General features: G+C 60.7%; 89 protein-coding genes, 2 tRNA genes, 1 pseudogene and 1 riboswitch. Of the genes and pseudogenes, 55 read left to right on the top strand and 37 right to left on the bottom strand.

Annotated elements, in window-relative coordinates; all coding sequences use genetic code 11:
• The first annotated feature begins 2 nt into the window (after positions 1-2).
• Positions 3-365: an IS110 family transposase gene (locus tag CFE428DRAFT_RS27680; RefSeq protein WP_237705574.1), complete on the top strand. Its 363-nt coding sequence runs from the start codon at positions 3-5 to the stop codon at positions 363-365.
• 214 nt (positions 366-579) lie between these two features.
• On the opposite strand, the gene CFE428DRAFT_RS27675 is transcribed toward CFE428DRAFT_RS27680, so the two are convergent.
• Positions 580-1,752 carry a ribonucleotide-diphosphate reductase subunit beta gene (locus tag CFE428DRAFT_RS27675; RefSeq protein WP_006983008.1) on the bottom strand — a complete coding sequence of 391 codons (1,173 nt, stop codon included), beginning with the start codon at positions 1,750-1,752 and terminating at the stop codon, positions 580-582.
• 230 nt (positions 1,753-1,982) lie between these two features.
• A riboswitch (cobalamin riboswitch) is annotated at positions 1,983-2,178 on the bottom strand.
• 475 nt (positions 2,179-2,653) lie between these two features.
• Here CFE428DRAFT_RS27675 and CFE428DRAFT_RS27670 point away from each other — a divergent pair.
• Complete coding sequence (locus CFE428DRAFT_RS27670; protein ID WP_006983007.1) at positions 2,654-3,121, top strand: hypothetical protein; 468 nt, start codon at positions 2,654-2,656, stop codon at positions 3,119-3,121.
• Between the two features lie 113 nt (positions 3,122-3,234).
• On the opposite strand, the gene truA is transcribed toward CFE428DRAFT_RS27670, so the two are convergent.
• The 5 genes from truA to CFE428DRAFT_RS27645 all read right to left on the bottom strand — a co-directional run bounded on the left by truA (position 3,235) and on the right by CFE428DRAFT_RS27645 (position 7,625).
• Complete coding sequence (gene truA, locus CFE428DRAFT_RS27665) at positions 3,235-3,990, bottom strand: tRNA pseudouridine(38-40) synthase TruA (RefSeq protein ID WP_006983006.1); 756 nt, start codon at positions 3,988-3,990, stop codon at positions 3,235-3,237.
• 136 nt (positions 3,991-4,126) lie between these two features.
• On the bottom strand, positions 4,127-4,732 hold the full coding sequence (locus CFE428DRAFT_RS27660; protein ID WP_006983005.1) for a TetR family transcriptional regulator: 606 nt from the start codon (positions 4,730-4,732) through the stop codon (positions 4,127-4,129).
• 12 nt (positions 4,733-4,744) lie between these two features.
• Positions 4,745-5,665: an aldo/keto reductase family oxidoreductase gene (locus CFE428DRAFT_RS27655; RefSeq protein WP_006983004.1), complete on the bottom strand. Its 921-nt coding sequence runs from the start codon at positions 5,663-5,665 to the stop codon at positions 4,745-4,747.
• Positions 5,666-5,996: 331 nt separating this feature from the next.
• Positions 5,997-6,419 carry a Holliday junction resolvase RuvX gene (gene ruvX, locus CFE428DRAFT_RS27650; protein WP_006983003.1) on the bottom strand — a complete coding sequence of 141 codons (423 nt, stop codon included), beginning with the start codon at positions 6,417-6,419 and terminating at the stop codon, positions 5,997-5,999.
• Between the two features lie 132 nt (positions 6,420-6,551).
• Positions 6,552-7,625 carry a mannose-1-phosphate guanylyltransferase gene (locus tag CFE428DRAFT_RS27645; protein WP_006983002.1) on the bottom strand — a complete coding sequence of 358 codons (1,074 nt, stop codon included), beginning with the start codon at positions 7,623-7,625 and terminating at the stop codon, positions 6,552-6,554.
• Positions 7,626-7,679: 54 nt separating this feature from the next.
• Here CFE428DRAFT_RS27645 and CFE428DRAFT_RS27640 point away from each other — a divergent pair, with 54 nt between their 5' ends.
• Both CFE428DRAFT_RS27640 and CFE428DRAFT_RS40650 read left to right on the top strand, forming a co-directional pair.
• Entirely contained in the window at positions 7,680-7,961 is a 282-nt protein-coding gene (locus CFE428DRAFT_RS27640) for a hypothetical protein (RefSeq protein WP_006983001.1), read from the top strand.
• Positions 7,962-8,125: 164 nt separating this feature from the next.
• Positions 8,126-8,248 carry a hypothetical protein gene (locus CFE428DRAFT_RS40650; RefSeq protein WP_006983000.1) on the top strand — a complete coding sequence of 41 codons (123 nt, stop codon included), beginning with the start codon at positions 8,126-8,128 and terminating at the stop codon, positions 8,246-8,248.
• A gap of 79 nt (positions 8,249-8,327) precedes the next feature.
• On the opposite strand, the gene CFE428DRAFT_RS27635 is transcribed toward CFE428DRAFT_RS40650, so the two are convergent.
• Genes CFE428DRAFT_RS27635 through CFE428DRAFT_RS27625 form a run of 3 tightly spaced genes read right to left on the bottom strand, consistent with a single transcriptional unit; the run spans position 8,328 to position 11,277 of the window.
• Positions 8,328-9,119 carry an ABC transporter ATP-binding protein gene (locus CFE428DRAFT_RS27635; RefSeq protein ID WP_006982999.1) on the bottom strand — a complete coding sequence of 264 codons (792 nt, stop codon included), beginning with the start codon at positions 9,117-9,119 and terminating at the stop codon, positions 8,328-8,330.
• Complete coding sequence (locus CFE428DRAFT_RS27630; RefSeq protein ID WP_006982998.1) at positions 9,116-10,156, bottom strand: ABC transporter permease; 1,041 nt, start codon at positions 10,154-10,156, stop codon at positions 9,116-9,118. Before CFE428DRAFT_RS27630 ends, CFE428DRAFT_RS27635 begins: the two co-directional genes overlap by 4 nt.
• The gene (locus CFE428DRAFT_RS27625) at positions 10,153-11,277 is read right to left on the bottom strand and encodes an ABC transporter substrate-binding protein (RefSeq protein ID WP_006982997.1); all 1,125 of its coding nucleotides are present in this window, start codon (positions 11,275-11,277) and stop codon (positions 10,153-10,155) included. The genes CFE428DRAFT_RS27630 and CFE428DRAFT_RS27625 overlap by 4 nt, the downstream gene beginning before the upstream one ends.
• Positions 11,278-11,385: 108 nt before the next feature.
• Here CFE428DRAFT_RS27625 and CFE428DRAFT_RS27620 point away from each other — a divergent pair, with 108 nt between their 5' ends.
• From CFE428DRAFT_RS27620 to CFE428DRAFT_RS27610, 3 genes are all read left to right on the top strand, one after another.
• Positions 11,386-12,309, top strand: coding sequence for a LysR family transcriptional regulator (locus CFE428DRAFT_RS27620; RefSeq protein WP_006982996.1), 924 nt, complete (start codon positions 11,386-11,388; stop codon positions 12,307-12,309).
• Positions 12,310-12,476: 167 nt separating this feature from the next.
• Entirely contained in the window at positions 12,477-13,124 is a 648-nt protein-coding gene (locus CFE428DRAFT_RS27615; RefSeq protein WP_006982995.1) for a DedA family protein, read from the top strand.
• Between the two features lie 56 nt (positions 13,125-13,180).
• Entirely contained in the window at positions 13,181-14,065 is an 885-nt protein-coding gene (locus CFE428DRAFT_RS27610; RefSeq protein WP_006982994.1) for a menaquinone biosynthesis family protein, read from the top strand.
• A 145-nt stretch (positions 14,066-14,210) separates the two neighbouring features.
• Here CFE428DRAFT_RS27610 and CFE428DRAFT_RS27605 read toward each other — a convergent pair whose 3' ends face one another.
• The 7 genes from CFE428DRAFT_RS27605 to CFE428DRAFT_RS27580 form a co-directional block, all read right to left on the bottom strand.
• Positions 14,211-14,723, bottom strand: a complete 513-nt coding sequence (locus tag CFE428DRAFT_RS27605; protein WP_006982992.1) for an ankyrin repeat domain-containing protein — start codon at positions 14,721-14,723, stop codon at positions 14,211-14,213.
• Positions 14,724-14,864: 141 nt separating this feature from the next.
• Positions 14,865-16,547: a gamma-glutamyltransferase gene (gene ggt / locus CFE428DRAFT_RS27600; protein ID WP_006982991.1), complete on the bottom strand. Its 1,683-nt coding sequence runs from the start codon at positions 16,545-16,547 to the stop codon at positions 14,865-14,867.
• On the bottom strand, positions 16,544-17,308 hold the full coding sequence (locus CFE428DRAFT_RS27595) for a BPL-N domain-containing protein (RefSeq protein ID WP_006982990.1): 765 nt from the start codon (positions 17,306-17,308) through the stop codon (positions 16,544-16,546). Before CFE428DRAFT_RS27595 ends, ggt begins: the two co-directional genes overlap by 4 nt.
• 579 nt (positions 17,309-17,887) lie before the next feature.
• On the bottom strand, positions 17,888-19,594 hold the full coding sequence (locus CFE428DRAFT_RS27590) for a tetratricopeptide repeat protein (protein ID WP_162145319.1): 1,707 nt from the start codon (positions 19,592-19,594) through the stop codon (positions 17,888-17,890).
• Between the two features lie 179 nt (positions 19,595-19,773).
• On the bottom strand, positions 19,774-19,878 hold the full coding sequence (locus tag CFE428DRAFT_RS41410; protein WP_006982988.1) for a hypothetical protein: 105 nt from the start codon (positions 19,876-19,878) through the stop codon (positions 19,774-19,776).
• A 239-nt stretch (positions 19,879-20,117) separates the two neighbouring features.
• Positions 20,118-21,002 carry an ATP phosphoribosyltransferase gene (gene hisG / locus CFE428DRAFT_RS27585; protein ID WP_006982987.1) on the bottom strand — a complete coding sequence of 295 codons (885 nt, stop codon included), beginning with the start codon at positions 21,000-21,002 and terminating at the stop codon, positions 20,118-20,120.
• 136 nt (positions 21,003-21,138) lie between these two features.
• The gene (locus CFE428DRAFT_RS27580; protein ID WP_006982986.1) at positions 21,139-21,369 is read right to left on the bottom strand and encodes a hypothetical protein; all 231 of its coding nucleotides are present in this window, start codon (positions 21,367-21,369) and stop codon (positions 21,139-21,141) included.
• 221 nt (positions 21,370-21,590) lie between these two features.
• On the opposite strand from CFE428DRAFT_RS27580, the gene CFE428DRAFT_RS27575 reads away from it, so the two are divergent.
• Positions 21,591-23,642, top strand: a complete 2,052-nt coding sequence (locus CFE428DRAFT_RS27575; RefSeq protein ID WP_006982985.1) for an ATP-binding protein — start codon at positions 21,591-21,593, stop codon at positions 23,640-23,642.
• Positions 23,643-23,660: 18 nt separating this feature from the next.
• Here CFE428DRAFT_RS27575 and CFE428DRAFT_RS27570 read toward each other — a convergent pair whose 3' ends face one another.
• A complete protein-coding gene (locus tag CFE428DRAFT_RS27570; protein WP_006982984.1) occupies positions 23,661-24,518 on the bottom strand; it encodes a hypothetical protein in 858 nt (285 codons plus the stop codon).
• Positions 24,519-24,532: 14 nt separating this feature from the next.
• Positions 24,533-27,127: a DNA mismatch repair protein MutS gene (gene mutS / locus CFE428DRAFT_RS27565; protein WP_006982983.1), complete on the bottom strand. Its 2,595-nt coding sequence runs from the start codon at positions 27,125-27,127 to the stop codon at positions 24,533-24,535.
• 153 nt (positions 27,128-27,280) lie between these two features.
• Here mutS and CFE428DRAFT_RS27560 point away from each other — a divergent pair, with 153 nt between their 5' ends.
• Together CFE428DRAFT_RS27560 and CFE428DRAFT_RS27555 are read left to right on the top strand one after the other, a co-directional pair.
• Positions 27,281-27,466 carry a hypothetical protein gene (locus CFE428DRAFT_RS27560; RefSeq protein WP_006982982.1) on the top strand — a complete coding sequence of 62 codons (186 nt, stop codon included), beginning with the start codon at positions 27,281-27,283 and terminating at the stop codon, positions 27,464-27,466.
• On the top strand, positions 27,451-27,756 hold the full coding sequence (locus tag CFE428DRAFT_RS27555) for a type II toxin-antitoxin system RelE/ParE family toxin (RefSeq protein WP_042725934.1): 306 nt from the start codon (positions 27,451-27,453) through the stop codon (positions 27,754-27,756). Before CFE428DRAFT_RS27560 ends, CFE428DRAFT_RS27555 begins: the two co-directional genes overlap by 16 nt.
• A gap of 73 nt (positions 27,757-27,829) precedes the next feature.
• On the opposite strand, the gene CFE428DRAFT_RS27550 is transcribed toward CFE428DRAFT_RS27555, so the two are convergent.
• A complete protein-coding gene (locus CFE428DRAFT_RS27550; protein WP_042725941.1) occupies positions 27,830-29,134 on the bottom strand; it encodes a spinster family MFS transporter in 1,305 nt (434 codons plus the stop codon).
• Positions 29,135-29,379: 245 nt separating this feature from the next.
• Between CFE428DRAFT_RS27550 and CFE428DRAFT_RS27545 the strand changes: the two genes are divergently transcribed.
• From CFE428DRAFT_RS27545 to CFE428DRAFT_RS27525, 4 genes are all read left to right on the top strand, one after another.
• Complete coding sequence (locus CFE428DRAFT_RS27545) at positions 29,380-29,613, top strand: addiction module protein (protein WP_157447656.1); 234 nt, start codon at positions 29,380-29,382, stop codon at positions 29,611-29,613.
• Positions 29,614-30,058: 445 nt separating this feature from the next.
• A complete protein-coding gene (locus CFE428DRAFT_RS27535; protein WP_006982977.1) occupies positions 30,059-32,269 on the top strand; it encodes an AMP-binding protein in 2,211 nt (736 codons plus the stop codon).
• An 8-nt stretch (positions 32,270-32,277) separates the two neighbouring features.
• Entirely contained in the window at positions 32,278-32,814 is a 537-nt protein-coding gene (locus tag CFE428DRAFT_RS27530; RefSeq protein ID WP_006982976.1) for a hypothetical protein, read from the top strand.
• Between the two features lie 27 nt (positions 32,815-32,841).
• A complete protein-coding gene (locus CFE428DRAFT_RS27525) occupies positions 32,842-33,060 on the top strand; it encodes a hypothetical protein (RefSeq protein ID WP_131989276.1) in 219 nt (72 codons plus the stop codon).
• Positions 33,061-33,157: 97 nt separating this feature from the next.
• Here CFE428DRAFT_RS27525 and CFE428DRAFT_RS27520 read toward each other — a convergent pair whose 3' ends face one another.
• Positions 33,158-33,406 (bottom strand): hypothetical protein, encoded by a 249-nt coding sequence (locus tag CFE428DRAFT_RS27520; protein ID WP_006982974.1) that lies wholly within the window; start codon positions 33,404-33,406, stop codon positions 33,158-33,160.
• Between the two features lie 161 nt (positions 33,407-33,567).
• Here CFE428DRAFT_RS27520 and CFE428DRAFT_RS27515 point away from each other — a divergent pair, with 161 nt between their 5' ends.
• Complete coding sequence (locus CFE428DRAFT_RS27515; protein WP_006982973.1) at positions 33,568-34,281, top strand: hypothetical protein; 714 nt, start codon at positions 33,568-33,570, stop codon at positions 34,279-34,281.
• A 3-nt stretch (positions 34,282-34,284) separates the two neighbouring features.
• Here the strand turns inward: CFE428DRAFT_RS27515 and CFE428DRAFT_RS27510 are convergent, their stop codons facing one another.
• Positions 34,285-34,905 carry a hypothetical protein gene (locus tag CFE428DRAFT_RS27510; protein ID WP_006982972.1) on the bottom strand — a complete coding sequence of 207 codons (621 nt, stop codon included), beginning with the start codon at positions 34,903-34,905 and terminating at the stop codon, positions 34,285-34,287.
• Between the two features lie 336 nt (positions 34,906-35,241).
• The gene (locus CFE428DRAFT_RS37870; protein WP_042725932.1) at positions 35,242-35,727 is read right to left on the bottom strand and encodes a hypothetical protein; all 486 of its coding nucleotides are present in this window, start codon (positions 35,725-35,727) and stop codon (positions 35,242-35,244) included.
• On the opposite strand from CFE428DRAFT_RS37870, the gene CFE428DRAFT_RS37865 reads away from it, so the two are divergent.
• The 4 genes from CFE428DRAFT_RS37865 (at position 35,726) to CFE428DRAFT_RS27485 (ending at position 38,989) form a co-directional block, all read left to right on the top strand.
• Positions 35,726-36,190: an RNA pyrophosphohydrolase gene (locus CFE428DRAFT_RS37865; protein WP_006982970.1), complete on the top strand. Its 465-nt coding sequence runs from the start codon at positions 35,726-35,728 to the stop codon at positions 36,188-36,190. The two genes, CFE428DRAFT_RS37870 and CFE428DRAFT_RS37865, sit on opposite strands and share 2 nt — an antisense overlap.
• Before the next feature lie 170 nt (positions 36,191-36,360).
• Positions 36,361-37,080, top strand: coding sequence for a response regulator (locus CFE428DRAFT_RS34590; RefSeq protein WP_006982969.1), 720 nt, complete (start codon positions 36,361-36,363; stop codon positions 37,078-37,080).
• 393 nt (positions 37,081-37,473) lie between these two features.
• Positions 37,474-38,166, top strand: a complete 693-nt coding sequence (locus CFE428DRAFT_RS27490) for a TIGR00266 family protein (protein ID WP_006982967.1) — start codon at positions 37,474-37,476, stop codon at positions 38,164-38,166.
• Between the two features lie 184 nt (positions 38,167-38,350).
• Positions 38,351-38,989: a peroxiredoxin gene (locus CFE428DRAFT_RS27485; RefSeq protein ID WP_006982966.1), complete on the top strand. Its 639-nt coding sequence runs from the start codon at positions 38,351-38,353 to the stop codon at positions 38,987-38,989.
• Between the two features lie 102 nt (positions 38,990-39,091).
• Here the strand turns inward: CFE428DRAFT_RS27485 and CFE428DRAFT_RS27480 are convergent, their stop codons facing one another.
• Entirely contained in the window at positions 39,092-41,350 is a 2,259-nt protein-coding gene (locus CFE428DRAFT_RS27480; RefSeq protein ID WP_006982965.1) for a tetratricopeptide repeat protein, read from the bottom strand.
• Between the two features lie 132 nt (positions 41,351-41,482).
• Here CFE428DRAFT_RS27480 and CFE428DRAFT_RS27475 point away from each other — a divergent pair, with 132 nt between their 5' ends.
• The 15 genes and pseudogenes from CFE428DRAFT_RS27475 to rplK all read left to right on the top strand — a co-directional run bounded on the left by CFE428DRAFT_RS27475 (position 41,483) and on the right by rplK (position 55,232).
• The gene (locus CFE428DRAFT_RS27475; RefSeq protein ID WP_006982964.1) at positions 41,483-43,918 is read left to right on the top strand and encodes a bifunctional YncE family protein/alkaline phosphatase family protein; all 2,436 of its coding nucleotides are present in this window, start codon (positions 41,483-41,485) and stop codon (positions 43,916-43,918) included.
• Positions 43,919-44,000: 82 nt separating this feature from the next.
• Positions 44,001-45,407, top strand: a complete 1,407-nt coding sequence (locus CFE428DRAFT_RS27470; RefSeq protein ID WP_042725939.1) for a DUF1501 domain-containing protein — start codon at positions 44,001-44,003, stop codon at positions 45,405-45,407.
• A 269-nt stretch (positions 45,408-45,676) separates the two neighbouring features.
• Positions 45,677-46,756 (top strand): type IV pilus twitching motility protein PilT, encoded by a 1,080-nt coding sequence (locus CFE428DRAFT_RS27465; protein WP_006982962.1) that lies wholly within the window; start codon positions 45,677-45,679, stop codon positions 46,754-46,756.
• Positions 46,757-46,773: 17 nt separating this feature from the next.
• Positions 46,774-47,973: a type IV pilus twitching motility protein PilT gene (locus tag CFE428DRAFT_RS27460; RefSeq protein WP_006982961.1), complete on the top strand. Its 1,200-nt coding sequence runs from the start codon at positions 46,774-46,776 to the stop codon at positions 47,971-47,973.
• Complete coding sequence (locus tag CFE428DRAFT_RS27455; RefSeq protein ID WP_042725931.1) at positions 47,970-48,464, top strand: hypothetical protein; 495 nt, start codon at positions 47,970-47,972, stop codon at positions 48,462-48,464. The genes CFE428DRAFT_RS27460 and CFE428DRAFT_RS27455 overlap by 4 nt, the downstream gene beginning before the upstream one ends.
• 306 nt (positions 48,465-48,770) lie before the next feature.
• A complete protein-coding gene (locus CFE428DRAFT_RS27450; RefSeq protein WP_006982958.1) occupies positions 48,771-49,295 on the top strand; it encodes a GNAT family N-acetyltransferase in 525 nt (174 codons plus the stop codon).
• A gap of 20 nt (positions 49,296-49,315) precedes the next feature.
• Entirely contained in the window at positions 49,316-50,767 is a 1,452-nt protein-coding gene (locus tag CFE428DRAFT_RS27445) for a circularly permuted type 2 ATP-grasp protein (RefSeq protein ID WP_006982957.1), read from the top strand.
• Positions 50,768-50,990: 223 nt separating this feature from the next.
• Complete coding sequence (locus CFE428DRAFT_RS27440; RefSeq protein WP_042725930.1) at positions 50,991-51,983, top strand: alpha-E domain-containing protein; 993 nt, start codon at positions 50,991-50,993, stop codon at positions 51,981-51,983.
• A 327-nt stretch (positions 51,984-52,310) separates the two neighbouring features.
• Positions 52,311-52,384: transfer RNA gene (locus CFE428DRAFT_RS27435), tRNA-OTHER, on the top strand.
• Between the two features lie 55 nt (positions 52,385-52,439).
• A pseudogene (locus tag CFE428DRAFT_RS41405) lies at positions 52,440-52,544 on the top strand (GTP-binding protein); the annotation flags it as partial.
• Positions 52,545-52,575: 31 nt separating this feature from the next.
• Positions 52,576-53,643: an elongation factor Tu gene (tuf, locus tag CFE428DRAFT_RS27430; protein ID WP_272941145.1), complete on the top strand. Its 1,068-nt coding sequence runs from the start codon at positions 52,576-52,578 to the stop codon at positions 53,641-53,643.
• A gap of 66 nt (positions 53,644-53,709) precedes the next feature.
• Positions 53,710-53,782, top strand: a tRNA-Trp gene (locus CFE428DRAFT_RS27425).
• Between the two features lie 121 nt (positions 53,783-53,903).
• Positions 53,904-54,125 carry a preprotein translocase subunit SecE gene (locus CFE428DRAFT_RS27420; RefSeq protein ID WP_006982954.1) on the top strand — a complete coding sequence of 74 codons (222 nt, stop codon included), beginning with the start codon at positions 53,904-53,906 and terminating at the stop codon, positions 54,123-54,125.
• A gap of 4 nt (positions 54,126-54,129) precedes the next feature.
• The gene (nusG, locus tag CFE428DRAFT_RS27415) at positions 54,130-54,696 is read left to right on the top strand and encodes a transcription termination/antitermination protein NusG (RefSeq protein ID WP_006982953.1); all 567 of its coding nucleotides are present in this window, start codon (positions 54,130-54,132) and stop codon (positions 54,694-54,696) included.
• Positions 54,697-54,803: 107 nt separating this feature from the next.
• Entirely contained in the window at positions 54,804-55,232 is a 429-nt protein-coding gene (gene rplK, locus CFE428DRAFT_RS27410; protein WP_006982952.1) for a 50S ribosomal protein L11, read from the top strand.
• Between the two features lie 296 nt (positions 55,233-55,528).
• Here the strand turns inward: rplK and CFE428DRAFT_RS37860 are convergent, their stop codons facing one another.
• The 3 genes from CFE428DRAFT_RS37860 to CFE428DRAFT_RS27395 all read right to left on the bottom strand — a co-directional run bounded on the left by CFE428DRAFT_RS37860 (position 55,529) and on the right by CFE428DRAFT_RS27395 (position 57,272).
• The gene (locus tag CFE428DRAFT_RS37860) at positions 55,529-55,699 is read right to left on the bottom strand and encodes a hypothetical protein (protein ID WP_157447655.1); all 171 of its coding nucleotides are present in this window, start codon (positions 55,697-55,699) and stop codon (positions 55,529-55,531) included.
• Positions 55,700-56,380: 681 nt separating this feature from the next.
• Positions 56,381-56,923 carry a hypothetical protein gene (locus tag CFE428DRAFT_RS27400; protein ID WP_006982950.1) on the bottom strand — a complete coding sequence of 181 codons (543 nt, stop codon included), beginning with the start codon at positions 56,921-56,923 and terminating at the stop codon, positions 56,381-56,383.
• On the bottom strand, positions 56,907-57,272 hold the full coding sequence (locus tag CFE428DRAFT_RS27395) for a hypothetical protein (RefSeq protein ID WP_006982949.1): 366 nt from the start codon (positions 57,270-57,272) through the stop codon (positions 56,907-56,909). The genes CFE428DRAFT_RS27400 and CFE428DRAFT_RS27395 overlap by 17 nt, the downstream gene beginning before the upstream one ends.
• 91 nt (positions 57,273-57,363) lie before the next feature.
• Here CFE428DRAFT_RS27395 and CFE428DRAFT_RS27390 point away from each other — a divergent pair, with 91 nt between their 5' ends.
• The 5 genes from CFE428DRAFT_RS27390 (at position 57,364) to CFE428DRAFT_RS27370 (ending at position 59,993) form a co-directional block, all read left to right on the top strand.
• Positions 57,364-57,567: a type II toxin-antitoxin system HicB family antitoxin gene (locus CFE428DRAFT_RS27390; RefSeq protein WP_006982948.1), complete on the top strand. Its 204-nt coding sequence runs from the start codon at positions 57,364-57,366 to the stop codon at positions 57,565-57,567.
• Positions 57,564-57,770 (top strand): type II toxin-antitoxin system HicA family toxin, encoded by a 207-nt coding sequence (locus tag CFE428DRAFT_RS27385; RefSeq protein ID WP_042725929.1) that lies wholly within the window; start codon positions 57,564-57,566, stop codon positions 57,768-57,770. Before CFE428DRAFT_RS27390 ends, CFE428DRAFT_RS27385 begins: the two co-directional genes overlap by 4 nt.
• A 25-nt stretch (positions 57,771-57,795) precedes the next feature.
• The gene (locus tag CFE428DRAFT_RS27380) at positions 57,796-59,043 is read left to right on the top strand and encodes an RNA polymerase sigma factor (protein ID WP_006982945.1); all 1,248 of its coding nucleotides are present in this window, start codon (positions 57,796-57,798) and stop codon (positions 59,041-59,043) included.
• A gap of 110 nt (positions 59,044-59,153) precedes the next feature.
• Positions 59,154-59,558: a YciI family protein gene (locus CFE428DRAFT_RS27375; RefSeq protein WP_006982944.1), complete on the top strand. Its 405-nt coding sequence runs from the start codon at positions 59,154-59,156 to the stop codon at positions 59,556-59,558.
• A 39-nt stretch (positions 59,559-59,597) separates the two neighbouring features.
• Entirely contained in the window at positions 59,598-59,993 is a 396-nt protein-coding gene (locus CFE428DRAFT_RS27370; RefSeq protein ID WP_006982943.1) for a YciI family protein, read from the top strand.
• Positions 59,994-60,102: 109 nt separating this feature from the next.
• On the opposite strand, the gene CFE428DRAFT_RS27365 is transcribed toward CFE428DRAFT_RS27370, so the two are convergent.
• A complete protein-coding gene (locus CFE428DRAFT_RS27365) occupies positions 60,103-60,579 on the bottom strand; it encodes a hypothetical protein (RefSeq protein WP_006982941.1) in 477 nt (158 codons plus the stop codon).
• 38 nt (positions 60,580-60,617) lie between these two features.
• Positions 60,618-60,983 carry a CbrC family protein gene (locus CFE428DRAFT_RS27360; protein ID WP_006982940.1) on the bottom strand — a complete coding sequence of 122 codons (366 nt, stop codon included), beginning with the start codon at positions 60,981-60,983 and terminating at the stop codon, positions 60,618-60,620.
• A gap of 140 nt (positions 60,984-61,123) precedes the next feature.
• On the opposite strand from CFE428DRAFT_RS27360, the gene CFE428DRAFT_RS27355 reads away from it, so the two are divergent.
• Positions 61,124-61,495 carry a hypothetical protein gene (locus CFE428DRAFT_RS27355; RefSeq protein WP_006982939.1) on the top strand — a complete coding sequence of 124 codons (372 nt, stop codon included), beginning with the start codon at positions 61,124-61,126 and terminating at the stop codon, positions 61,493-61,495.
• 238 nt (positions 61,496-61,733) lie between these two features.
• On the opposite strand, the gene CFE428DRAFT_RS27350 is transcribed toward CFE428DRAFT_RS27355, so the two are convergent.
• Positions 61,734-62,477, bottom strand: coding sequence for a 3-oxoacyl-ACP reductase family protein (locus tag CFE428DRAFT_RS27350; protein WP_042725937.1), 744 nt, complete (start codon positions 62,475-62,477; stop codon positions 61,734-61,736).
• Positions 62,478-62,582: 105 nt separating this feature from the next.
• Between CFE428DRAFT_RS27350 and CFE428DRAFT_RS27345 the strand changes: the two genes are divergently transcribed.
• Together CFE428DRAFT_RS27345 and CFE428DRAFT_RS27340 are read left to right on the top strand one after the other, a co-directional pair.
• Positions 62,583-63,992 carry a hypothetical protein gene (locus CFE428DRAFT_RS27345; protein ID WP_006982937.1) on the top strand — a complete coding sequence of 470 codons (1,410 nt, stop codon included), beginning with the start codon at positions 62,583-62,585 and terminating at the stop codon, positions 63,990-63,992.
• An 85-nt stretch (positions 63,993-64,077) separates the two neighbouring features.
• Positions 64,078-65,100 (top strand): alpha/beta hydrolase, encoded by a 1,023-nt coding sequence (locus CFE428DRAFT_RS27340; RefSeq protein WP_006982936.1) that lies wholly within the window; start codon positions 64,078-64,080, stop codon positions 65,098-65,100.
• A 277-nt stretch (positions 65,101-65,377) separates the two neighbouring features.
• Here CFE428DRAFT_RS27340 and CFE428DRAFT_RS27335 read toward each other — a convergent pair whose 3' ends face one another.
• The 3 genes from CFE428DRAFT_RS27335 to CFE428DRAFT_RS27325 all read right to left on the bottom strand — a co-directional run bounded on the left by CFE428DRAFT_RS27335 (position 65,378) and on the right by CFE428DRAFT_RS27325 (position 67,352).
• A complete protein-coding gene (locus CFE428DRAFT_RS27335) occupies positions 65,378-65,740 on the bottom strand; it encodes a nucleotide pyrophosphohydrolase (RefSeq protein WP_006982935.1) in 363 nt (120 codons plus the stop codon).
• Between the two features lie 97 nt (positions 65,741-65,837).
• The gene (locus CFE428DRAFT_RS27330) at positions 65,838-66,389 is read right to left on the bottom strand and encodes a hypothetical protein (protein ID WP_006982934.1); all 552 of its coding nucleotides are present in this window, start codon (positions 66,387-66,389) and stop codon (positions 65,838-65,840) included.
• 42 nt (positions 66,390-66,431) lie between these two features.
• Positions 66,432-67,352: a LysR family transcriptional regulator gene (locus CFE428DRAFT_RS27325; protein ID WP_006982933.1), complete on the bottom strand. Its 921-nt coding sequence runs from the start codon at positions 67,350-67,352 to the stop codon at positions 66,432-66,434.
• Positions 67,353-67,468: 116 nt separating this feature from the next.
• Between CFE428DRAFT_RS27325 and CFE428DRAFT_RS27320 the strand changes: the two genes are divergently transcribed.
• From CFE428DRAFT_RS27320 to CFE428DRAFT_RS27310, 3 genes are all read left to right on the top strand, one after another.
• Complete coding sequence (locus tag CFE428DRAFT_RS27320) at positions 67,469-68,215, top strand: SDR family oxidoreductase (RefSeq protein WP_042725928.1); 747 nt, start codon at positions 67,469-67,471, stop codon at positions 68,213-68,215.
• Between the two features lie 131 nt (positions 68,216-68,346).
• Entirely contained in the window at positions 68,347-68,886 is a 540-nt protein-coding gene (locus CFE428DRAFT_RS27315; RefSeq protein WP_006982931.1) for a hypothetical protein, read from the top strand.
• A gap of 81 nt (positions 68,887-68,967) precedes the next feature.
• The gene (locus tag CFE428DRAFT_RS27310; RefSeq protein WP_006982930.1) at positions 68,968-69,330 is read left to right on the top strand and encodes a hypothetical protein; all 363 of its coding nucleotides are present in this window, start codon (positions 68,968-68,970) and stop codon (positions 69,328-69,330) included.
• Positions 69,331-69,486: 156 nt separating this feature from the next.
• Here the strand turns inward: CFE428DRAFT_RS27310 and CFE428DRAFT_RS27305 are convergent, their stop codons facing one another.
• From CFE428DRAFT_RS27305 to CFE428DRAFT_RS37855, 3 genes are all read right to left on the bottom strand, one after another.
• Positions 69,487-69,663 (bottom strand): hypothetical protein, encoded by a 177-nt coding sequence (locus CFE428DRAFT_RS27305; RefSeq protein WP_006982929.1) that lies wholly within the window; start codon positions 69,661-69,663, stop codon positions 69,487-69,489.
• Positions 69,664-69,814: 151 nt separating this feature from the next.
• The gene (locus CFE428DRAFT_RS39250; protein WP_006982928.1) at positions 69,815-70,120 is read right to left on the bottom strand and encodes a DNA-directed RNA polymerase subunit omega; all 306 of its coding nucleotides are present in this window, start codon (positions 70,118-70,120) and stop codon (positions 69,815-69,817) included.
• Between the two features lie 390 nt (positions 70,121-70,510).
• Complete coding sequence (locus tag CFE428DRAFT_RS37855) at positions 70,511-71,122, bottom strand: hypothetical protein (RefSeq protein ID WP_131989280.1); 612 nt, start codon at positions 71,120-71,122, stop codon at positions 70,511-70,513.
• 50 nt (positions 71,123-71,172) lie between these two features.
• On the opposite strand from CFE428DRAFT_RS37855, the gene rplA reads away from it, so the two are divergent.
• From rplA to CFE428DRAFT_RS27265, 6 genes are all read left to right on the top strand, one after another.
• Positions 71,173-71,874, top strand: coding sequence for a 50S ribosomal protein L1 (gene rplA / locus CFE428DRAFT_RS27290; RefSeq protein ID WP_006982926.1), 702 nt, complete (start codon positions 71,173-71,175; stop codon positions 71,872-71,874).
• Between the two features lie 15 nt (positions 71,875-71,889).
• Positions 71,890-72,414 (top strand): 50S ribosomal protein L10, encoded by a 525-nt coding sequence (rplJ, locus tag CFE428DRAFT_RS27285; RefSeq protein ID WP_006982925.1) that lies wholly within the window; start codon positions 71,890-71,892, stop codon positions 72,412-72,414.
• 260 nt (positions 72,415-72,674) lie between these two features.
• Positions 72,675-73,061, top strand: coding sequence for a 50S ribosomal protein L7/L12 (rplL, locus tag CFE428DRAFT_RS27280; protein WP_006982924.1), 387 nt, complete (start codon positions 72,675-72,677; stop codon positions 73,059-73,061).
• A gap of 519 nt (positions 73,062-73,580) precedes the next feature.
• A complete protein-coding gene (locus CFE428DRAFT_RS27275; protein ID WP_006982923.1) occupies positions 73,581-74,381 on the top strand; it encodes a hypothetical protein in 801 nt (266 codons plus the stop codon).
• Between the two features lie 3 nt (positions 74,382-74,384).
• Complete coding sequence (locus CFE428DRAFT_RS27270; protein ID WP_131989281.1) at positions 74,385-75,203, top strand: hypothetical protein; 819 nt, start codon at positions 74,385-74,387, stop codon at positions 75,201-75,203.
• Positions 75,204-75,394: 191 nt separating this feature from the next.
• The gene (locus CFE428DRAFT_RS27265; RefSeq protein ID WP_006982921.1) at positions 75,395-75,754 is read left to right on the top strand and encodes a hypothetical protein; all 360 of its coding nucleotides are present in this window, start codon (positions 75,395-75,397) and stop codon (positions 75,752-75,754) included.
• A 13-nt stretch (positions 75,755-75,767) separates the two neighbouring features.
• Here CFE428DRAFT_RS27265 and CFE428DRAFT_RS27260 read toward each other — a convergent pair whose 3' ends face one another.
• The gene (locus CFE428DRAFT_RS27260) at positions 75,768-76,217 is read right to left on the bottom strand and encodes a TA system VapC family ribonuclease toxin (RefSeq protein WP_006982920.1); all 450 of its coding nucleotides are present in this window, start codon (positions 76,215-76,217) and stop codon (positions 75,768-75,770) included.
• A 310-nt stretch (positions 76,218-76,527) separates the two neighbouring features.
• Positions 76,528-76,662, bottom strand: a complete 135-nt coding sequence (locus CFE428DRAFT_RS40645; protein WP_272941144.1) for a hypothetical protein — start codon at positions 76,660-76,662, stop codon at positions 76,528-76,530.
• A gap of 80 nt (positions 76,663-76,742) precedes the next feature.
• On the opposite strand from CFE428DRAFT_RS40645, the gene CFE428DRAFT_RS27250 reads away from it, so the two are divergent.
• From CFE428DRAFT_RS27250 to rpoC, 4 genes are all read left to right on the top strand, one after another.
• Positions 76,743-76,940, top strand: coding sequence for a hypothetical protein (locus tag CFE428DRAFT_RS27250; RefSeq protein ID WP_042725922.1), 198 nt, complete (start codon positions 76,743-76,745; stop codon positions 76,938-76,940).
• A gap of 261 nt (positions 76,941-77,201) precedes the next feature.
• Complete coding sequence (locus tag CFE428DRAFT_RS27245; RefSeq protein ID WP_006982918.1) at positions 77,202-77,588, top strand: hypothetical protein; 387 nt, start codon at positions 77,202-77,204, stop codon at positions 77,586-77,588.
• Positions 77,589-78,103: 515 nt separating this feature from the next.
• Positions 78,104-81,910 carry a DNA-directed RNA polymerase subunit beta gene (rpoB, locus tag CFE428DRAFT_RS27240; RefSeq protein ID WP_006982917.1) on the top strand — a complete coding sequence of 1,269 codons (3,807 nt, stop codon included), beginning with the start codon at positions 78,104-78,106 and terminating at the stop codon, positions 81,908-81,910.
• Positions 81,911-81,957: 47 nt separating this feature from the next.
• Positions 81,958-86,082: a DNA-directed RNA polymerase subunit beta' gene (gene rpoC, locus CFE428DRAFT_RS27235; RefSeq protein ID WP_042725921.1), complete on the top strand. Its 4,125-nt coding sequence runs from the start codon at positions 81,958-81,960 to the stop codon at positions 86,080-86,082.
• Positions 86,083-86,403 lie beyond the last annotated feature (321 nt).

Genomic DNA, 86,403 nt, shown 5'->3' with positions numbered 1-86,403 from the left:
AGCTGGGGGTGGGCCGGCGAGGGCGCGGCGATCTGCGCCACCTGCTCATCCAAGGAGCGCAGGCGGTGCTGCGCGCCGGAGCTCAGACCACGCTGGGCCAATGGGGCTGGAAGCTCTTTGCCCGCAAAGGACATCGCCACATTGCCGTGGCCGCGGTGGCTCGCAAGCTGTTGGTTCAGGTCTGGCACGTCCTCTCGGACCATCCACCGCAAGCTCTGGAAACGAGCAAAAGCGTGACCCTTAAGCTGCACAAACTGGCCGTCACTCTGGGCAAGAGCCTGCGCGTGCAACTCGGACTGCCAGCCCAATTGAAGCCCTGCTTACTCGAACTGCAAAAGCGCTTCCTGCAACCCTCCGCCACTTAGCGCGCCCGGGCTGATGGGGGCTGCGCGCCCCCAAACCCCGCGCCGCTCGCCGCGGCGGCGTTTGGGGGGAACTTCCAGGCGTCGCCTTCGGCGACAGAAAGGAGAAACGAAAAACTTCCCAACAAAAAACTTGAATGACTACATGCCCGCAATCCGTGGTCCTTCCTCCGCTCACATTGAATTTCGGTACACCCTCTAAGGACGCCGCCCCGACTTAAATCAGGTCGTCTTCGGCGGTGTTTTTGAGGCTGCCGCTCGTCTGGTATTCGGTGACGCGGGTTTCGAAGAAGTTCTTCTCCTTGCGCAGGAAGATGACTTCATCGAGCCAGGCGAAGGGGTTCGTTTTCACGCCCGAGAGGGCGGGTAGATCGAGGCCGGCCAGGCGGCGGTCGGCGTTGTATTCCACGTAGGTGAGGAAGTCGGCCTGCGTCATGCCCACGCCGTCTTCCGGCAGGCAGTCGCGGACGAATTCCTTCTCCAGCTCCACGCCTTCGCGCATGAATTCGACGAGCTCCGCGCGGAATTCCGGCGTCCAGATGTCGGGATTTTCGGCGATGAGCTGGGTGAGAATGTAGCGGCCGAGCTCGATGTGATTCGACTCGTCGCGCAGGGTGTATTGGAACATCTGGCCGATGCCCGTCATCTTGTTCTGCCGATGCAGCGAGAGGATCATGGCGAAGAGCGCATAGAACTGCGTGCCTTCCATGACCTGCGTGATGCCGAAGATGGCCTTGGCGAATTTCTGTTTGTTCGCCGTCTGCGTGAGATCGATGCCCATTTTCAACTCGGGCATGTGACGCGTGATGAAGGCGTTCTTCCGCTGCACGCTCGGGATGTCGCTGAACTTCGCGGTGACCTCATCGAGATCGATATTCAGCGAGCCGATGATGTGCAGGAGCGAATCCATGTGGATCGATTCCTCGGCGATGTGGCGCAGCGAGGCGTGCTTCAGCTCGGCGGCGGTGAGATTGTCTTCGATGACGTGGAGCACGGAATCGCCGACGATGCCTTCGGCCGCGGAGAAATAGCCCACGCCCATTTCGATGATCCAGCGTTCCTTCGGCGAGAGCGCGCCGGTGTTCCACTGCTGCGAATCGCGCGTCATGTCGATGACGTCGGGTTCCCAGTGGTTGGCCTTCATCTGTTTGTAGATGCGATAGGCCTCGTGGTACTTGAGCGGGAGCACGTTGAGCTCGGCGCTGCGCAGGCCGTTGATCACGCGCTTGCCAGCGAGGCGCGCGCGCGCCTTCGCCTTGTCGAGGCGGAAGGATTTCGCACCCATTTGGTAGACGACGAAATCGCCTTCCTCCCGCGCGGCGACATTTTCGGCGGTGAAAGAAAGGGAGTCGGCGGAAGTCGGCGGTGAATCGGAAAAAGTGCTGCTCATGGGAAAAGTGTTTCGAAGGTGGACGGACTCATGCGCGCCAAGGCGCGAGGATGTCTGGGAAAGGGGAAATTTGGAGGCAAAAAAAAAGCCCCCGGTTAGGCCTCTTACTGTTGCGAGGAAAACCGAAGGCTGGGCCGTGCGAAGCTGAGGGGCAGCAAGCACGTTTCAGGCGGTCAGAATCCCATCCGGTCGTTGGCGCGACTGGTGGTGCAGGCTCGTTTTGGCGAGCCCTGATGAGGGAAGAAAAAGCAGGTCTTCTGACTTCGAGGTCGTCCTACTCACCCCAGCCTTTCCGCGAGGTGAACGCAGTGGCTTGTTTCAGGGGCTTTCGTCGCTCGTTACAGCGGCGCAACCGTCCGGGATTTACACCCGATTCCCTATTCTCCCCTAGCCATAGCCAAGGGCACTTTTTCGCTGGAAACCACAATATATGGTGTCCAAGTCAAAGAACTGCGCAGGATATAGTGGATAGGCGACATGCCGGTCAAGCTGCTTTTTCCACGAGGAAAGTGATTTCTTTGAGCTGCCACGTGATCAGTAATCAGTGATCAGTAAAAAGACACTCTGCTGGCACGCATCATTCGTCTTCCGGAAACTGACTGATTACTGATTACTGATTACTCGCCCGCCACACTCCGCCCCCTGTGAGATCACGGTTTTACAAAAAAGTGTCTAAGAACCCCGGATCCTCCTTCACCGGCACTTGGCATTCGGCAGATGCGGTGGCATATTCGGGCCATGAAACCCCTCCAGATTGTCGCCTGCGCTCTCGCCCTCGTCTTCGCTGCTACCGTCCAAGCTGCGGATGCGACGCCATCACCTGAGATTCAGCAACTCCTAAAAGAAGGTCAGGAAGCTTACCAAAAGGGCGACATCGAAGGGGCCAAGTCGGGCGTTCGAGATGGTCTACACCCTCGACTCGCGCAATATTACGGCGATCAATTACCTCACACGCATTCGCGCGATGAAAGGCGCCCGCTCCCGAAGGGCGGTGTGCCCGATCGAACGGCAGGTTGCTTCGGTCATGATCCCGCAGATCCAGTTCCGCGACGCCACGCTTGGCTCCGCGCTGGATTACCTCAAGAAAGCCGTCGCGCGCGAAAGTGGTAACAAGGTTGCCGTGAACTTCGTGGTGAAATTGCCCGCCGAGCAGGTGGCCACGCAGACGGTGACGCTTTCCTTGAGCAAGGTGCCCTTTACCGAGGCGGTGAAGTATCTCGCCAGCGTCGCGAATCTCGACGTGGAGTATCAGAAATACGCGATCGTCCTGAAGCCGAAGGCCGACGGCACGGCCAGCGCAACGACGACCACCGGCGCGCCGGCCGCGACGACGCCGACGGGGACGAACGCTCTCCCGGGCGCGCAGTAGTTGATGCGCGGAGGGACGCGCTCCTGCGCGTTCCCACTCTTCCATTTCTACACGGCTTCCGAAAAACGGGGAACGCGCAGGAGCGCATCCCTCCGAGTGCCTGCCCGCCTCCCTCAATACAACACCCGGGTGAGATACAATCCCTCTGCCGGTGCCGCGAAACTCGTCTTTTTCGCACCCTTGCCCGCGAGTAGTTCTTTGATGAACGTGAGCTCCGCCCGTCCCTGCGCGCAGCGAACGAGCGTGCCGGTGAGCAGCCGCACCATCTTGTAGAGAAAGCCGTTGCCCTCGAAGCGCAGGTTCAACAGGTCGCCGCGTCGGGTGAGGCAGATGTGCTGGATGGTGCGCACGGTGTCTTCCGCGGCGTAGCCGGGAGCGCGATTGGCGGCGAATCCCGCGAAGTCGTGTTTGCCTTCGAGCATCTGTGCGCCCTGGCGCAGGATATCGAGATCCAGTTTGCTCGGCATGTGCCAGGCGCGCCCGATTTCCAACGGATGGAGATACGAGGCATTCCACATCCGGTAGGTGTAAATCTTGCCCCGGGCGTGAAAGCGCGCGTGGAAATCCGGTGCCGCCCGGCTGACCCGCAGCACGCGAATTTCCGGCGGTAGAAAATTATTCAGTGCGCCGCGCCACGCGCTTACCTCGAGTCGCGCCGCCGGTACATCCGCATGCGCGATCTGCGCCAGCGCATGCACGCCGGCGTCCGTCCGTCCGCTGCCATGCACAACCACCCTTCCACCGATCGTCTTGGCAAACGCCGCCTCCATGTGATCCTGCACCGCATCCTTCGTCGCCTGGCTTTGCCAGCCACGAAACGGCCGCCCATCGTAAGCGATGAGCATCTTCAGACGCAGGATGTCGGTCATCGCCAATAACTAAACGGAGCGACCCACGGGAGGGAAGCTCGTCTCGCCGGGTGAATGCTATTCTCTACTTTTGGCTATGGACGCCCTTTGCCGGACCTTTGGTGTAGGTCCCACGACGCGTGAGCGCTGCCTGACTCTACGCCCGCTTGCTCTTCGAGACGCATAACCCTTCCATCAACAAACTCCACACCGCAGCGAAATCTTCGTCGATGGTGGGCGCATTCCACTCGTCAGAGTGAACGGGATGATGGAAGCGGAGCGAGGCCAGGAGCACGGCCCGGCCGGTGGTCACGGGATCCACCTTGCGGAAGGTGCCTTCCTTCACCCCGGAGCGGATGATCGCCGCGACCAGTTCGACCAGTTCGCCGACGTGATCCGCGGCGAGAGCACTGGCGCCAGCCGCCAGCGCGCGGTAGGCGCTGAAGAATTCCGGATCTTCGGTGGCGCGGCGGCGTTTGATGGCGATGAGGGTGTCGAAGAATTTCCGCAATCGCTTGGGAGCCGGACCTGACGCGGCGCTGATCGCGCGCAGCGGCGGCATGGTTTGCTCCATCCATTTCCCGACGACGAGATCGCGCAGCGCGGCTTTGTTGGCCACGTGCCGATAGACGGCGGCGTGGCTGACACCCAATGCCCGCGCCACATCCACCACCGTGGCCTTGGCCGGACCAAATCGCCGCAGCACGTTCTCGGCGGCGGTGATGATCTGGTCGCGGGTCAACGGGGTTTCGACGCGGGGCATGTCCTGCCATGCTTAGTGTTTCGCCCCGCCGCTCGCAACCGCGATTCCGTCCAACTCCGCCAGGATGGCCGGCGACAAGATCAATTGCGCGGCGGCGAGATTTTCGCGGAGATGGGCGACCGAGGAGGTGCCGGGAATCAGCAGCAGATTAGGCGAGCGATGGAGCAGCCAGGCCAGCGCCACTTGCATGGGCGTGGCCCCGAGTCGCCCCGCCACCGTGGACAGGATGGACGATTGCAACGGCGTAAATCCTCCGAGCGGGAAGAAGGGGACATAGGCAATTCCCTGCCGGGCGAGGTCGTCGAGCAAGGCATCGTCCTGGCGCTGCACGAGATTGTAGTGATTCTGTACGCAGACGATCTTGGCGATCGTCTGCGCCTCGGCGAATTGGGTGGGCGTGACGTTGCTCACGCCGATGTGGCGGACCAGCCCCTGGCGCTGGAGATCGGCGAGCGTTGCGACCTGCTCGGCGATTGAACCTTCAGCCGGACTGTGGATCGAACCCGTGGAGCGGAAGTTGACGATGTCGAGTGCGTCCAGGCCGAGGTTGCGGAGATTGTCGTGCACGCCGGTAATCAAATCTTGCGGCGTCTGCGCAGGGACCCACGACCCATCCGGCGGGCGCCGCGCGCCGAGTTTCGTGACGATGACCAGCCCCGCTGGATACGGGTGCAGCGCCTCGCGGATGATCTGGTTGGTGACATGCGGCCCGTAGAAATCGCTGGTGTCGATATGGTTCACCCCGACAGCCACCGCCTCGCGAAGAACGGCAATGGCGGCATTGCGATCCTTGGGCGGCCCAAACACGCCCGGGCCGGCGAGCTGCATGGCGCCATAGCCCATGCGCCGGACCTCGAGGCCGGTGCCGGGGAAGGTGAAACGTCCGCCGAGAGCGGAGTCAGTCAACGCGGAAGAGGTGGTGTTCGTGCTCATGGTGAAAGGAGTCTATATAACAAGTTACAAAAATCAATATTTGAAACTAAAAGGTCAAAAACCGAGACCAGATAAACAGTGGCGATCGAGGTAGTCGCTTGGCGGGAATCCGGGGAGCGCGCCCGTCGCGGGTGCTGGTTTCGGTGTCTCGCCGAAACGAACTTTCCTTGGCGTCGCCTGATGGGAGGAGGAAATTTTCAAAAGTTCGCGCAGCGAGACGCCTTCGCCAGCACTCGAGACGAGCGCGTTCCCCGGAGCTCTCCGTCCGTGCCTTTCATTTTAGCGCGGTCTGCGATGGTCACAGACCGTCGTTGCAAAAGCGGCAGCAGGGTTAACCCAGCAGCGCCTGGGAATCGAGCCAGCCCTGGAGGATGAGTTGGGCGGCGACCTGGTCGATGACCTCGCGACTGTCTTTCACCTTGCGGCCGGCTTCGTGCAGGGAGCGTTGGGCGGCGACGGAGGTGAGGCGTTCGTCCCAAAGCTTGACCTCGCAACCGCACGCGGCGCGCAGCTTTTCGGCGAAGGCGCGGACCTTTTCCGCGGCGGGCCCGTAACTGCCGTCCATATTGCGCGGCAGGCCGAGGATGATATGGCCGACGTCCTTGCTGGTGACGAGGGTGGCGATGCGCGCCACGGGATCGGCGACTTCCTTGACGTGGATGGTCTCCAGCGGATGCGCGAGCATGCCGAGGTCGTCGGAAACGGCTACGCCGATGCGGGCGTCGCCGTGATCAATGCCGAGAGCGCGTTTCATGGAGATGGCCACAAAGAGGCACAAAAGACACAAAAAGAAACTGGTGAGACGCTGGCCGAGGCGCGGCGGTGCTCGAGAACAATCGAAGGCACGAGCCTTTTGTGTTTTCTGCGCCTTTTTGTGGCCAATCGCTCATTGCAATTCCGGTGGCACCATCGCGACGAGTTGCTTGATCTTCTCCGCTTCGTGGCGGTTGCAGACGAGGATGGCGTCGGGAGTTTGCACGACGATGAGGTCGCTCACGCCGAGCAGCGCGACGGTGCGCGGTTCGCTGGTGAAGACGATGTTGTTCGTGGCATCGATCATCTTGACGTCGCAGTTGCCGTGGTTGCCGGCGTCGTCGCATTTCAAATACTTCGCCACGGCCGCCCAGCCGCCCACGTCGTCCCAATCGAACGCCGCCTCGACGACCAGCACGCGCGTGGCCTTTTCCATGATCGCGTAGTCGATGGAGATCTTCGGTAACTGTGGGAAGTGGTTACGCAGCGCCGCAGCGAAATCTTCGCCCGCGTGGAGGCGGCTGATGAATTCGCCGAGCTCGGGTGCGTGGCGCTGGAAGGCGCTGAGGATCGAGCGGATCGTCCAGATGAACATGCCGGCGTTCCACCGGAAATGCCCTTGCGCGAGGAAGCTCTCGGCGAGCTCGGCGTTGGGCTTTTCGCGGAAGCGGACGACTTCGAAAACCGGTGGCCCGGCGGGGCCGTCGGCCAGCTGGAGCGGGGCGCCCTGTTCGATGTACCCGAAGCCCGGGCAGGCCCAGGTGGGCTTGATGCCGATGGTGACGAGCTCGCCCGTTTCTTCCGCCGCGGCGGCGGCCACGCGCAAGGTGCGCTGGAAGCTGGCGGTATCCTTGATGACGTGATCGGCGGGCAGAACGATCATCGTGGCGTCAGGCATGCGTTGGGCGATCCAGCCCGCGCCGAGCGCGATCGCCGCGGCGGTGTCGCGCTTGGCCGGTTCGGCGATGATGTTTTCCTTCGGCAACGACGGGCAGAGCGCGCGGACGCTGCTTTCCTGGTCGGCGTTGGTCAGGATGAGGATTTGATTCGCGGGCACCAGTCCGTCGAGCCTCCGCAGGGTGGCCTCGAGCAGCGTCTCCTGGGAGAAAAGAGAGAGGAGTTGCTTGGGCCTGGACTTGCGGCTCAGCGGCCAGAAGCGTTCGCCGCTGCCGCCGGCGAGGATAAGCACATAAAGGGGTTTGGCCATGGGGAATGTTTTCAGGTTTCCTTTTGGCACGCCCGCTGCATATTTCCTAGCACCATGTCGAAGTCATCCGATCCCGTCCAAACCAGTCTGTTGGCGATTACACAAACAGCCGTTGGCTGTGGCATCGGACTTTTGATCGCCGGCAAGCTCGGCCGCCCGGCGCAAAAGACGACGGCCACGACCATGCTTTCGATCGGCGCGCTGCTGGCCCTGCCCGTGGTGGTCACGGCGATTATCCGCGCGGTGAATCGTCCGGAATCCGCCCGCGGCATGCGTCGCCGGCTGGACTCGATCCGCCGAGATTCCGGTTTCCCGGACGAAGCGGAGATTTTGTAAGGCGCTCGAGAGGAGCGGGTAGTATCCCTCGGCTGAATCGACATTGAAGATTCATTCCGTCGTGCCTGTGCGGCTTCTCGGCGGCTGCGGGCCACGATTTCCTACGTACTTCCCGCTGTAGACATCCGGCTACTCGGGTACAAGCGATGCTTATTATAGCATCTATGAAGCCCCCCCACATTCATCGCCCCAAGCTGGACCTGCATTCTGTCACAGTCCAAACCGTAATCGAACTCGCCATCGGCAGCGTGCTCATCGTCGCGCTGATGCGATGGGTTGAGTCGTAGGAAGAGTGCCGGGAGCCAAGAGTCTGGTAACGCGATCGCCGCGGAACCACTTGGCTCGTTACTTGGCTCCTGGCACTTTTCAGCGCACGGCGTGACCGAAGTGGAGATACTCCAGAATATCTCCGCGTAGCTGCAAGAATTCCCGGCTGCTCCGTTCGCGCGGACGGTCGAGGGTGACGTCGATGATGCGTTCGATACGTCCCGGGCGCGGGGTCATGATAACGATGCGATCGCTCATATAGATGGCTTCGTCGATGTCGTGGGTGATGAAGACCATCGTCGTGCCACGGGATTCCCACAGGCGCAGCACTTCGTCCTGCATGCGCATGCGGGTGAAGGCATCGAGCGCGCCGAGCGGTTCGTCGAGCAGCAGGACTTTCGGGTGATTGATGAGCGCGCGGGCGAGGGCCGCCCGCTGGGCCATGCCACCGGAGAGATGATGCGGGAAGGCGCCGGCAAAGGCATCGAGCCCCACAAGTCGCATGTATTCATCCACCTCGTGACGCTTGTCGCGCAACACGCCGCGGGCCACGAGGCCGGACTCGATGTTGCGGCGCACGGTGAGCCACGGGAAGAGATTTGGATCCTGAAAGACGAGACCGCGCTCGGCACTGGGGCCGACGATGGGCTCTTCGCCCACCCACAGCTCACCGAGGCCCGGCTTGTCGAGACCGGCGATGAGGCGCAGCAGGGTGGACTTCCCGCAGCCGCTGGGGCCGACGATGGAGACGAGCTCGCCGGCGGTGACTTCGAGCGAAACGTTGTCGAGCGCTTGCGTGCAAGCTGTCGGATCGGTGGGCGAGGCGAATTGCTTGCTCACCCCGCAGACGCGCAGCGAGGAGCCTTCGACGGTCGCGGTGGGAGCGGTCACCACTTGATCGCTCCTTTCTGCCACACCAGCACGCGATCGCGGGCCTTGAAGAGGACGGTCATGACCGTGGAGAAGAACGCGGCCATGATGATCAACGCGGCGTAGACCTTGCCGTATTCCGCCCACCCCTGCGCCCAGCCCACATACCAGCCGAGGCCGGATTTCACGCCCACCGTTTCGGCGACGACGAGGGTGAGGAACGAAGTGCCCAAGCCCATGAAAAGACCGATGAAGATATTCGGCATCGCCGCGGGAATGGCAACGCGGAAGATGAGATAGCTGCGGCTCGCGCCGAGGGTGCGGGCGACATCGAGATACGAGGCGCGGGTATTCGAGATGCCCGAGGCGGTGAGCATGGTCACCGGGAACCACACCGCCAGGGCCACGAGGGAGATTGCGGAGATCGTGGTCGAAGGAGCGACGACCATCGAAAGCGGGATTAGCGCGGTCACGGGAATCGGACCGACGACTTTCAAGATGGGCATGCCCCAGTAGCGCGCACCGGGAAACCAGCCGATGCAGACACCGGTGACGACGCCGATGAGCACCCCAAGCAAATAGCCTTCCGTGAGCAGCAGCAACGAGTGCCAGGTGCAGTCGAAAAGGACATCGTAATCGCTGATCAATTCGAACAGCACCGAGGCCGGACTCGGAAAATAAGGCAGCGGCAGCAGATGCAGTCCGGCGGTGATGATTTCTGCCACGCTAAGCAGCAGCAGCGCGGCGGCGATGATCGGCCCCATGTTGTTCACCCACTTCCGCAGCGCGTTCCAGAATGGTTGCAGGAGGGCAATCAACACACTCGCTCCACCGACGATGCCCAGGAACTGGAAATAGACCTTGGTAGCCAGCGGGTTTTGCTGTTTCGAAAGTTGCCAATGCAGCACCGCCGCTACCGCGGTGGCGACGGGAATGAGCAGGGCCTTCCATGACCATGGACGTGCGTGGGCGCGCTGGGCAGCAGAGGCTGCCGGAGAAGGCGCTTCCGCGGCAACGAGTGGAGGCCGGATTTCGTTGATTTCAGGCAAGGCGTTCATTTCTTCTTGGCAGGACCGCAGCAGGTGGCAACTCGCAAACGATCCGTCATCAGCCCAATCTCCTGGGCGAGACGCAACGGTTGATCCGGGGGAATCTGGCCGTCGGCGATCTTTTGCACCTGGATCGTCTTGATCCAATCATCGGTGACCCCATCCAGTTGGACGAAAGCTTTTTGGGCCAGGGCGTCGACGTCGGTCCGGGAACTGAGCATGCCCACGGTCTTCATTTCGCGAGCGGCGGAATAGACGGCCTTTTCCGCGCCAGACACGCTCGGAAGATAGAGCAGGTTGCCAATGGCCGAGGTGTTCAGCTCGGGATTGGAGGCGAGGTATTTCTTTTCCACCGAGAGTCGGGCCGCGGCACGCGGATTGGCCTGCACCCACTTGGCGCCCTTGAGCAGGGCGCGGGTGGCGGCGGCGCAGTTCTTGGGGTTGTGACGGAGATACTTGCCGTTGATGATCACCGCGCAGCAATACTCGTCCTTGTAAGGCGCGTCGTGACCCTGGTCGGCAACGTTATACACGAGGCCCTGCGCCTGGAGCAGCGTGCCAATCGGTTCGGAATCGGCGATGGCATCGACTTCGCCTTTTTGCAGGGCGAGTCCGAGTTCACCGGCGGGAAAGACGCGCCATTCCACGTCCCGCTTGGCATCGATGCCATTGGCGCCGAGCACGCGGTTGCAGAAAATAAAAGGCGGAGTGCCCATCCCGGGGACGCCGATGCGTTTGCCCTTCAAATCCCTGGCGGATTTGATCGGACCATTCGGCGCCGCCTGGACGCGCAGGCAACCGGTGTGGATGCCGCCGCTGATTTTCACATCGAGCCCCTGTTCGATGGGCTTGAGGAAATACATGATGAGGTGGTGGGTGATATCGAAGCCACCGAGGGCGAGCACGTCCTTGTACTGCGACCAGTCGCACTTCACCATTTCGACATCGAGGCCCTCCTCCTTGAAGAAGCCATTCTCCACCGCGGCGAAGATGGGCGCCTCGCAAGTGATGCCGATGTAGCCGACACGGATTTTGTGCGAGCTATCCGGGACGTAGTCAGCCTCCCGGTTGCAACTGCCGAGAAAGGCAGCGCAGAAGAGAGCGAAGGCGATCAGTTTGAAGGAGGGCATGCGAGGCGGATGGCGGCTAAATCCACCCACAAATACCGGGAATGCGGCTTGTAATGGAAATAGAAGTTCGCGATTACAGTGATGCCGGTTCGTTATTGATCATTTCCCATGGACCTCAGACACCTCCGCTACTTCCAAGCCGTGGCCGAGGAACTCAGCTACTCCCGCGCGGCCGAGCGGTTGCGCATTGCCCAGCCGGCGTTGAGCCGGGCGGTGCAGGAAATTGAAGCGGAGTTGGGCGGGCCGGTGCTGGACCGCAATCGGCGGAAGGTCAGCCTGACTCCGGCGGGTCTCGTCCTGCTGCGCGAGACGGCGATCGTTTTCGAGCGTTGGGAAGAGGCCATGCGCCGGGTGCGGCGCACGGCCGCGGGCGAGGAAGGGGAGTTTCGGCTCGGTTACATCGGACCGCCGACCCAGCCGTTTCTCGGGCGATTGCTGGCCGAATATCGGCAGCGCTATCCGCGGGTCGCCGTGCATCTCGAAGAACGCACCCCGGAACGCGTGTGGGAGATGTTGGCCAAAGGCCGGCTCTCGGCAGCCTTTACCCGGCCGGTCTCCGCGGCGCCAGCTTCGGGCTTGCGCACGCTGGGCTTGCGGCAGGAGCGCTTTGGCGCGGTAGTGCCGCCGTCGCACCCGCTGGCTACGCGCAAGACGATGTCGTGGAAACTGCTCGCGCGCGAACCTCTCGTGATCCTTGCCCGCCGCGAAGGGGTGGGGTCGCACGATGGCATCCTGGCTGCCTGCCGGGAGGCGGGCTTTGCGCCGCGCCTGGCTTACACGCCGAGCCTCATTGGTACCGTGCTCAGCTATGTCGAGGCGGGCGCGGGCGTTGGCATCGTGCCCGATTCGGTCGTCACCCCGGATTTCAAGCTGCGCTTCATTCCGCTGCAACCGGTTGTGACCGTCCCCCTCGTGCTCGTCTGGCAGGAAAGAGAAGATACGCCGGCGGTGCAGCGTTTTCGCGAACTGGTCGCGCAGTGGCAGAAGAGCGGACAGCTTTGGGGCAAAGGCAGAACATCCAACATCCAATAACCCGCCGGCCCGCCGTGTGGGGACCGCCTCCCCGCCGCAGACCGCCTCATCGTACCAGACCGACCGCCGCAATACGCTTGCGTCATTGGATGTTGGAGGTTGGGTGTTGGATGTTCTGCATTTTGCCTTTGCCCCCACCGCCCCCCCGCCGCTAGACCTCCCGGCGCATGTTGCATCAACTCCTTCACACCTGGCTCGGCTGGGTCGAAAACTGGGGCTACCTTGGCGTCATCATTCTCATGGCCATGGAAAGCTCCATCTTTCCTGTGCCCAGCGAAGTCGTCATCCCGCCGGCAGCGATTCTGGCGGCCTCTAGTGGCAAGATGTCGCTGGCTGGAGTGATCATTGCGGGCACGTTCGGCTCGTGGCTCGGCTCGAGCATTACCTACTGGGTGGCGTTGCTCGTCGGCCGGCCCGTGGTGCACAAGTGGGGCAAGTATTTCTTCATCCCACCGGACAAGCTGGAACGCGCCGAACGTTTCATGCATCGCTACGAGGCGGGTGGCATCTTCTTCGCCCGGTTGCTCCCGGTGATCCGTCACCTCATTTCCATCCCCGCGGGCATCATCCGCATGGGCTTCGCCAAGTTCAGCGCGCTGACCATCGTCGGTGCCGCCATCTGGTGCACCGTCCTCGCTAAACTCGGTGAAAAGATTGGTAAAGGACTGGATCCAAGCAAACCGATCGATCCCGACGAACTCGTCAAATCCGTCAAAGGGCAATCCCATCTCGTCATCGGCATCGTGCTCCTGGTCTGCATTCTCTACTTCGTCGGAATGAAACTCTCGTCGCACAAAGACGAAAAACCCGCGTAGCGCCCGCCCGCTAATCGCGTAAGATAAGCTCCCTTTTTCGTTATTCGTCATTCTCCATGTCCCGCACTCTTACTCTCGGCCATTCACCCGATCCCGACGACGCTTTCATGTTCTTCGCCCTCGCTGAGGGGAAGATCGAGACGCATGGCTGGCAGTTTGAGCACATCCTGCAGGATATCCAGACGCTGAACGAGCGGGCCACGCGCGGCGAATTGCACATCTCCGCCATCTCCATTCACGCCTACGCTTACGTGCTCGATAAATATGCGCTGCTGCCCTGTGGCGCGAGCATGGGCGATGGCTATGGGCCGATGCTCGTGGCGAAAAATCGCGATGGCTTGAGCGACAACCCGCGTCTCGGCGAAGTCCGCGACTGGCTCCGCAAAAAGCGCATCGCTGTTCCCGGCAAGATGACCAGCGCGTATCTCGCCCTGCGGCTGGCGATGAGCTGCGAGGAAAATCCCTCCGGTGAATGCGAGACCATCGTCGTGCCCTTCGATGAAATCTTCGACGCCGTGAAGAGCGGGCGCGCCGATGTGGGGCTCATCATCCACGAAGGCCAGCTGACCTACACGCACGAGAATCTCGACCTCATTCTCGATCTCGGTGTGTGGTGGAAGATCAAGACCGGCCTGCCGCTGCCGCTCGGGGGCAACGTCATCCGCAAGGATCTCTCGCCCGCCGAACGTACGGCGATCAACGTGGTTTTGCGCGAAAGCATCCGCTACGGGTTGGAGCATCGCAGCGCGGGCATTGCCCACGCCATGCCGCTGGCCCGCGGTCTCGACACGCAACTCGCCGATCAGTTCATCGGGATGTACGTGAACGATTACACACTCGATTACGGCGTGACCGGCCGCCGCGCCATTCGCGAATTTCTCAGCCAGGCGCACGCGGCAGGATTGATCCCGGCTCCGGTGGAGCTGGAGTTTGTGGAGTAGATGTTGGAGGGCACTGCCGAGGCGGTGGCGTACGGGACGAGTGGTGGCAGGTCCTTGGGCGAGCCTTCGTCGGTGCCGTGGATACGCGCCGACAAGGAAGGGACGGAGCGCTTTCCTCCAGTCCTCATGCGGACGCTGACGTCGATTACGACCAGCGTTTCAGCAGCCCTCTTTGGATGAGCATCACCGCGGACTTCGGACTGTGCTTCACCGTCATCTCCGCTTCGACGTTGTCGAAGTATGGATTGATGTCTTCGGTGAGAGGCAGGAGGGCGAGCAAGTATTCCACGACCTCCTCATGGTCCGTGCTGGCCGCGGCGGAGAGGACGGATTCTCCACGTGCATTCACATAGCGGTAATCCGCGCCGCGCGAGACGAGGAGCCGGCAGATGTTGAGCAGTCCCAAGGCCGCGACTTCCATCAGCGGCGTTTGCTCGAATTGATTTTTCGTGTCCACTTCGGCGCCGCGCGTGATGAGCCACGCCACTTCCTGCGGGCGATTTTCCACGGCGAGGTAATGCATCGCCGTTTCGCCGAGTTCGTTGCGCAGGCGGATGACCTCCGGGTCGGCAACGAGAATGGCGGCGGCACCCGGGAGGTCGGATCGCACGATGTCGCGAAATGCGTAAAAACGCGGATCGGTCTTGCGTTCAGGCATGGCAGGCGGCGATTTGGGTCCGGTGAAAGGTGGTCGGTTTGATCCGCTCTACACAGCTAGAACAGGGCCGCTTGGCCAGCAAAATGCGGTCTTATGAGGGCACGGTGGGTATCTGCACGCGCGCTGGACGGGCGTGGAAATTCACCACGCTGCCGCTTCGCTCGGCAGCCGCGGTTCGCTCGCCGCGGTGAAGGTGCCATCGGACCACGCCACGCCATTGCTGGCGCCGATATTTTTCACGGAGTCGAGCGGATGGCCGAGCTTGGTGAGAAATTCGCGCACCGCATCGGGCGCACGGGATTCGATGCGCAATTCGTCGGGTTGCCATTGGTGATGGAAACGTGGCTGGGCCAGGGCGGCATCGAGCGAAAGGCCGAGATCGAGAACGCCGACGAGATTGAGGACGGTCTGGGTGATGATCCTCGGGCCGCCGGCCGCGCCGACCGCGAGGATGGGATGGCCGTCGCGTAATACGAGGGTCGGCGACATGCTGGAGAGCGGACGTTTGCCGGGACCGACGGCATTCGCTTCCGCGCCGACGAGGCCGAAGGCGTTCGGCACGCCGGGCTGGATGGAGAAATCATCCATCTGGTTGTTGAGGAGAATGCCGGTGCCCGGGACGATGACCTTCGAGCCGAAGGTGGTGTTGATCGTTTGCGTGCAAGCGACCCAATTGCCCTCCGCATCGGCGACAGAAAAATGCGTGGTGTGTTTTTTCCCGAAGACGTCGGTGGTGGCGTTGGGCGGTTCGCCGTGGTCCGTGGCAGCGATCACGGCATCCAGTTGAATGCGCTCCGCCAGATCCTTCGCGTAACCTTTGTCGAGCAGGCCGCGTGGGACGGGCACGAAATCCGGGTCGCCAAGCCAGTGGGCGCGATCGGCGAAAGCGAGTTTCATGGCTTCGGCGATGACGTGCACGCGCGTGGGTTCGTTAAGTTTCGCGAGGTCGAAGTTTTCGAGCATGTTGAGGATCTCGATGACATGCACGCCGCCGGAGCTGGGCGGGGGAAAGCTCACGATCTCCGCGCCGCGATAAGTGCCGCGCACGGGCTCGCGCAGGGCAATGTGGTAGTTGGCGAAGTCCTCGGCGGTGATGATGCCGCCATTGGCCTTCATCCATTCGGCGACCTTGGTGGCGTAGGGGCCTCGGTAAAACCAATCGGGACCTTGTGCGGCGAGCGCGCGCAGGCTGGCGGCGAGATCGGGTTGCTTCAGCGTGTCACCTTCGGCGAGCGGCGTACCGTCTTCGTGAAAGAGCAGCGCCTTCGAGGCTTCGAAAGTGCGAAGATCATCGGCCACGGATTCGATCTTCGCGGCATAATGATGGTCGATGGGAAAACCGTCCTCCGCGATTTTGGCCGCGGGCAGAAGCAGTTCGCCAAATTTCTTGCGGCCGAATTTTTCGACAGCATACGCGTAGGCGGCGACGGAGCCGGGGATGCCGCTGGCCAGCGCGCCTGTCTGGCTCAGATCGGTATTCCCTTTGCCATCACGGACGAACATGTCGTGCGTCGCCGCGGCGGGCGCCATCTCGCGCCCGTCGATGGCGATGATCTCGCCATTGGCGCGATGGATGAGCATGAAGCAGCCCCCGCCGAGACCGGAGTTCGGGCCGTCGACCACGCCGAGTGTCGCGCCCACCGCGATGGCGGCGTCGATGGCGTTGCCGCCGTTCTTCAAGACCGCGAGGCCGGCTTCCGTGGCGAGGGGAGCGACCGATGCGACCGCGCCGTGCGTCCCGTGCGCGACGGTGTCCGCGCTCGCGCCGCAGGGAATCGAGATCAGCGCCAGCATGAGGCCGGCGCACCAATTGCGCGCACTCATGGTTTTTCGCCCCCGGCGAGCCAGTGCACCGCTTGCTCTACGATGATTTCCAGTCCCGGTGTTTGCTCCGGGTGCGGACTGGAGATGATGACGCGGCCTTTGCCGAACTGCCCTTTCACGATTGCTGGGGAATTGACCATGACACCGGCCGGCGTGCCGTTTTCAGCCATTTCTGTGCGGAAGAGGGCGAGCGGTTCGTACGGCGTGAGATCGGTGCGTCCGGCGGGCTTGATGATCGGGCCGTTGTCATAGCGCACGGTCTTCTTTTCCGCGGGCAATGCGGTGAGACGCTGCCCTTCGGGCGTGAGTTCCATTTCAACATCGCCACGGCCTCGCCGCCATTTCTGCGAAACGGTTTGCGCATCGAGCAAGCCGAGACTCCACGTGAATTTCGAGCACGCGAGATAAGCGCCGGCACAAATGCCGAGATAACCGCCGCCCTCCCGCACGAATTTCTTCACGACCTCGCGGCCCGCGTCGCCGATGCTGTTGCCTTCCTTGCTGCCGCTTCCGCCAGTGAAAACGACGACGTCTTTGTTTTCGAGCACGCCGTGGGAGAGGTCTTCGGCTTTAAAGACGGTGACGGTGCAGCCGGCTTGGGTGAGGATGGCTTTGGTATACGGAACGCCTTTGCCTGCGGCGCCAGCATCTTCATACAGTGCGACGCGAACGGGAGTGGCGTTTTCGGCGCGGGCCGCGATTGAGCCGAGGAAAACGAGAATGACCGCGAGGCAGCAGAACGGTCGGGGGAAGGATTTCATGACCTGAGCGAAGCTTTCCGGTGACGCCGGGGCGTGACAAGCAAAAGCGTGGGGGTGGGGGAGGCGATATGCTGCGTGGCTTCGTCTGACTCCATGCACGACGAGTCGTTGCAACCACCCATTTCTCCGGGGCGCTGTGGAAATATCCAAGCGCGGATCGCCTCTGAGCGGCGGCAGAGCGCCTGATCTTTACCCACATCTCAGTTGGCGTCGATCGGGTTGAATTGGCGAAGCAGCAGACTGTCCCAGAGGGATAATGGAATTTAGCCGGTGTGCAATCCTGTGAGTCTCAAGCGAACTGGCGAAGCCACCGGACCCCGGGTCCTCCCATGGGCCCGCCCTGAAGTGGCGGAGGAATCTTCCGCCGGCAAAGGATTCCGGCGCCACCTCCGGGGCGCATCCGTGTTGGAAACGTGTTCCGGGGGTGTCGCTCGCAAGCTCGCTTTACCCCCGGCTAAATTCCTTTGTCCCTCCGGGACAACCTGCCGCTTCACCGCAATGACTCGGCCGTCGCTACGGGAGATGTGTATAAAGATCAGGCAGAGCGCCGCGGCTACCGCACTCTGTGTCCTGGAGTGCCTACGGCTTTGGCGGGGCCGGCAGCGGGGGTGTGCCGGAGGTCACTTTCTGCTTCGCATTTTCGATCTTCTCCGAGACCTTCTTGTTTTCCTCGAGAGTGAGCGATTTCTGCCAGTAGTTCAGCGCCTCGGCCGTTTTGCCGAGCTTGGAATAAGTATCACCAATGTGCTCGAGCACCGTGGCGTCGTCCTTCTTGGTCTCGCGGAGGATGCTTTCCTGCGCACGGAGCAATTCCGTGAGCGCCCGTTCCGGTTCGCCTTTCTTGAAATAGTACCAGCCGAGACTGTCGAGATATTCGCCCTTGTCGGGGTCGAGGGAGAGGGCCTTCTTGATGAGGTCGCCGGCTTCATCGAGATGTTCGCCACGGTCCACCCACATGTAGCCGAGGTAATTGCACGCCTCGGCGGAATTCGGTTCCATCTCCAGGCTCTGCTTGATGAGCTCCGCGGCCTTTTCGATGAGCCCCGCCTGCTCGGCCGCTTCGCCGTAAAGCAGATAGAATTGCGCGTTGAGCATTTCCTCGCGGCTGACCTCGGCCTCAGCCTGCGCGTCAGAAAATGCGGCCATGGCCTCGGGGTGCCGCTTCGCCTGGCTCAGCGCGAGCGCGAGGCTGAGCGTGATGGACGGCATGTCCGGGAATTTCTTCCGCGCGGCCTGCATGATCTCCACCGCGCGGTCGTAACGCTTGGCGCGCATGAGGAGTTCGGCGAGGCGCAGGTGATTGCGCGGCTCGCTGGCATCGAGGAGCAAGCTGTGCTCGTAATTGGCGAGTGCCTTTTCGAGGTCGTCGTTGGCTTCGTAAAGCTCACCGAGCAACTCGTAGGTTTCAAAACGCAGCGGGCTGTCCTTGATGATGTCCTCGAGATACTTGACCGCATCGTTCCGTTGGCCGACCACGAGGTAGCAGCGCGCGAGCTTGTCGCGGACGTTATTGAGCGGCACGTCGCCCGCGTTCTGCGGGTTGTCGAGGATCTGGCGATAGTACGGGATCGCATCCTTCGTCTGCTTCGAAAGCACGAAATAGTCGCCCACCTTGGTGAGCGTCGTCGCGTCCTCCTTCGCCAGGTTCGCCGCCTTGCGGTAGATGGCGTTCATCTTCTGCAATTGCGCCGGCTCGCTGGAGCCGTCTTCCTTCAAATAGAGCCGCGTGCAGAGATCGCCAAGCTGGACCCAGTATTTGGCGTCGCCGTGCTCGGATTTCGCGGCCCGGTCGAGCAATTGTTCCGCCTTCTTCGACTGGCCGGTGGCCATGTCGATTTCATAGACGGCCAGATAGGCGGCAAAGTTGTCCGGTGCCAGCGCAAGCGCTTGCTCGGCGTATTTCAGCCCGATATCCGGCTTGTTTAGATCCTTCGCGTAGAGCTGCGAAAGATAGATGTAGGGCACCGCCTCCTTGGGAGCAGCCTTGATCGTATCCTTCAGGATCTGGACTCCGCCCGTAGGATCATTACGGCGCGAGAGTTCGTAGGCCAGCTTTACGGCCAGCTCCGCGTAGGTAGGATCGAGCGCGAGCGTCTTTTTATACGCATCGATCATCTTCTCCTGATCCGCATTATCCTCGGCCAGAAGGCCTTGGGAAAATGCGGCGAGGGCTTCGGCTTTGCGTTCGTCGTCTTTCTTCAGCAGCAGGTCGGGTGCGACCGGGTGCGGGGCCGAAGGGAAGGCGTCGGCAAAGTCATGCGGATCGTACCCGGATGTAGAGGGCACGGTTCCACTGGGAGCCGTCGAGGATGTCTTGGCGTTTTTGCGAGCGACCAGCGATTTGCCAGCCGGCTCGGCGAAGAGCGGAAGAGCGAGGAGTAGCGCTAGATTCGCGGTGAAAAAAGTCCGATATCTTTGGAGAGCCCAAATGGATCGGATTGATTTCATGCCGCCCAATCTAACGGCTAGCTCTTGTAGCGCAAACGCTTCTTGTGGCGGTTTTCCTTCATCCGCTTTTTGCGTTTGTGCTTTGCGATTTTGGCTTTCCGCCGCTTTTTGAGTGAACCCATGTGGTGTTAGTTTTCGTTGAGGGGTGGCGAGGAAATCATGCTTCCTCGGAAGGCGCAACCGCTTTTTGCCTGTCAGGGGCAAAAAAGTTGAGAGTTGAGGGTTGAGAGTTGAGAGCCACGGGTGGTGGCACGGGAGCGGGTGAGTAAAGGGGGAGGAGAGATGAGATGTTGCTTGGGTTGAGTCGTCTGAGCCAGGAAGCGCGGCTCTCAACTATCAGCCCTCAACTCTCAACTGCCTCTCAATAAACGACTTTGTTGAGGGGGTATTCGATAATGCCCTCGGCGCCGAGCGCCTTGAGCTGGGGAATAATTTCCCGGACGACGCTCTCGTCGATGATCGTTTCGACGGCGACCCATTCGCTGCCCGCGAGCTGCGAAATGGTAGGATTGCGCAGGGACGGGAGAGTCTTGAGGAGGTCGGCGAGCTTGTTCTCGCTGAGGTTCATCTTCAGGCCCACCTTGTCGCGGGCGGCATACGCGCCCTTCAGGAGGAGGAGGAGCTTCTCGATCTTCTCTTTCTTCCAGTTGTCCTCCAGCGCCTTGTGGTTGGCGATGAATTGCGGGGACGACTCCATGATCGTCTCCAGGATGCGCAGCTTATTCGCCCGCAGCGAGGAACCGGTCTCGGTGACGTCCACGATGGCGTCGACGAGATCGGGCACTTTCACTTCGGTGGCGCCCCAGGAAAATTCGACCTCGGCCGTCACCCCATGCTTCGCGAGGAAGCTCTTGGTCAGGTCTACCGCCTCCGTGGCGATGACCTTGCCCTGCAGGTCCTTGACCGACTTGATCGCGGAATCCTCCGGCACGGCGATGACCCAGCGCGTGGGCTTGTTGCTGACCTTGGAAAAAGTCATCTCGGCGAGCACGGCGACATCAGAACCGTTGTTGGCGATCCAGTCCTTGCCAGTCAGGCCGCAGTCGAGGAAGCCATGCTGCACGTAGCGGGAGATTTCCTGCGCGCGGAGCAGGCGGATGGTGAGGTCCGGGTCATCCACGCTCGGCTTGTACGAGCGGCTGGCGCCGGAAATGTTGAACCCAGCCTTGGCGAAAAGGGCGAATGTGGGCTCCTGGAGCGAGCCCGAGGGCAGCCCCACGCGGAGAGTCTTGGAGACGGCAGTCATGACGAAAAAGGGCGGGCAAACTAGGCCCGACTGGCGTGTGGAGCGAGGAAAAATTGCGGAGGGACGGGTTTGACCCCGCTATCCTCGTGGATCGCCGGCAAATCGTCCGCCAGCACGGCGGCGTTCAGTTCGAGATTCACACCCGTCCGACGGCCGCCTTTTTTACCTGATTCATCCAGTCGTCCGGGAGCGGAATAAACGGACCGGCCAGACGCTGGAGCAAAGTTTGATCCAACTCACTGACTGCGCAATCCGCTTCGACCAGACTGAGCAGGTATTCTTCCTTCGAACGAGCACCGAGGGACTTCATGCGTTCAGTGAGCGCCGCATCGAGCGGATCGGGAACAGCAACAGTGATGGTGCTCATGGCTAAGAGAGCATGCTTCAACCTGTCGGAGGTGTCAACGTTGCTGCGGAGCCTCCAGTAGGCCTTTCCCCCTCGGGTGGACCACACGTGGAAATCCGTACGGGCCGCAGAAGGAGTTGGACGAAAAATCGCTTAGAAAGGACCTTGTCTATGATAATTCTGGAAAATCTACGGTTTAGGCGGGCGGCGAAGTCCGAGGCTTCCACATCTCTTTCCTGGCTATGACAGATCTCTTTGTGACCCCCGCCGATTTGCAGCGCCGCCTGGACGCCCTGGCCCGCTATCAGATCATGGATACGCCTCCGGAGCCGGAATTCGACGCCCTCGTCGCCCGGGCCAGCGTGGCTTGCGAGACGCCGGTCGCCATGGTGACCCTGCTCGATGACCGCCGCCAGTGGCTGAAGGCGCGTCTGGGCACGCACATCACCGAAACCCCGCTTGCTCATGCCTTTTGCGCCCTGGCCATCGAACATCCCGACGAAGTGATGGTGGTGACCGACGCGCGCTACGACGAGCGCTTCCGCGGCAATCCTTACGTCACCGGTTATCAAAAAATCCGGTTCTATGCCGGCGCGCCAATGGTCACGCCGGATGGCGTTCCGATCGGCACGTTGTGTGTCATCGATCGCCAGCCGCGCCACATCTCCGCCGCCAAGCGCGAACTGCTGAAGGCGCTCGCCCACGAGGCGGTGAGCCTCATGGAGTCGGCCCGCAATCGGCGCGACATGACGGGCGACGTCGAGGCCATCAAGGCGCTGCAATTGCGCGAGGCCTACTTCCGCCATCTCACGGAATACTCGCTGGAGCTCATCACCATCCTGGAGGCGGACGGCACGATCCGTTTCGAAAGCCGTTCCATCGAACGCGAGCTCGGCCACCCGCCGGCCCACTATCGCGGGCGCAATGCCTCTGATTTCGTTCACCCCGACGATCTTCCGATGGTTGCGGGCGCCTTTCAGGAGGCGCTCGAGCGGCAGGGGCATACCCCCGTGATCCGCTTCCGCTTTCGGCACGCCGACGGGAGCTACCGCATTCTCGAAGGCAGCGGAAATAACCTGCTCAACGATCCCGCGGTGTTCGGCGTCGTCTTCAACTCCCGCGACATCACCGAGACCGTGCGATTGCAGGAGGAAGTGGAGCGTGGCCGCAAGGAAAAGGAGGACGCCATCGCCCGCATGACCGGTGGGGTGGCGCACGATTTCAATAACATCCTCACCGCTGTGCAGGGCCTCGCCGCGTTGACCAAACAACGCGTGCCGGCGAGCAGCATCGAGGCCGGTTATCTTGCCGATATCCATCTCGCCACGGAGCGCGCGGCGCGTCTCACCCAACAACTTCTCGCTTTCTCGCACCGCGTGGTTTTGCAGCCGCGGGCCATCGAACTCGGAAGCTGGCTGCACGCCCTCGAGCCACGCCTGATGGGCACATTGGGCACGAGCATCGGACTCACCATCGCGACCCACGGCGAATTGCGCGTCTGGCAGGATGCGGCGCAGTTCGAGCAGGTCATCCTGCAACTGGCGGCCAATGCCCGCGAAGCCATGCCGGAAGGCGGACGCTTCACGATCGAGGCGCTACCGATCATTCTCAGCCCGGCCGAACGTCCGCGCGACGGCCGCGAGGGCGAGGTGAATTACGTGCGACTGACGATCACCGATCAGGGCACCGGCATGGATGAAGCCACCATGGCGCGTGCCTTCGAGCCCTTCTTCACCACGAGAACGGAAGGGCAGCACCCCGGCCTCGGGCTCAGCATGTGTCGCGGGATCATCGAGCAAAGCGGCGGCCATCTGACGGTACGCAGTCATGTCGGACGCGGCTCGGTGTTTCATGTCTGCCTGCCGGCTGCCGACATCGTGGAAGAGGACACCCCGTTGCCGCCGATGACTTTTTCCTCAGGCTTGCCGACGATCCTGTTTGTCGACGACGAGGCAATGCTGCGCGAGGTCGGCCTCACCGTTCTGCTGGAAGCGGGCTATCGGGTGATCGTCGCCGAGGATGGGCACGACGCGCTCGCCCGGTTGGCGGATATGGGTACCGCGCGACCGGACCTGCTCGTCACCGATGTGGTCATGCCTGGCATGAGCGGTGTGCAACTCGCCACGGAGGTTTCGCGACTCTCCCCCGGGACCCGTGCGCTGCTCTGCAGCGGTTACACCCGCGACGCGCTCGCGCAAAGCGGCGGCCTGCCCGCGGGTGTGGCGTTTCTGCCCAAGCCCTACAGCCTCGCGGCGCTGCTCGAAAAGGTGGGCGAGATGCTGAGTGCGAGGTGAGGGGAAAGTGAATGCGACCTATCGCCCGTCTGCTCCCAACTCGTAGGTGCCGAGCTCTGTGCCGTGCATTTCCCGGATGGCTTTTTTGACTTGCGGCTCCTTGATCGTCACATCTTTGAATTTGGAGACTGCCAGGAATTCACCGTCGGTATCCTCATCATAGATCACCCAATTGTGCCAGCCTCCAGGGGAAACCAGGCCGACGATGACGAATCGCCCCGCTTGCAGTTCGCGATGGATCGTCTCGAACTCCTTTTCCAAGGGGAAAGAATCATCGCGTGGCAACGAAAATTGGAGGTGAAAAGTGACGCCGGCGAAAGTCTTGCCATCGAAATCCTTAAAGCTGCCGTCGGACTTGTTCTTCCATCCGGCCTGCAGATCGTAAAATCCCCCCGGCACTCTGCCCACCAACTTCAGCACCATTTCGACCGAACTCGGGATGCAGGAAAGCGTATCGCGCTGCGCATGCTTGTCGATGATTCGCTGGTCGAACTTTGTGAGATTGCGCCGGACGCCACCGGCCCCGGGGTTCTGGCAAGCGCGCAGCTCGGCGCTGAGTTTGGAAACGGCTTCCATGTCATCGGCCGCCTCAGCGTCCTGAATCATCCGTTCCAGGATACCGCGATAGGTAATGCCGATGGACCTCTCCGCCGCGACCGCCCGCATCCGGGTTTCCGCCAGGTTGCGGTCGCGCTCGCGCTTGAGGTCCTCGATCGCCCGGTCCGTGTCGATTTGCGCGCCAGCGACCCCGGCCAGCATGAACAAGGACAACAACCAGAAGACGGCCCCGAAACAGCCAATGGGAATCGAGCGGGCTGCACCCGCGCCAAATCGCCGCGAATTCAGGGTGGATTTGTTCGAGTTTCCGTCAGGCATTTCGACCGCACTTTCTAAAACAGCGTCATCTGCGGCTTCATCTCCGCGCGGGCTTGCTCGGCTTTCTTTTTGTTGCGCGGCATGCCGTGCTTGGGCGGGGGCGGGGCTTCGGCAAGGGCGGGTTTACCGTCGGCGGTGAGCTCGTGCTGCTCGAGGTTGCTGAGGATTTCCTTGGCCCGGGCGATGATGCCCGCTGGGAGGCCGGCGAGGCGCGCGACCTGGATGCCGTAGCTCTTGTCCGCGCCGCCCTTGATGATCTTGCGCAGGAAGATGATCTGGTCGTTCCACTCGCGCACGGCGATGTTGTAGTTGCGCACGCCGGTGCGGGTGAGCTCGAGCTCGGTGAGCTCGTGGTAATGCGTGGCGAAGAGCGTGCGGGCTTTCACTTCGTCGTGCAGATACTCGGCCACGCTCCAGGCGATGCTCAAGCCGTCGAAGGTCGAGGTGCCGCGGCCGATTTCATCGAGGATGACCAGCGAACGCACCGTGGCGTTGTTGGTGATGTTCGCCGTTTCGTTCATCTCGACCATGAAGGTCGACTGGCCGCGGGAAAGGTCATCGCTCGCGCCGACGCGGGTGAAGATGCGATCCGCGAGACCGATCTCCGCTTCCTTCGCCGGCACCCACGAGCCGATCTGGGCCATCAGAGTGAGGAGAGCGACCTGGCGGATGTAAGTCGATTTGCCGGCCATATTCGGACCGGTGAGGATGAGCAGGCGGTTCTTTTCCCCGTCGAGCAGGACGTCGTTCGGGACGAACTTTTCTTCGACCAGCGATTGGTCGAGCACCGGGTGACGGCCATCGACGATATTGATGCGCAGATCTTCGCTCAGTGACGGGCGGCAATAGCCGAAGAGTCGCGCGGTTTCCCCAAAGGCGCCGAGCACATCCAGCGTGGCCACGGCAGCGGCGGTGGATTGCAGGGCATGCAGCTCGCGCAGGACTTCGTCGCGGATTTGAAGAAAGAGCTCCTGCTCCAGCGCCTTGGCACGCTCGTCGGCGCCGAGGATTTTGCCCTCCACTTCCTTGAGTTCCGGGGTGATGAAGCGCTCGCCCGTCGCCACGGTCTGCTTGCGATGCCAGCTCTGCGGGACGAGGTGCAGGTTCGATTTCGTGACTTCGATGAAATAGCCGAAGACCGAGGTGTAGCGGACCTTGAGCGACTTGATGCCGGTCTCCTCAATGGCGCGTTGCTGCAGCTGGGCGATCCAATCCTTGCCCTCGCGTCCCGCATTGCGCAGTTCGTCGAGCGGGGCGAAATAGCCATCGCGGAACATGCCGCCTTCGCGGGTCAGTGCCGGCGGCTCATCGACGATCGCCTTGGTCAGTAATTCGACGACATGCGGCAACGGATGCAAATCCCCGCGGATTTGCTCCCCCAGCCCGGAGAGATGCGCCGTTTCGACAGGCTCAAGGCCCCGAGCTTGTCGAGGGGCTCCGGCGCGTCCCACTTCTTCCAGCGGATTGCGCGCTTTCCCGAGCGCCTCGAGGTCATCCCGCAATTGTGGGATCTGCTCCAGCGACATGCGCAAGACCTGCAGATCGCGCGCATTGCCACCGGTCTGCGTGAGCCGCCCCACCGTGCGCTCCATGTCGCGGATCGACTTGAGCGTCTCGCGCAGATTCCCGAGCAAAAACGGCTCGGCCAGCAAATCGGCGATCATCTGCTGCCGCTGCTGCAGCGGGGCGATCTCGCAGAGCGGATGCAAAATCCAGTCGCGCAGCTTACGGGCGCCCATGGGCGTGACCGTGCGATCCAGTGCGCCGAGCAGGGAAGTGTCGCGTCCGCCGCCGCGGGCCTCGACGAGCTCGAGATTCGCCTGCGTGGCGGCGTCGAGCACCATGAACTGCGAGTTGCGATAGCAGACGAGCCGCGTGATGTGGCTCAACGAACGGCGTAGCTCGGTCTTGAGATAATGTAGGATCGCCCCCGCCGCGCCGATCGCTCCCGGCAGCTCTTCGCAGCCGAAGCCGTCGAGCGATTGCACTTTGAAATGATCGCGCAGGGTGAAATAGGCCTGATCGAGCAGGAAAGTATAGCCGTCGCGCGCCACGAGTCCGCGCACGTCTCGGAATTGCGCCGCCTGCTCCTCGCTGACCAGCACCTCGGCGGGTTGCACGCGGGCGAGTTCATCGGCCAGTTCTTTTTCATCGGCCAGTTCGGTGAGCCGGAAATCACCGGTGGTGAGATCGACAAAAGCAAAACCGTAGCCGCTCTTCCCGCCGGCATAGATCGCGGCGAGGAAGTTGTTCCGCTTCGCATCGAGCATGTGCAGGTCGGCCACCGTGCCTGGGCTGACGATGTGGGTGATCTCCCGCTGGACGATTTGCCCTTTCTGCGGTTCGCCGATCTGGTCGCAGATGGCCACCCGCCGCCCGGCCTTGATCAACCGCCGGATGTAATTATCCGCCGCGTGATGCGGGATGCCGCACATGGGGGTGAGATTGCGCTTGGTCAGCGCCACATTGAGGATCGCAGAGGCTTCCTTGGCGTCCTCGAAGAACATCTCGTAAAAGTCCCCAAGCCGGAAAAGCAACAGGGTATCCGCGGGGAGAGACCTCCGGATGCTCTGGTACTGCTGCATCATCGGGGTCAGGGTCTCGGACATGGGAGGGAGTATGGAACATTCAACATCCAACGTCCAACACCCAACATCCAATGAAGAGAAAATCCGCCCCGCAGCGCCTCCTCCGTTCCCGTGATCGCTGTGCTATCGGAGTTCGGATTTGCCAGAAAGACGGGGTTCTGAGAGATTGCCTCCATGAGCAATCGCGAAATCGTGATCGACCTCCTTTCCAAGCTCCCAGAGAACGCGTCGTTGGAGGAAATCGCGCGTGAAATCGAGTTTCTTGCCGGCGTCCAAACCGCCCGGAAACAAGCGCATCGGCGCGAAGGTATTCCCGCCGAGGACGCCCGAAAGCTAATCGACACGTGGGCTGGCCGGTAACTCTGACCGAACAATCTCAGCGCGATCTGCAGGAGATTGTTTCATTTATCGCTCGCAATAACCCCGAGCGGGCTCGCACGTTTGGCAACGAGCTCATCAGCCAGGCGTTATCCATAGGTGACTTCCCGGCCATGGGCCGAATCGTTCCTGAGCTCGGCGATCCAGCGGTACGTGAGATTGTGCACGGCTCGTACCGTATTGTTTACGAACGGCTGCATGCCCCGAACGCGATCTATATTCTTCGATTTTGGCAAGCCGCGCGGGGGACGCCGGATATCCGCGAGGGCTGATTGCGGACGCCCGATCACATCCACACTGGGCATTCATTCATTGTCCGGAAGCGTTCCCACGGTGGCGGTTCTGTCATCGGATGTTGGATGTTTCTGCTAAAGCTGTAATGGCCGCCGTATCGCGTCCGAGATGCCGCAGGCCGAAGAGCCAGAAGATGCTGGCCACGACCATCATTGCCGAGACCACCATGAAGGCGACGTTCATGTTGGATTTGCCGGCGATCCAGCCGATGAGCGGAGGCGAGATGGCGTCGCCGAAGATGTGGATGGAGAGGATGTTCAGGGCAAAGGCGGTGGCGCGGTTGCCGGACGGGGTCACGTTCGCCAAGGCGGCATTGGCCGGGCCGGTGTTGAAGAAGAGGAAGAAGATCGCCAGGAAGATGAGCCCCCAAGCTGCCGGGAAGGGGGTGTGCAGCATCAGAATGATCGCTGGGAAGGCGAGGAAGATGCTGATCGCTGAGACCAGGAAGTAGGAGCCCGGATAACGGCGGCGCACGCGGTCGCCCGCCCAGCCGCCGGCCAGGGTAGCGAGCAGGCCGCCGGTGGCGGTGATGGCGCCGAAGGTGAAATTGATTTTGCCGAGATCGGGGTGCCCGCCGAAATCCGCGGCGCGGAACGAATATAGGTAGCGCGGCACCCAAAACGACATGCCGCCCATGGCAAAGGTCATCGCTGTCATCGCCGCGGTATTGAGCGTGTAGGAGGGGATGCGGAAGAGCGCCAGGGCGTCGGTGAGCTTGATCTTGGGCTTTTTCGGCGTCTCTGCGGCCCGAGCGCGCACGCCGCGAGGGTCGCGCATGAAAAGACACAGCGCCGCGAGGATGAGGCCGGGCGGGGTGACCAGATAGAACGGCCAGCGCCAGCCCAAGTGGGCACCGACGGCCCCGCCAAACGCGTAGCCGATGGCACTGCCCACCGGGATGGCCACATAGAAATAGGCGAGCATCCGGCCGCGTTTCTCCACGGGATAAAGATCCGAGATGATCGTCGGCGCTGCTGGGCCATAGGCGGCTTCGCCCACGCCCACGAAGACCCGTGTGAGGAGCAGCATGGTGAAGGTCGCCGCCATTCCCGACCAGCCGCTGGCCAGGCTCCACAGGGCTACCCCAAAGGCGATGAGCTGCCAGCGGGAAAAGCGATCCGCCAGCCAGCCGAAGAGCGGGGCGAGAATCATGTAGCTGACGAGAAACGCCGTGGCCAGCGCCCCGGTCTTGGCCATGGCGGTGTCGTCCTTGGCACCGAAGAATTGATCGGAAACCAGCGGCTCGATCGCCGCCAGGATGTAGCGGTCGATGTAGTTGAAAAGATTGATCGCCAGCAGGAGAGCTAGGGCGCTGGTGGCGGCGCGACGAGTCGTGGATGATGGTGGTTCCTGCATGCCCGGGAAAACGCGCGCCATCCCATGCGTTTCACCTTTGTAAGGGAAGCGTATTTTGCGGTCGGAGCCTCTTAATCGTAATCTTAATCTTACTCTCAATCCTCTCTGTAGGAGCGTGAGAGGGCAGATCAAGAAAAGAACCGTCTTTCCTCCGCTTTGGTCCTCTCTCCGGCCAGAAGTCCTCGGTCCGCCATAAAAATTCGTTCTACAAAGTCCCAGAATGCGATACGCTTGACCTAATGATCTTGGAAACGATTCCCGCGATTCAGGCGCTGAGCGTGGAGGAGAAACTCCTGCTGGCTGGTGAAATTTGGCGCGAGGCTTCCGCTGCTGTGGGGCCTATCTCGTCGGAAACAGCGGCGCTTCTGGATGAAAGGATCGCTGCGTATCGGGATCGTCCGCAGGATGTTCTGACGACGGAACAGGTCACCGAGAATCTCCGTCACCTCAAGGAACGTCTTGTCGTCAGACAGAAATGATGGAGGTTGTCTGGACGTTGGGAGTGGATCTCGACTTGCAGGCCATTTACGAACGGTTGGATGTTTACAGGTCCGGTACGGGTGATCGGTTCTTCGAAGCGCTCTTGGAGACTACCCGTCAATTGCAGCTGTTCCCACAAATCGGCCCCCGTTGTGCATCGAGGTTTTATCCGGCGGGTGCTAGTGTTTGATCGGCACTACGGGCTCTTCTACTCGATCGAGTCGCGCGGCATCATTTTGCACGCCCTTGAGGATTTGAGAGGCGCCCCAGGACGCATCGCCCAACGTTTGCGCCAAATCTGAGGGGGGCTGGCTCTTATTCTAATTTACTCTTAAGCTTAGCTCCTTCCGTGGAACGTAATGGGAGAGATTAAGATTACGATTAAGAGCAAGATTAAGAAAAAGAGCTACCCTCCTTCCCCCGGCTCTCTAATACTCCGCCGCCGTGGATTCCGCTGCTCGTCATACCTCCCTCGCTGAACGCATCATTCGTGGCCTCGGCCAGTTTCTGGCCTCGATCATTTATCGGGTGAAAGCCCATGGTGTGGAGCAACTGCCGAAAGGCGGTTTTCTGCTCCTGCCGAATCACCTCACGTGGGTGGATGCGGTGATCCTGCAACTTGCTTGTCCGCGGCCGATTCGCTTCGTGGTCTTCGCGGACATCTACAACCTGCGCTGGCTGAACCCCATCTTCCGCGCGGTCGGCGCGCTGCCCATTTCCCCGCGCAAGGCGAAGGACGCGGTCAAGCTCGCCGTCGAGGCCATCCAGGCGGGCGAGATCGTGTGCATCTTCCCCGAGGGCGAGCTCTCGCGTAGCGGGATGTTATTGCGACTCAAGCGCGGCTACGAACTCATCGCCCGCCAGGCCGAGGCGGAGGTGGTGCCGGTGTGGCTCGATCAGCTCTGGGGCTCGGTCTTTTCCTTCAAGGGCGGGAAGTATTTCTTCAAATGGCCTCGGCAGTTTCCGTATCCGGTCACGGTCGCCTTTGGCACGCCGCTCAAGGCGGAAGAGGCGGACATTGCCACGGTGCGCTCGCGATTCCTCGAACTCGGCGAATTCTGCTACCAGCACCGGCCCATGCTGCGTGGGCATCTCGGCGAGGCCTGCCTGCGCGGGCTGAAGAAGCATCAGTTCGACGTGGCGGTGATCGATGGTTTCGACCAGTCGAAGCTCACCCGCGGTTCGCTGCTCGCGGTGGCGATCACCCTCAGCCGTTACATTCGCCGCGAATGCTCCCGCCATCGTGTGGCCATCGTGCTGCCCCCGGGCAAGGCGGGGCTGGTGGTGAATCTTGCCGTGCTGCTGGCGGACAAGGTGCCGGTGAATCTCAACTTCACCGCCGGCCGCGCGGCGATCGAAGCTTCGATGGCCATCGCCGAGATCAAGCATTGCATCACCGCCCACGCGGTGACGAAGCGCTTGGCCGATTTCCCCTGGCCGGAGCATACGCTGATGCTCGACGAAATCCTGCCGCCGATGAAGCGCGACATCGCCCTGTGGCGCGCCGCGGTGTGCGTGACGCCGGCGTGGGTGCTGGCGCGCGCGCTGTGCATTCCGCGCGAAGGCGACCACGCCGAGGCCTTCCTCCTTTTCACGAGCGGCTCCAGTGGCGCGCCGAAGGGCGTGGCGCTCACCCATCGCAATCTTCTCGGCAATGTCGCGCAATTCGCGCTCATGCTGGAGTTCGAGCGCGGCGAGAGCGTGCTCGGTTCGTTGCCCTTCTTTCACAGCTTCGGCGCCACGGTGACGATTCTCTTCCCGATGATGGAGCCGGTGACGGTCGTCACTTATCCGAACCCGTTGGAAATCGCCAAGCTCGCCGGCCTCATCGAGCGCTACAAAATCTCGCTCGTCGTCACCACGCCCACCTTCCTGCGCGGCTACATGCGCAAGGCCGAGCCGAAGCAACTGGCCTCGCTCAAGCTGCTCGTCACCGGCGCGGAAAAGCTGCCCGCCGATTTGCAAAAATCCTTCGAGGAGCAATTCGGGATGAAGGTGCTGCAGGGCTACGGCCTCACTGAGACCTCGCCGGTCGTGGCCTTTAATCTGCCCGAAGTGAAGGCGCCGAACGCCAACGATCCCGTGCAGCCTTCGAGTCGGGACGGCTCCATCGGCAAACTCGCACCGGGTATCGCCGCGCGCATTTGCGATCCGAATACCGATGAACCGCTCTCCCTGCACGCCACGGGCATGCTCTGGCTGAAAGGCGCGAACATTTTCGATGGGTATCTCGATGATCCGAAGCGCACCGCCGAGGTGCTGAAGGATGGCTGGTTCAAGACCGGCGATCTGGCGCGCTTCGACGAGGACGGCTTCTGTTTCATCGAAGGCCGGCTCTCGCGCTTCTCCAAGATCGGCGGCGAAATGGTCCCGCACGAAACCGTCGAGTCGCGGATCGTGGAAGCCTTCGACCTCGCCAAGGAAAGCGAGCGTACCTGCGCGATCACGGCCATTCCTGACGAAGCGAAAGGCGAGGCGCTGGTGCTCCTCACTACGCACGAGATCGACACCGGCGATCTGCGCAAGAAGCTCTCCGACGCCGGCCTGCCGAACCTCTGGATCCCGAAGATCGTAAAACGCGTCGACGCCGTCCCCGTGCTTGGCACTGGCAAGCTGGACATCCAGCGCTGCAAGGAACTCGCGGCGCAGGCGTGAGGTACATTATGCCTGAACGTACAAAGAAGCCCAATCCACTAGGGTCCATTTCCGGCCTTGTGAGTGCCGGTTGCGGCTGGGTCCTGAGTCAATATTGCGGTGCGTCGATCTGGATTCCCGGAGCCGCCGCCATTGTGTTTCTGTTGCTCTTCATCAATAGCCCGATTCGGCCGAAATATTTCGGCGGAGCGATTGCGACCACGCTGGGGCATATTACTGCGTTTGTGCTGGGGAGCGCCCTTACGGGCAATTGGTCAGCGACTGCGCTCGACATCATTGTTCTGACCGCTGGAGTCGTCTGGCTGTGGCTGCGTCCAGGCCTCGCCGCGGCGCTGTTTCTTGGGATGGTGCAACTGGCTTCTCTCGCGATAAATGTCTATAACATCACCTTAGTGCCCTTCGGCAGCTTCCCCCATCGGGCGCTCGCCGGGCATTGCGCCTTGAGACTGATCGCCATCATCTGTCTCATCGTTGGCTACTTGGCGCTGCGTCGCAAACATTCGACCCCGCCGCCCCCTCCGGTTCCGAGTGTGGCGATATCGTAAGATATTTCGGGCGGACTCATGAACGCCATGAGGAAGCTGTCCATCATTGCTGGTTCCTTGCTTGTGCTGGCTGTGCTGGTCGGCATTGTTGCGTTCGTGCGGGCGGCGTTCACCGCGACTGATCCTTACTTGGTTAAGCCGCTGACCCATTCGCCGGCACCGACGGGTGCGCGTGTCGGTCACTCGTCTGAAGCTTGGCGTCGCTACCGCCAAAGCGCGTTCGCCACGACCGTCATCTGGACCTGACTCCCCAAAAAGCAAACACGACCGCCGGTGATGGGCACCAGACGGTCGTGTGGGTGGGAGTTTTTACGCGGTCGGAATGGACCGCGGTCTCAAGTTCTTAGTGGCGGTTGTCGTAGCGGATGCCTTCCTTGATCTGGGCGATCGCGGCATTGACCATCTCGAGCGCTTTTTCGCGATGGCCGCCTTTGTCGTGCTCGGCGTGTTCGAGTTTGGCGCGAGCGGCCTGGAGGTCGCCGAGGGCCGCATCCATGCGGGGCTGCCGCTCGGCTTTGACGGCCGGGGCGCAGAAGACGGTGGCGATGGTGACGAGACTGAGGATGGCTGGGATGAGGCGGGACGTAGACATGTCACTGATGGTCTATTTTTCGAACGGAAAAACAAGCCGAGGGAATAGTGAATGTGTAACAATTGTGTGCCATGAGCGGGTGATTACGCAGGGCCCGCATTTCCGAATCCGAGCGCGTAATTCCCTTTGCATTGCGGAAAATTCAGTCAACTTTTCCGCCCATGCGATCCATCTGCCTGCTCCTCGCAGCCTGTCTGCTTCTCTGCACCGCCCCGCTTCATGCCGCCGATCCCCAACCCACGGCGCAGAGTGGAGAGTTCATCGTTCTTACCGGCGGTGTTTCGCTGTGGATTTGGGAAAAGTGGAAGGCTGCCCCGCATGACAACTGGTGGATGAACTTCGTGCGCGCCTCGCGTATTCGCATCGAGCAGATCGAGCAGCAGGTGCCCGGTGCGCAGGTCACCTGGCTGGTTTATCGCCCCGCTTACCTCGCCCGCGCCAAGCAGGACAACAACGACCTCATCAGCCATATCGAGAGTGTGCGCGACGCCTTTCACGTGAAGCTCATTTTCTTCGACAAGCCGGCCCAGGTGTTCGACTACCTCAACTACGGTCTGGATCGCAGCAAGACAAAGATCGCGGATTTCGAATACTTCGGCCACAGCAACAAGGCCTGCTGGATGTTCGATTACTCGAACAACATCGACAGCGCCTCGAAGGCGTGGATCCACCAGGACGATTTGGCGAAGCTCAACCGCGGCATCTTTTCCCGCGACGCGTTCGTCAAGAGCTGGAGCTGCCACACTGGCGAGAGCATGAGCCAGGTGTTCCGCAAGGACACCGGCGTCTCGATGGTCGGTGCCACGGGCAAGACACAGTACATGGATGACGTGCTGCCGATCATTTCCACGCCCGGCGGGAAGTGGGTGAGGTAACTTTTAGTTACTCGGAATATTCGGATTCGGAGTCTGGGTCGGGTCGGTCTGCGTGGTGTTCGTTCCGTCGAAGACGGCGTTGCGGTTCAGGCGCAGGGAACTTTCGGCGCTGGTGTAGAGCTTGGAGAGGGTGTCTTTGTCGGCGACTCGATACTCGATGGTGTGCGCGTGCGTGGTGGTGGGGTAGTTCTTGACCACTTTCTGCCAAACGTCCTGTCCGGTGCGGGCGGCGCCGTCCTGCAGCATTTGCTGGGCTTTGTCGATCGTCGCCTGGCCGAGACCGATGGGCGAATTCGGCGTGCTGGGTTCGATGTAGTAGAAGCGGGCGAGGGCGTTACCGACGGTGTCAATGTTCACTTCGGTGACGCGGGCGATGCCGTCGACCAGGTATTCGTGGCTGCTCACGGAGACGATGGCGCGCAGGGCGACAGAGTAGGATCCGCCGGGCAGGTTGCATCGCCACATGGGGATATTGGTCGGCGTGGGGGTGGCGCTCGGGGTGGCCGAGGGGGTGTTGTTCTGGTTTTGATTCTGGTTGTTGCGACCGGCACCGCCGCCTTGTTTTTGCGCATGGAGCAGGGGGGCGGTGAGGAAAAGGGCGAGAAGGATCGGGAGGAATTTCATGGAAGGTGTGTCAGTGTGCATCGGGTGGAGGGAAAGTTCCAGTACGGAACCGTCCCCGAGGCGGAGGGTTGCGACTTTTGTCGTTCCGAACCGTCGCTTGGCGCAGTCGGTTTTCGAGGTCGCGCGCCCACACGCGGCGGCGAAGATCGCCGCCTACAGTGGCGATTTCTGCCGACGGCGCGGCCAGCCGAGCAGTAGGGCGCTGCCGGAGGCGAGCAGGGGGCGTGGCCGGGTTCCGGTACGCTGATCAGCAGGAGGGCGACATTGGTGCCGCCGGTGTTCTGCTCACGCGGGTGGGGATTAAGATCAAGATTACGATTAAGATTAAGACGCAGACTAAAACCCTGCTCCGGGGTCGATGTTCAGCTCCGGTTGGTCGATGTGTGTGAGCTGCCATTCCCACGGCGCGGAGCCGACCTTGCGCCAGGTGAAGATGAACGGCTTTTGCAGCCCATTGACGCGCTCCATCACCAACTGCGCGATGGCGCTTCCATTGCCGCTGATTTTGATCCACGTGCTCGTCGTCCCTTCCCGGCCGTGGACTTCACATTGCTCGGTCCGGTTCTCGATCGTTAGGAAGAGGAATTGCGAGAAAACCTGCTCGGCGTCCTCGACCGCAGCGGCTTTATTGTGCCCCCAGCGATCGGAAAAATCGTCGGCCATGAAGGCGGGCACCGCTTTCCAGTTCCGCTGCTGGACTTTTTTCAGAAATTGGGTCGTATGCAGGCGCACTTGCCGTTCGGGTTGCCAGAGCCAGAGCAGCCATAGTCCCCAGAGGACGAGCACAATTGCGAGGGCGGGTGCATATTTGCGAATCAACATGAGTAGTGAAGATCCAATCAGGTACAAGGCGAATGTCGCGGCGATTTTGCGCAATGCGCGTGGGCGCATCCTGGTCTGCGAACGGTTGGGCGTGGATGGCGCATGGCAATTTCCCCAAGGCGGGATCGATGACGGCGAGACGCCGGAGCAGGCGCTCGTCCGCGAGGTATGGGAGGAAATCGGCGTGTCGGCGCGCGACTTCAAGATCATCGAGAAAAGAGGGCCATATCGGTATCTTTACGGCAATGGCCGGATCAAGCGCGGCTGGCACGGCAAGGAGCAGAGCTATTTTCTGTGCGATTACACGGGGCTGGATGCGGAGATCCATGTCGACACGGAGCATCCAGAATTTCAGGCTTTCCGCTGGATCGCGCCGGTGGATTTCCGGCTATCGTGGCTGCCGGAAATGAAGCGTGCGGTCTACCGGGCGGTGCTGGCGGATTTCTTCCGAATAAAAATATGAGCAGGGCATGAATCCTGTTGACCTATAGAGAACAATCCGGCACTACCTCCGGCGCTAAATACTATGCTGACTCTAGGGTCTTTTACACTCGTTATCGTTGCATTCCTCGGTTGCGTGTGGTGGGCGTGTCGCGACGAAGGAGCATGATACTCCCGCACTCTTTTTAACCGATGCCGGGCCCCGACGAAATCCAGTGGGTCAAAGCAACGGCCAACGAGTTGAATAACCTCCTGCAGGTTATCTCCGAGTCGAGCCAGGTGCTGGAGACGATTTGCGCCGAGTCTCCGGACACGGAAAAATATTTTGCCATCCTGCGCAGCGGGGTGGAGCGCGCGACCAAGGTGACGCGGATGATGGTTGATCGCGTGGGCGGTTACCAGGCCGACATGGGCGGGGCGGTGAAGGTGGAGCCGCCTGCGCCGGTAGTGGTGAGGCCGCCGGTGCCCCATCCGGTCTCCGACGTCCGCATTTACAATCCGACGGGGCAGCGCGAGCTGGTGATGATCGTGGACGACGAAGATCTGGTGACGATTCTCGCCCAGCGGGTGCTGACCGACGAAGGTTACCGTATCGTCACGGCCAAGGACGGGTTTCAGGCGATCGAGATCTACCGCAAGCTCAAGGAACAGATCGCGCTCATCATCCTCGATTTCACCATGCCGATCATGGATGGCGCGGATGTCTTCGCCGAGTTGCTGCAGATCAATCCGAAGGCGCCGGTCGTGCTGAGCAGCGGTTTTGCCGAACAGGAGCGTCTGCGCAGTATGCTGGCACGCGGCCTGCGCGGTTTCATTCCGAAGCCGTATACGCAGCAGAAACTCCTCACGCAGATTCGTTCCGTCCTCGACACGCTCAATGCCGAGCGGAGTGGGGAACGGCGGATCATGTAGAGCGGTGACGCTCATGGGACTCGGCGAAAAAATCCGTAAACAGGTCGGCCGTCCGCGGCAGCCCAACGCTTTGCGCGAGCTTCAAACGCTCAACGATAATCTCCGGAGTCTTGGCATCCAGTTACCCGCACCCGATGCCCGACACGTTCGAAAGTCTGTTGGTCAAACTCCGCCGCGCGAAAACCGCGTTGAGGGCGATCATCGCTGGTGCGGCTCTTCCAGATTCCGTGGATCTAGTTAAACTGACCCCGTCAACCGGCCCGGAGTCAGAAGACTCGCATTAAACGCGGTACGTGACGACTTCTTGAGCGCGGCTGGGGGGATTGACGACAAGACCTGCCTTGATCGCGGGATTTCCTTGTGCTTGCGGGGCGTTGTCGCACCATCCGCGCCATGCAACACGAGATCATCGGCACCACCATGCCTGTCCTGAGCATCAGCCTCGCGAAGGGCGAGAGCGTTGTGGCCGTTTCGGGCGAACTTTCCTGGATGACCAGTTCCATCCAGATGAACACCACGACCAATGCCGCCGGAGGTGGCGGGTTTTTCGGCGCGATCAAGCGTGCGGTGGGCGGTGGCTCGCTCTTCATGACCGAATACCGGGCTGAGGGAGATCATGGCGTGGTGGCTTTTGCCACGAAACTGCCCGGCCACATCGTCCCGATCGAGCTCTCCGGCGACAAGACCTACATGATCCATCGCCACGGTTATCTCTGCGGCACGCCCGGTGTGGAGTTGGGTGTCGGCTTTCAACAATCCCTGGGCGCGGGCGTCTTCGGAGGCAGCGGGTTTGTGATGCAGAAGATGGCCGGCACGGGCTCGGCGTGGATCGAACTCGGTGGCGAGATCGTCACCTACGATCTCGCGGCGGGCGAAACGTTGCGGGTGCATCCGGGCCATGTCGGGATGTTTGAAGGCAACGTGAAGTTTGAGATCACGCGCATCAAGGGCATCGCAAATATGCTCTTCGGGGGCGACGGCGTTTTCCTCGCCGCGCTGACCGGTCCCGGCCGCGTGTGGCTGCAGACGCTCACGGTTTCGAATCTCGCCCACGCGATTATTCCGTATCTGCCGGCGAAGGGATAACACGCCATTCGCTCGGCCGATGCGCCCTCGCCGGCGCCCCCAGCCAGGACGCCAAGGGGAACGAAAAGTAATCTCTCCGTCCTCAAAAAAACCAAAGCGGACCCTTGACTCTCCGGCTTCAAAAAGTAGTAGGAAAGCCCCCCAAATTTCCTTAACCGCAAACAAAAAGAAGAAACAACCCCATATGGCTCTACGATTAGGCGACGTCGCCCCGAACTTTTCCGCTGTCACGACCGAAGGACAGATTGATTTTCACCAATGGCTCGGGAATTCCTGGGGCGTCCTGTTCTCGCATCCGGCCGATTATACCCCAGTTTGCACGACGGAACTGGGCACTGTGGCGCGGATCAAGGATGAGTTTGAGAAGCGAAACGTCAAGACGGTCGCCGTCAGTGTCGACCCGATCGACTCGCACAACGGCTGGATCAAGGACATCAACGAGACGCAGAGCTGCACGATGAATTTCCCGATCATCGCGGACGACAAACGCGAAGTGGCCACGGCCTACGACATGATCCACCCGAACGCCGACGACAAGGCGACGGTGCGCTCGGTGTTCGTCATTGGGCCGGACAAGAAAATCAAGCTGACGCTCACCTACCCGGCCAGCACGGGGCGCAATTTCCTCGAGATCCTGCGCGTGATCGACTCGTTGCAATTGACGGTAAATCACAAAGTCGCCACCCCGGCGGACTGGAAGCAGGGCACGGACTGCATCATTTCCCCGTCGGTGTCCGATACCGACGCGGAGAAGCTCTTCCCCAAAGGCTTCCGCAAGGTGAAGCCCTACCTGCGCTACACGCCGCAGCCCAATCTGCCGTAAAACGACGGGTTCGTTCCTATAGGGAGCGATGCCTGTTTCCCGCGAATCCATCGCGGGGCAGCCAGGAAAAGTTCAACGTGTCGCGGCGAAGTAGCTGGAAAGCTATTTCGCCGCGCACCATTTTTGCCACATGGTGCGATAGGCATTTTCGATGTTGCGCGCGAAACGAGGCGCGTCCATGAGGACCGATGCTTCCATGCGGCCGCGCAAGGTGCGGCGCAATTCGGCGAGTCGCGGGAGATCGTGCGCGAGTTGGATCGCCTTGGCGACGTAGTCGTCTCCGGTGAAGGCGACCAGTTCCGGGAGGCCGAGATTCGAGAGTTGGCTCAAACCGGCGCGTGAAACCGCCGTCTTGCCGGCGAGAGTCACCACCGGCACACCCATCCAGAGCGCGTCGAGGCTGGTCGTGTGGCCGTTGTAGGGGAAGGGATCGAGGACGACGTCCAGGTGCCGGTAGAGTTCGAGATATTTGGGCCGCGGGCGGTGGGTGGCGAATTCGATTCGGGACGGATCGATTCCCGCCTCGGTCAGAATATCCAGAGTACGCTGCCGATGAGTGCCGGCGTGGCTAAGTAGCACTAGCCGCGAGCCTTTCACACCGCGAAGCACACGCGCCCAGAGCTGCAGCATCGGGTCATTGACTTTGCAGAAATTGTTCAGGCTGCCAAAGGTCACGATGCCATTTTGCTTCGCCGAAGAATCGCTGACTTCGATGATGTCGCCAGCGGGGGCGTAGCACCAAAAGCTGTCGATGTGCACGACCTGTTCGTGGCGGGGCGCGCCGACATCGAGAAAACGATCGCTGATGCGGTAATCGATGGCCTCCAATCCCGTGGTTTCGGGATAGCCCGCAAAGCTGACCTGCACTGGCGCCGGCCGTCGCGCCAAGACCTGTAACCGATTGCCGGCCATGTGCTGGGTGAGGTCGACGAGTATGTCCACGCCATCCTGCCGGATCATCTCGGCGAGCGCCTCATCGCTCACGCCCACGCTGCTGCGCCAGTGATCGGCGCCACGCCGGATTTCCTCGTGAAAAGAATCGACCCGTACGCCGTTGTCGTAGCAGTAGATTTCAAACGCGGTGTGGTCGTGATGCCGGAATAGAGGCAGCAAATTGACGCCCACGACGTGGCGCCGGAAATTGGGGGACACATAGCCGATTCGCAACCGGCGTTCCGGACTGCGGTCGTTGGTATGTGGCCGAATGAATGGACGGAGCGGATCGGCGAACCGGTTGCTCCACTGGGCCCGCGCCTCGATGAGGGCTCGATCATCGACACGTGGTTGAAAGAGGAGGGTGTAAACGAAATTCGTCCACGGCCCTGAGTCGTCCGGGGCCAGCTCCATGGCGCGGCGATAGGCGTCGAGGGCCGCATCGATCTCACCGCGATCTTTGAGCGCGTTGCCGAGGTTGTTATGGAAGTCAGCGGAATTCGGTTCGATGGCGAGTGCGTGTAAGAATTCGGCGGAAGCTTCATTGAGTGCACCTTGCTCGCGCAACGCGTTGCCCAGGTTGTTGTACGCCTGAGCGAGGTCCGGCTTGAGCTCGATCACCGCGCGAAACGCCGCCGCGGCCTCATCGAGCCGTTGCAGTTCGAACAGCGCATTGCCCAGATTGGTATTCGTCTCCGCCCCGGCGGGGTTGATTTGCAGTGCGCGACGGTAGCAGGCAATGGCTTCGTCCAGCCGCCCGGCATCCGCGAGAGTGATGCCCAGGTTATTGAGCGCGTCGGCGTAGTCCGGATTGATTTCGAGCGCACGACGAAACGCCGTCATCGCTTCCTGCGGACGCGCCCATTCTCTGAAAATGTTGCCCAAATTGAAGTGCGCTTCGGCGTGATCCGGCTGAAGCGCGATTGCCTGTTGAAACGCGGCCAGAGCTTCGTCGCGCCGCGCCTGCGCCTTCAGCGCCAAGCCGAGGTTATTGTACGCCGAGGCATAGTCAGGTTTCAGCTCGATTGCCCGTTGAAATGCGGCGATCGCTTCGTCGAACCGGCCACGCTTGGCCAGAGCGCTGCCGAGATTGTGGTGCGCCTGGGCGTAGTCTGGTTGGAGTTCCGTCGCGCGGCCAAAGGCGTCCGCGGCTTCTTCCATGCGGCCCAGTTCGCTGAGCGCATTGCCCAGGTTGAAATGCGCGGCGACGTGTTGCGGGGCTGCGTTTAGCGCCTGCTGAATGAGTTCCACGGCAATTTCCGGTCGGCCGGATCGATGGGCGACGACCCCGAGCAAATGCAGCGCATCCGGCTGCCCCGGTTGGGCGTTCAGGATCTGCCGATACAGCGCCTCGGCTTCGGGCAGTCGCCCTGCCTGGTGGTGTTGGAGCGCGAGCTCAAAAGCCGCTGGAATCGAAAGACTGGACATCCGAGGCGAGCCTATGCGGAAGCGATCAAAAGACAATCGTGAGGGGCCTATGAGGATGGCAACTCATTGGTCCCGACGGCGTGCCGGCGCTTGTTCGCGACTTCGGTCGCGGATAGAGTGCCGCCCCTCCCTATGCGCCCCCTCCATTCCTTGCTGCTCGTCTCCCTGTTCTCGTGCTACGCCATGGCCGCCGATCCGGAGTTGCCGAAAGCGAATTTGCTTTTCAACGGCTGGGGTCTCACACCGGCCGGAACGCACGCTGAGGTGAGCGATCTGCCACTGAAAATGATCATCGCGCCCGGCGGAAAAATGGCGGTGGCGGTGTGCGCGGGCTACAACAATCCGGGCCTGGCCCTCATCGATGTTGCGAGCAAGAAGGTCGCACAATTCATTCCCCTGCCGCACACGTGGAATGGGCTCGCGTTCGACCAGGACGGGAAGCGGCTCTTCGTTTCGGGTGGCGAGTCGGGGATGGTGCACGTCTTCGGCTGGGAGAACGGGAAACTCGAAGTGCGCCCCGCGGTCACTATCGACCGGGCCGGGGTGCCGCTGTTTGTCGCCGGGATCGCCGTCCAACCGGGCACGGGGAAGGTTTATCTTTGCAACGAGGCGAACCACGAAATCTGCGTGCTGAACGAGAGCACGCTCGCCTGGGAGCAGGCCATCCCCGTGGGCGAGCATCCGCATAGCTGCGTGTTCGGCGCCGATAGCCGTTATCTTTATGTCAGCGATTGGGGAAGCCGCGCGGTAACCGTCGTGGACACGAAAACGGGCCGGCGGCTGCGCGATCTGTCCGTCGGCATTCGACCGAATGACCTGGCCGTCGCGCCGGATGGCCGGCTGTTCGTGGCCTGCTCGGGCGACAACACCGTCCACGTGATCCAGACCCGCACCCTGGAAAAGCCGGGCACGGACGCCAATTCGTCGCGGCGGTTGTGGGATGGCACGCGGGAAATCATCAATACCGCGCTCTATCCCGATGCGCCGGAGGGCAGCACGCCGGATGCGCTGGCGATTTCGCCCGATGGCCACACGCTCTTCGTCGCCAATGCCGACAACAACGCGGTGATGGTCGTGGACATTTCCGGCTCGAAAAATGACGAGAACGCCAAGTATGCGGAGAAGGTCTCCGTGGTGAATGGCTTCATTCCCGTCGGCTGGTATCCCTCCGCACTCGCCGTTTCGCCGGATAATGGCACCCTGCTCGTCGGCGATGGCAAGGGTGTCGCGAATCTCGGGCCCAGTTTTCCGGCGGGCCAGCCGCGTCCGCAGCCCGGCGAGAAGGTTCACTTCACGCACCCCGGCAAACTGCTCCAGGGCGACATCTCGTTCATTCCGCGGCCGGACAACACTCAGATGAGCCAATATACCGCGCAGGTCTTGAAGAATTGCCCGTTCAAGCCCGAGTCGATGACCCAGGCGACCACCCACAGCACGAGCGCGATTCCCGACAAGGTGGGCGCGCCGTGCCCGATCAAATACGTGCTCTACATCATCAAGGAGAACCGCACTTACGACCAGATCTTCGGGGACATGACCGACGCGGCGGGCAAGCCGCTCGGCAACGGCGATCCTTCGATCACCATGTATGGGGAAGCGGTAACGCCAAATCACCACCAACTGGCGCGCGATTATGTGTTGCTCGACAACCTGTACTGCAACGGAGAGGTGAGCGTGGATGGCCACAGTTGGTGCGACGCGGCGATCGCCACAGATTACAACGAGCGCTCGTGGATCCTCAGTTATTCCAGCCGCAAGGGCCATCTGCCGGGCAATGACGAGATGGAGACGCCCTCGGAGGGCTACCTCTGGGACCTGTGCCGGCGACATGGCGTGAGCTATAAAAACTACGGCGAAGGCGCGCAGCGAGTGCCATCGATCAACCGCGGCAAGTGGGGCGCGGGACGCGACAAGGAGAAGGTGGACAACTGGATTGCCGACCTGAAAAAAGCCGAGGAAACCGGCAAGTTGCCGCGCTTCACGATCATGTCGCTGGGCGAGGATCACACCGCTGGAACGACTCCCGGCGCGCACACGCCGGATGCCGCCGTGGGCAGCAACGATGTCGCCCTGGGCAAGATCGTGGCCGCGGCTTCGCACAGCAAATTCTGGAACGAGATGGCCATCTTCGTCATCGAAGACGATGCGCAGAACGGACCCGATCACGTGGACGCGCACCGGACCATGGGGCTGGTCATCAGCCCCTATGTGAAACGCCACAGCGTCGACAGCACGCTTTACACGACCGCCAGCATGGTGCGGACGATGGAGCTCATCCTCGGTCTTCCGCCGATGACGCAATACGACGGCGGCGCCACGGCGATGTTCACCTGCTTCGACCAGAACGCATCTTCCGAGCCTTACGAGGTGAAAACTCCGAAAGTCGACCTCGAGGCGAAAAATACTCCGTCGTCGCCCGGCGCCAAACGGAGCGCGAAGATGGATTTCCGCGAATACGACCGCGCGCCCGAGGACGAGCTGAACCGCATCCTCTGGGCCGCTGCCAAGGGACCGGAAGTGCCGTATCCCACGCCGATTCATCGGGTTTTCATCGGTTCGGGAAATTAGCTGCCGCAGAGGGGCGGTTCACCCGGAACCGGGTGGAAATTCCCTTATGACGAAGTGGGTCGCGGGTTTCTTTTCTGAAGCCATGTCCCCCCAGACACCCCACCGGCATTCGTCGCAGCACGCTTTCACGTTTCTCAATCCCCGTGTAGCGGAGGGTATTACCGTCCACAGTCGCCGGTCCATGCTCAAGGCGAGCCTGGCCGGAATGGCGGGACTGACTCTGCCCGGCCTGCTCCAGCTCCGCGCGGAAGGGACGAAAGACAGAAAACCCGTCTCCGGCAACAAAGCGGTCATCCTGCTTTGGATGACCGGCGGGCCATCGCATATCGACACTTGGGATCCCAAACCGGAAATGCCGCGCGAGATTCGCGGCCCATTCCAGGATATCCCGACCAAGGTGCCGGGAGTCCATATCTGCGAGTATCTTCCGAAACAGGCCGCGTTGCTCGACCGGTTCACCTTGATCCGATCGGTCGATTGCCGCGAAAGCAATCACGAGCCGAACATGGTGATGCAGACGGCCAATCGCGCTGCCGAGCCGCGGACGAATCCGAGAGGGCACCTCTACCCAGCCATAGGATCGCTCGTGGCCAGGTTTCGCGGCGCGAATCATCCGGGAATGCCGCCCTATATCGCACTCAACATGAAAAGCCGCTCGCATCTCGCATGGGGTGGCTACCTCGGGCAGCAGTTCGACCCTTTTGATGGCGCCAATGCGAGCCGGCTTTTCCAACTTCCCAGCGGCCTCACCATGGATCGGTTGCAGTCGCGCAAGTCGCTCTCGGAGCAGATGGACACGCTGCGGCGGAATCTCGATGCGAGCGGGGGAATGGAGGCGATGGACCGATTTTCCCAGCAAGCCTTCGACATCGTCGCCGGCGGCCGGGCCCAGGAGGCCTTCGACTTGAAGAAGGAACCGGCCCGAATCATTGAGCGCTACGGGGAACACGATTGGTGCCGTCAGGCCTTACTGGCGCGCCGCCTCGTCGAGCGCGGCGCGAGTTTCGTGACGATCGATCTCAGCAATCACAGCGGCTCCGGGACCTGGGATAATCACGGCGACAACATCCCGCCCTACGGCGGCATCTGGAATGGGTTGCGACCGTTGCTGCCCGTCTTCGATCATCTCATTACCACCCTGGTGACGGACCTCGCCGATCGCGGGTTGCTGGACGATACGCTGGTCGTGGCGATGGGTGAGTTTGGCCGCTCGCCCACCCTGGGCACGCAGGGGAGCACCGACGGGCGTAATCACTGGCCGTACGTCATGTCGATGTGCCTGGCCGGAGGAGGCTTCCGGCATGGCCAGGTCATCGGCGCCAGTTCACGGGACGGCGGTGAAATTGCCCATCGGCCGGTTACCCCCGGCGACCTGGCGGCGACCATTTATCAACACATGGGCGTGCCGCTGAATGCCACTTACACCGATCATCAGGGCCGCCCGATTTATATTGTGGAAAAGGGGCAGCCGATCCGGGAGCTGAGTTGATCTTCCGGGTGGACGGGACGGATACCGTGCCCGATAAACGCAAGCGCTCCACTTCGCGTCACGCCATTCGTGAATACAACCTGAGACTCACGGAAAGAGGCTGGCGGAGTCTCGCTTTTGCAGACAAAAGCCGAGCCCGGTGAGCCTTTCGGGACAAATACCGGGACGTAAACGGATGGCCCGGCGGCCCTTGCCGATGCGCTACGGGTGAATTCCACGTAAACCGGCCTTCTCTTGGCATCCCTCTAGCTTTCTCAGCAGGGACCGATATGGCCCGTATTGATTCCTTTTTTAAATTCATGAAGGAGCAGAACGCTTCTGACCTTCATCTTTCCACCGGCAATCCGCCCATGCTCCGTATTCACGGTGAACTGGTGCGGGTGGACATGCCCGCCCTGGGAAATGACGACCTGAAAGCGCTCGTTTACGAAATTGCCCCGGAACAAAAGATCAAGCTTTTCGAAGAAACCGGCGACGTCGACTTCGGTTACGAGTATCCCGGTTTCGCCCGCTACCGCGCGAACTTCTTCAACCAAAAGAGCGGTATCGCCGCGGTGTTCCGTCTCATTCCGAGCAAGGTGCTCACCGCGGATGAACTCGGCCTGCCGTCGGTGCTGAAGAAATTCTCCATGCTAAAAAAGGGCCTCGTGCTCGTCACCGGCCCGACTGGTTCGGGCAAATCGACGACCCTTGCGGCGATGATCGACTGGGCGAACCTCCAGCGGAAGGACCACATCATCACCGTCGAAGACCCGATCGAATTCGTCCACCGCTCGCAGCAGTCGCTGGTCAACCACCGCGAAGTGGGCGTGCACACGAAGTCCTTCGCCAGTGCGTTGCGTGGTGCGCTGCGTGAAGACCCGGATATCATTCTCGTGGGTGAAATGCGCGACTTGGAAACGATCGAGCTGGCGCTGACCGCGGCAGCCACGGGTCACTTGGTATTCGGCACGCTGCACACGCCATCCGCGCCGAAGACCATCGACCGTGTCATCGACGTTTTCCCCGCCGGCCAGCAGAACCAGATTCGCGCCGGCCTTTCCGAATCGCTCAAGGGCGTGGTCGCGCAAAACCTTTTCAAACGCGTCGACAAGCCGGGCCGTCTCGCCGCGCTCGAGGTGCTGGTCGTCGATACGCCCATCGCGAACCTCATTCGCGAAGGCAAGACGCACCAGATCCCCGGCATGATGCAGGTAGGCAAGAAGAAGGGCAACCAACCGCTCGACGACGCCATCATGGATCACCTGCGCGCCGCCCGCATTTCGCCGGAAGAGGCCTACGACAAATGTCAGGACAAAAAGAAATTCCGCGTATTCCTTAAGAACCCTCCCGAAGACTGGGAGGATTAAAGCCGAAAGATCCCCACATGAGACAACCCGAACTCGATGCCGTCCTCGGTGCGATGCTCGACACGCACCCTGGCATTTCCGATCTCGTTTTTTCCGTCGGCCGTCCACTGCAGGTGGAAAGCTTCGGCGAACTGAAGGAGGCGGTGATTGCCAATCCGGCGATCCGCAAGCTCACCCATTACCAGACCGAGCAACTGGCGCTGACCATCATCGGGAACCAGCGACACCTCCTGCGCGATCTCGTCACCCGCGGCGCATGCGACTGCAGCTACGCGTTGCAGGAACGGGCCCGCTTCCGTGTGAATATCTTCCGCCAGCGCGGCAATTTCGCGATCATCATGCGGAAAGGCCAGAGCGAGATGCCGTCGCTGAATTCGCTCGGCCTCACGCCGATCTTCAAGGACATGGCCAAGGAAAAGAACGGCCTCATCCTCGTCACCGGCGCCACCGGCAGCGGTAAAACGACTACGCTCAGCGCCCTCCTCAACGAGATCAACGAGACGATGGCCGTGCACGTTGTCACGCTCGAGGACCCGATCGAGTACATTCATCAGCACAAGAAGGCCACCTTCAACCAGCGCGAACTGGGCGCGGATTTCGATGCCTTTCCCAACGGCCTGCGCTCCGCGCTCCGCCAGGCGCCGAAGGTCATTCTCGTGGGTGAAATGCGCGACCGTGCCACGGTGGAAATTGCCCTTACCGCGGCGGAAACCGGCCACCTGGTGCTCTCGACGATTCACACCATCAACGCCGGCCAATCAATCAACCGTATCCTCGGCATGTTCGACCTCGCGGAAGAAACGCAGCTCCGCCTGCGCTTGAGCGAGACGCTGCGTTATGTGGTCAGCCAGCGCCTGGCACCGAAGGTCAATGGCGGCCGGATCATGGTCAACGAAATCATGGGCTCGAACCTGCGCACACGCGAAGCAGTCGCCTTGGGCGAAGCGGAAGGACGCAGCTTTTACGAGATCATCGAGGCGAATGCCACGTTCGGCTGGACGACCTTCGACCAATCGATCGCCCGCGCCTACCAAGCCGGTCTCGTCACCGAAGACACCGCCAATCTCTACGCCACGAACAAAGCGAGGATGACCCGTTACATCGACGGCGTGAAGAAACAGCGCGGTCTCGAGAACGATACGGAAAGCGGTCTCAAGCTCGACCTCGAATCCACCACGCACGACTCCTACATCAATCTGCGGATGACCAATAAATGAGCACGCCAACTGCAAAAATGATGGAATTCCAAAGCCGCCTGGATCTCTTCGAGCCAGGCGACACGACGGCGCTCGTCTGCGTGGACGTCCCCGAGGTCCAGCGCATCGTCGTCGATCAACTCACCGCGCTGAATTACAAGATTCACACCGGTCTTTTCCTCGAGGACATCCTGCTGAAGATGCGCGCGCATGCGTATGACGTGATCGTGCTTTCCGAGCACTTCAACGCCAGCGAAATGGCGTCGAACCCGATCCTCTCCGCGGCCATCGCCGCGCCGCACGAGCAGCGCCGCAAGCAATTCGTCGTCGCTGTCGGTTCGACCTTCGCGACGAATGACGAGATGCAGGCCTTCCAGCACAGCGTCGACCTCGTGGTAAATCTCGCCGATGTCGTGAACCTGCGCCCCGTGCTCCGCCGCGGTGTCATGCGCATGAACGAATTTTACACGCCCTTCCGCGAAGCCGTGAAGCTCGAGGGGATCGTTAACTGAGTTGCGAAGAAAATTTTAAAACGCAGAGACGCAAAGACGCAGAGGCCCATACAAAGGGAAACCGCGAATGGACACGAATGGCATGTGGGTAGGCCGTTATCCCATGGGCGTTTATTTGCGGTTAAAGGAAATCTACCTCGCTTCCCGCTACTTTCTCTACGTATCTCGCGCGCAGTATTTTTTCGACAGCAGTCGACATTCCTATCCCGTTTCGTTGGGGAACAAGCAGCATTTGTTGCCAATTTGCGTAGGTAAAATTGCGTTCGGCATTGCTTTCCGGCGGGGTGCTTTTAGAATTCCCATTATATGAAATTAGTGCGCTGGAAGCGCTTCACCTGGCAGATCAAGACTTTGCCGCCCCTTGAAAGACCGCTTCCGGCCCACTTCACGGTTCGTGCCGCCACGCGCGAAGAGGCCAAGCTGGTGGCGCATGTGGTAATGACGGCGTTTGCGCTCGATTCCACATGGAGCGATACGCTGAACCAGTTCCGCGAACGTCTCGAATTGCAGCTCGATCTCGCCTTTCAGCGCGAAGCCGTTCCGGCCATCGTCATTGCCCATGGGCCGCGCATCATTGCTACCTCGGTGCTCAATACCGACCCGGCGGCGGATTCGAATCTGGTCTCCGGTCCTTCCGTCCTTTCCGAATACTGCAATCGCGGACTCGGCACGGCGCTGCTGCATGCTTCCCTCGCGCAGCTGAGCGAGGGGGGGCTGTTGCAGGCGTCGGGGATCACGAAGGAAAACACGACGGCCTGTAAGTTCGTCTATCCGAAGTTCGGATCGACGAGCGCCTCGTGTGACTTTGTGCCGGCCCTCGCCGTCACTTAGCGCCGCCCCAAGGGATTTATATGGGACAACTCTTCGGTAACTACGACGTAGGCGATTTTTATGATGAGATGTTCGCCGCGCCGGGCCAGGTGCGTCCACATTATCGGGAAGTGCTCGAGCGGTTTGAAGGGATGGTCGATGGCGAAGTGGAGCGCAAGCAGGCTCTGGCCACGGCCACGTTTCTCAATCAAGGGATTACCTTTACCGTCTATAGCGACAACCAGGGCACGGAGCGCATTTTTCCCTTCGACCTTTTTCCGCGAATCATCCCCAGCGAAGAGTGGGAACACGTCGAGCGCGGGCTCGTGCAGCGTATCCAGGCGTTGAACCAATTCCTGCACGATATCTACCACGAACAGCGGATCGTGAAGGAGGGGATCATCCCCGAGGAAGTGGTGAAGAGCGCGAAACATTTCCGGCCGGAGTTCATGGGCTTCGACGTGCCGAAGGACATCTACATCCACATTTGCGGCAGCGATTTGATCCGCGATCACGAGGGAAAATACCTCGTGCTCGAGGACAATGGGCGGTGTCCTTCCGGCGTCAGCTACGTGCTCGAAAACCGGCAGGTGATGAAGCGCGTCTTCCCGCAGCTCTTCGGGCGGGTGAAAGTGCGGCCGGTCGATCATTATGGCCAGGAATTGCTCAATCTCCTGCGCCATGTCGCGCCGCCGAATTGCCCGAAGCCGGAGGAGCCGACCGTGGTGCTGCTTACGCCGGGAATCTACAACTCGGCCTATTTCGAGCACTCGTATCTCGCCCGCGCCATGGGCATCGAGATCGTTGTCGGCCAGGACCTCATCGTGCGCGACGACGTGGTCTACATGAAGACCACCAAAGGGCTCAAACGCGTGGACGTTATCTATCGGCGCATCGATGACGACTTCATCGATCCCACCGTCTTCCGCAAGGATTCCGTGCTCGGCGTGCCGGGCATCGTCGGTGCCTATCGCAAGGGCAATGTCAACCTCGCCAACGCCATCGGGACCGGTATCGCCGATGACAAGGTGATGTATTATTTCGTGCCGCGGATGATCAAATTCTACCTCGGCGAAGAGCCTATTCTGCCGAATGTGCCGACCTGGCTGACGATGTTCGAGAAGGACCGCAAATACGTGCTCGATCACCTTCCGGAACTCGTCATCAAGAGCGCGAACGAGAGCGGCGGCTACGGCATGCTCATCGGCCCGCATGCCACGAAAGAAGAGCACGAGAAATTCCGTCAGGCGATCATCCAGGATCCGCGCAATTACGTCGCGCAGCCGGTCATTTCGCTCTCGCGCAGCCCGAGCTTCTGCGATGGAGTGGTGGAAGGCCGCCACGTGGATCTGCGGCCGTATATTTTGAGTGGGGAAAAGATCACCATCATCCCTGGCGGCCTCACGCGCGTGGCTCTGCGCAAGGGTTCACTGGTCGTGAATTCCTCGCAGGGTGGGGGATCGAAAGACTCCTGGGTGGTGGATGGGGAGTGAAACGTGAAAGTGAAAGTGGAAAGTGATTCCTTTGCCACACGCAACGACATGGCGCGGTTTGCTTGGTCTCTCACGGAAAAGTGAAAATGTGCTTTTGCCATACGTATCGAAAACGCACGTGTCATTTTCCACCTTCACCCGCCACTCTCCGTAGCACCAGGCTCACAAGCAGAGCACGCCCGGCACTTTCCACTTTCACCTTCACTTTCCACTCCACGTTCCCATGCTTTCTCGCGTCGCAGATTCACTCTACTGGATGGCTCGCTACATCGAGCGGGCTGAGAACAATTCACGTATCCTCGACGTCAATCTGCAGGTCACTCTGGACGACGAAAATACCGGGGTGGATGGAGACAAGATCGATTGGGAACCGATCCTCGCCTCGCTCGAAGATCAGAAACTTTTCAACTCGCTCTACGAGGTCACGAATGCGGACACGGTTTGCGAGTTCGTCACCTTCGCGAAGGAGAATCCGAATTCGATTCGCTCGTCCGTCGCCGCGGCGCGCGAGAATGCCCGCACGGTCCGCGAGTACATCTCCAGCGAAATGTGGGAGCGCATCAATGGCCTTTACCTGTGGCTGAACTCTCCGGCTGCCCGGCAGATGTTCGCCTCCAGCGCGATCGATTTTTTCCGTCACGTCGTCGATTGCTCCCATCAATTCCACGGCACCACCGCCGCCACGCTCACCCATGGCGAAGGCTGGCATTTCCTGCAGATCGGCAAGTATCTCGAGCGGGCGGATAGCACCTCGCGCATCCTCGATCTCAAGTATCACATCCTCCTGCCGCGCGGCGAAGAGGTCGGCGGCAACGTCGATACCATCCAATGGCAGGCCGTGCTGAAATCGTGCAGCGCCTTCGAGGCGTATCGGAAAATCCACACCGGCCAGGTTACGCCGTGGTCGGTCGCCGAGTTCATCCTCCTGCACGACAGCTTCCCGCGCTCCATCCGGTTTTGTGTCGAGGGCGTCGACGCCGCGCTACACCGCATCTCCGGCTGCGAACGCGGCCATTTCTGCACCGACGCCGAGCGTCTCTCCGGTCGCCTCTGCTCGGACCTGAATTTTACCCGGATCGCGGACGTTTTCAAAATAGGCCTCCACGAATACCTCGACGGCATCCAGTTGCGGCTCATCGAGATCAGCAGCGCGATGCACTCGAAATACTGCGAGTGGATGGAGCCGGCCGGAGGGCAGGAACAGCAGCAGGCGTAATAGCAGGACAGGGTGGCGAGAGTTTCGCCGCCTCGGGTTCCCATGGTTCCCATGCCTCCGATACCTCCCATTGGACCGATAGGAAGAATAGGAGTAATAGAAGGGAATGGGAACAAACGCCTCTCTGATTGCGCGAATTCCCAAATTCTTTTTGACACCCCACTCGCCTTTGCTAGTTTGCGCACCCGCTCTCCGTCAAAGAGATGCGAAATTGCCTGACCTGCTCACGACTAGAAGGTCGTTGTGGGACGGGCTTTTTCACTCTCGAAACCGAGGGCGGACGGAGGTCTAAAAGCCTCTGATTTTTAAGTGCACCTGGATGCAGTTGCCTGCGTAGCTCAGTGGTAGAGCACGTCCTTGGTAAGACGAGGTCACCGGTTCAATCCCGGTCGCAGGCTCCATCCGGCAGATTTCCATAAACAACTAAACCTAAACCACCTACCTCCACCTGACCCTATGGCTAAGGCTCAATTCGAACGCAATAACCGCACGTGAACGTCGGCACCATCGGCCACGTTGACCACGGCAAGACCACGCTCACTGCGGCCATCACACGATCCTTTCAAGAAGGGCTACGCCGAGGGCAAGGGATATGCGGACATCGGACGCTGCTCCCGGAAGAAAAAAGAGCGCGGCATCACCATCAACACCGCCCACGTCGAGTACCAGACCGACAAAGCGCCACTACGCGCACGTCGACTGCCCCGGCCACGCTGACTATGTGAAGAACATGATCACCGGCGCCGCGCAGATGGACGGTGCGATCCTCGTCGTCTCCGCCGCGGACGGCCCCATGCCCCAGACCCGTGAGCACATCCTGCTCGCCCGTCAGGTCGGCGTGCCCGCCCTCGTCGTCTTCATGAACAAGTGCGACATGGTTGATGATCCGGAACTCCTCGACCTCGTCGAGATGGAAGTTCGCGACCTCCTCACCCAGTATGAATTCCCGGGCGACAAGATTCCGATCGTCAAGGGCAGCGCCGTGAAGGCTCTCGCCGCTGGCGACCCGAACCATGCCGATGCCAAGTGCATCCTCGAGCTCATGGACGCGGTCGACGAATACATCCCGGTGCCTGAGCGCCCGGTCGATCAGCCCTTCCTCATGCCGGTGGAAGACGTGTTCAATATTGAAGGCCGTGGCACCGTCGCCACCGGTCGTGTGGAACGCGGCATCCTCAAGAAGATGGAAGAAGTCGAGCTCGTCGGCATCAAGCCCACGACCAAGACGACCGTCACCGACATCGAAATGTTCCGCAAGCTCCTCGACGAGGCGCGCGCCGGTGACAACGTCGGTCTGCTCCTCCGCGGCACCAAGAAGGACGATGTCGAGCGTGGCATGGTCATCGCCAAGCCCGGCTCCATCAAGCCGCACACCAAGTTCAAGGCTGAGATCTACGTTCTGTCGAAGGAAGAAGGCGGCCGTCATACGCCGTTCTTCACCAACTACCGCCCGCAGTTCTATTTCCGCACCACGGACGTGACCGGTTCGGTCAAGCTCGCGGAAGGTGTTGAAATGGTTATGCCTGGTGATAACGTCTCCATCGAAGTCGAGCTCATCACCCCGGTCGCCATGGAAAAGACCATGCGCTTTGCCGTTCGTGAAGGTGGCAAGACCGTCGGTGCGGGTCGTATTTCCGAGATTCTCGACACGCCCAAGTAAGCAAACTTGCTGAAATTTGCGCGGAGCGGATGCCAGTCATCCGCTCCGCGTTTTTCGGCGAAACCTACGGCAGTAGCTCAACTGGTAGAGCAGCGGTCTCCAAAACCGCCGGTTGGGGGTTCGATTCCCTCCTGCCGTGCTTTTTTCAAAAAATAGCATTTAGGATTTAACATTTGGCATTTTCCTCCGCTCCGCGTCAGCTCCCGCTCCCGCGTATTTCAAATGCTAAATCCTAAGTGCTAAACCCCTAAATTTTCTCCATGCTCGGATCCAAACAATCCTTCGTTAGCGAAGTCAAAGTCGAACTCCAGAAAGCTTCCTGGCCCTGGGAGCCGAAGGAGAAGGGCATGAAGAAGTACAAGGAACTGGTCGATTCGACACTCATCGTCGTCATCGCCATGTTGCTCCTGAGCGGCTATATCGCCGGCTGGGAATTCCTTTTGCAAACCATCGTCGGTTTCATCACCAAAACCGCCCGCTAAACCCATGACAGAAGAAGAGAAACGCGCCCAGTGGTATGCTGTCCAGGTCCTCGCCGGGCAGGAAAATAAAGTCCTCGATAACTTGACCAAGCGGATCAAGACCGAGGAGATGAGTGATTTCGTCTACGAAGTCATCGTGCCCACGGAGCGTGTCTCCGAAGTGAAGCGGGGCAAGAAGACTGAGACCGTCCGCAAGCTCATGCCCGGCTACGTGCTGGTGAACATGTGGCTCCTCGACGAGAACCGGCAGCCCGTCGACCGCACCTGGTATTTCATTCGCGAAACCACTGGCGTCATTGGCTTCGCTGGCAACAAGGAACGACCGATTCCGATGCGGCCCTCCGAAGTCGAAGCCGTGCTCGCGCAAGTGCGTGGCACCGAAGAGAAGGCCAAGCCGAAGATCGAGTTCAACGTCGGCGAAACCGTCAAGGTTTCCGATGGACCGTTCCAGAACCAGAGCGGCACCGTCACCGAGATCGACCCCGACCGCGGTAAGATCCGCGTCAGCATTTCCATCTTCGGTCGCGAAGCGATCGCCGAGCTCGAATACTGGCAGATCGAACGCACGTAATTTTTTTTGACGTTCTGTTTAGCAACGCACAACAAAACGCCAGACACCATCTTCTCCCGTCCGCCTCTATCAACTATCAACTAATCACCATCAACTTTTCCTAGCACATGGCTAAAGAAATCGTCGGACAAATCAAATTGCAAATCCCGGCCGGACAGGCCAACCCCGCGCCGCCCGTCGGCCCCGCGCTCGGTCAGCAGGGCGTCAACATCATGGCGTTCTGCAAGGAGTTCAACGCCGCAACGCAGAAGCAGGCCGGCGACATCCTTCCGGTCGTCATCACCGTCTACAAGGACAAGAGCTTCACCTTCATCACCAAGAGCCCGCCGGCTTCGGTGCTGATCAAGAAGGTCGCCAATATCGCTTCCGGTTCCAAGGAACCGAACAAGCAGAAGGTTGCCAAGCTCAGCAAGAAGCAGGTCCAGGACATCGTGAAGATCAAGATGAAGGATCTGAACGCCCGCACCGAAGAAGCTGCCTACCGCATCATCGCCGGCACCGCCCGCCAGATGGGTGTCGAAGTCGAGCCGCAGTAAGCGAACTTCTGGACGGCGAACCTCGCCGCCAACGCAAAACTTCAAAGACCGGTCATCGCAAGATGACCGGTCTTTCTATTTGAAACGGGCGGCCACTAGACGGTGCTGGGAGCGGCGACTTTCTAGTCGCCGACCGAAAAACCGTTGCGCGAAGCGCTCCCTTTTTTGGGCGTCGCTACGCGACGCAGGGCGACTGGAAAGTCGCCACTCCCAAAGGCTGCCGACCGAATCGTCTTATACCCTTTGGAAAAGATGTGGATAATGCTCCGGCTCCGTCGTCGGCCACCCTTTTCTGCTCAGCCCTCGCGAACCCACCGCCGAAAGGCATCGGCGATACGATCCAACAAGTCTCTCTCCAGGCTCGGGATATTGAGGTCGCGGTCGACGTGGTTGTAAATTCCATCCGTCCCCACTTCCAGTGCCACCCACTCGCCGGAGGACCGCTTGAGCAAATCGACGCAACCCAAAGGATGCGAGGAGTCCCGCCGCCTGAAGAGCTGCGGTCGCGACGTCGATCGCCTGTTGAGGCGCATCGCCCGCCAGCTCATAGCGTGCGCCACGTGCATGGGCGACCCACGGGGATGGGTGCGTTCCTTCCGGAAAACGCCGCGCCACCCAGCCAAAAAGCTCACCACCCGCGCCGTAGAGTCGGTAAACCTCGGGACGCTCCAAGCGGATAAATTCCTGCACGACAAACGGACGCGGCCAATTCGGAGGTTCGCCGGAATCGGTGCCAATCAATCGATGCCCATTCGCACCGCAGCCCGTCGGATATTTTAGGCACCATTCGCTTTGGGGATTCGCGGGGACGAATCGCGTCACTTCATCGAAACTCTCCAGCAACCGCGTGCGGGGTGTCGGGACCGAATGCCGTGCAAACGCGGCCGCCGTCTGTCGTTTGTCCGCGGCGGTACGGATGGCGGATAACGGGATGAAAGACTCGCCGGCAAAATCCGTCTCGATTGAATCGAGGTGCAGCACATAGTTGAAGCCCTGTGCCCGTTCCGAAATCGGAATCCCCAACGTCGACGAAAGCTGTTCCGCCAACGATGCAAAGGCCCACGCGCCATCGCCTCCGTTCAGCACACAACAATCATCGGGATCGAATTTCATTTTGCCCGGCGTCTCCCGGCGAACCCACATCTACCTCAGCTTCCGTCGGTTCCCAGCTCCGCGCGTGACATAAGCAGGCAACTGAACTGCAGTCCTTCTTCGGAGGCGGCCCTCAATTCGGGAATGGCAAACCAGGCGAAGTGCCGCCGAAAAACCGGGAACTGGGTCGCCACAGCCGAGGCGATTTCAGACTCGCGATACCAGACGGGCTCCAGCCGCTTTGTCTCATTTGCGCGCGGGCACATGTGCTGGAATCGTCTGATCAGGCGCCGCACGACGTTCATGTCGGTGTCGGTCGCGAAAGTAAAATCGACCCAATCGCAATACACGCCTCGATCGTGTCCCCAGATGCAGTCTTGCAGTTTTATCGCTGACCCGAGCCAGTTTACATAGAGGTCGTCTTTGTTGACAATTATGCTGGCGCATCCGACCCAGCGAAATGGAATGTACCACCAACGATCCGTCTCCATGACTTCGCTCGCGTCGTAGTGCAGTTGACCTTGAAAGTGTTCCGCAATCAGTCTGCTGTGGATCGCATCCTCGGCGTCTCGCAAGGTATGATCAGAACGATTGGGCATCGCGATTTTGGATCAGTCGATCAATCTCCGGATCGAGCATCATCCGCAGCATTTCCTGCAAGTCCGGGTCCATGAATTCAAAATCATCCGGGATCTCGAGCACGTCGATGAGCGGCAGCTCAAGGCCTTCGAAACGCTCGGTGATCCAGCGTTTGTGGCTTCGCTCCATGGCGAAGACGATGTCCGCCCAGCGCAGGTCCGCTTCACTCACCCGGCGATTCGCATCCGCCCGCACGCCGGCCGAGCGGACCTCGACCCGCGGGTCGTTGCGATAGATCCGTTCCGCCGTCGCGCTGCGTTGTTTGTTCATCGCGCAGACGAAGAGCACTTTCAGACGTTGGTTGTGCATTCGAGAATCGTCTATAACACTGTCTGCAAATCGGTCTTCGACAAAAGACCATGATTTGCCGAACAGGAGATTTCTGTTAGATGCTTAATCCATGAATATTCGAGCGGTGATCCACAAAGCGGAAGAGGGTGGCTTTTGGGCTGAAGTGCCTGCTTTGCCTGGGTGTGTGAGTCAAGGCGAGACGATGGAAGAACTACGGGCCAATTTGAAGGAAGCCGTGGAACTCTGGCTGGAGGCGGGAGTTCCGCAAGATGCTCTGAGTGCCGAGGATCAGATTTTGGAATTAGTGGTGTGAAACAGGTCAACGGAAAGGACTTGGCGCGTATTATCGAAGTGCATGGATGGACGTTGAGCCGAGTGAAAGGCAGTCACCACGTGTTCACGAAAGTCGGTCATCGTGAGCGTATCGTCATTCCCATTCATGGGAACCAGCCGTTGAAAATCGGGTTGTTGAAGTCATTAATGAAGATTGCGGAATTGACCGAAGAAGATTTGTAGGCTCGCCTCCCTTTCTTCATCGTGCATGTCTGAGAACCCCGCCGAGGAAATCCGTGCCCAGCTCGACTCCGTTTACCGGGCGGAGTCGGGGCGGATTTTGGCTACGCTCATCCGTCTGCTGGGGGATTTCGATCTCGCGGAGGATGCGATGCAGGATGCCTTCACCGCGGCGCTCGATCGTTGGCTGAAGGAAGGCATTCCCGAGAATCCGCGGGCCTGGCTCGTTTCCACGGGACGCTTCAAGGCCATCGACGCCCTACGGCGCCGGGCCCGGTTTGATGCGTCGCAGGAGAAGATCGCCGAGGAGATCGAGGCGCAATCCAGTTCCGGACCGGCGGAAGACGAAAGCGTGCCGGATGATCGGTTGCGCCTGATCTTTACCTGCTGTCATCCGGCATTGGCCCCGGAGGCGCGCGTGGCGCTGACCTTGCGCGAGGTGTGCGGCTTGACCACCGAGGAAATCGCCCGCGCTTTTCTCACCACTCCGCCGACACTGGCCCAGCGCATTGTGCGGGCGAAGTCGAAGATTCGCGAGGCGCGCATTCCGTATCAGGTGCCGTCGCCCGCGGAACTGGCGGAGCGATTGGGCGCCGTGCTGCATGTCATCTATCTCGTATTCAACGAAGGCTACTCGGCGTCCTCGGGCGCCACGCTCACCCGGCCGGATCTTTCGAGGGAAGCGATTCGGCTCGGGCGGCTGCTGCAGGAATTGCTGCCGGAGCCGGAAGTCATGGGACTCCTGGCCCTCATGCTTTTGCAGGAATCACGGCGCGCCTCGCGCACTTCACCGACCGGCGAGTTGATCTTGTTGGAAAGCCAGAATCGCTCGCTCTGGGATCGCGAGCGCATTGAGGAGGGTGTCGCATTGGTGGAGCGGGCGCTGAGGTCGCGCCGGTTCGGTCCCTATACGCTGCAAGCGGCCATCGCCGCGGTGCACGCCGAGGCGCCGGCGGCCGCGGCGACGGATTGGCCGCAGATCGTCGCACTCTACGGGGCGCTTGCTCGTATTGAACCTTCGCCGGTGATCGAGCTCAACCGCGCCGTCGCCGTAGCCATGCGCGACGGGCCGGAGGCGGGCCTGATCCTGGTGGATGCGCTGCTGGCGCGCGGTGAATTGGCGGATTACCACCTCGCTCATTCCGCCCGGGCGGATTTGTGTCGCCGGCTTGGCAGAGTGGAGGAGGCGCGCACGTCCTACGAAAAAGCCCTGGCCCTCACCGTGCAGGAACCCGAACGCCGCTTTCTCGAAAACCGATTGCGGGAATTGGGCTGAAATTTTTTTGGAAAGGCTGTCGAATTTTGGAAATCCCAATCGACCAGCTGTCGAACGGTCCCTCGAGACCAGGCAATCAACCAACGAATCAGAAAGTAAATATGCGATACATGATGATAGTGAAACTCACCGAGGACTCCGAATTTCGTCGGAACTATGACGCGGGTCAGCCACCTCTCCCGGAGTTGTTGGAGGCGATCGGGAAATTGGCGGGGAAAATGGCTGGAGAGCGCACCTTGCTCGATACCGGTGGATTGCTTCCCTTGGCGAAAGGGGCTCGGATCAAGGCGGCGAAAGGCAAATTGAGCGTGACCGACGGTCCCTTCATCGAATCGAAGGAAGTGATCGGCGGTTATGCCATCCTGCAGGCGTCTTCCCTCGCGGAAGCGATCAGGATGGGCGAGGATTTCATGCAGATCCATCTGGATGTCCTCGGTCCGAAGTACGAGGGGGAAATGGAAGTGCGCGAGATGTCCGAGGGGGCCGAGCACTGCCAGGGCGAAGCGAAGTGCTGATCATTCCCAATCACCCAATCATTCACGAAAGGAATCACCATGAAGTACGTATGCCTCGGCTATATCGAGCCGCAGAAATTTGAAACGATGTCACCCAGCGAGCAGCAGTCGATGCTCGATGAATGCTTCTCCTACGACGACGAACTGCGAAAGAACGGCCACTTCGCCGGGGGCGAAGCGTTGCAGGGTTCGGAAGCGGCTGTGACTTTGCGCTGGAAAGACGGCAAGGCGGTGGTAACCGACGGACCCTATGCCGAGACCAAAGAGCAGCTCGGCGGCATCCTGATTCTCGAAGCGCGCGATCTCAACCACGCCATCCAGTTGATGTCGAAACATCCCGGCGTGAAGGCGGGGCCCTTCGAGATTCGCCCCGCGGCCGATCTCGGCGAGATGGTTCGCCAGAGCGAGCAACGGCGGAGTGGGCAAGGGAGATAGCCACGACGAGGCTCTGCCTAATTGGGAAAATGGAAGGGGACGCGAATGCGTCTCTTTCCGTTACCCCCAGCGCCGGGCCTCTATGCTCTAGCGAGAATAAGGAAGCCCATCAGTCGAGTTTCCCGGTCGCCAGCGTCTCGCGAAATTCCGCGTACGATTTCATCGGCCTGGCCCCGGCGGCCCAAACGACGTGAACCTTTTTCTTCGAGGAATCGAGCGCGACCACCATCACGTGATACAAGTGAGCGATGCCGCCGCTTTCGTAGTGCACGACCATATAGCCCGGCAGGCGTGCGGCCCAAATCAGACGCTTCCCCGGCAGGGGCTTGCCGATGATGACATCGGTGGCCTGAAATGGCTGTCCAGCATCCGCAAGCTCGAACCCCCCGCCCGAGGAAGCCGCCGCGCAGGCCTCGACCACTTCCGCGGGAATTTCATGCATGGTGGTAACAAGGGGAGGGTCCTTCGCCTGCAACAGATGCTCGCGGTCCGCGGCTGGGAGTTTGGCGGTGTCGGCCGATGATGAAACCATCGGCAGGCCGGCCAATACGATGGACACGATGAAGACCCCAAGCGCGCGTTTCATACGCTGAGAAAGGCATCCGAGATCGTTCGGAAGTCAAGTTATTCGCTGAGCGTCTCGAGCTGGCGATTCAGCCACTCCGCTTCATCCATCAGACCCGCGGCGCGGCTGGCTTTCTCCAGCGCGGTGTAGCGCGCGACGACGTCGAAGCCGGTGCTCCACTGGAGTTTGCGCAGACACACGGGGCAGAGGTGGAGCGGTCGGCTGTCGCTCTCGGCGAGATGATTCGAGCCGTTCATCACGCAGCTGTAATAGGTGCAGTGAACACACGTCGTGTCGGAAGCTTCGATGCTGCCTGTGGCGATGGGATCGGGATGATAGCGGAATTTGGGAAGGCTCGTGGCGAGTGCTCGTGCGCGGAATTTAGCGCCGTCGATTATGCAATTTGCGTCAAGTTTGCTGGTCATTTCGTCGACACAGTGCTTTCGGCGAGAAAATGACTCGTTTTCTTGCTCGGTTGCCTCAACCTAGCGCGCGTGTTGCGCGTTCCTACGGGCGCGCGAATTCAAAAAAACTCCCGACAACCTTCAAACCATCGAAAGAAGTTATGGCAATCCCGACGAAAGCTCAGTGGGCCGGACTCAAAAGTGGCGCCGGCATCGAAAAATCCGCGTGGTGGAAACCGGCTGACGCCGCAGTCGGTCCCGCGCTCGGCAAACTCGATACCGCCAAGGCGGCGTGGAAGTCGAAGAAGGACCTCGATAATGTCCGCAATTATCTCGGCGCGCTCTCCAAGGTGCACGAGGCATTTGAAAAGTTCCTGAAGAAGAAGGATCTCAGCGCCGCCGGCCCTCTGAAAACGCAGATCGAAGGCTGGATCAATGAAGTCGCGACCAAGCACGAAAAGCTGAAGGCCAAAGTGCCTGCTTTGAAAGCAGAGAATAAGAAGGAGTTGGAAGACATCCTTACCACCTTTTAGCAGCCTCGGCGGTCACAGGCCTGATCTTAGCGCGGCAACGGGGCGCCGCAACGGATGGCGCCCCTGGGAGCGGCGATCTCCAGGTCGCCGACCAAAGTCAGCGCGCGCAGCGCCAGTTTTTTTTGGTGTCCCCACGCGACGGCGGGCGATCTGAAGATCGGCCCTCCCACGGGCCGCGATAGCGCGTCCCTCCGTCGAGTCCTCTGCGGTCGCCGCCCGCCGCTCCGGCGCTAGCGGCTTACGCTGCGAAACCGCCGTCGATCATCAAATTTGCACCCGTGATGTATCCGGCTTCGGGGCCGACGAGATACGCGACGAAACTCGCGATTTCGTCGACGTGGCCGTAGCGGGGAATGGCCATCAGCTTTTTGAGCGACTCGGCGAATTCACCCTCTGCGGGATTCATATCTGTATCCACTGGTCCGGGTTGGACGTTGTTGATCGTAATGCCCCGCGGGCCGAGATCGCGGGAGAGGCCCTGCACGAGCCCCTGCAGCGCGGACTTGCTCATCGCGTAGACGGCGCCGCCAGCGAAAGGCATGCGCTCGGCATTGGTGCTGCCGATGTTGATGACGCGTCCGCCTTCTTTCATGTGCTTCACCGCGGCCTGGGTGGCGACAAAGACGGCGCGGACATTCACCGCAAAGGTGCGGTCGAAATCGCTGAGCTTGAAATCATCGATCGGCGCCATCTGTGCGACGCCGGCGTTGTTCACGAGAATGTCGAGACCGCCGAGTTCCACCGCCGTACGTTCTACTGCGGCGATCACTGCCTCGGCATCCGCGCTATCGGCCTGGATGGCCAGCGCTTTCACGCCGAACGCCTCGGCTTCCTTCACGACCTGCCCCGCGCGATCCGGCGAACTGGCGTAGGTGAGAGCGACGTTGGCACCTTCTTTGGCGAGGCGTTTGACGATGGCGGCTCCGATGCCGCGGCTGCCCCCGGTGACGAGTGCATGTTTACCTTTGAGTGATTGATTCATGGTCCGGCCTCGATTGTATCCGCCCGGACGGCCCGGCCCAAGTTTTTCCATCATCGCGGGTCAACTGACTGTCGAGAAACCGAGTCCAATTTTCCCCCCGTCCCGATGCGCACGAGACTCATCACGCTGCTCACTTTTTTCCTGGCATCGACGGTCGTCGCCTGGGCGGCCGAGTTTCGTCTCGCGACTTTCTCCGTCGATGTGACCATGCCCCTCGGGCACCCGTGCATGGGTGGCGGCATCGCCCCGGCGCGCGAAGTGGCGGACCCGTTGTATGCGAAGGGCTTTGTCCTGCTCGGTGCGGAAAAACCGTTCGTCCTCGTGGCGTTCGATTGGTGCGAGATTCGCGGGACGTCGTTCGACAAATGGAAGCAGGCGCTCGCCGAAGCCGCGGGCACCGATCCGCAGCGCGTGCTCGTGACCTCCACGCATGCCCACGATGCGCCGGTGATGGACGAAGACGCGGAGAAATTGCTGCGCGACGTGGAGGCGACCGGTGCGTGGAAAGACATCCCTCCGCCGGATCCGAAAGCGCCGGTGCAAGTCGCCTCCGTTTGCCAGCCGGCCTACAACGCCGAGTGCATCCAGCGTGTAACCGCGGCGGTGCGCGAGAGTCTCCGGCACACCGTGCGGGTCACGCACTTCGGCACGAGCCGCGCGAAAGTCGATCGCGTCGCCAGCAACCGGCGCTTCTTCACCCGCGCCGGCCGGCTCTCCTACGGCCGCTACAGCCGCAGCAACGACCCGGAAGCGCAGGATGCCGACGAAGGCACAATCGATCCCTGGCTGCGCACGCTCAGCTTTTGGGACGGCGACAAGGCCATCTGCGCGGTGCACAACTACGCGGTGCATCCCATGAGCAGTTACGGCGGCGGCAAAGTCTCCGCCGACTTCCCGGGGCAAGCGCGCGCCGCCATGCAGCGGGCGCACCCGGAGACCTTGCAAATCTACACCACCGGTTGCGCGGGTAATGTCACCGCCGGCAAATACAACACCGGCGCGCCGGAAAACCGCGGCGTGCTCGCCGAACGGTTGCACGATGCCATGGAACGTTCCTTTCAAGATACCCAGCGCACGCCGCTCACCCAGGCCGGCTTCAAACTCGTGATGATGCCCCTCGGCGCCCGCAACACCCCCGAGCACACCGAGCCCGTCCTGCGCAAACAACTCGCCGAAGGTGTGCGGCCCTTCGCCCGCTCCGAAGCCGCGATGGGACTCGCCTGGTACGAACGCGTGAAGCGCGGGCATCAGGTGGAAGTGCCCGCCGTCGAATTCGACCCGGCGCACGTCCTCGTGCTCCTGCCGGCCGAGGCCTACGTGGAATTCCAGCTCTTCGCCCAGGAATGCCGCCCGCAGAGCTTCGTCATGGTCATGGGCTACGGCGAATGCGGCCCCGGTTACATCCCCATCGATCGCGCCTTCGACGAGTTGGACATCAATCTCGGCAGTTGGGCCTGGACCCCGCCGGGCAGCGAAGCGGTGATGAAGACCGCCATCCGGAAATTGCTGAAGTAACCGCGAAGTCACGCCTAGTTCTTGCTTTCAGTCGATAGCCGACAACAATCTTCTCGTGCGACCTCGGCTCCCTCCACCGCGCTCCATGAAACTCCTATCGGCTATCTTCCCGTTCGCTCTTGCCATGACCTTTCTCGCCATGCCTCTCCACGCCCAGAATGCCTTCACCCCGGCCGAACCGATGGATGCGGATTCCGCGGCCTACCTGAAGGCGTTGCCGTCGGCTGCCGCGGGACCGCAGACCCCGGAAATGAGACGCGAGGCCTATCGTCGCGCGCGCCTGCTCACCCAGCCCGATCTCCCGCAAGTCTACCAAATCAAGGAGTACCAGGTGCCCGGCCCCAAAGGTCCGATCACGGTGCGCCTTTATCGTGGCGCGGGTTGTTCGCTCGAGGCCCCGCTGCCCGTGCTCGTCTTTTTCCATGGCGGTGGATGGCTCGTCGGCAACCTCGACACGCACGACTGGATTTGCCGTTCCATCGCCAACAAAACCGACGCCGCCGTGGTCAGCGTCGAGTACCGGCTCGCGCCGGAGAATCCCTTTCCCGCTGCCTACGAAGACGCCGTCGCCGCCACGCGCTGGGTCGTGGCCAATGCCGCGACCTTGCATCTCGACCCCGAGCACGTCTCCGTGGGAGGCGACAGCGCCGGTGGCAACCTCGCCGCCGCTACCGCTCTCGCCCTGCGCAACGAAGGCGCGGTTCATCTCCGATCGCAGATTCTCATCTACCCCTCGGTGGACCTCTCCTTGAGCGGCGACTACTACGGCCGCTTCACCAAGGACGTCATCCTCACCGACGACGCGATGCGCGATTACATCGAGAAATACGTCCCCTATGCCGCGCTGCGGAAAGACTGGCGAGTCTCGCCGCTCCTCGCGCCGAGCCTCGAGGGTCTTCCGCCGGCGACCTTTATCCTCGCCGGCTACGACCCGCTCTGCGCCGAAGGCGAGGCTTACGCCGCGCGCCTGCAAAAGGAAGGCGTCCCCGCGACGGTGAAACTCTACCCCGGCCAAATGCACGGCTTCCTCTCCAACGCCAAGATCCTGCCCAAAGCGTATCAGGCCATCAACGAGATCGCCGACGCTTTGAAGAAATCGGCCAGGTAGGGAGATGGCCGTTCGCGGTAAGCGGGGGTGCTGGAGCTGGGTTTGGTGAACCCGGCTACAACCGCCGCGTCCGAAGCTCAAAAATGATTGGCGGAATGGGTTGTGGAGCTTGGTCGGAGTTAGCCTTACCCAAAGGCCCCCGGAAGCTCCGAAAAGAAAAAGGGACCGCGAATGGACACTGATGAACGCGAATAGTGGGGGCGGATTCGTTTTTCCATTCGCTTCTATTGGCGTCCATTCGCGGTTTTAAAAATCTTCGCGAGTATGCGTAATGAGATTACGAGGCGCCTTCTTCCGTGAATTCGGAATACTTCTTGTTACTGCCCTTCGCTTTTTCCACGGGATATTTGAGTGCGTTCTTCGCCATCTTCCGCTGGATCGCCGTCGGTAAATCCACGCCAACCTTGTCGGCAAGTTCGATGAGGTAGACGGCCACGTCGGCGAGTTCGTCGGCGATATCCTCCCGCCGCGTGGCGATGCGCTGCTCGACTTCCGCAGTTGATTTCCAAAGGAAGTGTTCCAGCAATTCACTCGCTTCGATGGACAATGCCATCGCGAGTTCTTTCGGTTGGTGGAATTGGTCCCAATCCCGCGCGTCTCGGAACGCCACGATCTGGGCGCGTATTGCGTCAAACGTCATGGGAGGATGTTCTGGAAAACGCCGCGGCAGGCAAGGATTTGCCGCTGGCGCGGAACGCAGGCGCGTTCGCCGGCGCCTGGATGGCTACGTTCGGTTGCTACGGAACAGCGGCGAGGCGACGCCCTGAAACGTTCCTGCGGTCGGCTTCGTAGGCGCTGAGAGACGCGTTGAAGCGGAGAACAAATCGCTCATCTGCTTCCGTCAGAATCGTGACCTCGCACGGTCCGGTGATCCGCCAGGTGCCGCGCATCCCGATGTGAACGACGCTGCCATCCGGGTGAAAAGAGGTGGCGACTCCTTCGGCATCGTCTTCGCTCCGCCAGAGCCAGGGCTGCGCGAGAAGCGCTTGCCGGAGTTCGGGCTGGTCCTCCTGCCAGAACGTCTCGCGAGCGGAGGTCAGCGCCCTGGCAATTGCTTCCTGTGCCTCGGGCGATTCTTCAGTCTGTTGGAGCGCTTCCAGGCGAGCGCGATACCAGGCGAGGACGGGGCGAAGCGCAGCTGCGCGACGGCTCTCGAATTCCTGTTGCAGACGAGTTGCCTCATTCAGGGGATGAGGAATGGCGGCGGTGGCCGTCGCGGTGTCCGGCTCGGAAAATGCCGATATGCCGATGAACGCAGACAAACAACTGACGATGAGAACGGTCTTCATGCTGAGTGATACGTTTGAGACCGTGGTTTTCTTACTGCGCTTCTAGGGATAGGCCGCCAGCACCTTCGACATGTCAGCGACGGCGAAGTCGATGAAGGCGCTGACGCGGGCGGGGAGGAGGCGTTGGCCGGCGTAGACGACGTGCAGCGGCAGGTCCTTCGGTCTCCACTGGGGGAGCACGTGCGCCAGGTGTTTGGAGCGCAGGTCTTCCTCGATCAACCAATCCGGCATCAGCGCCAGCCCCAGGCCGGTGCGCGCCGCTTCGCGGAGGCTCGTCACCCCTTCGGAAATCAAGATGGGCGAGATGGGCAGCGTTTGTTCGACGCCACCGCGGCCGGCGAGTGTCACCTCTTTCGAACTCCAAAATTGAAAGCCACTGATCGATATCCACGGCCAGGATTTCAAGTCGGCCGGCCTTTTGGCGACGGGATGTTTTTTGATCAAGGATGGCGCCGCCACCAGATGAAAACCGATCATGCCCGCGGGCCGGGCCACGACACTTTCGTCGGTGATTTTGCCGGGCAGAATGCCGATGTCGCAGCCTTCGCGGAGCATGTGCAACGGACGATTCGTGAGCGCGAGTTCCGCCGTGACCCGGGGATGGAGCTGCAGGAAACTGCTGAGCATCGGCGTGACCACCCACTGGCCCCAGTCGATGGTCGCAAACAGACGCAGATGGCCGCTCAGCTCCATTTGGTCCTGGCGGAGACGCTGTTCCGCCTCTTCCGCATGAGCCAGCATCGTCCTCGCATCCGCCAGCAAACTCCGCCCGATCGGTGTGAGACACATTGCGTGGGTGTCGCGTTGCAGGAGCGGGGCGCCGCAGTGGTCCTCCAGCGTGCGGAGCTGGCGGCTCAGGGTCGGCTGGGAAATCTTCAAGCGCCGCGCGCCCGCGGAAATGCTGCCGCACTCGACGATGCAGACGAACGCGCGGAGCAGGGAGAGATTCTCAAACGCGGTCATGCACTTTGTGCATAGCTGATATGGGCATTCCCCGGCTACACGGAAAGCGGCGTTGGGCGAAGGATGGCTCCGCTATGAATACATCATCTTCCATTCACAACGGCGCGGGGAACCCTTTGAAAATCGTGGTCATCGGCGGCAGCGGACTGATCGGCAAAAAGGTCGTGCAGAACCTGCGCGAGCTGGGGCACGACGTGCTGCCGGCTTCGCCTTCCTCGGGCGTCAATACGGTCACCGGCGAGGGCCTGGCCGGGGCGCTGGCCGGCGCGCAGGTCGTCGTCGATGTCGCAAATGCGCCCGTCTGGGAGGACCAGGCCGTGCTGGAGTTCTTCCAGAAGTCGGGGCGCAATCTGCTCGCCGCGGAAGCGGCCGCGGGGGTGGGGCATCACGTGGCGCTGTCGGTCGTCGGCACCGAGCGGTTGCTCGACAGTGGTTACTTCCGCGCGAAGATGGCCCAGGAAAATCTGATTAAAGCGGCCTCGATTCCCTACACGATCGTCCGTGCCACCCAGTTCTTCGAGTTCGTGAACGGCATCGCCCAGTCGGCGACCGAAGGGTCGACGGTGCGGTTGCCGTCGGCGCTGTTCCAGCCCATGGCGGCGAGTGACGTAGCGGTCTTTGTGGCCCAGGCGGCCGTCGCCCAACCGGTGAACGGGATGATCGAAATCGCCGGCCCCGAACCGATTGGCATCGACCACGCCGTGCGGAAATACCTGGACGCCAAACACGACGCGCGGACGGTGACCACGGACGCCCACGCCCGCTACTACGGCATTGAGGTCAACGATCAGAGCCTCACGCCGGGGCAGCACCCACGCCTCGGTCCGACCCATTTCGAGGAATGGCTCAAGAACGCGAATTAGCGGCATTCCTATTTTCCCCTCCCGATTTCATTCACGAAATCACGGAGGGGTTCGCCTTGCTTTTGGGAGCGCGGGGAGAAAAGCGAACCGCGCTTTCCTTGCATTCCTGCCGGCAGGTCCGACGTTAACCCATGCCAGGTTTGCGACATCAACCTACGCCCGCGGAGCCGGAATCGGCCAAGAGCGAATCGCGCCGGATAGTGATTTTCGAACCCAATCAAGCCGATCTGGACAAGGCCGTGCTCGGACGGGATGTTTCTGCCGGGCTGGCGAAATTTTTTGAGAATCTGCTCCAGCGGAAAAAATGGGTTCGCAAGATCAATATTCCCTCCCGCCACGATGATGTCGCCGCCGTGCTTTTGTTCACCACGACATTGAAAGAAGGAGGGTTGGAAATATTGAGCGAACTTCACATCTACTGCGCCGGGAAAACCATGATCGAAAAATGGGAGGTCGCGGGAGAGTGGCAGCAAATACGTTCCCTGCCGCAGGAATCCTTCCAGGCCATTGACATCACCAAAGTGCGCGTCGACGGCAATGTAGTGAGTGTCGATTTTACGGTGCCGTCTTCGGAAGGGCAGAGTGGACTCTATTTCACCCAGTTCGATTTTAGCTCCGACGAACCGCCGGTGCGAACGGTGCCTCATCCTCTGCTTCGAAAGAGCATTTAGGTCCGCCGGCGGAGGCCATCGTCGCGGGACCTCGAGAGCGGTCATTGCTGGACAAGCGCCGGATCACTGCGATTGGTGTCCATGAGAAAACGTCTAACTTGGCGGCGAGGCAGTCCCGATTTGCTAACCGAAGAGTTGGTCGGCGCGCTTTCTGGAAATTCGACATATGAGTTCAAGCCGCTCTTCACCGTGGTCTACGGCAACCTCCAGGCGCGCAATGCGGCACATGGTGGGGAGGATATGCTGCGCCTGCGGCTTTACGAGAAGTTGCAAGGGTTGGTGCAAACCGGGAGCATCCACAAGGAAGGCAAGAGTTATCGTGGTAATTTGAAACTGCTGCGCCCTCTTATCGATCAAATCGCGGCGCTGCACGTTCAAAGGTTCATCGATGCGGCGGCACCGGCGGGGCCGGGTGCGGATTCGGCAGGGGAAACTGTCGCCTGACATTGGATCGGAGGACGCACGGCGGCAGCAAAACGCCCCGAGCAAGTCGGGGCGTTTGCAGAAACTAATGAGAGAACTGGGCCAGAGGGCTAAAACACTGCTCGTCACTAATAAGAGCTTTGCCAGGATAAGCAAGCGCTCTCTCCGGGCGGTTTCTTATGGTTCAATGATTCGCTCCAATTCCCGCTGGAGCAGAGCGATGTGCGAGGCCAATCGATTCGCCTCGATCCCGTTCTTTTTTGCCGACTCCCTGAGTTCCGCCGAGCGCTTGGAGAGCTGATGGATGGCGGCGATGATGTTCTTCGCCGTGGATGCGGGTGGATCGTCGGGCATGATCACGGTGGGGGCGCGGGTTAGGAACGTGGATGTCCCAGCGAGCGAACCCGTTGCTGGCGTCGCAGGCGTGGCCTGGCCGGTTCTGCCCCCCGCGGCAAAGTGACTCCGATGACCTGGGCGAGCTCATGGAGAGTTAACATCGAAGATTTCATTCGGATCGTGTCCGCGGCGAATCGGGCCAAGTCGAGGGAGAGCTGCGTGCGCCATCCGTCTGATTTTCGCTGCCACGTCGCGCCACGATCGGCTCCGGGACGAATTTATCGGTGCGTTCGTAGCTGAGTTTACCCGCAATCAATTCCGTGAGGGCGATATCCGCCAGGCCCATGCCGAAGTCCACCAGTACCATGGGCCGATGCCCATTGGACAACTGACGCACCCGGCGTGAGATGACGTTGACGAGATATCCCTGGCACGGGAGGATGAGGAGCGCCTGGTCGAGCAGATGGGCTTGCATAGTGGTTTTCCCTGCCGACTCAGGAAGTAGACCGCGCGGGCTCCGTGGAGATGTTACGGGAGAAGCAGATTCACACCCTCGTCCCGTTCCGGGGAATAGCGAGCATTTAATTCGGGGAAGCCGTTCGTCGAATGGGGATCACTTTGGTCACAGCTGGTTTCGCCTTCATTTATATGAACGCGAGGCGACACTTAACGACCTCAGAGAGTGGACCGAAAGTCGGACAAAAGGAATTTTTTGACCACGGATTATGCGGATTGCACGGATGAGACGAGTCGACGCGGATTTCTGTAATCCGCGTAATCCGTGGTCCTTCCTCCGCTCACATTGTATTTCGTTACCCCCTCTCAGTCGGAGCAGGTCGTTGCCGCACTTGACGAGGCATTGCGATCATAACGAGACAACCTTTGTCGAAGCTCCCGTCGTGACTCGAATGTTCTCGCAAATATCATCCATAATTTGAGTGGCGCGCTGCTCGGAAAGACTGTCGGACTCAAAAGTGACTTGGAAGCCGAAGTCTTCGTCGGAGAATGCAATATCGACACCGTCGATGCGGATGCGATGACTGCCCCAACCCTCTGCGTGCTCGCAGGGGATGGAAGCCGGGCGGAGAATCTCGGGATAACGGGAAACCGGCTCGAAAAAACCATCGCCGCCGTTGAGTTTAAGCATGAACTCTCGCATTGGATTTCGTGGTTTCGGGTTGTCGAACGGCGCTGCAGCGAATTGCTTTTTAGATCGCACAGCCAACGCGACTATCAAATGTCTCCAAATACCTTCGGACAGACCAACATATCCGATGGCAATCGAGAAGAGACGTGGATTTAGAGGAGGAGGCAGAATGCGCTGATTCCGGTATTGTGTCGGTCTGTCGCCTCGCCATCCGGGCTCACTGACCCCGACTGCAGCGCTGACGAGTCGCGGTTTCCTGGAAAAATGTTTTGACACCCCGCCCGGTTCAGCTACTTTGCGCGCCCCATTTCCATTCTGGAAGTGGGACATAACTTAGTAACGCAGGAGAGCCTTAGACTCGTTTGAACTGCACCCCTTTGATGTCAAATAAACGGAGTAAACGTTATCGCGCGGCGGCCGAGAAGGTCGACGCAAAAAAGAGCTATGCGCTCTCCGAGGCCGTTTCGGTCCTCAAGACCCTGCCGCCCACGAAGTTCGACCAGACGGTCACCCTGAGCTTCCGCCTCGGCGTGGATCCCAAGCAGAGCGACCAGATGGTCCGCGGCACCACCCCGCTCCCGCACGGTTCGGGCAAGCAAGTGCGCGTGCTCGTCTTCGCCGAAGGTTCGGCGGCGACCCAGGCTCGCGAAGCCGGCGCTGAGTTCGTCGGATACAAGGATATCATCGAAAAAGTCACCGGTGGTTTCCAGGACTTCGACGTGGCGATCGCCACTCCGGCTGCGATGGCCGAAGTCCGTAAGCTCGGCAAGGTGCTCGGCCCGCGGGGCTTGATGCCCAACCCGAAGACCGGCACCGTCACCGACGACACGGCGAAGGCTGTGAAGGAAGTGAAAGCGGGCCGTGTTGAGTTCAAGCTCGACAAGAACGGCAACATTGCCGTCCCGGTCGGCAAATTTTCTTTCGCGCCCGAAGCGCTCGTCGAGAACGGCAAGACCGTCATCGAAGCGATCGTCAAGGCCCGCCCGGCTACGGCCAAGGGCGTGTTTGTCGAGAACGTCACGCTGGCTGCCTCCATGACTCCCGGTCTCAAGGTCGATGCGTCCAGCTTCCTCAAATTCTAACCGGAGACCCTAGCCATGCCCCATCCTGCGAAAGCAACCATCGTCGACGATCTCCAGCAGAAGCTGAACGCTTCGCCGTTCCTTTTTGTGGCCGACTATACCGGCCTGAAGGTCGGTCAATTTGCCGAGCTCCGGAACCGCCTGCACAACACCGGCGCCCGTTGCCACGTCGTGAAAAATACCTTCTTGCGCCGCGCGGCGAAGGAAGCCGGCCTGCCCGAACTCGCGGAGTTCAAGGGCCAGACCGCGATCATCGTCGGTGACAAAGACGTCGCCGCCGCGGCCAAGGTCCTGAAGACCTTCAGTGCCGAGTTCAAGAAGCCGGAAGTCAAGACCGGCATCGTGGACAAGATGGTCGTCTCGACCGATCAGATCAAAGCCATCGCCGACCTGCCGTCGCGTGAAGTCCTGCTGGCCACCTTCCTCGGGGTCCTCAATGCCCCGGCGAGCAAGCTCGTCCGCGTGCTCAACGAGCCGGCCTCGTCGCTGGCCCGCCTGCTCAAGGCCAAGGCCGAGAAGGACGGCGCCGCCGCTGCCTGATTTCACTTTCTTTAATCCTTAATCCTTGATCGTTAATCCTTAATCCCTCTGCTGAGGGGAAAGGATTAAAAATTAAGGAACAAGATTAAGGATTAAGGAACCAAACCCCTTTTCCGCTTGGTGCCAGCCAGGTGGAATTCCGCGAGCGCCGCAATTGGCGCCCGCACTTTAAACAAACAACCAATGGTTCCTCGTCGGAGCGGCGGCTGCCGCTTTGAAATCGCCCGAAGCCTCGAGTGGCGACGATACCGAAAAATAATATGGCCGATACCAATACGTTAGTGGAACAGCTCAGCGGACTCACCGTCCTGGAAGTCGCTGACCTCGTCAAACAGCTCGAAGAGAAGTGGGGCGTCAGCGCCGCTGCTCCGGTTGCCGTCGCGGCAGTCGGTGGTGGTGCCGCTGCTCCGGCGGCTGCCGCCGAAGAGAAGACCTCCTTCGACGTCATCCTCAAGGCTGCCGATGCCGCCAAGAAGATCGCGATCATCAAGGAAGTCCGCGCGGCGGTTCCTGGCCTCGGCCTCGCCGAAGCCAAGGCCCTCGTCGAAGGCGCTCCGAAGTCGCTCAAGGAAGGCGTCACCAAGGAAGAAGCCGAAGACATCAAGAAGAAGATCGAAGCCGCTGGCGGAACGATCGAAATCAAGTAAGTCGACTCTCTCGGGCCGAAGCAGCCGCGATTCCCAAAGGGAATGGTGTGCTTCGATACCACGAAAGACTTTAGCAAATCGCCATCCGGGCAACCGGGTGGCGATTTCGCTTTTTTGGGGCGAGATGGCGTCGATCTCTCAGGCGTAGTCTTTGATCCTTGATCCTAATCCTTAATCACGGGCTGGCTGAGGAGGGTTAACGATGATGATTAAGGTGGGCGATCACGGACACGTCCAAATCGAGCGCAACATCCTCATTCCGGCACCCAAGCCGCAGCCTTTCGAGGCGGACAGCCTGGTGACCGGCGTTCGTCCGACGGGCGGCGGCAATTGCTGGTCGTCATCCGTTGACCAAGCCGGTGAATTACTTCGAGCTGCAATTGATTCGGGCGATCGTCCGGCCGGTGAAGCTGTAGCCGGGTTCGGTGAACCCGCCGGGCCCACTGAGCGGCTACAACGAGGATTGCCTGCCGAGTGCGTTTGAATGATCCTCGACGCAGTTCGTCGAAAAGTTTCCCTATGAAGATCCTGGCATTTGTCTTGTTGGCTGCAGGTGCACTGTCCGTGAGTAGTCGAGGTCAGAGTAGTGACGCGGCGACGGCGTTGGCCGCGCCGGTCGCCCCCGGATCGGAGACGCCGAATCCCTTGGAGAAAATGTGGGAAGCGCGACGGGAAGGAGCCAAGCGCTCCAAGTGGGATATCTGTGTGGATTTGGTGATGGTGGCGGTGGAGCAGGGGAAGGCGTTGGATCTGATTCCCGATTTGGAGTCGGGTGAGCAGGAGAAGGTGGACATGGCCTGGGGCCGGGTCCAGGCGATGATCAAAACGAAAGAAGCGATGCTGCTGGCCTGGCCCATGGTGCGCACGGTCGATGGCAGCCGGGCCGTCTCGGAATCGATCACGGAGAAGCGGTATGCCACCGAATATGAAGAGCCATTGCCGCCGAAAGTGGAGGACCTGGCCGCGGCTACCGCCGAAAAGCCATTGGTGGAGGATGCCTTGCCGGCTGGCTTCGAGACTCGGAATGTGGGGGTGACTCTGGAGGTGGATCCCACCGTGCTGGACGACGGAAAGCGGGTGCATGTCGAACTCGCGCCCAAGCGGGTGGAATTATTGGAAATGGAAAAGAGCGACAGTCGGATGAATGAAGGGAGGACAGTCGTGCGGGAAATGCAGCCGCTCTTCGGTGTTTCCTCGGTGACGGAGTCTCTGACCGTGGCCAGCGACAAGTATCAATTGGTGGGCGTCCATGTGCTGACAAAGCCGGAAGGTTGGATCGAACTGCACCTCGTCCGCGTGCGGTGGGCGGTGGCAAAATAATCCGTGCCTGGAAAACAACGAGTTGCCATGAACCGGATCGCACTTTTTTTGACGGCTGCGGCAATGTGGTCGGCCGCTACTTTTGGTCAGGCGCTTTCGGTGCCGCCGGAGAAGACGCCGCCGCCTTCTCCCGAAACCGTGAAGATGTGGCAGAAGGAGGCAGACGAGGCGCAAGCCCGAATCCACACGCGGTGGAATGTTTCCATCGATCTCCAAATGGTGGCGATGGACGAGACGAAAGCGTTCGAGTTAATTTCGGCGTTCCGATCGGGAGAGAAAAAGACCGTGCAGGCGGCGTGGGAAAGATTGCAGGCGATGCTGAAAAGCAAGGAAGCCGTGCTCCTTGCGTGGCCGATAGTGCGCACGGTGGATCAAGCTCGAGCTGTCTCGGAAACCCTTCTGGAAAAGCGCTATGCGACCGAATTTGAGCCACCGCAGGCGCCGGGGGATAATCCACCTCCGAAAAAACCGGAGCCCGTGAATAAGGCGACGGTGCAAGGCCTTCCCCTGGCCTACGAAACGCGGAATTTAGGAACGACGCTGGAAGTGGAGCCGACCGTTCTGGAGAATGGCCAGCGGGTCTATTTGCGCCTGACGCCGCAGCATGAGGAACTGCTGAAAATGGAGGGGGAAAATCAGGTTTTGACCACGCACAACACGCTGATCACCGTCCGGCAGCCGCTGATCACCCACAACAAGAGCGATCTGAACTTCACGGTCAACAATGGCGAGCGTCAGTTGATCGCGGTGCACAAGTTGGCCAAGCCGGAAAATTTCATCGAGCTCGACTTGATGCGGGTGGTGGTGCGCTTGGCGGAGTGAGCGATTCGTGGAGCTGATCCGCCCGATAGCATGGGCGTTGGCGGATTCCGCTCGCCAGAGGAGGGCGGGGGTGCGACAACGATTGCGATGCGTGGTGTTGCTTCCTGGTTGGATCCTTTGGCGCTTTCGGCGCCCGGGATGCGGTTCGCCGTCGCATCGTACTGCCCCACATTGTCCCAAATCACGTCACCATGAAACTCTCCTCGATCCTCCCGGTATTCCTTGCTGTGCCCCTCATCTTCGTCGGTTTATCTGCCCAGGCCGAACCAGCTTTTCCGGGACAGCCATCGATCAACAGCGCGCTGAAGCATCTCACTGCGGCCAAGGAAAAGGCATCCACTGACGCGAGCACGGCGTTGTCGGAGCTGGAACAGGCTCACGATTCCCTCTCGCACGCGATCAAGAAAAAGGGGACTTATCAGCCGATTGCCCGCCAACTCACTGAGCAGGCCACGGAATACCTGCGCAAAGGCGACCTCGAAAAGGCCACCCATAAAATCGACGAGGCCATCGCCGCGGTGAAGCACGCCGGCGAAACAGGCGAGCACTAGGCCGGCTGGCGACCTATTGCGGTGAGATCAGAGGGTTCCAAATTCTGGAGAATCCGAAGTCCTGGAAGTCCTTCTCGTTGGCGGTGGCAAATTCGGTGATGCCAAAAGCGCGAAGAGAAAGAGCGGTGCGGGCGTCGTAAATGCGGCGGCGAGCAAAGGTCGGAGCGGCGGCGCGATGCCAGAGGTCGGCGTGTAATTCGCGACTGGTCGGCGGAAAACCTGTGATTTTCCAGCGAGGATGCTGTCGATAGTGTTGAATCACCTCCGCCGCCTCCGGCGCGGTGAGAGGTTGCGCGAGGACTACGGGGTTGCGCAAAAGTAGATAGAACTCGGTGAAAATGAATTCGCTGAGAGCCACGTCTTCGCGGGAAGAAATCGATTCGATGAATCGACGGGCGGCTTCGTGTTCTGGGGCGGCAGTACTGAAGCTATAGAGCAGCAGATTCGCGTCGATGGAAAGCATCGTGAAAGGCTGGTTGGGGTCAGCCCAGCTGAGGATCCATCTCCGCGAAGGCAACTTCCCGAAGTTGCTCTGCGGTCAATCCTTTCCAGCCGACGCTACTCGAGACGGGCGGAGCCCATGTCACGGAAGGCGCATGGGTTTCTTGAGGATAAACTTGGAGGAGCAGTTCAGCGCCGCGGCGAAAGGTCTCAGCTAAGGACCATTCACGGCGGCGGAGCAAAAGCACGAATTCCTGAAGCAGTTCTTCCGGAACCTGAATTTGTGTTTTGTCATCACTATATATATATCCCCATCATTTTGATGTCAAATTTTACGCCTTTGAAAGGCCCCCTAAGCAATCGGCGAGGTAAAGGCGGTTCATGTGGCGCCGCTCTTCCATGGCGCCGGGGCTGGTGGGGGCGTTGAGCTGAGGTTTGAGGCCGGACGTGCCTTTCAAGGTCTTCATGTTGTTGAGCAGGACAATGGCGATGTCTTCGGCGAGCGGGGAGGGTAGGGCAGGGCGAGGACGCGGAGGGTGCCGGCGATGTGTCGCAGGACGCTTCGGCGAAACGCGTTGCGCCTGGCGGCCGAATCGGAGCGTCCTTCGAGCAGGGTGGCGATGGCGGCGGTTTCCTTTTGCACGTCGACGAGAAGGCGGAGCAGGGTATCGGCGTTTTTTCCGGAGAGGTGGGATCGGCCTGGCGATTGATCTCGGCGAAGAGCGTGTCGATCTGCCCGGCGTAGCGAGTGATCGGGGCGTTCGGGCCGCCGCTGTCACGCTGGGTGGCGGGGTTGCTTACCCGAAATTCCCCCCCGGTACATCCAGTCTCAGCGCTGGAGGGCGATGGAACATCGTCTTGATCGCGCAGGCGGATGAGGGTGGCTTTGTTCCCGGTGGCACTTGCGGGGAGGGGAGCATTGGGTTCTATTGGGTGCTGATTAGGGACGGCGGCGTGTAGACCGCCTTGGGCTGGAATCGAAATCATTCATCGACACTTCTCCGTTATGAAATGCTCTCTCCGAACCGTTGGTTGCATTCTTCTCCTCGCTGCAGTCGCACCGGGCATCGTCTGGGCGGCGGATAAACCGGCGACGGAAGCCACGCCGGCCAAGGAAAAAGCCAGGTATATCCCGCTCTACGCGCAGGTGGATTCCATCACCGACACCGAGCTCACCGTGAAAGGAACCGGGCCGGATCTGAAGTTCGTCATCAATGCCGATACCAAGATCACCAAGGACAAGGCGCACAAGGAACCGGCCAAGGCTTCCGAGGTGAAAGTGGGGCAGTGGATCGGGGGCTCGTATACGAAAGCGGCCGATGGAAGCAACGTCCTGCACTCGCTGCACCTGGCGGTGAATCAAAAGGGCGGACATCTGGCCGCCCCGAAATAGACGGCTTGGGCCCGATAGTAGGGCCGAAAGGAGCCCTCTCTGTGCAGGGCTTCCCGTATGGCAGAAAGGGTGGGGCTTCACGAGCCTCACCGCTCGTCGGCGCTGCGCGCTGTGGAGTTGTGTTTTTTCTAAAGCTTACCCTTGATTTCCCCATCGGTTGAGCGAGCCTCCCAACCTTTCGGCGGTGAGTGGCAAGAAAAGCTCAACTTTTTTGAAAATTTTCTTGCAGAGGGCATGGAATCGCACCAAGTTCCCCGTCCCTTTATACCGCGAGATTTACAACCTCGCGGCTTTTTGTCTTGACCACCGTCGCCGCCCGCCGAACGCAGATAATTTTAGCAGAGACCCCGAAACGCAGAGGATGCACGCCGTCCCCTGCGTTTCTGTGCCTCTGCATTTTTGCGTCCCCGGGTTTGGCGACACGCTAAATCAACCCATTTTCCCACGCGCGCTCTGCCTCACTGGCGGCGGAGTGAAGGCGACCTGCACCACAGCCAGTCCACCGAGCACCACTCATGTCTGAACGCAAATACTTCGGTAAACTCCGGGAAGGCGCCGAGCCCCCGAACCTCATTGAAATCCAGCTCGACTCTTATGTTGAGTTTCTCCAGACGGATGTGTCGCTTTCCAAGCGCAAGGAGACGGGTCTCCAAGCCGTATTCAAGGAAGTCTTCCCCATCACGAGCTACGACGAAAAGGTCACCCTCGACTTTGCCAGCTATGAAATCGGCGAGCCGAAGCTGAGCATCCGCGAGGCGATGCGCGAAGGCCAGACCTTCAGCGCCCCGCTGCACGTCACCTTCCTCCTGAAGGAAGAGCACGGCACCAAGGAAGAGAAGGTGTATATGGGCGAAATCCCGCTCATGACCCCGCAGGGCACGTTCGTCATCAACGGCGCCGAGCGCGTCGTGGTGTCCCAGTTGCACCGTTCGCCGGGCATCTGCTTCGAGAGCTCCCTGCACCTCAATGGCAAGGTCCTCTTCAGCTTCCGCATCATTCCCGACCGCGGTTCCTGGGTGGAAGTGCAGTTTGACACGAATGATCTGCTCTACGTCTACCTCGATCGCCGCAAGCGCCGCCGGAAGTTCCTGGCGACGACTTTCCTCCGCGCCCTCGGTTACGGCTCGGATGAAGAGATTATCAAGCTCTTCTACACCATCGAGAAGCTGAAGCTCAGTGAGGGCCTCGAGGAAGAAGAAATCGCCACCAAGGTGCTCATCTCCGACGTCCGCGACGGCGAGATCACGGTGGCGCGCGCTTTTGAGCCGCTGACCAAGGCGACCATCCGTCAGATCCTCACCCTCGGGGTGAAGGACGTGCAGGTCGTCGACACCAAGGCCGACGACACGATCATCAAGGCGCTGAAGAAGGATCCGGCGCACGACGAAGAAGAAGCGTTGAAGGACATCTACCGCCGCCTCCGCCCTGGCGACCCGCCCACCGTGCCGAACGCCCGTGGCCTGCTCAAGCGTCTCTTCTTCGATCCGAAGAAGTACGATCTCGGCCGCGTCGGTCGTTACAAGATCAACCAGAAGCTTCAGGATAATGGCGTCGACGTGAAGGGTGACGAGCGCGTGATGACCAAGGAAGACTTCATTGCCGCGATGAAGTATCTCACTGGCCTCCGCCGTGGCGAAGGCACGCTCGATGACATCGATCACCTCGGTTCCCGTCGCGTCCGCACCGTTGGCGAACTCCTCGCCAATCAGTGCCGCGTCGGTCTGGCCCGGACGGAGCGTCTCGTCAAGGAGCGCATGACCCTGTTCGACGTGAACATCGAGGGCATGACCCCGCAGAAGCTGATCAACCCGAAGGCGCTGTCCGCGGTCATCCGCGACTTCTTCGGCCGCAGCCAGTTGTCGCAGTTCATGGATCAGACGAACCCGCTCGCCGAGCTCACCCACAAGCGCCGTCTTTCGGCCCTTGGGCCAGGCGGTCTCTCGCGTGATCGTGCCGGCTTCGAAGTGCGTGACGTTCATCCGTCGCACTACGGCCGTATCTGCCCCATTGAGACCCCGGAAGGTCCGAACATCGGTCTTATCTCCTCGATGTCCACCTTCGCCAAGATCAACGACTTCGGCTTCATCGAGACGCCGTATCGCAAGGTCGTGAATGGCAAGGTTCTCGAGCATATCGATTACCTCACCGGCGACCGCGAGGAAAACTACCTCGTCGCCCAGGCCAACTCGCCCATCGATGAGAAGGGCCACTTCACCGCCGAGAAGGTCTCCGTCCGCTATCGCGGCGACTTCCTCGAAGTCGAGCCGTCGAAGGTCCACTACATGGACGTTTCGCCGAAGCAGCTCGTCTCCGTGGCCGCAGGCCTCATTCCGTTCCTCGAGCACGACGACGCCAACCGCGCGCTGATGGGCTCGAACATGCAACGCCAGGGCGTGCCGCTGCTCGTCAGCGAATCTCCGCTCGTTGGCACCGGCATGGAAGGCAAGGTCGCCCGTGACTCCAAGGCCGTGATCGTCTCCGAGGCGAACGGCAAGGTGGCCAGCGTCAGCGCCGACCTGATCATCGTCACCAAGGACGGCGAAATGCCCGAAGGCAAGAAGAAGCTCAAGCACGACCCGGAGGAGGGGATTTACCTCTACGACCTCCGCAAGTTCATGCGCTCGAACGCCGGCACCTGCGTGAACCAGAAGCCGATCGTCAAGAAAGGCCAGCACGTGAAGAAGGGTGACGTCATTGCCGACGGCCCGAACACCGAGAACGGCGAACTCGCCCTCGGCCGCAACGTGCTCGTCGCGTTCATGCCCTGGAACGGCTACAACTTCGAAGACGCCATCACGATCTCCGAGAAGGTGGTCAAGGAGGACATCTACACCTCCATCCACATCGATGAGTTCGAAATCGGCGCCCGCGACACCAAGCTCGGGCCGGAAGAAATCACCCGTGATATTCCGAACGTCTCGGAAGAAGCGCTCCGCAACCTCGGCCCGGATGGCGTCATCCGCGTCGGCGCGGAAGTGAAGCCCGGTGACATTCTCGTCGGCAAGATCACGCCGAAGTCCGAGACCGAACTGGCCCCGGAAGAGCGCCTCCTCCGCGCCATCTTCGGTGAGAAAGCCGCGGACGTGAAGGATACTTCGCTGACCGTGCCCTCTGGTACCTACGGCATCGTCATGGATGTCAAGGTTTCCAGCCGCAAGGAAATCACCCGCGTGAAGCTCTCGCCGACTGAGTCGAAGAAGCAGGCGAAGGTCATCGAGGAAGATTACACCAAGCGGAAGGACGAACTGCACGAGCAACTCACCGAGGCGCTCTCCAATATACTCCTTGGCGAGAAGATCCCGCTCGACGTGGTCAACGCCCAGACCGGCGAAATCATCATCCCGGCCAACCGCAAGATCACCAAGACCCTGCTGCGCAAGCTGGCCGGCGTCTACGATCACGTGGACATCGATCCGTCGCCGATCCGCAACAAGATCCGCGAGATCATCGGCCAGTTTGAGCACAAGTTTGCCGAGCTGGAGCTCGAGCACGAGCGCTCGATGGACAAGGTCGAGAGCGGCGATGACGTCGATCCCGGCATCATCAAGCAGGTCAAGGTTTACATCGCCTCGAAGCGCAAGCTTTCGGTCGGTGACAAGATGGCGGGCCGTCACGGCAACAAGGGCGTTGTCGCCCGGATCGTGCCGGAAGAAGACATGCCGTTCCTCGCGGACGGGACGCCCGTCGAAATCTGCCTCAATCCGCTCGGCGTGCCTTCGCGTATGAACGTCGGCCAGGTTCTCGAGACGCACCTCGGCGTTGCCGCCAAGGCGCTCGGGTTCAAGGTCGCCACGCCCGTCTTCGACGGCATTCACGAGTCGCAGATCTTCCAGTACCTCAAGGACGCGAAGAAGGTCGAAGGCTTCACCTGGGTTACCGAGACCGGCAAGGCGCAGGTCTTCGATGGCCGCACCGGTGATGCTTTCGAGCAGCCGATCGTCGTCGGTTACATTTACATGCTCAAGCTCGGCCACTTGGTCGCGGACAAGATTCACGCCCGTGCGGTCGGCCCGTACTCCCTCGTGACCCAGCAACCGCTGGGTGGCAAGGCCCAATACGGCGGCCAGCGCTTCGGCGAAATGGAGGTGTGGGCTCTCGAAGCCTACGGTGCGGCTTACACGCTGCAGGAACTCCTCACCGTCAAGTCCGACGACGTCCAGGGCCGCACGCGCATCTACGAGTCGATCGTCAAGGGCGACAACTCGCTGGAAGCCGGCACGCCGGAATCCTTCAACGTTTTGATCAAGGAAATGCAGTCGCTCGGCCTCGATGTGAAGGTCGGCGGCAAGGCGCCGGTCACCACGACCTCGCAGCTAATCTAACCAACTTACAACCCACAACCAAACTAGCTAACAGCTAAGCAATACTTATGAGCGAACCTTCCTTTCGTGAATTGATGGGTGAAGAGCGCGCGGTCGGCTTTGATCAAGTCGGCATTACCGTCGCCTCGGCCGAAAGCATCCGCAGCTGGAGCAACGGCGAAGTCAAGAATCCGGAAACGATCAACTACCGCACGTTCAAGCCCGAAAAAGGCGGCCTGTTCTGCGAACGTATCTTCGGTCCGACCCGGGACTGGGAATGCTCCTGCGGCAAATACAAGCGCATCAAGCACAAGGGCGTCATCTGCGACCGTTGCGGCGTCGAAGTGACTCTCGCCCGCGTGCGCCGCGAGCGCATGGGCCACATCGAGCTGGCCGTGCCGGTCAGCCACATCTGGTTCTACAAGTGCATGCCCTCGCGCATTGGTCTCATGCTCGACATGAGCAGCCGCCAGCTCGAGCGCGTCATCTATTACGAGGATTACCTCGTCATCGATCCCGGCCAGACCCCGCTGCAGAAATGCCAGCTCCTGACCGAGGTCGAATATCGGGAAGCCCTCGACCAGTACGGTGAGACCTTCAACGCCGGGATGGGCGCCGAGGCCATCAAGGCCCTGCTCTCCGGCTGCGAACTCGCCACGCTCCAGAAGGAACTGGACGAAGCGATGGGCACCACGCGCTCCAAGCAGATCCGCAAGAAATTGGCCAAGCGCCTCAAGCTCGTGCAGGGCTTTGCCAACTCGCATACCCGTCCCGAGTGGATGATCCTCGACGTGCTCCCGGTCATTCCGCCGGACCTGCGCCCGCTCGTTCCGCTGGAAGGCGGCCGCTTCGCGACCTCCGACCTGAACGATCTCTATCGTCGCGTCATCAACCGCAACAACCGTCTCAAGAACCTGCTCCAGCTCAAGACGCCGGACGTCATCATCCGCAACGAAAAGCGGATGTTGCAGGAAGCGGTCGACGCGTTGTTCGACAACGGCCGTCACGGCCGCGCCGTCACCGGCGCCGGCAACCGTCCGCTCAAGTCGCTCTCCGACATGCTCAAGGGCAAGGGTGGCCGTTTCCGGCAGAACCTGCTCGGCAAGCGCGTCGACTACTCCGGTCGTTCGGTCATCGTCATCGGTCCGGAGCTGAAGCTCCACCAGTGCGGCTTGCCGAAGAAGATGGCGCTCGTGCTCTTTGAGCCGTTCATCATCCGCCGCCTCAAGGAACTCGGCTATGTGCACACCGTGCGCAGCGCCAAGAAGATGATCGAGCGCCAGACGCCCGAAGTGTGGGACATCCTCGAAGAGGTGACCAAGGGCCACCCGGTTCTCCTGAACCGCGCGCCCACGCTGCACCGTCTGTCGATCCAGGCTTTCGAGCCGCAGCTCATCGAAGGCGAAGCCATCCGTATTCACCCGCTCGTCTGCACCGCTTACAACGCGGACTTCGACGGTGACCAGATGGCCGTGCACGTGCCCCTCTCGGTGGAAGCGCAGATGGAGTCCCGCATGCTCATGCTGGCCTCGAACAACATCTTCTCGCCCTCGAGCGGCAAGCCGGTCACCACGCCGTCGCAAGACATCGTGCTCGGCTGCTACTACCTGAGCCAGAACCCGCGCAAGCTGCAGGGCCAGAAAGAGCCGGACCGTCTCCCGCTCTTCGCCAATCCCACGGAAGTGGAATTCGCCATGGCCGAAGGCAGCGTGCGGGCGCACGACCGCATTCGTTACAAGAACCCCGACATCGGCAAGGACACGGTTTACGGCGACAAGACCGCCAAGGTCATCGAGACCACCGCCGGTCGCGTGATCTTCAACCAGATCTGGCCGGAAGGCGTGGGCTTCTTCAACAAGGCCTGCGGCAAGAAGCAGATCTCCGACATTATCTTCCGCACCTACCAGAAGGCGGGCCACCAGGCCACCGTCGAGATGCTCGATCGCCTGAAGGAAATGGGTTTCACCTGGGCGACCAAAGCCGGCGTGTCCATCGGGATCATCGACATGATCATTCCGAAGGAAAAGCACGTCGAGCTCGAGAACGCCTACAAGCAGATCGCAGTGGTCGAGAAGCAGTATCGCTCCGGCATCATCACCGACGGCGAGCGCTACAACAAGATCATCGATATCTGGACCCATGCCGGCGACGAAATCTCGAACGTCATGTTCCGCACCCTCGAGCACAACGAGGGCCGCAAGGAACTGAACCCGGTCTACCTCATGGTCGACTCCGGCGCGCGCGGTAACCGCCAGCAGGTCAAGCAGCTCGCCGGTATGCGCGGCCTCATGGCCAAGCCGTCCGGTGAAATTATCGAGCGCCCGATTACGTCGAACTTCCGCGAAGGCCTGAACGTGATGGAATACTTCATCTCCACGCACGGCGCCCGCAAGGGTCTGGCCGATACCGCGCTCAAGACCGCGGACTCCGGTTACCTCACCCGTAAGCTCGTTGACGCGTCGCAGGACGTCATCATCAACGAGGACGATTGCGGCACCACCCAAGGCATCGTCGTTCGCCCGATCTACGAAGGCGACGAAGAAGTCGTCGACCTCGCCACCCGTATCATCGGCCGCGTGAGTTGTGAGACGGTGAAGGACCCGGTGACGAGTTCCACCGTGCTCAAGCGCAACCATCTGATCGACGAAGCCACCTCGCAAGCGGTGGAGAAGGTCGGTGTCGAGCAGCTCAAGATCCGTTCGGTGCTGACCTGCGAATCCAAGCGTGGCGTTTGCGCCAAGTGCTACGGCCGCAACCTGGCCACTGGCCAGATGGTCAAGCTCGGCGAAGCGGTCGGCATCATCGCCGCCCAGTCCATCGGCGAGCCCGGCACGCAGCTCACCATGCGTACCTTCCACATCGGTGGTGTCGCCTCGGGCACGTTCAAGGTGCCGGTCGTCAAGGCCAAGAACGACGGTGAAATCCGTTTCAATGACCTCAAGGCGGTGCAGAACACCGAGAGCCAGTGGGTCGTTCTGAACAAGAACGGCTCGGTGACCATCCACGCGAAGGATGGCCGCGAACTCGAGCGTTACCAGATCGTCGTTGGTTCGACGATCTCCATCGCCGACGGTGGCCACGTCAAGAAGGGCGAAACCTTCGTGCAGTGGGATCCGCACAACGTCCCGATTCTCACCGAGAAATCGGGCAAGGTGGAATTCCGCGACATGATCGCTGGTGTGACCGTCAAGCAGGAGATCGATCCTGAGACGGGCGTCAAAGGCACCGTCGTCATCGAGCACAAGGAAGACTTGCACCCGCAGATCGTCGTCGTCGACGAGAAGACCAAGGAGATCATCTCCAGCTACTCGATTCCCGCCGGGGCGCACGTCGCCGTCGTCGAGGGCAAGAAAGTGCTGGCCGGTCAGCTCCTCGCCAAGACGCCGCGTAAGCAGGCGAAGACGAAGGACATCACCGGTGGTCTCCCGCGTGTGGCCGAGTTGTTCGAAGCGCGCCGTCCGAAGGACGCCGCCGAAATCGCCAAGATCGACGGCATCGTCGAGATCGGTGGTGCGGTCCGCGCCAAGCGCAAGATCATCGTCACTGATCCGGAAACCGGCGCCGAGGAAGAGCATCTCGTGCCGCTGGCCAAGCACATCATCGTCACCAAGGGCGATTTCGTGAAGAAAGGCCAGCAGCTCACCGATGGTCCCGTGCCTCCGCACGACATCCTCGACGTCTGCGGTCCGCAGGCTCTGCAGGAACACATGGTCAACGAAGTGCAGGAGGTTTACCGCCTCCAGGGCGTGGAAATCGCCGACAAGCACATCGAAATCATCGTGCGCCAGATGCTCCGCAAGGTGAAGATTACCGAACCGGGCGACACCGGCCTCCTCTGGGGCGACCAGGTCGACCGTCTCACCTTCGAGAAGGAAAACGCTGCTGTCGAAGAAAAGGGTGGCAAGCCCGCGGAAGCGGTGCCGGTGCTGCTCGGTATCACCAAGGCTTCGTTGGAGACCGACTCGTTCATCTCCGCGGCGTCGTTCCAGGACACCACGCGCGTGCTCACCGAAGCGGCCACCCTCGGCCGTATCGACCACCTGCGCGGCTTCAAGGAAAACGTCATCATGGGTCACCTGATCCCCGCGGGCACCGGCTTCCCGGCGCACCGCGACATCAAGATCGTGAACCTGGGCGACCATCTTGTATACACCGAGCCCGATCCGACGGAACTCGAGCCCGCGCTCGGGTAATCCGCGAGACGCTAACAAATCATCAACCCATTACCAAAGGGGCGGCGAAAGCCGCCCCTTTCGCTTTTTTGGGGGAAGAGAATACACGTCCGAAGCAAGCTCCGTGGGAAGCTTCGCTTGCGTTTTGGAGATGCGGTAGTCTTCTACCGCTTTGGGGCGAATTCTCGAAAGCGGTAGAGGACTCTAAGCATTACCCACATCTTTGCCCGGTGTTTAGACGTCGAAGGAGATGGCGCCACTGGGAGCGGCGACTTCCTAGTCGCTGACCGAAAACCCGATGCGCGCAGCGCCTCTCTTTGAGGGCGTCGCTCCGCGACGCAG

Source organism: Chthoniobacter flavus Ellin428, from assembly GCF_000173075.1.
Taxonomy (GTDB): domain Bacteria; phylum Verrucomicrobiota; class Verrucomicrobiia; order Chthoniobacterales; family Chthoniobacteraceae; genus Chthoniobacter; species Chthoniobacter flavus.
The sequence above is the reverse complement of the archived record's forward strand: the minus strand, read 5'-3'. Positions and strand labels throughout refer to the sequence as shown.

What these genes read in the sequence shown, in the direction of transcription:
- CFE428DRAFT_RS27675 (WP_006983008.1), bottom strand. Translation starts at nt 1,752, where the DNA reads ATGAGCAGCACTTTTTCCGATTCACCGCCGACTTCCGCCGACTCCCTT.
- CFE428DRAFT_RS27670 (WP_006983007.1), top strand. Translation starts at nt 2,654, where the DNA reads ATGGTCTACACCCTCGACTCGCGCAATATTACGGCGATCAATTACCTC.
- truA (WP_006983006.1), bottom strand. Translation starts at nt 3,990, where the DNA reads ATGACCGACATCCTGCGTCTGAAGATGCTCATCGCTTACGATGGGCGG.
- CFE428DRAFT_RS27660 (WP_006983005.1), bottom strand. Translation starts at nt 4,732, where the DNA reads ATGCCCCGCGTCGAAACCCCGTTGACCCGCGACCAGATCATCACCGCC.
- CFE428DRAFT_RS27655 (WP_006983004.1), bottom strand. Translation starts at nt 5,665, where the DNA reads ATGAGCACGAACACCACCTCTTCCGCGTTGACTGACTCCGCTCTCGGC.
- ruvX (WP_006983003.1), bottom strand. Translation starts at nt 6,419, where the DNA reads ATGAAACGCGCTCTCGGCATTGATCACGGCGACGCCCGCATCGGCGTA.
- CFE428DRAFT_RS27645 (WP_006983002.1), bottom strand. Translation starts at nt 7,625, where the DNA reads ATGGCCAAACCCCTTTATGTGCTTATCCTCGCCGGCGGCAGCGGCGAA.
- CFE428DRAFT_RS27640 (WP_006983001.1), top strand. Translation starts at nt 7,680, where the DNA reads ATGTCGAAGTCATCCGATCCCGTCCAAACCAGTCTGTTGGCGATTACA.
- CFE428DRAFT_RS40650 (WP_006983000.1), top strand. Translation starts at nt 8,126, where the DNA reads ATGAAGCCCCCCCACATTCATCGCCCCAAGCTGGACCTGCATTCTGTC.
- CFE428DRAFT_RS27630 (WP_006982998.1), bottom strand. Translation starts at nt 10,156, where the DNA reads ATGAACGCCTTGCCTGAAATCAACGAAATCCGGCCTCCACTCGTTGCC.
- CFE428DRAFT_RS27625 (WP_006982997.1), bottom strand. Translation starts at nt 11,277, where the DNA reads ATGCCCTCCTTCAAACTGATCGCCTTCGCTCTCTTCTGCGCTGCCTTT.
- CFE428DRAFT_RS27620 (WP_006982996.1), top strand. Translation starts at nt 11,386, where the DNA reads ATGGACCTCAGACACCTCCGCTACTTCCAAGCCGTGGCCGAGGAACTC.
- CFE428DRAFT_RS27615 (WP_006982995.1), top strand. Translation starts at nt 12,477, where the DNA reads ATGTTGCATCAACTCCTTCACACCTGGCTCGGCTGGGTCGAAAACTGG.
- CFE428DRAFT_RS27610 (WP_006982994.1), top strand. Translation starts at nt 13,181, where the DNA reads ATGTCCCGCACTCTTACTCTCGGCCATTCACCCGATCCCGACGACGCT.
- CFE428DRAFT_RS27605 (WP_006982992.1), bottom strand. Translation starts at nt 14,723, where the DNA reads ATGCCTGAACGCAAGACCGATCCGCGTTTTTACGCATTTCGCGACATC.
- ggt (WP_006982991.1), bottom strand. Translation starts at nt 16,547, where the DNA reads ATGAGTGCGCGCAATTGGTGCGCCGGCCTCATGCTGGCGCTGATCTCG.
- CFE428DRAFT_RS27595 (WP_006982990.1), bottom strand. Translation starts at nt 17,308, where the DNA reads ATGAAATCCTTCCCCCGACCGTTCTGCTGCCTCGCGGTCATTCTCGTT.
- CFE428DRAFT_RS41410 (WP_006982988.1), bottom strand. Translation starts at nt 19,878, where the DNA reads ATGGGTTCACTCAAAAAGCGGCGGAAAGCCAAAATCGCAAAGCACAAA.
- hisG (WP_006982987.1), bottom strand. Translation starts at nt 21,002, where the DNA reads ATGACTGCCGTCTCCAAGACTCTCCGCGTGGGGCTGCCCTCGGGCTCG.
- CFE428DRAFT_RS27580 (WP_006982986.1), bottom strand. Translation starts at nt 21,369, where the DNA reads ATGAGCACCATCACTGTTGCTGTTCCCGATCCGCTCGATGCGGCGCTC.
- CFE428DRAFT_RS27575 (WP_006982985.1), top strand. Translation starts at nt 21,591, where the DNA reads ATGACAGATCTCTTTGTGACCCCCGCCGATTTGCAGCGCCGCCTGGAC.
- CFE428DRAFT_RS27570 (WP_006982984.1), bottom strand. Translation starts at nt 24,518, where the DNA reads ATGCCTGACGGAAACTCGAACAAATCCACCCTGAATTCGCGGCGATTT.
- mutS (WP_006982983.1), bottom strand. Translation starts at nt 27,127, where the DNA reads ATGTCCGAGACCCTGACCCCGATGATGCAGCAGTACCAGAGCATCCGG.
- CFE428DRAFT_RS27560 (WP_006982982.1), top strand. Translation starts at nt 27,281, where the DNA reads ATGAGCAATCGCGAAATCGTGATCGACCTCCTTTCCAAGCTCCCAGAG.
- CFE428DRAFT_RS27550 (WP_042725941.1), bottom strand. Translation starts at nt 29,134, where the DNA reads ATGCAGGAACCACCATCATCCACGACTCGTCGCGCCGCCACCAGCGCC.
- CFE428DRAFT_RS27530 (WP_006982976.1), top strand. Translation starts at nt 32,278, where the DNA reads ATGCCTGAACGTACAAAGAAGCCCAATCCACTAGGGTCCATTTCCGGC.
- CFE428DRAFT_RS27525 (WP_131989276.1), top strand. Translation starts at nt 32,842, where the DNA reads ATGAGGAAGCTGTCCATCATTGCTGGTTCCTTGCTTGTGCTGGCTGTG.
- CFE428DRAFT_RS27520 (WP_006982974.1), bottom strand. Translation starts at nt 33,406, where the DNA reads ATGTCTACGTCCCGCCTCATCCCAGCCATCCTCAGTCTCGTCACCATC.
- CFE428DRAFT_RS27515 (WP_006982973.1), top strand. Translation starts at nt 33,568, where the DNA reads ATGCGATCCATCTGCCTGCTCCTCGCAGCCTGTCTGCTTCTCTGCACC.
- CFE428DRAFT_RS27510 (WP_006982972.1), bottom strand. Translation starts at nt 34,905, where the DNA reads ATGAAATTCCTCCCGATCCTTCTCGCCCTTTTCCTCACCGCCCCCCTG.
- CFE428DRAFT_RS37865 (WP_006982970.1), top strand. Translation starts at nt 35,726, where the DNA reads ATGAGTAGTGAAGATCCAATCAGGTACAAGGCGAATGTCGCGGCGATT.
- CFE428DRAFT_RS37870 (WP_042725932.1), bottom strand. Translation starts at nt 35,727, where the DNA reads ATGTTGATTCGCAAATATGCACCCGCCCTCGCAATTGTGCTCGTCCTC.
- CFE428DRAFT_RS34590 (WP_006982969.1), top strand. Translation starts at nt 36,361, where the DNA reads ATGCCGGGCCCCGACGAAATCCAGTGGGTCAAAGCAACGGCCAACGAG.
- CFE428DRAFT_RS27490 (WP_006982967.1), top strand. Translation starts at nt 37,474, where the DNA reads ATGCAACACGAGATCATCGGCACCACCATGCCTGTCCTGAGCATCAGC.
- CFE428DRAFT_RS27485 (WP_006982966.1), top strand. Translation starts at nt 38,351, where the DNA reads ATGGCTCTACGATTAGGCGACGTCGCCCCGAACTTTTCCGCTGTCACG.
- CFE428DRAFT_RS27480 (WP_006982965.1), bottom strand. Translation starts at nt 41,350, where the DNA reads ATGTCCAGTCTTTCGATTCCAGCGGCTTTTGAGCTCGCGCTCCAACAC.
- CFE428DRAFT_RS27475 (WP_006982964.1), top strand. Translation starts at nt 41,483, where the DNA reads ATGCGCCCCCTCCATTCCTTGCTGCTCGTCTCCCTGTTCTCGTGCTAC.
- CFE428DRAFT_RS27470 (WP_042725939.1), top strand. Translation starts at nt 44,001, where the DNA reads ATGTCCCCCCAGACACCCCACCGGCATTCGTCGCAGCACGCTTTCACG.
- CFE428DRAFT_RS27465 (WP_006982962.1), top strand. Translation starts at nt 45,677, where the DNA reads ATGGCCCGTATTGATTCCTTTTTTAAATTCATGAAGGAGCAGAACGCT.
- CFE428DRAFT_RS27460 (WP_006982961.1), top strand. Translation starts at nt 46,774, where the DNA reads ATGAGACAACCCGAACTCGATGCCGTCCTCGGTGCGATGCTCGACACG.
- CFE428DRAFT_RS27455 (WP_042725931.1), top strand. Translation starts at nt 47,970, where the DNA reads ATGAGCACGCCAACTGCAAAAATGATGGAATTCCAAAGCCGCCTGGAT.
- CFE428DRAFT_RS27450 (WP_006982958.1), top strand. Translation starts at nt 48,771, where the DNA reads ATGAAATTAGTGCGCTGGAAGCGCTTCACCTGGCAGATCAAGACTTTG.
- CFE428DRAFT_RS27445 (WP_006982957.1), top strand. Translation starts at nt 49,316, where the DNA reads ATGGGACAACTCTTCGGTAACTACGACGTAGGCGATTTTTATGATGAG.
- CFE428DRAFT_RS27440 (WP_042725930.1), top strand. Translation starts at nt 50,991, where the DNA reads ATGCTTTCTCGCGTCGCAGATTCACTCTACTGGATGGCTCGCTACATC.
- tuf (WP_272941145.1), top strand. Translation starts at nt 52,576, where the DNA reads ATGCGGACATCGGACGCTGCTCCCGGAAGAAAAAAGAGCGCGGCATCA.
- CFE428DRAFT_RS27420 (WP_006982954.1), top strand. Translation starts at nt 53,904, where the DNA reads ATGCTCGGATCCAAACAATCCTTCGTTAGCGAAGTCAAAGTCGAACTC.
- nusG (WP_006982953.1), top strand. Translation starts at nt 54,130, where the DNA reads ATGACAGAAGAAGAGAAACGCGCCCAGTGGTATGCTGTCCAGGTCCTC.
- rplK (WP_006982952.1), top strand. Translation starts at nt 54,804, where the DNA reads ATGGCTAAAGAAATCGTCGGACAAATCAAATTGCAAATCCCGGCCGGA.
- CFE428DRAFT_RS27400 (WP_006982950.1), bottom strand. Translation starts at nt 56,923, where the DNA reads ATGCCCAATCGTTCTGATCATACCTTGCGAGACGCCGAGGATGCGATC.
- CFE428DRAFT_RS27395 (WP_006982949.1), bottom strand. Translation starts at nt 57,272, where the DNA reads ATGCACAACCAACGTCTGAAAGTGCTCTTCGTCTGCGCGATGAACAAA.
- CFE428DRAFT_RS27390 (WP_006982948.1), top strand. Translation starts at nt 57,364, where the DNA reads ATGAATATTCGAGCGGTGATCCACAAAGCGGAAGAGGGTGGCTTTTGG.
- CFE428DRAFT_RS27380 (WP_006982945.1), top strand. Translation starts at nt 57,796, where the DNA reads ATGTCTGAGAACCCCGCCGAGGAAATCCGTGCCCAGCTCGACTCCGTT.
- CFE428DRAFT_RS27375 (WP_006982944.1), top strand. Translation starts at nt 59,154, where the DNA reads ATGATGATAGTGAAACTCACCGAGGACTCCGAATTTCGTCGGAACTAT.
- CFE428DRAFT_RS27370 (WP_006982943.1), top strand. Translation starts at nt 59,598, where the DNA reads ATGAAGTACGTATGCCTCGGCTATATCGAGCCGCAGAAATTTGAAACG.
- CFE428DRAFT_RS27365 (WP_006982941.1), bottom strand. Translation starts at nt 60,579, where the DNA reads ATGAAACGCGCGCTTGGGGTCTTCATCGTGTCCATCGTATTGGCCGGC.
- CFE428DRAFT_RS27360 (WP_006982940.1), bottom strand. Translation starts at nt 60,983, where the DNA reads ATGACCAGCAAACTTGACGCAAATTGCATAATCGACGGCGCTAAATTC.
- CFE428DRAFT_RS27355 (WP_006982939.1), top strand. Translation starts at nt 61,124, where the DNA reads ATGGCAATCCCGACGAAAGCTCAGTGGGCCGGACTCAAAAGTGGCGCC.
- CFE428DRAFT_RS27350 (WP_042725937.1), bottom strand. Translation starts at nt 62,477, where the DNA reads ATGAATCAATCACTCAAAGGTAAACATGCACTCGTCACCGGGGGCAGC.
- CFE428DRAFT_RS27345 (WP_006982937.1), top strand. Translation starts at nt 62,583, where the DNA reads ATGCGCACGAGACTCATCACGCTGCTCACTTTTTTCCTGGCATCGACG.
- CFE428DRAFT_RS27340 (WP_006982936.1), top strand. Translation starts at nt 64,078, where the DNA reads ATGAAACTCCTATCGGCTATCTTCCCGTTCGCTCTTGCCATGACCTTT.
- CFE428DRAFT_RS27335 (WP_006982935.1), bottom strand. Translation starts at nt 65,740, where the DNA reads ATGACGTTTGACGCAATACGCGCCCAGATCGTGGCGTTCCGAGACGCG.
- CFE428DRAFT_RS27330 (WP_006982934.1), bottom strand. Translation starts at nt 66,389, where the DNA reads ATGAAGACCGTTCTCATCGTCAGTTGTTTGTCTGCGTTCATCGGCATA.
- CFE428DRAFT_RS27325 (WP_006982933.1), bottom strand. Translation starts at nt 67,352, where the DNA reads ATGACCGCGTTTGAGAATCTCTCCCTGCTCCGCGCGTTCGTCTGCATC.
- CFE428DRAFT_RS27315 (WP_006982931.1), top strand. Translation starts at nt 68,347, where the DNA reads ATGCCAGGTTTGCGACATCAACCTACGCCCGCGGAGCCGGAATCGGCC.
- CFE428DRAFT_RS27310 (WP_006982930.1), top strand. Translation starts at nt 68,968, where the DNA reads ATGAGAAAACGTCTAACTTGGCGGCGAGGCAGTCCCGATTTGCTAACC.
- CFE428DRAFT_RS27305 (WP_006982929.1), bottom strand. Translation starts at nt 69,663, where the DNA reads ATGCCCGACGATCCACCCGCATCCACGGCGAAGAACATCATCGCCGCC.
- CFE428DRAFT_RS39250 (WP_006982928.1), bottom strand. Translation starts at nt 70,120, where the DNA reads ATGCAAGCCCATCTGCTCGACCAGGCGCTCCTCATCCTCCCGTGCCAG.
- CFE428DRAFT_RS37855 (WP_131989280.1), bottom strand. Translation starts at nt 71,122, where the DNA reads ATGTCCCACTTCCAGAATGGAAATGGGGCGCGCAAAGTAGCTGAACCG.
- rplA (WP_006982926.1), top strand. Translation starts at nt 71,173, where the DNA reads ATGTCAAATAAACGGAGTAAACGTTATCGCGCGGCGGCCGAGAAGGTC.
- rplJ (WP_006982925.1), top strand. Translation starts at nt 71,890, where the DNA reads ATGCCCCATCCTGCGAAAGCAACCATCGTCGACGATCTCCAGCAGAAG.
- rplL (WP_006982924.1), top strand. Translation starts at nt 72,675, where the DNA reads ATGGCCGATACCAATACGTTAGTGGAACAGCTCAGCGGACTCACCGTC.
- CFE428DRAFT_RS27275 (WP_006982923.1), top strand. Translation starts at nt 73,581, where the DNA reads ATGAAGATCCTGGCATTTGTCTTGTTGGCTGCAGGTGCACTGTCCGTG.
- CFE428DRAFT_RS27265 (WP_006982921.1), top strand. Translation starts at nt 75,395, where the DNA reads ATGAAACTCTCCTCGATCCTCCCGGTATTCCTTGCTGTGCCCCTCATC.
- CFE428DRAFT_RS27260 (WP_006982920.1), bottom strand. Translation starts at nt 76,217, where the DNA reads ATGCTTTCCATCGACGCGAATCTGCTGCTCTATAGCTTCAGTACTGCC.
- CFE428DRAFT_RS40645 (WP_272941144.1), bottom strand. Translation starts at nt 76,662, where the DNA reads ATGAAGACCTTGAAAGGCACGTCCGGCCTCAAACCTCAGCTCAACGCC.
- CFE428DRAFT_RS27245 (WP_006982918.1), top strand. Translation starts at nt 77,202, where the DNA reads ATGAAATGCTCTCTCCGAACCGTTGGTTGCATTCTTCTCCTCGCTGCA.
- rpoB (WP_006982917.1), top strand. Translation starts at nt 78,104, where the DNA reads ATGTCTGAACGCAAATACTTCGGTAAACTCCGGGAAGGCGCCGAGCCC.
- rpoC (WP_042725921.1), top strand. Translation starts at nt 81,958, where the DNA reads ATGAGCGAACCTTCCTTTCGTGAATTGATGGGTGAAGAGCGCGCGGTC.